Raw genomic sequence first — 113807 nt, 5'->3', positions numbered from 1 at the left:
GTGCCGGAGTTCGCGAAGAACACCTTGGAACCCGCGGGAGCGTTGGAGATCGCCAGGAGCTTCTCGGCGAGCGCGATCTGCGTTGGGCTTGTAAAGAAGTTGGACACATGGCCAAGAGTGGCGAGCTGGCTTGAAATGACCGACGTGACGAACGGGTGGGCGTGGCCCAGCGCGTTGACGGCGATGCCGCCGAGGAGGTCAAGGTATTCCTTGCCGTCGGCGTCCCACACCAGGCAGCCGGCGCCGCGCACCAGGACACGCTGCGGGGTGCCGAAGACGCCCATGAGCGAGGACGAGTAACGGGCAAGCCAGTCAGCTCCCGAGCTCTGGGTAACGAGGGTGGTTGCGGCAGCCTCCGCAGCGATGGGGGCCCCGCCCGCTTCGCGGTGCCCGACCACACCCGGCCCCCCATCGCTGCTGCGGCTTTCGGCGGAATGGCTCAGTTCGGTACTCATGCGTTCACTTCCTCGTCGGGGACAACCTGGGTGCCGATACCCGCGGTCGTAAAGGTTTCCAGCAGCATCGAGTGCGCGAGGCGCCCGTCCACGATGTGGGCGCGCTGCACGCCTTCGTCGATTGCTTTGAGGCAGGCGGCCATTTTAGGGATCATTCCGGACTCCAGGCGAGGCAGCATTTCACGGAGCTCGGTGGCCGTCAGCGAGGAGATCAGCGAGGACTTGTCCGGCCAGTTGGCGTAGAGGCCCTCGACGTCGGTCAGGATGACGAGCTTGGTGGCGCCCAGTGCGGAAGCAACGGCTGCGGCGGCGGTGTCCGCGTTGACGTTGAGCACCTGGCCGGTGGTGGAGCCGGTACCGTCTCCCGTGTCCAGGATTTCGGGAGCGACGGTCGAAATCACGGGGATGCGCCCGGCGTCGAGGATGTCCTTGATACCTGCGGGGTCAACCCCTACAACCTCTCCTACGAGGCCAAGGTCCACTTCCTCGCCATCAACAACGGTGCCGGTGCGTACGGCGCGCAACAAGCCGCCATCCTCGCCGGACATGCCGACGGCGTACGGTCCGTGGGAGTTGATGAGGCCGACGAGTTCGCGGCCTACCTGGCCGGTGAGGACCATGCGGACTACGTCCATGGCCTCGGGCGTGGTGACCCGGAGGCCGCCCTTGAACTCGGATTCAATGCCAAGCCGGCTGAGCATGGAGTTGATTTGGGGGCCGCCGCCGTGAACCACCACGGGGTGGATGCCCACGTGGTGGAGGAACACGATGTCCTCAGCGAAGGCACGGCGCAGCTCGTCATTGACCATGGCGTTTCCGCCATACTTGATCACCATGGTGGTGCCGGCAAAGCGCTGGATCCACGGCAACGCCTCGATCAGTGTCCCGGCCTTGTCCTGGGCGTCGCTCATTGACGTGGTCTCCCGAGTGTGCGCAGTCATCGTTTTCCGCTCAGCTTGAGTAGGCGCTGTTCTCATGCACGTAATCGTGCGTGAGGTCATTGGTCCAGATTGTCGCCTCGGCGTCGCCGGCCTGCAGGTCGATTTCGACCAGCACTTCGCGCGGCTCAAGGTCCACCAGATTTCGGTCCTCGCCGATGCTGCCGTTGCGGCAGATCTGGACGCCGTTCATGGCGACGTTGAGTTGATCGGCTTCGAACACGGCGTCCGTTGTTCCCACAGCGGAGAGGACACGGCCCCAATTGGGGTCCTTGCCGAAGATGGCTGCCTTGAACAGGTTGGACCGGGCGACGGACCGGCTGACGGTTTCGGCGTCCCGTTCGCTGGCAGCGTTGAAGGTGCGGATGGCGATGTCGTGGCTGGCGCCCTCGGCGTCGCCGATGAGCTTGCGGGCCAGTTCGGCGCAGACCCGAGTCACGGCTTCGCTCAACTGCTCGGTGGAAGGCAGGGCTTCGGAGGCCCCGGACGCCAGCAGCACCACGGTGTCGTTCGTGGACATGCAGCCATCGGAGTCCGTGCGATCAAAGGTGACGCGCGTTGCATCGCGGAGGACGACGTCGAGCTCGTCAGCAGGCACCTCGGCGTCCGTAGTCAGGACCACCAGCATGGTGGCCAAGCCTGGTGCCAACATGCCGGCACCCTTGGCAATGCCACCGACGGTGAACTGCTTGCCTTCAGCATCGGTTCCGGTGAAAACCGCTTCCTTGGAAACGCTGTCCGTGGTCATGATGGCCGTGGCCGCAGCGGGACCGCCGTCCTCGCTGAGCTCCTTGGCGGCCGCTTCGACGCCCGGGAGGATTTTGTCCATGGGCAGTTGCTCGCCGATCAGGCCAGTAGAGCAAACCACGACGTCGGAAGCTGAGACTCCCAGCACCTCTGCCACTTTCTCCGCGGTTGCGTGGGTGTTCTGGAAACCCTGCGGTCCGGTGCAGGCGTTGGCACCCCCGGAGTTCAGAACGACGGCGTCCACACGGCCGTCGCTGACCACCTGGCGGGACCAGTGCACGGGAGCGGCCGCTACGCGGTTGGAGGTGAACACAGCAGCGGCTGCCTTCGACGGTCCGTCGTTGACGACCAGGGCGAGGTCCGGGTTGCCTGATGCCTTGATGCCGGCTGTGACGCCAGCGGCGCGGAATCCCTTGGGGGCGGTAATGGTCACGGTGCTACTCCCTGCAGGTTCAGGCCGGCGGTTTCATCCAGGCCGAGGGCAATGTTCATGGACTGCACGGCGCCGCCGGCGGTCCCCTTGGTGAGGTTGTCGATAGCGCAGGTCACGATCACGCGGCCTGTGTGCTGGTCAAACGCCAGTTGCATGACGGCATGGTTGGAACCCTGCACCGATTTGGTGGTGGGCCACTGGCCCTCTGGCAGCAGGTGGACGAACGGCTCGTCGTCGTAGGCATCTGCCCAGGCCTGCCGGAGTTCGGCGTACGTCACACCGTGCCCGGCCTTTGCGGTCGCCGTCGTGAGGATGCCCCTGCTCATCGGGGCGAGGGTGGGCGTGAAGGACACCGTGACCGGCTCGCCCGCGGCATTGGACAGGCCCTGTTCGATTTCCGGCGTGTGGCGATGACCGCCACCCACGCCATACGGGCTCATGGAACCCATGACTTCACTGCCAATGAGGTTGACTTTGGCTGCCTTGCCGGCGCCCGAGGTGCCTGAGGCGGCGACAATGACGACGTCGTCCGTCAGGAGGAGATTTTTGGCAAACCCGGGCGTCAAGGCGAGCAGGGCCGACGTCGGGTAGCAGCCCGGGACTGCGATGCGGGTGGCGCCCTTGAGCGCCTCACGCTGCCCCGGCAGTTCCGGCAGGCCGTAAGGCCAGGTGCCCGCGTGGTCCGAGCCGTAGAACTTTTCCCACGCCGCGGCGTCCTGGAGGCGGTGGTCCGCGCCGGCGTCGATCACTACGGTGCCTTCAGGCAGCTGGGCGGCGATCTCTGCGGAAGCGCCATGGGGAAGGGCCAGGAACACCACATCGTGGCCGGACAGGTTTTCCACCGTGGTGTCTTCAAGGATCCGGCTGGCCAAACCATGGAGATGCGGCTGCAACTCCCCTAGTCTGGAACCGGCGTTGCTGTGCGCCGTGATCGCACCGATGGTGACGTTCGGATGGCCCGCGAGCAAGCGCAGCACTTCTCCCCCGGCGTAGCCGCTGGCACCGGAGACGGCAACAGAAATAGTCATGACTCCACTATACAGCAAGAATATTCATGCTGTCCGATATTTATGCATGCCTAATGTGAGCTGTCACATTTGTTAGGACATTGCGCGTATGCTTAGTGGAGGGTGATCCAGACCGTGCAGTCCGAACGTCGGCTGCAGCGTTGCCCGTTAGTGATACGGGGCATATAAATGGCACCCACGTCCACCGCTGAGCGCCCCAAAGCACGCGCAATTCAGCCAAATCCCGTCGTTCAGAGCTACTCAGAGCTCCTCAAGAGCGTCAAGTCCGCAGGACTCCTCGAGCGCCGCAGCGGCTTCTATATCTGGGTTTTCGTAGCCCTGATACTGCTCATGGCCGGCACCTGGCTCGGCTTCGCCCTCATTGGCGAATCCTGGTACCAGCTCCTCATTGCCGCGGCCGTCGGCATTCTCTGCACGCAGTTGAGCTTCCTGGCCCACGAAGCCGGACACAAGCAGATCTTTGCCTCCCGCCGCGCCAACGATTGGTCGGCGCGTCTCCTGGCCACAGGCGTTGCGGGCATCAGCTACTCATGGTGGGAACAGAAACACGGCGCCCACCACAATCACCCCAACGTCATTTCCAAGGACCCCGACATCCGGAACAACGCATTGGTGTTCTACGAGGACGCCGCGGCCGAGCGCAAGGGCCGCCTGGCATTCCTCACGCGCCGGCAGGGCTGGTTCTTCTTCCCGCTGTTGACCTTGCTTGGCCTGAGCCTGCAGTTCGATTCCATCCGCTTTGTCTTCGGCAAGCAGAAGGTCCGGCACCGCTGGGTGGAAACCCCCATCCTCGTGGCACGCCTGACGGCGTTGCCGGTGCTGGCTTTCACCTTCCTGCCCATCGGAATGGCGTTCGCTTTCCTCGGCGTCCAGATCATGGTTTACGGCTTCTACATGGGCGCATCCTTCGCCCCCAACCATAAGGGCATGCCCGTGCTTCCCAAGGACAGCCGCGTGGACTTCCTTAACCGCCAGATCCTGACCTCCCGCAACATCTCCGGCGGTCGCTTCATGGACTTCCTCTTGGGCGGACTCAACCGGCAGGTAGAGCACCACTTGTTCCCGGACATGGCACGTCCGCACCTTCACAAGGCCGCCGGCATCGTGAAGGAATTCTGCGCCAAGCACTCGATTCCCTACACCGAAACCACGCTCATGCAGTCGTACGGGATCGTGGTCAGCTACCTCAACGAGGTGGGCCTCGCAGCAGGCCGCGGCTTCGACTGTCCCGTGGCTTCGACGCACGGACGCCGCTAGCCGTTCGACATGGAAGGCCCCAACCTCCCTAGGATGGATTCTGAAACCGGGCACCGGAAGGACCGCCCCGGAGTGAGGAGCCACCATGACGCACGCCATTGTCGCAAAGCAGCCCGGAGGACCTGAAGTCCTCGAATACGCCTCTGTGGAAGCACCAGCCCCCGGTCCCGGCCAGTTGCTGATCAAGGTCGCAGCTGCCGGGGTGAACTTCATCGAAACCTACCAGCGCAACGGAACCTACAAGGTTGACTACCCCTTCACCCCCGGCGCAGAAGCCGCCGGCACGGTGGAGGCGGTGGGTGAGGGCGTGGAGGACATTGCCGTTGGCGACCGTATTGCCACGGCTGAAGGGTCCCGCACCTACGCCGACTACACTCTCGTGGATGCTGCGAAAGCGCTTCCGGTTCCGGACGGCGTCAACGACCACACTGCAGCTGCCCTTCCGCTGCAAGGGATCACAGCGCATTACCTGATGAACTCCTCCTTCCGGGTGGAGCCGGGACACACCGTCCTGCTGCACGCGGGGGCCGGAGGCGTTGGCCTCCTGCTGACCCAGCTGTTGAAGGCCCGCGGGGCACGCGTGCTTACCACCGTCTCCTCCGACGAAAAGGCCGAGCTGTCCAGGCTGGCCGGAGCTGACGAGGTCCTCCGCTACGACGGTTTCGCCCACAAGGTCCGTGAACTGACCGACGGCGAAGGCGTCAACGTGGTGTACGACGGCGTCGGTAAAGACACCTTTGACGAATCCCTCAAGAGCCTGCGCATCCGGGGAGCCATGGTGCTCTTTGGTGCCGCGTCCGGGCCGGTGCCGCCATTCGATCCCCAGCGCCTGAACGCCGGAGGCTCCTTGACCTTGACCAGGCCAACCATGGCCCACTTCGTGCAGAATACACACGAGCGCCGGTGGCGCTCGGCCGAGATTTTCGACGCCGCCGCCAGCGGAACGCTCTCGGTCAGGGTCGGCGCAACCTACCCCTTGGCCGAAGCTGCCCAGGCCCACCGTGACCTGGAAGGCCGCCGGACCACCGGCAAAGTCCTGCTTCTGCCGTAACTCCAAAGCCCGGCTCCCGAACAACTGGCGACCTACAGGCAAACAGTGGTGCAAGAAAATGTGACGAACAGGAAACGACAGACACCTTTTGTTCACCTTTCTGCGCAAAGCTAGGCCTGTGAGCACAGAACATCCCGTGGGGGCCGGGCCGGCACCCGCCCTGACCACCTACCGCCCCCAGTTGCCGGGCGGCACCGCTGCACCAGCCGAGCGCACGCTGGTGGACATTCTGGAAGAGACCGCAGCGTCCTTCCCCGAGGCTTCGGCTCTGGATGACGGGCAAAAATCACTCAGCTACACCGAACTCCTCAGGGCGGTCAGGGCCTTCGCCGCACGATTGAACGCTGCGGGCCTGGGTCGTGGTGACAAGCTCGGCATCCGCATCCCTTCCGGCACCAACGAGTTGTATATCGCCATCCTGGGAATCCTCATGGCCGGCGCCGCGTACGTTCCGGTTGATGCCGACGATCCCGAGGAACGGGCACGCCTCGTGTTCGGGGAAGCCAAGGTTGCCGCGGTGGTAGGGGCGGGACTTGATATCCGAGCCGCCGGTGCCGCACGCGAGCCTGTATCGGAACCTTCAAAACCGGGGCTGGATGACGACTCCTGGATCATCTTCACCTCGGGATCCACTGGTACGCCCAAGGGTGTTGCAGTTAAACACCGATCTTCCGCCGCCTTCGTTGACGCTGAAGCACGGATTTTCCTCCAAGCCGATCCCATCGGTCCCCAGGACAGAGTGCTGGCGGGCCTGTCGGTAGCCTTCGATGCTTCCTGCGAAGAGATGTGGCTCGCCTGGCGCCACGGTGCCTGCCTCGTCCCGGCTCCGCGGGCGTTGGTGCGGACCGGCATGGACCTGGGTCCCTGGCTGATCAACCACGGCATCACCGTGGTTTCCACGGTGCCCACCCTTGCTGCGTTGTGGCCGACAGAGTCCCTCGAAAACGTCCGCCTCCTCATCTTCGGCGGCGAGGCATGCCCGCCGGAGCTGGCCGAACGGCTCGCCGTCGATGGCCGCGAAGTCTGGAACACTTACGGACCCACCGAGGCCACCGTCGTCGCCTGCGCCGCACCGTTGGGCCGACCCGGCCCGGTTCGGATCGGGCTGCCGTTGGACGGCTGGGACCTCGCCGTCGTCGATTCTGATGGTGTCCCGGTCGCGGAAGGCGGGATCGGTGAACTGATCATCGGCGGCGTCGGGCTGGCCCGCTATCTCGATCCCGCCAAGGATGCCGAGAAGTATGCACCCATGGCCACGCTGGCTTGGGACCGTGCCTACCGTTCCGGGGACCTCGTCCGCTTCGAACCGGAGGGCCTGATTTTCATGGGTCGCGCGGACGAACAGGTCAAGCTGGGTGGACGGCGCATCGAACTGGGCGAGGTGGACGCGGCGCTGCAGGCACTCCCGGGAGTTGCCGGCGCTGCCGCCGCAGTTCAGACCACTGCTGCCGGCAACCAGATCCTGGTGGGCTATCTCGCCCCCGTTGACGGCCACGGGCTAAACCTGGAGCAGGCCCGCCGCCTGCTGGGCGAAAGCCTTCCGGCAGCATTGATCCCCCTGCTCACCGTGGTGGATTCGCTGCCCACCAAGACCAGCGGAAAGGTGGACCGGCATGCCCTCCCCTGGCCGCTGGCGGGAACCAGCGCTGCTGAGGCCAACAACGCGCCCCTGAACCTGCCCGACGACGCCCGTTGGGTGGTGGACCAGTGGGAGTCGGTGCTGGGCAGTCCCGTGAGCTCCCTCGACGCGGATTTCTTCGCCTACGGCGGCGGGTCCTTGGCCGCAGCCCAGCTCGTCTCTGCCCTCCGGGTCCGGTACCCCACCATCACTGTCGCTGACATCTACGCGACCCCGCGTGTCGGAGCCCTGATCGATGCCGCCCGGCAATCACTGCCCGACGGCGGTGCGGCAGGTCCGCCTGTCGAGCGCACCGTGCGTCCCACAGCCTTGAAGTCGCAGATCTTCCAGGTCCTCATGGGCGTGCCCCTTCACATCCTGGTGGGAATGCGTTGGCTCACCTACCTGATGGCCGCGAACAGGTTACTGGCAGACTTTGCCGGATTCGCCGCAGCTCCTGTGGTGTCCTGGTGGTGGATCGCGGCATCCTGGCTGGTCTTCGTCAGCCCGCTGGGCCGTATGACCATTTCGGTAATAGCGGCACGCGTGCTGCTCGGCAAGATCGAGCCTGGCACCTACCCCAGGTCCGGCAAAACCCACCTTCGCTTGTGGCTCGCCGAACAAATACAAGACCTCTCCGGGGCCATCGGCCTCGCCAGCGCCCCGTTCGTGCCCTACTACGCGCGCGCCCTCGGTGCCAGGATCGGCCGGGATGTGCACCTGCATTCCCTGCCGCCTGTCACCGGTCTGCTGTCATTGGGCAATGGTGCCAACATCGAGCCGGAAGTCGATCTCTCCGGCTGGTGGGTGGACGGCGACTCGGTCCATATCGGCCAGATACACGTGGGAGCCGGTGCCGTGGTCGGTGCGCGAAGCACCCTCATGCCCGGTGCCACCATTGGTGCAGGCGCACACGTAGACGCCGGATCCGCGGTCCTGGGCAAAGTGAAGGCCGGGCACTTCGTGGCTGGATCCCCAGCCGAACGACGCGGCAAGGCAAAACACGACTGGCCTGAGTATCCCGCCCGTCCTTCCGCTGTGGACCGGCTGTGGTTCACCGCTTTTGCCGGCGCTTCTGCGCTTCTGGCCCTGATACCGTACATCTCCGCTTTCGCTGCTGCGATGCTTTTTATGGCGTTCATCCAAGGACACGATTCATTGGAGAGCGCGTTCCCCCAGATAGCCATGGCCCTGCCCCTGGCGGCGTTGACGTGGTTCTTCGGAAACCTGGTGCTCATCCTCATTGTTGCCCGGCTCCTTGGCCTCGGTCTTAAGGAAGGGTATTTCCGTGTCCGTAGCCGGATTGGCTGGCAGGTGTGGGCCACGGAACGCCTGCTGGACATGGCCCGCGACCTGCTCTTCCCGGTCTATGCAAGCCTGTTCACGCCTGTTTGGCTGCGCTTGCTCGGAGCCAAGGTGGGCAAGAACGTGGAAGCCTCCACAGTGCTGCTGGTGCCCAGGATGACGACCATCGGCGACGGCGCGTTCCTGGCTGACGACACCATGGTGGCATCCTACGAACTCGGCGGTGGCTGGATGAAAATCGCCCCGGCCAAGATCGGAAAACGGTCATTCCTTGGTAACTCCGGGATGACGGCGGCCGGGCGCAATGTGCCCAAGAACTCCCTGGTAGCGGTCCTGTCGGCCACCCCGGCCAAGGCGAAGTCGGGCACGTCGTGGCTGGGCAGTCCCCCGGTCAGGTCGCGCCGCACAGCCGTCGACGCGGACCAGACACGGACATTCCAGCCGCCCCCCAAGCTCAAAATCGCCCGCGCACTGTGGGAATTGTGCCGTTTGGTTCCTGTCATCCTGACTGTTGCCATCGCCGTCGGGGTCATGCTGGTCCTCGATTGGCTGGCCCGGGGATGGGGCTACTGGATCGCGGCGATCCTCGGCGGCGTCGTGATGTTGGCAGCCGGAGGCGTGGCAGCACTCAGCGCCATCGTCGCCAAGTGGGTCCTCGTGGGCACTATCCGCGCTGGCGAACATCCGCTCTGGAGCTCGTTTATCTGGCGCAACGAGGTTGTGGATACGTTTATCGAAATGGTCAGTGCGCCGTGGTTCGCCAGGTCCGCTGCGGGCACGCCCGCCCTGGTGTGGTGGCTGCGCGGGCTCGGCGCCAGGATCGGCCGCGGTACCTGGTGTGAAAGCTACTGGCTCCCCGAAGCCGACCTCGTGACACTTGGCGAGAACTCCACCGTCAACCGCGGCTGCGTGGTCCAGACACACCTGTTCCACGACCGCGTCATGAGCCTGGATACCGTGACGCTGGGCAACGGGGCCACCATGGGTCCGCACGGCGTCATCCTCCCCGCGGCCAGCATCGGTGACGGCGGAACGGTGGGCCCGGCGTCGCTGGTCATGCGTGGCGAAACTGTCCCTGCAGGGACGTACTGGATGGGCAACCCGGTGAGCCCGTGGGTGGGTCCGTCTGCACAAGCGCCCCGTCTCAAGTAGATTGGGCAGATCATGACCGCACCCATCACCACCCCCATGCCCGAAGCCGACCCCTACACCCTGGACCACGGCAGCACCAGCTACCGTGTGGACCGGTATGAGTTGGACCTCGACGTCAGGCTGGGCAGCAACAAGCTGATCGGCAAGGCGGTCCTGCGGTGCACGGCGTTGGAACAGACAGCGCAGATAGTCCTGGACCTGGTGGGATTGCGGGCCACCAAGGTCCAGCTGGATGGCAAGAAGCTCCAGAAATTCAGCCACAGGGCCCAGCACCTGGTCCTGGCTCCCCCGTCCGCGCTCAAGCCCGGCCAACAGTTCTCACTGGAGATCCGCTACGACGGCAATCCGCAACCCCGCCGCGGATTGTGGGGAGATGTTGGCTGGGAGGAATTGAACGACGGCGTACTGGTGGCCGGCCAGCCGAACGGCGCAGCGTCCTGGTTCCCTTGCAATGACCACCCCCGCTACAAGTCGAGCTTCCTCATCTCGGTGACCACCGATGACAACTACCGTCCGGTATGCAATGGGCGGCTCGTATCACACTCCCGGAAGTCCAGCAGGGAAACCTGGGTCTACGAGCAGTCCGAGCCGATGGCGACGTACCTGGCCACCGTGCAGATCGGCCGCTACACCAAGGTGCCCTTGCAGGCCGACGATACCCACCACCGGGTGCCCCAGTTCGTTGCCGTTACCCCCGAAATGGCGACCGACGCCTTGCGGGGTCTGGAACGCCAGCCGGACATGATGCGGACTTTCGAGGATTGCTTCGGACCGTACCCGTTCAGCGATTACACGTCCGTGGTCACCGAAGACGAGCTGGAAATCCCCTTGGAGGCCCAAACGGTCTCCATTTTCGGTCGCAACCATATGCGCGACGCCTGGGAATCCCAGCGGCTGATCGCCCACGAACTTTCCCACCAGTGGTTCGGGAACTCCCTGACCGTCAACAGCTGGAAAGATATCTGGCTGCACGAAGGCTTCGCTTGTTACGCCGAGTGGTTGTGGTCCGAGGAATCCGGGACCATGACTGTCGCAGCGCGGGCTACGGCCGCGTGGAAGAGGCTCGACGCCGGGCCGCAGGACCTGCTGGTTGGCGACCCCGGCCCGGAGCTGATGTTCGATGACCGGGTCTACAAACGTGGGGCCTTGGCGGTTCACGCCATACGAATGGCGGCCGGCGACGAGGCGTTCTTCGGTTTCCTCCATCATTGGACAGCCAAGAACCGGCACGGGTCAGTGTCCACGGAAGCCTTCATCGTAGCCGCGAACGCATTCATTCCGGGATTGGATGCCGCTGCCGTTCTCCGTCCGTGGCTGTACGAGGCAGCACTTCCCGCGCTGCCGTCACCGCGTTAGCCGATCGCCAAGGCGGCCACCAGTCCGTCCGGCAGCGCCCGGCCGCCGACAATGTCCAGGTCCTGCACACCGCGGCGCTCCAGCACATCCAACTCTGCCGGGTTGTGCCGCAGGCCTTCCCCGGTCATCTTTAGCCAAGCCTCTTTGCGCGCCCACAGCCGCGCGCGCTGACTATCTCGCTCCTGATCCGGGATGGTGGACAGTAAGCGTTTCTCGGTTGCGGTCAGCGCGACGTCGTCGAAGCCTTCGAAGGTTGCTGTGCCAGTCGATTCAAGATCCACTCCCAACCGTAGTTCTTCGGGAGCATGGGCGACGCCGGCCAGTAGTAGCCAGCCCGACGCCCGGGACGCGCTGAGCGCGAGAGGTGCGGGGCCGCCGTCGAGCAGGAACCCGGGACGGCCGTGGTCCTGGCCTTGCCCGCACTGCGGGCAGTGATAGTTCGCCACGAGCTGCTGGGGTTCCACGTTGAGGAGCGTTGCAGCGAACAGCTGCAGCGAAATCCGGGCCGCAACGAATTCGTCCCGGTCCTTGGCGCTGGCAAACCTGGAGGCCCGACGCTTTGCCGGTTGTCCCAGGTCCGGTGGGTGCCCAGCAGAAGCCAGCATGTCATCGAGCCGGTGCACCTCAAGCAAAAGGTCGTCGATCATGCCTTTTCCACGACCTTGATTGATTCCACAAACAAGGGAAGCAACGGGTTGGTGCTCCCGCGAAGCCAGGCAATGCCAATGTCCCAGCTCGCGGACTCCAGATCGACCTTTACCAACTGCACGCCGGCGGGGATGATGGCCGAGGCGCTGGCGGGGACCACAGCAGGGCCCGCTCCGGCGGCTACGAGGGCCACGACCGTGAGCAGGTCGGACGTTTCGTACACCGTGGTGGGACTGCACCCCAAATCCATAAACAACTCGCTTGTTTGAGCGGCCAATCCCGGCCCGCGGGCGGGGACGAGGCGTACCAAGGCCTGGTCCTGGAGCCAAGCCCGCAGACCCTTTCGACCGGTCCCGGGAACAGGCTCACCGGCAGGGATGGCGAGTGCCAGATGGTCCCGCCGAATCACCCGGGCGGCAATGTCCTGCGGAGCAGGCATGCGAACAAACCCCACGCTGAGCGTGCCGTCACGGAGTGCGTCGAACTGCCGGGAGGAGGACATGTCTTCGAGCTTGATGTCGATTCCGGGGTGCCGCGCACGGAAAGCCGCGACAGACTGGGGCGCTACATCGATCGTCGACATCCCGAATCCCACGTTGAGAATACCCTCAGCCCCCGCTGCTACCCGCTCCATGCGCCGGGCCAAGGCATCCGCCCTGCGCACCAGGTCGACCGCGTCGACCAGCAACGCCTCGCCGGCAGACGTCAGCGCTGCACCGTGGCGCCCCCGGGTGAACAGCGTGGTTCCCGCCTGCCGTTCCAGGACCTGGATCTGCTTGGTCAGGGCGGGTTGGGTTGTGGACAGCGCCTTGGCAGCAGCCCCGAAGTTCTGGTTCACGGCAACCGCGATAAACGACCGCAAAAGGCGTAGTTCCATCTCATAACACTATCGACAGGACAAGTTCCGTTCACATACTGCGGTGCGGCACGCAGACACCCAACAATTCCATTCCAAAACAGAATGGATTAGGCCAAAACTTTCATTAGACAGAATGTGTCATCGCAAGAAGCATGGGAGAGACAAACCCAAGGAGAACCCATGCCCGATAATCCACAGACCATACTTCGCGCCTCGGCAGTCCAGTTCGAAGCAATCCAGGACCGTCCGGACCTCAACCTCGAGACCATTCACCGGCTCGCCACCGCTGCAGCCATGGATGGTTCGCAACTGGTCGTGTTCCCGGAAATGTGCTTGCTCGGCTACTGGCACCTCCGGCGACACACGCCCCAACGCTTGCATCAACTAGCCGAGACGGAGGGCGGCCCCAGCATCCTCGCCGTCCAGAAACTCGCCCGGGATCTGGGCGTAGGCATCGGCGTCGGATACCTCGAGGCAGACAGCGACGGAAGACTCTACAACTCCTACACGGTATGCCTCCCCGACGGAGCACGGCACACCCACCGGAAGATCCACGCCTTTGAACACGAGGCGATCGACAGCGGATCCCGGTTCACGGTCTTTGACACCCCTTGGGGCGTCAAAGCCGGAATCCTGATCTGCTGGGACAACAACCTGGTCGAAAACGTCCGGGCGACAGCACTCCTGGGCGCGACAGTGCTGCTGGCCCCTCATCAAACCGGTGGCACCAACTCCCGGAGTCCCCGGGGAATGAAGCCCATCCCCAGCACCTTGTGGGAAAACCGTGCAGCAGATCCTGCCGCCATTGAAGCGGCCTTCCGTGGACCCCACGGGCGCGGGTGGCTCATGCGCTGGTTGCCTTCCCGCGCCCACGACAACGGCCTTTTCATCATCTTCAGCAACGGCGTCGGCCCTGACTACGACGAGATCCGCACGGGTAACGCCATGATCATCGACCCCTATGGGGCGATCATCGCAGAAACCTGGAGTGCAGGCGAAGCAATCGTTACGGCCGAGCTGGACCTCGGCCTGGTGCCTCTCTCAACCGGCCGGCGGTGGATACGGGGCCGCCGGCCGGAACTCTACGCCTCCCTCAGCCAACCACAGGGCAATGAGCTCGACGCCCGAGCCGCGCGCTTCTCAGACCGGCCAGTCGAGATCCTGTAGCGCCTACTTCACCGAGGTCAGATAGTTAGCCAGGGTGGGCGTGATTCGGGTACCGGAGTTGGTGCTGCCACCGTTGGTGTGGATGGCAACGATGGTGTTGGAGCTGTTGTATACAGGTGCTCCACTCTGGCCGCCGTAGGTGTCCATCTTGTAGTAGACCTTTTCGGTTGCGGAGCTGTCGATGGTGCCCGTCATGGACCACATGGTTCCAAATGCCTTGTCGCCCGGGTAGCCGCGCACTGTTGCGGTGGTTCCGTTCAGGCTGGCCGTCGTACCGGTGTAATTGAGCCACCCGGTGGTGTTGCCAATGGTGCAGTCGAGTTTAATGACGCCCCAGTCGGCGTTGGTGTTGGCCGAGTCGATCCAGCGCTGGTCCGTGAGGAGTTGGGTAGCACCGCAGGTACCGTAAGGGTTGCTCGACCCATTCCGACCCGGCGCTACTTTGACCCCCCAGGAGTAATCAGCTGTGGAACCCGTGCCGCCCGTGTGGACACAGTGCCCGGCGGTCAGCACGGTGTCGTCGGAGATGAGCGAACCGGAACAGATGTAACCGCCGTTGAATTCAATCTGCACGATGGAGCGGTTGGGTGCTGCCGTGGTGTTGGTGATCTGGACCCGGCCGTCAGCGCCGATGACTGAATCCGTAGAGGCACCCCCATTCTTGGTGGGCGCGGCGATGGAATAACGGTCGGCCAACGGGGACGCGGCGGAGCCGGACGTCTGGGACTTATCCACGGTGTGGGACACGGGCTGGACCTCGGCGGACGCTGGTTGCGGCGTCGGCTCTGACGCCATGGCAGCTCCTCCAAGCGAGGACGTCAAAGCCATTACCGCAGCCCCGACAAGCACAGCAACATTCTGCTTTTTCATGGGTACCTTTCAAGGGACGGCCCTTGGAGAGCCGTGCGAGGGATGTGATACACATGTTTCACATGTGCATGACAAAACTGTCATACATGTGTGAATAGTCTGTCAATATGCTGGGAGTGGAATCTCGATAAAACGAAAATCCCCGGAACCGAGGAGGTTCCGGGGATTTAGCGTGCAACTGCGGGATCAGCGCTGGACAGCACCGAAGCGTTCAGCGGCGACTGCGACAGCCGAGGCCCGAGCTTCTGACGCTTCGTCGGCAGTCAGTGTGCGGTCGTTGGCACGGAAACGCAGTCCGAAGGCCAGCGACTTCTTCCCCTCTTCGATGCCCGGACCCACGTAAACGTCGAACAAGGCGACATCCTCAAGGAGTTCACCTGCACCTTCGCGCAGGGCAGCCAAAACCTGGTCTGCTGGTACATCCTGCGGAACCACCAGCGCAACGTCCTGCGTCGCAACAGGGAACCCGGAGATGTGCTTGGCAACAATCACGTCCGCAGCGGCTTCAAACAATGCCTCGACGTTGACTTCGATAGCCACAGATCGCGCAGGCATGTCGTGTGCTGCCAGGAGCTTCGGGTGGAGCTCTCCCGCGTAACCGACAACATCGCCGTTCCGCAGGGAAAGCTCAGCGGCACGCCCCGGGTGGAACGCCTGGTGGCTACCCTGGCTGACAACCAGTTCAACCCCAAGAACGTCGGAAATGAGGCGGGCAACGTCCAGGGCGTCTGCCCAATCCCAGGCGCGGGGCTGGTGCGTCGCGGCAGCCGGCGAGTCGTGGCCGGTCAGGACAGCGCCGACGTGCAGCGGCTGGTGCGGGACGCCGTCGTACAACGCATCAAGCACCTCATCTGAAGGCCTGACGCCCAACGGCGGGATGGACTCCGTACCAAGCTTGTCGCCCGGAAGGAAGACCGAACCCACTTCGTACAGTGCCAGGTCGCGGAAACCGCGTGAGTGGTTGCGGCGTGCTACCTCAATGAGGCCAGGGAGGATGGACGTACGGAGGTAGCCGTTCTCCTCGCTGATCGGGTTAGCCAGCTTCAATGCCGGACGTTCCGCGCCTTCCTCCGCAACACCGAAGGTGTCGTTGGCGGCTTTGGAAACGAACGGGTATGACAGCACCTCGGTGAGCCCTGCATCAGCCAAGGCCTGGACAACACGACGCTTCTGCTGCTGGCTGCGGGTCAAGCCACGGCCCGGAGGCGCTACCGGGAGGGTTGACGGGATGTTGTCGTAGCCAACCAGCCGTGCGATTTCCTCAGAGAGGTCCTCCTTGGTTTCGAGGTCATTACGCCAACTCGGAGCAGTCACCCGGTAGCCGGCGGCAGTCTTCTCCACCACGGCCCCCAGATCCTCAAGTGAGGTTGTGATCTGCTCGTCGGTGAACTCGATACCGATCCGGGCAGCAGCGAACTCAGCGGGCAGCTCGATGGTGACGGGGTCAGGGGCGGTTCCGACGTCGGTCCCCGCCTCGTCTGCCGTACCGCCGGCCAGCTCTACCAAGAGGTCCACGACGCGCTGGGCGGCAATGTTGGCCACGTGCCAGTCGACGCCGCGCTCGAAGCGCTTGGACGCTTCGGACGGCAGCTTGTGGCGGCGACGCGACCGGGCAATGGATACTTCGTCGAAGTGCGCGGCTTCAACCAGGATGTTGGTCGTGGAATCCGACACCTCAGTGTGGGCGCCACCCATGACACCGGCGATGCCAATGGCGCCGGAGCCATCAGTGATCAGCAGGTCCTCGACGTCGAGCGTACGCTCCTTGCCATCGAGGGTGGTGATCTTCTCCCCCGTGACGGCACGCCGGACCACGATGTCGCCCGAGAGCTTATCGAGGTCGTAGCAGTGGTTCGGCTGGCCGAGCTCCAGCATCACGTAGTTGGAGATATCCACGGGCAAGGAGATGGAGCGTACTCCGGCCAGGCGAAGGCGCGAGGACATCCACGGCGGGGTGGGACGCGAAGCATCCACGCCGCGGACGGTGCGCGCAACGAAGCGGTCACAGCCGGGCTTTCCGTAGATGGGTGCGTCGTCGTTGAGCTTGACTCCGTAGCCGCCCTGGAGGGAGGCCGGCGCGTTGACCTTCGACGCCGGATCTACGAACGATGTTCCCGTTGCATGGGCATACTCCCGCGCAACACCGCGGATGGAGAACGCATATCCGCGGTCCGGGGTGACGTTGATTTCCGCTGCCTGGTCATAAAGGCCCAGGAGTTCCATCGCGTCGGTGCCGATTTCGGGATCCAAGCCAATGCTGGACAGCACCAGGATGCCATCGTGGTCATCGCCAATGCCCAGTTCACGGACGGAAGCGATCATGCCTGCGGACAAGTGGCCGTAGGTCTTGCGCGCGGAAATCTGGAAGTTTCCCGGCAGCACAGCACCGGGCAGGGTGACAACTACTTTGTCGCCCTCAACAAAGTTGTGCGCACCGCAGATGATGCCCTGCACGCCGGAAGGATCAATCCCCTTGCCGGTGAGGGTCTGCTCCTGTCCTTCGGGAACGACGCGGACCTGGCACCAGTTGATGGTCTTGCCGTTGGATTGCGGCTCCTTGACCAGGCTCAGGACCTGGCCTACGACGATCGGGCCACTGAGTTCATCCGTGGGACGGTGGACTGCTTCTTCTTCAAAGCCGACCTTGACCAGGTCAGCCATGACGTCTTCGGCCGTTGCATCGGCCGGGACCTGCGCGAATTCACGCAGCCAGGAAAGTGGGATACGCACTGTTAGATCTCCATCCCGAAGTGCTCGCTGAAACGTACGTCGCCTTCGATCATGTCGCGCATATCGCCGACTTCGTTGCGGAACATGAGCGTGCGCTCAATGCCCATACCGAAGGCAAAACCTGAATAGATGTCCGGATCGATGCCGGCTGCCCGGAGGACGTTGGGATTGACCATGCCGCAGCCACCCCATTCGATCCAACGTGGGCCGCCCTTTGCTCCGGGGTGCCAGATGTCCAACTCCGCGGACGGTTCCGTGAACGGGAAGTAGTTGGGGCGCAGGCGGATGGAGGCTTCGTCGCCGAACATCTGCCGGGCGAAGTGCTCCAACGTTCCGCGAAGGTCTGCCATGCTGAGGTCCTTGTCGATCGCAAGGCCCTCGAACTGGTGGAAGACAGGGGTGTGGGTGGCATCGAGTTCATCGGTGCGGAACACCTTGCCGGGGCACAGGACATAGATGGGCACTTCACGTTCCAGCATGGAACGTACCTGTACCGGCGAGGTGTGGGTACGCATCAGCAGGTGCGCTTCGGGGGGCTCCACGAAGAACGTGTCCTGCATTTCGCGGGCCGGGTGGTCCGGCTTGAAGTTCAGGGCATCGAAGTTGAACCATTCCGACTCGACCTCGGGGCCTTCGGCGATTTCCCAACCCATGCCCACGAAGATGTCCGACACGCGATCCTGAAGCGTGGACAACGGGTGGCGTGCACCGGCACGGCGACGTCGCGGAGCGGCGGTGACATCCACAGTTTCCTCGACGAGGATCCGGGCATCGTTCTCTGCCTCCAACACCTCGGTCCGGGCTGCGAGCGCCTGGTTGACCCGGCCGCGGGAGGACCCCATGAGCTTGCCTGCAGCAGCTTTGTGCTCCTTGGCCAAGCCGCCAATTTCACGGTTGGCTAGGCTCAGGGGCGACTTCTCGCCGGTGTGGGCGAGGCGGACAGCCTTGAGTTCTTCGAGGGAGGAAGCTGCCGCGATGGCTGCGAGCGCGTCCTCGACGGCGGCGGTGATGGCGGCTTCATCCAGCGGATTCGGGCTGGCAGCGCCTGGCAAAGTGTCAGTCATCTACTGTTCTTAGCTACGAGTAGGGAGCGGCCGGCAATGCTGGCCTGGAAAACGAAAAAGGGCAGTGCTCGCCGCGGACGGCTGGCACTAACGTCCAGTCTAGTTGAACGTCATGGACCTGATTTAACGCCTGTCTCCCGTCCGGCCTCCGCAGGACCCACGGGTCTAGCATGGCTTCATGACTCCCGCGCAGCGCCTGAGGCAGATCGCAAATGTCATCAACCTGTCCACGCCGTTGGGACTTGGGGTGGCGGTGGCGTCGCGCTCCCGCCTGTCGCACGGTCCCCGCGGCCTGGTGATCGCTGCCGGGTACCGCTGGAAATTGCCCCATGCGGGAGCGTTCACCGTGGGGAATGTAATTCTTTACCGGGCACCCCATGGCCTGGCAGGCAGCAACGCCACCCTCCTGGGACACGAGGAGCGGCACAGCACCCAGTATGCGTATTGCCTTGGGCTGCCCTTCCTGGCGTTATACGGGATCGCTGCCGGGTGGTCACTGCTGCGCAGCGGAGACCCGGCGTCGATGAACTTCTTTGAGCGCCAGGCCGGCCTCGCCGCCGGCGGCTACATTGACAACCACAAGCGTCGGCAGGGCGGACCAGCCGACCAACGAATCGAGGCTTAAGAATGAAGCGAACCATCACCGTCACCGGCACCGGCAGCGCCAAGGCCGCCCCCGACCTGGTCACGCTGACTCTCGGCGTGGAAACCCGCCGCGAGACTGCGGGAAAGGCATATGACGACGCCGGAAAGGCGGCTTCCGCTGTCGCTACGGCTTTGCATGAAGCCGGCGTGGCCGGCGTTGACATGCGAACGAGTGGCTTGAACCTCCGTGCCGACGTCGCATGGGTGGAAGGGCAGGGCCAAAAGGTGACCGCCTACGTCGCATCCACCACATTGCAGGTGGGCATCCGCACCCAGGCAGATGCTCCGGCTGCCATCGCTGCCGCGATTGCCGCCGGTGGGGACGACATCAGAATCAACGGTATCGAGCAAGGCTTCGCGGATACGGCTCCCATCAATGCACAGGCACAGGAGGCGGCGTGGCAGGACGCCTTGGCCAGGGCGGAGCAGTACGCCGGTCTGGCAGGCGCGCGGCTTGGAGCCGTTCGATCCATTTCCCAACAACCAGTTCCAGGCTCCCCCATTCCCATGGGCGGGCTGGTCAGGGCCTCCTTTTCCGCGGAAGCGCTCCCGGTGGAGGCCGGCGAATCGTCAGTCTCCGCTTCTGTCACGGTGGAGTGGGAACTCCTTTAGTGGACTGCTCCTGTTTAGTGGATTGCTCCTGCGGGCAGCTGTATGTCCGTTGTGGTTCCAAGCGCCGTGCGGACAACCGAGGCAACGCCTTCGGCCATCACTTCAAGGGGCATGGACGGAGTGGCAGCGGCCGGTGGCAATTGCTCCGGAAGGTAGGGGACGTGGATGAAGCCCCCGCGGACCCCGGGCCTGGACGCCAGCGCGTGCATGAGCGCATAGAAGACGTGGTTGCAGACGTACGTGCCGGCTGATTGTGAGACTTCGCCCTTGATGCCGGCGATCTGGAGGTTCCGGAGTGCTGCTTTGATCGGCAGGCTGGAGAAGTAGGCAGCTGGTCCGCCCCTGATAACTTCCTGGTCGATGGGCCGTTGGCCGGCGTTGTCCGGAATCCTGGCGTCATCGCAATTGATGGCGACACGTTCCAGCGATACGCGCTCACGCCCGCCTGCCAGGCCCACGCAAACCACCACGTCAGGAACCAGCCGATCCATGGCCGCGTTCAGGGCGGCAGCCGACCTGCCAAAAACGCACGGCAGTTCGAGTGCTTCCACCGCGTGGCCCTCGTTCCGGAGGATGTCCCTGGCACGTTGCACGGCTACCCACGACGGATTGACCGCATCCTCGCCAAAGGGTTCGAAGCCAGTCAGGAGAATCATGGGCCAACCCTAGCAACACCGCCATCCGCGTGTACGGACTGCCCGCCGAAGCCTTGACATTTATTCGAACATACCTTCGAATAGAGACCATGAGATGGGACGCACAAGCACTTTCACCGGCACGTGGGTTGGCGTCCGATAACAGTGGCAACACGCCTTCCGGCCCTGCCCCGGCCATGGAGGCCCTGCTGCCGCTTGCCGGGCTTGTGCGTTCCGTCTCGACACCCGAATTCTCCGGAGTCACCTTCCATGAGGTCACCGCAAAGTCAGTGCTCAACAAGGTGCCTTCCGGTTCGGCCATGCCCTTTGAATGGACGGTGAATCCTTATCGGGGCTGCAGCCACGCCTGCGTCTACTGCTTTGCCCGCAAGAGCCACACCTACCTGGAATTCGACGCCGGCCGGGACTTCGATTCGCAGGTGGTGGTCAAGATCAACGCTGCGGAGGTCCTGCGCAAGGAGTTGGCCAAGCCCTCCTGGCAGCGACACCAGGTTGCCCTCGGCACCAACACGGACCCCTACCAGAGGGCCGAAGGCCGGTATGCGCTCATGCCGGGAATCATCCGGGCACTGGCGGACTCAGGAACACCCTTCTCCATCCTGACCAAAGGCACATTGCTGGCCCGGGACATCCCCCTGCTCAAGCATGCGGCAACCCAGGTTCCCGTGGACCTCGGCATCTCGCTTGCCATGACCAACGAAGACCTCGCAGAGCTCATTGAGCCCGGGACCCCCTCCCCCCGTGCGAGGTTGAAGCTCATAGCCCGACTCCGTGACGCCGGCCTGGGATGCGGGGTCATGGCAATGCCCATCCTGCCGTGGCTCACGGATTCCGATGAAGCCCTCGACGCCTTGTTCACCGAACTGGCCAAGGCGGGTGCCACGGGAGTCACCGCCGGGGCCCTGTACCTCAAGCCCGGGACCAGGGAATGGTATATGAGTTGGCTCGCCGCCCAGCATCCGGAATTGGTGGGCAGATACCGCCGACTGTACGGCCAGGGTTCCTATGCCTCCAAGGATTACCGGAGCTGGTTGGCAGGCAGGATCAGTTTCTTCAAGGCCAAGCACGGCTTCACTGGAAGCTCCGGTTTCAGCCACCGCAATGCCCGCCCCACCGACGGTTCAGGAGCGCCTTCGGAGGCCAAAGCTGCCTCACCCTTGCCGGGACAAGAGCCGCTGTTCTGAGGCGCCCTGCGGGGCTGTGCACAAGTCGCTGGGGAGCTTACTCGCCGGCAGCCACCCGATCAAGCAGGGCCTGGACAATCGGCAGGTCTGCCGGAATCCATGCAAGTCCGAGAACGTCGTCAAGGCCGTCCAACGACATCCAGCGCAGTTCGTCGTGATCTTCCAGTGGGCGGGGCTCCCCTGCGGTCAGCTCCGCGAACCATACCCGCATGGATGCACGCTCGTTGAGGGTCCACCCGGCGCTCTTTCCGGATTCAAGCTCCTGGCCCAAACGGACCTCAACCCCCAGCTCTTCGGCGAGTTCCCGGTGCAGTGCGGCCTCTGCCGTTTCGCCCGTTTCCACCTTGCCACCGGGGAACTCCCACATCCCTGCGAACTGGGGAGGGGCTGTGCGGCGTGCAGCGAGAAGACGGGTGGGTGCTTCCAGGGAGTCCACGACGGCGGCGCCAACAACGTTAATGAGTCCAGTCACCCGAACAGTCTATGGCCGGCTCGTCCATGGGCATCGTCACATGCTGACGTCACCTCGCCTGAGCGCGACTAAACTTGTTATCGGATTTTCTCCGCGTTTCCCGGCCGATCAGGCACCCCTCAAGAAGCAGGCTTATGACTACCACCGTGTCCCCGTCCGCCACAGCGAAAGCTACCAAGCGCCACCTTGGCATGGCCATCCTGGCCCTGGCAATGGGCGGGTTTGCCATCGGTACCACCGAGTTCGCCATGATGGGCCTCCTGAAGGAAATCGAGGAAGGGCTGCATATCAGCACCCCTGAGGCAGGCAGCCTCATCTCCGCCTACGCTCTGGGCGTCGTCATCGGCGCGCCGATCTTTGCAGCCTTCGGCGCAAAACTTCCCAAGAAGCACCTTGCCTTGGGTCTCATGCTTTTCCTGTCCGTGGCAAACCTGACGTCCTTCATCGCCCCGGACTACGGTTCCATGCTGCTCTCCCGCTTCGCCTCCGGGCTCCCCCACGGCGCCTTCTTCGGAGTGGCAGCTGTTATCGCGGCGGGCCTGGTGGCTCCCACAAAGCGCGGCTGGGCGATTTCCATGGTGATGGCCGGCCTGACGGTGTCCAATGTCATCGGCGTGCCTTTAGCCACCTGGGTGGGACAAACTTTCGGTTGGCGGCTGCTGTTCATCATTGTCGGCGCCATCGGACTTCTCACCGTTGTCATGGTGTGGAAGTTCGTCCCGTTCGAAGCCGCCCACCCGGACGCCAGCATCCGGCGTGAGCTGGGAGCCCTCAAACGCCTCCAGGTGTGGCTGGCGCTGTTGATCGGCATCATCGGCTTCGGCGGCTTCTTTGCCGTCTACACCTACATCGCCCACACGATGACGTCCGTGGCCGGTATACCCGAGAGCCTTATCCCCGCCGTTGTGGCCCTTTATGGGCTTGGCATGGTGGCCGGCAACATCATTGGCGGAAGAATCGCGGACAAGTCCGTCATGGGGACCATTTACTGGGTCATGCCCGGGATCGCCGTGGCCTTGGTGGTTTACGCTATCGCGGCGCACTGGGCATGGGCAGCCTTCATCATGGCCTTCGTCGTTGGCGGCGTGGGATCCATGCTGACCCCCGCCCTGCAGACACGCCTGCTGGATGCCGCTCCGGGCGCAGCTTCCCTTGCCTCCTCCTTGAACCACTCGGCCCTGAACATTGCCAACGCACTGGGCGCTTTCCTCGGGGGCACAGTCATCGCGTGGGGTTGGGGTTATGTCGCTCCGGCACTCGTGGGTGCGGTCCTGGCCGTTCTGGGCCTCGGCGTTGCCGTTGTGAGCGGCCTGCTGGAACGCAGGAAGCCGCTGGCAAGCTGATGGCCTGGCTGGCTGGTACATCGCCTCATCAGCCTGGGCAAGGCCCTTAAACGAAGAATGGCTCCGCCGGTGCGGAGCCATTCTTCGTTTAAGTCCTAGGCCTGCTGCGCCTGGACCCGCTCAATGTCCGGTTCAAGGTAGATGACCCGCGCAATCGGAACAGCGGCCCGGATCCGCTGCTCGGCGTCGTCGATGCCCTTGGCGATCTCCTGGCCAGTCTCGGAGGCACCCATGGAAATCTTGGCGGCCACCAGCAACTCCTCCGGTCCCAGGTGCATGGTCTTAAGGTGGATGATGTGGGTTCCGCCCGCCTCCAGGGCTTCGGTGATCCGCTGCACGTCCTCCTTGGTTGCAGACTCGCCCAGAAGAAGAGACTTGGTCTCCATGGCCAGCACGATGGCGATGGCTACCAGCAGCAAACCAATCATGGCCGTGCCGAAGGCGTCCCAGATACCGTCACCGGTAACCAGGGTCATGCTCACGCCAAAGAGGGCGAACACCAAGCCGAGCAGGGCGCCGAAGTCCTCCAGGAGGATCACAGGCAATTCAGGCTGTTTGGCGTTTCGGACGAACTTTACCCAGGTCTGCTTGCCGCGGATGTGGTTCGACTCGATGATGGCGGTCCGGAAGGAGAACCCCTCGGCGATGATGGCACCTACGAGGACGGCCAGCGGAACCCACCAGAAGTCGCCTTCGATGCCGTGCGGGTGCTGGAACTTCTCAAAGGCCTCGTAGAGGGCAAACAGGCCACCGACACTGAAGAGAACGATCGAGACGATGAAGGCGTAGATGTACCGCTCACGTCCGTAGCCGAACGGGTGTTCCGGGCTCGCAGCACGTTTGGCACGCTTGCCGCCCACCAGGAGCAGGAGCTGGTTGCCGGAGTCGGCAACGGAGTGTATTGCCTCCGCGAGCATTGACGATGACGCCGTCAGGAAGAACGCAATGAACTTCAATACAGCGATAGTCAGATTGGCGGCGAGAGCCGCCACGATCGCTTTGGTACCGCCACCTGCAGCCACGAAAGCTTCACCTCTTCGGGTTCGGGAAATGGTTGGAAAGGGTCAAGAAGAATCGTCATTGCCTGCCCCTGCAAGCATTACCGTACCCGGCGACGGGCTAATTATGCATTCCCCACCCTGACGCCCTGCTGGGAGCGTGCGCTGGCGTAAAGGCAGACGGTGGCCGCCGTACCAAGATTGAGGCTCTCCGCGGCCCCATAGACGGGCACAGCGACGCGATGATCGGCAAGGGCCAGTTCTGCGTCGGACAAGCCCTGGGCTTCGTTCCCGAATAACCAGGCCGTCGGCCCCTCAAGGGCGTACTCGGACGCCACTGTATCGTTACCGAGCCTCCGCGCCGCGTTTTCGTCCTGGAGTTTATCCAGATTGACCGTCCCATAGCCGTCTGCGGCCAGGACACCGATGCCCAACTCGCGGCACCGTGCAACCAGCTCCTCAACCTCCACCCCCAGGACCACGGGCAGATGGAACAAGGAACCTGCGGTTGAACGGACTGCTTTGGGATTGTAGATGTCCACGCTGGATTCGGTCAGGACCACGGCGTCCGCGCCGGCAGCATCAGCGGCACGCAGGACCGTGCCGGCATTTCCGGGGTCACGTACCTGGCACATCACGGCAATGAGGCGGGGACTGGCGTCGAGAACTGACTCCAGGCTGACGTCGAGAAAACTGCAGACGGCCACAATCCCCTGCGGGTTGACGGTGTCCGCCATCGCTGCCAGGACTTCATCACTGGCGAGCCGGAGCTGGGTGCCCTGTGCGAGGTCGGCAAGTTCGGGAAGCCGCTCCAGGCACGCTTCACTGGCGAAAACTTCATGCACGACGGCGGCGCCACCTGCCGCTGTCCGGTCACGGTGCAGGCTTAGCGCCTCCCGTACGGCCTGCGGCCCCTCAGCCAGGAAGCGCCCGCGCTTTAAACGCGCCGGGCGCCCGGCAAGCTTGGCGACATCCCTCACCCGATCAGCTCGGGGGTTGGTCATCGAAAAGTCTTGCGGGCGCCCGGTTTCGTTCATATAAGAACTTTAGTGGCTGTTGCGACTAGTTCTTGATCTGCTGGCGGGCTTCGCCGCCGGCCGGCTCAAAGCCAGCAGCCTTTGCAGCCTCAACCGTGGAGAACCAGTATTCGGCAGCAGTGGTGTTGTACCAGGTGGAACCCGGCACGTGGTACTTCTTGGACTCGGCGTTGCCCTTGATGGCGTAGCCTTCCGGAGCTTCGTCGCCATCAGCAGCAACTGCGCCGTCGATGGCCGGCTTCTCGGAGACAACAGCCTTGACAGCCGTAGCCGTAGCGGCAGCCGGAGCAACCTTTGCAGCCTTGGGGGCAGCTTCAGCCTTTGCAGCCGGAGCAGACGTGTCAGCCGGCAGGGCAGCCTTGGCAACGTTCACCAGTGCAGCGAAAGCGTTGGCGTCGGAAACGGCCAGTTCGGCCAGCATGCGGCGGTCAACCTCAACCTCAGCGGCCTTCAGGCCCTGGATCAGACGGTTGTAGGTGAGGCCGTTGGCGCGGGATGCAGCGTTGATGCGCTGGATCCAGAGGCGACGGAAGTCGCCCTTCTTCTTGCGGCGGTCACCGTAGCTGTACACAAACGAGTGCAGCAGCTGCTCTTTTGCCTTACGGTACAAGCGCGAACGCTGACCGCGGTAACCCTTGGCGCGTTCGAGGACAACCCGGCGCTTCTTGTGGGCGTTTACCGCCCGCTTCACACGTGCCACGTGCGTACTCCTTCAGAAATCTTTATCCCAAGCTGCTACTGCCGGAAATCCGGCGGGCCTGAGAAGGCTTTTGGTGTAGTCGGTTCCTGCCGGTTGGCGGGACCCAGAGAACTTGGAACTTAGACGCCGAGCATCTTCTTGATGACCTTGGCATCGCCCTTGAAGACGATCTTGTCGCCGGCAAGGCGACGGGTCAACGTGGAGGACTTGTGCTCCAGGTAGTGGCGGCGGTTGGCCTGCTGACGCTTCAGCTTGCCGGTACCGGTCAGCTTGAAGCGCTTCTTAGCACCGCTGTGGGTCTTCATCTTCGGCATGGGAACCGATCTCCTTACGTATCCACGGACGAGTCCGCGATTCTTTCGCGCAGCCGGCCTACAGGGGCCAGCGTGCTGGTTGCTTGCCGATGGAGGACAGGCCTCCGCGGCGTTGAACTAGTTGGTCTTGCGTGCAGCAGGCTTCGGCGTGGCCTTGGGGGCCGCGGGCCGAGCTGCCGGCTTGGGAGCTGCCGGCTTGGCGACAGGCTTCGGAGCCGCAGGAACTGCCGGCTTCGGAGCTGCTGCGGGTACAGCCGGCTTCGGAGCTGCCGGAGCAGGTGCCGATTCTGTCTTGGCCGGTGCGGCCTTGGCTGCCGGAGCCTTTTCGGCCACAGCTTCCTTGGCTGCCGGCGCGGGAGCTTCCTGGGCTACAGGAGCTTCCTCAACAACGGGAGCTTCTTCAACAACCGCGGGCTCGCTGGCTGCCAGGGCTTCTTCAGCTGCGGGAGCCTCGACCTCGGGAGCTTCAACAGTTTCCTGCGTGGGCTCTGCTTCGCTTACCTGGAAGCCCTCGGGAAGAAGGTCAGCCAGGCTCTGCGTGAGCGTCGCCTGCTCCCCCGTGGTGTCCACACGGCCTGCAGCCTTGGCCTCGTTCTGGGCCTTGGCTTCTGCACGCTGCGAAGCACGGCGGGCTTCAGCCTTGGCTTCTGCCTTGTTCTTCAGCGGTCCGATCACCATAACCATGTTGCGGCCATCGATGCGCGGGCTGGACTCAATGATGCCAACCTCAGCAACATCTTCTGCGAAGCGCTGCAGCAGGCGGATGCCCATTTCGGGACGCTGCTGCTCACGGCCACGGAACTGGATCATGGCCTTGACCTTGTCGCCAGCGCCGAGGAAGCGAAGTGCGTGTCCGCGCTTGGTCTCGTAGTCGTGCTTGTCGATCTTGAGTCGGAAGCGGATTTCCTTCAGAACCGTGTTGGTCTGGTTCTTGCGCGCTTCACGTGCCTTGACGGCGGCCTCGTACTTGTACTTGCCGAAGTCCATCAGCTTGCAAACAGGGGGCTTGGCCTGCGGCGCAACTTCAACGAGATCGAGATCGGATTCGGCAGCAAGACGCAGGGCGTCCTCAATGCGGACAATTCCTACCTGTTCGCCGGCAGGGCCGACCAACCGCACCTCGGGGACGCGGATACGCTCATTGATTCTTGGCTCGCTAATGTTAAAGCTCCTGTGGTTGTGGTGATGTCACCGGCAAATAGAGAAGGCCCCCAATTGCTGGCGCAATCGAAGGCCTCGAAGATCGGGGGCACTCCCCTAGGGGAAGTACGCACTTCAGGGTTCACACCCTCAAAGTGTCCGACCAGGTACCCGGCAACCTCTTGTCCTTTTACGGAATCCTGTCCCCTGGGGGAAACGGCTGACGCGGGTGGGAGAGAACTCCGCTTGCTAACTGAAAGACAATTCTACAGAAACAACCCGCCAAGCGCACATTGCGGGCGGCGGGATCGTTTGACTGCAAATAACGACTTCCAGTCGGTCTGTGACAAGCTTACCAGTATGAGCACTGAAGACAGCAATTCCCGCAACTCCTTTGGCGGAGACGCCGCCCCGGCCGCTGACGCCGGCGTCTCCCAGCAGATCCGCGACATCGCGGAAGTACCTGCCGTGGAGGTCATCACCACCGGCGCCGTCCACCTGATGAGTGCGGCGGCCGTAAAAGTCGGCCTGGCCGACGACCCCAACGCCGAGGACCTCAAGGACCTGGATGAGGCCCGCAAGCTGATCACGGCCCTCGCCGGACTGGTATCGGCCGCCGCCCCGGAAATCGGCTCCCAGCACGCAGGACCTTTGCGCGACGGCCTTCGCTCGCTGCAACTGGCCTTCCGCGAGGCTTCACTTATCCCCGACGCCCCTGGCAAGGGCCCGGGCGAGAAGTTCACCGGACCAGTGAACTAGCCCCAACAGCCTCAAGAACCGACGACGGCGACCCCACCACATCCGGTGGGGTCGCCGTCGTCGTTTGAAATCCTTACACGCGGGCGGATCTCCGACGCATCGACATCAGGGCCAGGCCGGCAAGGCACAGGACGACTCCCGCAGCACCGATGGCCGCGAAACCGGCCGACGGGCCGACGTTATCGATGAAGATGCCTGCCAGCGGCGCGCCGAGGGCAACACCGGCAGTGAGCGCAGAACCGTACCAGCCCATGGCCTCGCCACGGCGTTCCTCATCCACGAGGTCGGCCACCTTCTCCGACGATGCCGACAACACAGGAGCGCAGAGCAGTCCCGGAAGAATCGACAGGAAGGCGAGGGTCCACGTGTCGTGGGCGAAACCCATCGGAATGGTCAACGCGGCCATGCCCAGCAGCAAAAGCATCGGCGAAATCTGCCGCTTCATGGAACCGTAGATGAGCCCGCCAATAACGGACGCTGCGCACCAGAAGAAGAACACGATGCCGATCTGGTTCTGGTGGCCACCCCTTTCGAGCAGGCCCACGATGCTCACATCTGAACCGCTAAGGACCATGCCCGATCCGGCCGCCACCGCAAAGAGCGCTGCAACCGAAACGGTAAACCAGCTGAAGTTCCGCGCCACCTTGCTGCGGATCGCCGCCGTACGGGACGTGGCGGGCGCCATCTCCGAGGCAGCCTCCTGGACGTGGGCCGGAGCCGACGCCACCATGGCAGCCTCGGCGGCTGCCAGGTCTGCTGCAGCCCGGTCGGCGGACTCTTTCGGCGTACAGGCGACATCGCTGCGTGTTGGCGGGTTGAACCACATGAGGAAAAGCCCCGCGACCGAAACCGAGATCCCCACCGCGGTCAGGCCCACCGCCGAGAATCCGGCAGTGGCCACGACGGCGCCGACAGCCGGGCCGATCATGAAGACCAGTTCCGTCGCGATGGAATCGAGGGCGAAGGCCGAACGGCGCTGCTCACCGTCCACCATGACACCCAACGACTGTCGGACCACGCTGAAGATGGGCAGCGTGAAGAGGCCACCAACAAAAACCAAGGGCAGCAGCCATTCATAGGACACGTGGGGAACGATCGTCCAGATGACCGTTTCGGAAACAACGGAAGGGATCAAAGCCCGCCGCAGGCCCACGGTATCCACTCGACGGCCACGCCATGGAGCGCCAACGGCAATGCCGATCGTCATGACAGCGGCAGCAGCACCCGCCGCGGCATATCCCTGCCCCAGAGTCAGGACAATATGCAACGTCAGGAGCACGCCGGCCGCCGAATGCGGGATACGGGCAATCATGCCCACCACCAACAGACGCCGGACAGGACGGATGGACAGCATCTCTTTGTAGAGAGCGAAATTCACTGGCAAATCCTCTTGTTCCCCCCGGGGCAGCCCGGAGGGACCGGTACTGCCGTTAGTGCCGCCCAGGCTCCTGTGCTGCACGCTGCAATTTCACTTCAATGGAGTCAACACTTTCGGCAAAGGTTTCCATCCGCGCCCACGCTTCATGCAGGCCACCAACAAGCGCCTGGACATCCGCGGCACCGAGTCCGTCCTCAAGGTAGAGCACCACCTGGAGTTCCGGGCCAGGACCTCCGCCGGCAACCGTGCTGCCATCCGCCGTCAGCGTGGACACACCGCCGCCGGGCCGTGTTTCAAGTCGGCGCACGGCCGGAAATTCCAGGGCCGCTGAAGCGAGAGCAGACTCCAGTTGATCATCAAGGTATGACGGCGTCCAGTCCCGCTGCTGGGCCAAAGCCCACATAGCCGGCCGCCGCACAACGAACGTGTACTGGGAACCGGGGTCCAGCACCAACAGTTGGGCATCTTCCGAAACTGCGGACAGGGCCGCCCGCGCGGCATAGACAGCCACCGGACGGGCTTCAGAATGCCACGCCTCCAAAGCCGCCGCGGACGTGAAGACGGGCATCGCCGTGCGGCCATCGGGGGCCTTGAGTGTGATCAACGCCATATCGGCCTGCTTGTCCGCATGCAGGCCGTCGACGCCGTCGGCTTCTTCAGCGAGTTGCGCGACAACCGGAACGAAAACCCTCGCGGTGGCAAGAGCTTCCACCACGCCGGCCTCAGTCGCGGTGCCAGCGATGAGTGCAGCGATGGCCGCGGTGTAGCCGGGATCAGCCGTACCGTCGTCGTCCTCGAAGTTGTGGATCTTGGCGTCGTCCCCGCTGAGGCTCCGACCTGCCCAAGGGCGTCCCGCCGAATCAGTTGCTCCCCCGGCACCCTTCAAAGCAGCGGCGATGTGTCCTGGGAGCTGACGCCCTCCGTGGCCTTGTTCTTCGTGCTGGTGTCCAGCCTCGTGCGGCATCAGCGTCGACCGGCGACGTCCAGGGCCTCAGGCAACGTAAAGGCACCGGCATACAGGGCTTTGCCCACGATTGCCCCTTCGACGCCCAACGGCACGAGTTCGCGCAGGACGCGGAGATCTTCGAGGCTTGAGATGCCGCCCGAGGCCACCACGGGCTTGCCCGTCTTCTCAACCATCTGGCGCAGCAACTCCACATTGGGACCCTGCAGCGTTCCGTCCTTGGTGACATCCGTGACCACGTAACGGGCGCACCCGGCGTCCTCGAGGCGTGCAAGTACCTCCCAAAGGTCGCCGCCTTCCTTGGTCCAGCCACGACCAGCCAGGGTGGTGCCCCGGACATCAAGTCCGACGGCGATTTGGTCGCCGAAGCGCTCAATGGCCCGGCGGGTCCAGTCCGGGTTCTCCAGCGCGGCGGTGCCAAGGTTTACCCGTGCCACGCCCAGTTCCAGCGCCCGCTCCAACGACTCGTCGTCCCGCAGGCCGCCGGACAACTCCACTTTGACGTTGAGCTGCGAGACGACCTCACTGATGAGCGCGGCGTTGTTCCCCCGGCCGAAGGCCGCGTCCAGGTCCACCATGTGCACCCACTCGGCACCTGCGTCCTGCCAGTTCAAGGCAGCTTCGAGCGGCGTTCCATAGCTGGTTTCCGAACCCGCTTCACCCTGCAGGAGGCGAACCGCCTGGCCATCGACAATATCGACGGCGGGAAGGAGTTCCAGAACGGACTGGGTGGAGGTGGTCATGAGTGTCCTTGAAATCGTGGGGGCGCGGATTAGTTACCGGGCAGCGTCAGGAGGTATGCGGCCAGCAGGGACATCCCTGCCAGCACGTAGAAAGAAACTGAAACCCAAGTGGGCTTCTTTTGCTGATGGAAGGAAATTCCGCCTCCCACCAGCACGCCGGCGAGGCCCATGAGGACAACCGACCACATCTAGGCGGCACCGCTTTCAGGGGTTTCCGCTGTTGACGCAGGCTTGCGCAGGCCGTCCACCCAGTTGCGGAGGAGCCGGGCTCCGGCATCACCGGACTTTTCGGGGTGGAATTGGGTAGCGCAGAGGGGCCCGTTCTCAACGGCGGCGATGAAGCGCGCGCCGTGCTCGGACCACGTCACCATGGGAGGCGCCATGCGAGGCTGGACGACGTCAAAGTTCCATTCCTGGACGCCGTAGGAGTGCACGAAGTAGAAGCGCTCCTGCTCGACTCCGGCGAAGAGCTTGGAGCCCTCCGGGACGTCCACGGTGTTCCACCCCATGTGCGGCACAACGGCTGCGGGGAGCAACTCCACCTTGCCGGGCCATTCGGCCATGCCTTCGGACTCCGTACCGTGTTCGACACCTGCCTCGAAGAGGACCTGCAGTCCAACGCAGATAGCGAGCACGGGCCGGCCACCGGCCACCCGGCGGCCGATCATGCGGATGGCGTCGACGGCCTTAAGTTCCTTCATGACAGTCTCGTAAGCACCGACGCCGGGAACGACCAGGCCGTCGGCGTTGAGAACGTCCTCGGGCTTGGCGCTCAACAACACGTGGGCACCGGCACGTTCCAGTGCGCGGACCGCCGAACGGACGTTGCCCGAGCCGTAGTCCAGCACCGTCACGGTGGGCTTACCTTCAGGTGAGGACGGCTTGATGGCGGCCACGGTATCGGTAACCGCGCCGTCCTTGAGGACCTGACTGCTCATAGCGCTCCCTTCGTTGAGGGGATTCCCTCGACCCTCGGGTCTGATTCAACTGCAGCGCGAAGTGCCCGTGCGAACGCCTTGAACTGGGCTTCCACGATGTGGTGCGGGTCTCGCCCCGCGAGCACCCGCATGTGCAGGCAGATACCCGCGTGCAGGGTAATGGCTTCAAAAACGTGACGGGTCAGCGAGCCCGTGAAGTGTCCGCCAATGAGGTGGTATTCCTGGCCCGCAGGCTCACCGCCATGCACCAGGTAGGGGCGTCCCGAAACATCAACCACCGCGTGGGCGAGGGCTTCGTCCAACGGAACGGTTGCCTCACCGAAGCGACGGATCCCGGCCTTGTTTCCCAGCGCAGTCCGCAGGACCTCGCCGAAGGTAATGGCTACGTCCTCCACGGTGTGGTGGGCGTCGATGTGGGTATCGCCCGTGGCCTTGACAGTCATATCAATCAGGGAGTGCTTGCACAGCGCCGTCAACATGTGGTCATAGAAGGGAACCGAGGTGCTGATGTCCGAGACACCGGAGCCGTCCAGGTTGATCTCCACCAGGACGGAGGATTCGCTGGTGGTGCGCTCCATGCGCGCGGTGCGGGCAGCGGACGGCGTGGCGCCGGTTTCGCTCATTGGGACGTCCTTCTACACGGAAGTTGGATGGGGTCTATTGACAAGTTTAGGCGGGCCGTGATGCTTGGCTGTCCAAAAGGCCTTCCAAGGCGACAAGGAAGGCCGTGGTTTCCGGCTCAGTCCCGGCAGTCACCCGCAAGTGGCCCGGAATTCCTACGTCACGGATCAGCACTCCGGCATCGAGCAAGCCCTGCCAAATGGTCTGCGGATCCTCCAGCCCGCCAAAAAAGACGTAATTGGAGTCCGATGCAGCAGGCTTGAGGCCCATCCGCAGCAACTCGGTGACGATGCGGTCGCGTTGCACTTTGATGTCCTCAACATCGGCCATCAGCGCTTCCCTGTGGCTCAGCGCCGCGAGTGCGGTTGCCTGCGTAATGGCCGAGAGGTGGTACGGAAGCCGGACCAGCCTGATCGCATCCGTAACCTCCGGCGCAGCGGCCATGTAACCCAGGCGCGCGCCGGCCAAGGCAAAGGCTTTGCTCATGGTCCGCGAGACGATCAGCCGTTCCCTGCCGGGCAGCAAGGTCAGCGCGCTGGGCGTGTTGTCGTGGGCAAACTCGTGGTACGCCTCGTCGACGATCACGATCGCCCGGCTCGCTTCCCCGGCTTCATAGACAGCCTCGACAACATCCAGCCCGAGCCCTGTCCCGGTGGGGTTGTTCGGTGAGCACAGGAAAACAATGTTGGCCCCGGTCTCCCGAACCTGGGCGGCAGCCGACTGGGCATCCAATCCGTAGTCGTCAGCCCGGACTCCCCGGACATATTCCGTGTCCGTGCCGCTGGCGAGCAGCGGGTACATGGAATACGTGGGAGGAAAACCCAACGCCTTGCGACCAGGCCCACCAAATGCCTGGAGTATCTGCTGGAGGACTTCGTTCGATCCATTGGCAGCCCAGATGTTGTCACGGGAGAGACCGTGACCCAAGTACTCGGCCAGGGATTCGCGAAGCTCGGTGAACTCGCGGTCGGGATAGCGGTTCAGACCGGTGGCAGCAGCGGCGACGGCCTTCGTAATGGCGGCCTGCACATCCGCCGGGACCCCATGGGTGTTCTCGTTGACGTTCAGCAAAATGGGGACATCAAGCTGCGGTGCGCCGTAGGGGCTCAGTCCACGCAGGTTGGTCCGGAGGGGAAGTCGGTCAAGTCGCTCAAGCTGCTCACTCACCCAGTCAGTTTAAGGGGCCGCTGCGACTGCCAACTAACTGTGACGCCGGGCCACCCCTGTTTCGCGCAGGGTCCGACACTTAGTTGGCGGGTACGAAGAGCTGCTGACCGGGCTGGATGCGGCCGCCACGAAGGTCATTGAGCTGGATGATTTGCGAGATGACATCGCGGGGGTCCCGCTCAGGGGCTGCCGCTCCTGCAATACCCCACAGGGACTGGCCGGGCTGGACAGTGACTGTAACGGCGACTGGGGGTCGAAGCTGTGACTGCGAGTCGGAGGCCTTTGCGGGCGCGGTGATGAAACCGGCAAGGCTCAGCAGCGCAGCCACCAGCAACATGGCGGGGATGCCGAAGAACACAATCCGCCCCCGCCGGGTCAGGCGCAGGCGAGCGGGAACCTGGGTGGTGCGGAAATCAGCGAACGTAGTGATTGCGGACATGAGCTGAGCCCTTCTGAGCTATTGCCAATGTGCCGGATGCCCGGCGCCTGGCTGCCAATTCTTGGTGTTCTCCTGTGCCGGCCCTTGGATGTTCGAACACTTTCTTCGAACATCGGGACTCAGCATCAGGTTTATAGAACACATATTCGAACCTTGCTATGACATTTTTAGCACTTATCAACGAACGGTGTCGAGACTCGCTAGAACAAATGTTTGATAAACGCCTGTGGCTGCCCTACGTTTGAGTGAAGAAACAGCACTGTTTCAGTGGAACAGGAGGGTCTGACATTTTTGCGGGCCCCACTTCCCCGGACGCACTCCGGGGACGGAATGGAAAGGCATTGGCGAACATGGCAGCGAAAGCCACGGGCGGCGCAGTACCCCTGCGGAGCCAACAGCCTCAAAAGAGCCCCAAGAGCCTGACCGTCCGTCAGAAGAAGATCCTGGAGACCATCCAGAGGTCCGTGAATGACAACGGATACCCGCCCAGCATGCGTGAGATCGGCGACACCGTCGGCCTTGCCAGCCTCTCGAGCGTCACCCACCAGCTGTCCCAATTGGAAAAGCTCGGGTACCTCCGCCGCGATCCGAAGCGGCCCCGGGCCATGGAAGTCCTGATGCCCTTGACCCTGGACAGCGGTCCTATCCCCGGCGTCGAAGCACCCACGGCGCTTCGCAGCACGGGCGGACTCGCTGTGACGGAACTGGCCAGCGCCAGCGATACAGCGATGGTTCCGCTGGTGGGCCGCATCGCCGCCGGTGGTCCCATCCTGGCCGACCAGACCGTGGAGGACGTTCTCCCCCTCCCGCGGCAACTCGTGGGGCATGGCGAACTGTTCATGCTCAAGGTCGCCGGAGATTCCATGATTGACGCGGCCATCTGCGACGGAGACTGGGTCGTGGTGCGGCGCCAGAACGACGCCATCAACGGAGACATCGTCGCCGCACTCCTGGACGACGAAGCAACCGTGAAAACCTTCCGGCAGCGCGACGGACATACGTGGCTGCTCCCCCAGAACACCCAGTACGAGCCCATCCTTGGCGACCAGGCCACCATCATGGGCAAGGTCGTCTCGGTGCTGCGCTCCCTCTAGCCCTCACGCGGGTCCTGAGGACCCCCCTGGGAGGCTAGGAGCCCTTTGCCGACCCCAGCCGCTCCAGGACACCTCGGACTACTTTGCGGTCGGTTGTGGCCCAAAATGGCGGCAGGGCAGCCCGAAGAAACCCGCCGTAGCGTTCTGTGGAGAGCCTGGAATCAAGTACGGCCACCACACCCTTGTCACCGGTTGATCGGATCAGGCGTCCAGCTCCCTGGGCCAACCGAATGGCCGCGTGGGTGGCCGACACGGCCATGAAGCCGTTTCCGCCGGACTGCGCGACCGCCCGTGAACGGGCGGTCATCAGGGGGTCGTCCGGACGTGGGAAGGGAATGCGGTCTATGACCACCAGTCGGCAGGAGCCGCCCGGAACGTCCACCCCCTGCCACAGGGACATGGTGCCGAACAGGCAAGTGTCCGGCTCATCAGCGAACTGCTTGACCAGCGCAGCCATGGTGGACTCACCCTGGCAAAGGATGTCGACGTCAAGGCGGAGCCGCATGGCATCGGCCGCTTCCTCGGCTGCCCTCCGTGAGGAGAACAGGCAGAGCGCTCCCCCACCCGAGGCCCTGATGAGGTCTTCCAACTCGTCAAGGGCTTCCGGCGATGTACCCCGACCAGGCTTGGGCAGGTGCTTGGCCACATAGAGCACACCCTGCTTGGGGTAGTCGAATGGCGACCCCACATCGATGCCCGTCCAGCTCGGGGCGCCGTCACCGATAAGGCCCAAGCCACCGGCGGCCGGTTCAAAAGCCGCGCCTATGGCCAGCGTGGCGGAGGTGAGGACCACCGTGTGGCCGGCAAAAAGCCCTTCACGCAAACGGCCTGCGACGCTTAACGGCGCAATGTTAATGAGGGCGGGTGCTGTTTCATCAGGCTGGGAGTAGCCCTGCTGGGGGTCGAAGTTGCTGTTTCGCGAGAACCACACCACTTCCCTGTTCTCCTTGGCGGCGAGCAAACGTTCGCACAATTCCAGGATGAGCATGAGCCGTGATCGCGCCAGTTGCCGACCGCCGTCGACCGCGTTTGAAGAGTCCGTCTTCGAATCCGAGAGTGCCGCGCGTGTGGCGTCGCGCAACTGGTCAAGGCAGTCGAGCTGTTCATCGTTGAGTCCGTTGGGCAACAAGCCATTGGGCACGCCTGCGATGGCCATATCCAGCCGGTCGGCCGCAGCGTTGAGGGCATCCACAGTAATGGCCGTGTGCTTGCGCGCACTGGACGCTGCAGCATGGACCATGGCCACGGACAACTGACCGGACACGGCTCCGGTCACGCGATCCTGAAGTTCGTGGGCCTCATCGACCACCACGACGTCGTACTCGGGGAGCACGGCCAGGCCCTCAAACGCACTCACGGCCAACATCGCGTGATTCGTGACGACGACATCCGCTTCCGCTGCGCGGGACCTTGCGAGTTCACTGAAGCATTCCTCGGCCATGGGGCATTTTTGCGCCCCGAGGCACTCCATGGATGTGACCGAAACCTGCCGCCATGCACGGTCGGTGACCCCCGGCATGAGTTCGTCGCGATCGCCGGTGGACGTCTTCCCGGCCCACTCACGAAGCCGGACCACTTCCTTGCCGAGCTGCGATTGCGGCCCGCCCATGGACGCAGCAAAGTGCGGAACGCTGGTGTCCTCGCCCAGTGAGAACAGTTGTCCCTCGGAGGGCTCCTCGCTGGGGAAACCCCCCTCAAGTTTCTGCAGGCAGACGTAGTTTGCCCGCCCCTTCACCAACGCCACATTGACGGGGCGCTTAAGAGCGGGGTTGATGCTTTCCAGCAGCCGGGGTAGGTCCCGGCCTACGATCTGGGTCTGCAGTGCCAAGGTGGCGGTGGACACGAGAGTTGGTTTATTGCTGTCCATCGAATGCGCGATCAACGGAATCAGGTACGCCAACGACTTACCTGTTCCGGTCCCCGCCTGGACCAGCAGATGCTCCCCGGTCTCGATTGCCCGGGCAACGTGTTTGGCCATCTCGTGCTGGCCGGCACGGCTTTGTCCGCCCATGCCGGCAACAGCCCGGTCCAACAATTCGAGGGTGGCCTGTTCGCCCACCGACTCGACGGCGTCCGCCGCCAACTTCTCAACCATTGCTGACGAATGACTCCAGCTCGGCTGCCAGTCCTTCGCGGACCATGACAACCACGCGCGTCCCGGATTCCTCGTGGTCAAGGCTCAGGATTTCCGAGTCGGAGCTGTGCAGCTTGCTGATCATGTCTCCGCGGTCGTAGGGAATCAGCAGCTCAAGGCGTACACCCGGCCGTGGAATGGACCGGCTGATATCCTCCAGCAGTTCCGCGATGCCCTGGCCCGTGCGGGTTGAAACCACCGCATGGCGGGGCTCCTTTTGCTTCAGTCGCTCAACGACGAAGGGATCGGCGACATCGACCTTGTTCAGGACAATGATTTCCGGGACCTTCCGGGCATCGACTTCCGTGAACACGGACCGCACTGCGGCGATCTGTCCCTCGGGATCCGGGTGCGAAGCGTCGACGACATGCAGGATCAAGTCCGCATCCGCCACTTCCTCCAGCGTGGACCTGAAGGCTTCGATCAGCTGGGTAGGCAGCGAACGGACAAACCCCACGGTATCGGCAAGCGTGTACCCGATGCCGTCCGGGGTCTGGGCCTTGCGGACTGTGGGATCCAAGGTGGCGAACAAAGCGTTCTCCACCAGGACACCCGCGTCCGTCAGGCGGTTGAGCAGCGAGGACTTGCCTGCGTTGGTGTACCCGGCAATAGCGACGGACGGAACGGCATTGCGACGGCGGTTGGCACGTTTGGTCTCGCGCGCCGGCTTCATCGCGGCGATTTCACGCCGAAGCTTGGCCATGCGCGTGCGGATTCGACGGCGGTCCAGTTCGATCTTGGTCTCACCAGGACCACGCGAACCCATACCGGCTCCGGCTCCACCCACCTGGCCACCTGCCTGGCGGGACATGGAGTCGCCCCAACCACGAAGACGCGGCAGGAGGTATTCAAGCTGGGCCAGTTCAACCTGGGCCTTGCCCTCGCGGCTCTTGGCGTGCTGGGCGAAGATGTCGAGGATCAGTGTGGTGCGGTCCACCACCTTGACCTTGACGATGTCTTCGAGTCCACGTCGCTGCGAAGGTGCCAGTTCGGTGTCGACCACCACGGTGTCGGCGCCCGTGGCTGCCACGATGTCCTTCAGCTCCTGGGCCTTACCTGATCCCAGGAAAGTCCCGGGGTCCGGCTTGGTACGGCGCTGGACCAAACCATCCAGAACCTCCGAGCCGGCGGTCTCGGCCAAAGCAGCCAGCTCGCGCAGCGAATTCTCTGCGTCTGCGAGCGTTCCCTCAGTCCACAGGCCGGCAAGGACGACGCGCTCAAGGCGCAACTGCCGGTATTCGACCTCGGTGACGTCTTCGAGTTCCGTGGAAAGCCCGGCCGTACGACGCAGGGCCCGGCGTTCAGCCAGATCTTCCTGGTCGCCATCGTAAATGCTGTGTTCCTGGTCCAGCGTCGAGATCGCCTGCGCCTTGCCGAACACACTGCCGGCATCGTTGTCATTGGATGCCTGCGCAGGTACATCCTTGGAAAGAATCCGGTCGATGACGGCCTGGATTTGTTCAGGACTCATGTCCTGGGCGTCGGAATCGGATCCGGAGTGCTTCTGGGTGGTCATGGTCTCCTTAGACTGTTCGGCTATTCCAGAATAGTGCTGTTTGCTTGCTGATGGGGCGCTATTCGCGCTGGGCTGACGGGCTTGGGCCAAAGGGGCCTCCTGTGTGCTGCGCGGCCGTGCCTCCACGGCAGGGAAGGCCGCTGCGATTCAAACGAAATAGGGTCCGCGCGGAGGTCCGGGGCAACCAAGGAATTTGACATCCGTTCTTCCTGGCAGCCGTCGTCAACGGTTACGCCAAGGCACTGGATGGTGTGATCTTCTTCAGTGTCAGTCAGCTGCGCCGTGCATTGGCTGACTTTGCCAGGTGGGACCTGCCGGGCGGAAAGGCCGTGCGCTTGGCTCGGGGCCAAGCGGACCTGCATCGCGGGCGGTGCCGTGTTTCGGCAGACTACTCAAAGATCAAGAACATGACTTCCACTTTAGCAGCCGCTGTCAACCCATCAGCGGGATGCGGCAGTTTCCCATGTCGCCGTCGGCCCACTAATCTGGCAAATTATGGAGTCTGCACACTATTTCACTGCCCAGCCAGCTGGACCCTTCATCCGCAAACCACTCACGGTGGAGCTAGCTGGCGCTACCCGCCACCTGCAGACCTCCTCGGGTATCTTCAGCCCCGACGGTGTGGACAAGGGCACGGCGATCCTCTTCTCGGAAGTTCCGCCCCCAGCACCGCAGGGCAACCTGCTGGACGTCGGTTGCGGATGGGGTCCCATAGCCCTGACCCTCGGATTGAAGGCTCCCCATGCACGGGTTTACGCCGTGGACGTGAATGAGCGATGCGTGACGCTGACCAACGAGAATGCTGAGGCGCTTGGCCTGGACAACGTAACGGCCAGTCTTCCCGACCAAGTGGATCCCGACCTGGAGTTCGACACCATTTGGTCGAACCCGCCCATCCGGATCGGCAAGGCGGAACTTCACACGCTGCTCTTGACGTGGCTCCCGCGCCTGGCACCGGGGGGCAACGCCTGGTTGGTGGTCCAGAAAAACCTGGGGTCGGACTCGCTCCAACGCTGGCTAGCCGAAGAACTGGACAGCACCTTCACGGTGTCCCGTGAAAGCACGTCCAAGTCCTTCAGGATCATCAGGGTCAGGAAAGCGTCCCAGTAGCTACGATCACGGCGGGACCGCTGAGCTCAACGTGCTCACGGCCGCCGGCACCCGGGAAGAACTTCACACCCACGACGCCGCCCGGTACCTTGACGTGCCAGTCGTTCGGGGCCGTACTGCCGGCCCAGTGGCGGATCGCCACCGCTGCGGCGCAGGCTCCCGTGCCGCACGACTGCGTCTCCCCCACGCCACGTTCGTGGACACGCATGGTGATGGTTCCCACACCGTCTTCAACCAGCGGTTCGGCGGGAACGACGAATTCGACATTGGTGCCATTGGCAGGCTTGGGATCCACGACAGGAGGCTTGAACAGCTGCGTGGCCGTCAGCTCGCTGAGCTCCGCCAGTGCGACCACTGTGTGGGGGTTTCCCATACTGACTGAGAGGCCCGGCCGGGCGACTTCGAGGCCGTCCGCGCTGACCAGGGCATCCATGGCCTTGCTGGTGGCTTCCTTGGGGAAAATGAACTCCCAAGGCCCCATGTCCACGGCATAACCCGTGGCGGTGCGCACGATCTTCTTGACGCCGCCACGGGTGCCAATGGTCAAAGTCTCGCCTGGGCCCAGTTCCACCAGCTTTTCGGCGATGAGGAAATGGACGAAGACCCGAACTCCGTTGCCGCACATCTCCGACAGGGAACCGTCACCGTTGCGGTAGTCCATGAACCACTCGGCGGCAGGGTCCTGTTCAAGCAGGGCGCGGCCTTCGGGAAGGAACCTCGAGGGCACCGCACGGATCAGGCCATCTCCCCCAACGCCGAGGTGCCGGTCGCATAGCTGGGCGACCTGCTCCGGGGTGATCTCGTGGGCGTCGCCTGGGTCCGCAATGAGGACGAAGTCATTACCCGTTCCGTGGCCCTTGGAAAACGCCAGCCCGGACAGATTGGCAGCGGTTACGGAAGCGCCGGCAGCAGCGGGCTGCTCGGCGGAAAGGGAAGCGGTTTCGTCCATGGCACTAGGCTACCTGCCACGGCTCGCCGGTCCGAAATTCGTCAGGCCGCAGCTGCTGCCTTGGCCACGAGCCCGGGGTCTTGCCAGTCCAACCACGTGATCCGCGGATCCGCCCGGAACCACGTCAACTGACGCCGGGCGAACTGCCGCGTAGCAACGATGGTCTCTTCAGCGGCAGCGGGGACGTCAGCCTCGCCGTCGAGCACTTTGAGGAATTGGGCGTATCCCAAGGCCCGGGAAGCTGTCTTGCCGTTCCTCAAACCGGCGGCATCGAGGCGCTCCACTTCATCCTGAAGCCCGGCTGCAACCATCCGATGCACCCTTTGGGCGAGTCTTTCCCGGAGGACCTCACGGTCCACCGACAGGCCAATTTGTACAGCGGGCTGGAAATACTCACGCTGAGGCATGAAGGAGCTGAACGGACGGCCCGTTATCCGGTGGACCTCAAGTGCCCGGATCACGCGGCGGGCATCCCCCAACCGCGCTGCAGACACGGGATCGACAGCTTCCAGCCTGGTCCTCAGCGGCGCCAACCCATGTGCTTCGCATTCCTGCTCGAGTTCCTTCCGAACCGATGGATCGGTCCCCGGGAATTCCAATACGTCCAGCGCCGCCCGGACGTAGAGTCCTGAACCGCCCACGATGATGGCGCGCTTGCCCCGTGAATGGATCTCCTGGATGGCGGCGCGGCACTCGGCCTGGAAGTCCGCGACACTGGCCTCTTCAGTGACATCCATGGTGTCAAGAAGGTGATGGGGAACGCCTTTGCGTTCTTCCACGGTGATCTTTGCTGTTCCGATGTCCATACCGCGGTAGAACTGCAGGGCATCCGCGTTGATCACTTCACCGTCCAAAGCCAGGGCAAGATCGACCCCGAGATCCGATTTGCCGGATCCGGTCGGTCCAACCACGGCAATGACGGGAGGCTGAGGTTCAGGGTGGGAGAACGACACGTCGCGCTGCCCGCCCTAGGAGCGGCGTACGGGCAGCGATGGCATGCCCAGGGACACGCCACCCTTTGCGGAGAGTGAGCCGGGTGCAGGAACACCGCAGGAATCTGCCTGTGCCCGGTCCCATGCGTCGCCCGCACGGGACCTGCGCAGCACGTAGTCCTCCGCGGTGGCAGGATCCGCCACAAGGTGGAATGCCGCGGCTTCGGTGATGGTCACCGTGACAAAATCACCCGGACGAGGCGTTTCAGCCCCCGCTGGGACGGAGAAGTGAACCAACCGCTGGTCCTTGGATCGGCCAGACAGCCGATGCGTTTCCTCGGCCTTGCGACCGGACTGGGCGGTCACCAGAACTTCCACCTGCCGGCCACGTTGGTTTGCATTCTCCTCGGCGGCGATGCGGTCCTGCAGGGCGGTGAGGCGCTCGAACCGTTCCTGGACAACGGCCTTGGGGAGCTGGTCCGGCAAATCGGCAGCAGGTGTGCCGGGACGCTTGGAGTATTGGAAGGTGAAGGCCGAGGAAAAGCGTGACTTTTCCACGACATCAAGCGTTGCCTGGAAGTCTTCTTCAGTCTCACCGGGGAAGCCAACAATAATGTCGGTGGTGATCGCGGCGTTGGGGATGCGCTCCCGGACCTTGTCCAGGATTCCCAGGAACTTGCTGGACCGGTAGGAACGGCGCATGTCCTTAAGGACCTTGTCCGAGCCCGACTGCAGCGGCATGTGCAGCTGGGGCATGACATTGTGCGTCTCGGCCATGGCGTCAATGACGTCGTCGGTGAACGCAGCCGGATGTGGGCTGGTGAAACGGACGCGCTCCAGTCCTTCGATATCCCCGCAGGCCCTGAGCAGTTTGGAGAACGCCTGCCGGTCCCCGAACTCAACCCCGTATGAGTTCACGTTCTGCCCAAGCAACGTCACCTCGACTGCGCCATCATCCACCAGGGCCTGGATCTCTGCCAGGATCTCCCCGGGACGGCGGTCCCTTTCCTTGCCCCTCAGCGAGGGAACGATGCAGAACGTACAGGTGTTGTTGCAGCCGACAGAAATGGACACCCAGCCGGAGTACACCGAGTCCCTCTTGGTGGGAAGCGTTGACGGGAACACATCCAGCGATTCGAGGATCTCAAGCTGTGCCTCGTTGTTGTGACGAGCACGGTTCAGGAGGGCCGGAAGGGCACCAACGTTGTGGGTGCCGAAAACGGCGTCCACCCATGGCGCCTTCTTCACGATGGTCTCGCGGTCTTTCTGGGCCAGGCAGCCACCAACGGCAATCTGCATTCCGGGGTGCGCTTCCTTGACCTGCCGCAGCTGGCCAAGGTTGCCGTAGAGCTTGTTATCCGCATTTTCCCGAACAGCGCAGGTGTTGAAAACCACGACGTCGGCGATGTCACCGTCAGCCGGTACGTAGCCCGCGTCCTCGAGGAGTCCGGCCATCCGCTCGGAATCGTGGACATTCATCTGGCAGCCAAAGGTCCGGACCTGGTAAGTCCGGGGCGCGGCCGAAGGATTGGCGGAAGCTGCTGGGGAAGGAATGGTCAAACTCACTACTCAAGGGTACCGGCTTCTGCCAGCACCTCACCGACGATCCTGAAGGCCAAGGAGGGCGCGTAGCCCTTGCGTGCGAGCATCGAGGCAAGACGACGTGTGTACTTGTCCCGCTCCGCGCGATCGGTCAAGTCAATGCCAGGCCGCAGCTTGCGTTGAACGAGCTCACGCGCTGCCAGTTCCTCGTCCTGATCGCTGAGCTGGGAGAGCGCCTCTTCTGCGTCTTCCAGCTCAATGCCTTTGTCTGAAAGTTCGCGGCGAAGTGCGCCCTTGGCGAGCTTCTTGCTTTGCGACCGGCTACGGACCCACATCCTGGCGAACTCGGCGTCGTCGATCAGCTGAACCTCTTCGAACCGGTCCAGGACAGCCTCGGCCACGTCTTCAGGGACATTCCGCTCGGCCAGTTTCCGGGACAGCTGCAACCGGCTCCGCGGCGCCATCGTCAATTGCCTCAGGACGATGGCACGCGCCACGGACTCGGGATCTGGTTCAGGATCAGCCGCAACTGAAGAGTCCGGGTCCGGACCTTTCCTAGCCGTCAACGGCCTTCAGCTTCGGCGAGTCTTCCTCAGGCTTGACACCTACGCCGAGCTTTTCCTTGATCAGACGCTCCAGCTCCTGAGCCAGTTCAGGGTTATCGCGCAGGAATCGACGCGAGTTCTCCATGCCCTGGCCAAGCTGGTCACCGTCATAGGTGAACCATGAGCCGGACTTCTTGATGATGCCGTGCTCGACACCCATGTCGATGATCCCGCCCTCGCGGGAAATGCCCTGCCCGTAGATGATGTCGAACTCGGCGATCTTGAACGGCGGAGCCATCTTGTTCTTGACGATCTTTGCCTTGGTGCGGTTACCCACGGAATCCGCACCTTCCTTCAGGGTTTGGATGCGCCGGACATCGATGCGCACGGAAGCGTAGAACTTCAGCGCCTTACCACCGGTGGTGGTTTCCGGGGAGCCGAAGAAGACACCGATCTTTTCACGCAACTGGTTGATGAAAATGGCGGTGGTCTTGGTCTGGCTCAAGCGGCCGGTGATCTTACGCAGGGCCTGGCTCATGAGGCGAGCCTGGAGGCCAACGTGGGAGTCACCCATTTCGCCTTCAATTTCGGCGCGCGGAACCAAAGCTGCAACGGAGTCGATGACGATGATGTCCAGCGAGCCGGAGCCCACCAGCATGTCCATGATTTCCAGGGCCTGCTCGCCGGTGTCCGGCTGCGAGACCAGGAGCGCGTCGGTGTCCACGCCCAGCTTTGCTGCGTAGTCTGGGTCGAGCGCGTGCTCGGCATCGATGAAGGCCGCAATACCGCCGGCGCGCTGCGCGTTGGCTACCGCGTGGAGGGCAACGGTGGTCTTACCCGAGGATTCCGGGCCATAGATCTCCACGACACGCCCGCGCGGCAGTCCGCCAATGCCCAGGGCTACGTCCAAGGCAATAGACCCGGTAGGAATGACCTCGATGGGCGCACGGGTGTCGTCACCCAGGCGCATGATAGAGCCTTTGCCGAACTGCTTGTCGATCTGGGCAAGCGCTGCTTCGAGCGCCTTCTCACGATCCGGGGCTGCCGCCATGGTTCACACCTCTGATGCTTTCTCGCTGTGGAGTGGCCCGAAGGGCCGCTTTCCTGTCATGACCGACGCTATTACGGTGCCCGGACATTTTTACAAGCCGACCCCCGCTATGTGGATAAACGGGACCGCTGGATGCCGTGGAATGCGTCTTTCAGGATCAATTTTCCTCTTCCGTGAGCATATCCCCATCCGAACAGATATTCGAACAATGGGTCGGCGTGTCACGCCGCGGAGACCTCAACGTACTTAGCTGGAGGCCGGCTTGATGTCCTTGCCCAACCTGCGTTCGAGGGGGACATCCTGGACGTCGCACAGGGCCAACCACACTTCGCGGGGCTGGTACCCGGCCGCCAGGGCCTCCACCGCAGTGCGTCCACCGACGCCGGCAAGCACCAGGGAGCTGGCCAGAACCCGGGAGTAGCCGGCCCCGAATTCGTCGTCCATCAATCGCCAAAAGTCACTTGCCCTCACGGATAGAGTCTCTCATGCCGCCGGACTCTAGAATGGTTGCCATGAGCAATCCTCTCCAGAGCGCGCCCGACACGGTCCCTGCAGGCGACGCCGTGGACGACGCCCTCCAGCAGGTGGAACACCAGCTGAGCCTGCTCTGGCGCCGCGCCCGTTCAATCTCCCACCAATTGTCCCGACAGGTCCATCCGGACATGGAGCCGGCTGCCTACGGACTCCTTACCGTCATACGGAGGGAAGGTCCCATCCGGCTCACCGAGCTCGCTACGTGCATCGGGGTGGGCAAGCCCTCTGTCAGCCGCCAAATCGCCTTCCTGGAAAGCATTGGCCTCGTGTACAAGGAAGCCGATCCGCAGGACGGCCGCGCCCAGTCCATCCGACTGACGGAGAAGGGCGAAGAGAAGATGCACCAGGTCCAGGACGCCCGCCGGCAGGTGTTCCGGGAACGGCTCGGTGAGTGGCCGCTGGAGGACGTCCAGACGCTGGCGGACTACATGGGCCGACTCAACGCCATCTACGGCGATGGCGTATTGAGGGATGTCACTCTTAAGGAAAACACTCCGGCCGACCCAGCCTAGGTTGCGCACAGGCCGGCGCCCCCCATCAAGGAACAAAGTGCCCACAATCACCGAATACAGCAAGGAAGGACCCCAGCCGACGGCTGGGGCCCTTCCTTCATTCCTGTGTAACGGTTACCGGGCTCCGGAGAGCATTCCCTGCGGGAAGTCGTCCGTGAGGTCCAGGTCGCGACCGTAACGCTGTGAAAATTCCTGCGGAACGGTGTCCGGCACGGACACGCCTTCAGCAACGGCTACGCGGTCGCTGACTTCGCGGAGCATGTGGGACAACGGAACATCCAGGGCTGTGCAGATTGAGGACAGGAGCTCGGAGGAAGCCTCCTTTTGGCCGCGTTCAACTTCACTCAAGTAACCGAGTGAGACACGGGCGCTGTGCGAAACCTCGCGGAGGGTACGGCCCTGACGCTGGCGGACATCGCGCAGTACATCACCGATCTCGTGGCGTAGTACAACCATTTTGCGCTCCTTCTGTTCGCTCTGTGTCTGATCAGCCAAGCCCACATCCTTCCAGCGGACAACGCCGTTCACGGATACGGGCTGCTTTACCATCTGTATCGCCTTGCTCCCTCGTTCATCCGGTTCGCTGGCTGGCGGACCGGGTTGGTTTCTACATCCTAGGCGCCCCGGCTCTTCCGAAGCGACACAATGACACAACTATTGGCAATCTGTTTTTGTTCCCGGCTACTTTACGAACGGTAACCAACGTCACTTAGCGCGGCAAGGAGACGCACCATTGCGGCCTCGCGGGCCTGCTCCCGGATGGCCTGCCGATCCCCCGAAAACCGGTACTCGAACGCGGAAACCGACGTTGGCGTTGCCACACCGATAAAGACTGTTCCCACTGCTTTGCCGTCATGGGGCTCCGGTCCGGCTACTCCGGTGGTGGAAATCCCGACGTCCGACCCGCAGGCGCGCCGCGCGCCGTCGGCCATTGCCTCGGCGACACCGCCGTCGACGGACCCAACGGCAGCAAGCAGGTCGGCCGGTACCCCCAGGACATCTGCTTTGACTGAATTCTGGTAGGCCACCACGCCGCCCTGGAGCATCCCGGATGCTCCGGGTGTGTTGGCGAGGGTGGCAGCTACCAAACCGGCCGTAAGCGACTCGGCCGTGGCCACCGTCAGGTGCCGTTCGATTGCCGCCGCAACTGCCGCCGTCGCGGTTTGGGCGCCGCCGGACCCTGAGGCGTGAGTACTCACGCGCGGCGTCCGGCTGCCCGAAGCCGCATGGCCTGGACAACGTATTCGACGCCGGTCCACAGCGTGATGGCCAGGGCCACCATCATGACCCAGAAAGCAACGTCTCCCAGCCACGGCGCGATCGCCTTCAGCGGCAGGACGTACAGGAAGATGGCCACCGTCTGGATGACCGTCTTGAGTTTGCCACCCCGGGAAGCCGGCATCACTCCGTAGCGGATCACAACGAATCGCAGGGCGGTGATGCCCCATTCCCTGACAAGGATCAGGATGGTGACCCACCAGGGCAGCTCCCCCAGTATGGACAGCAGCACCAGCGCGGAACCGATGAGGAGCTTGTCGGCTATGGGGTCGGCAATCTTGCCGAAGTTGGTAATGAGGCCCCGCGCCCTGGCGATGTCGCCGTCGAGCTTGTCCGTGTAGATGGCGACTGCGAAAGCAACCACCGCGGCCCAGCGCCAAATCCCGTTGTTGCCGTTGTCGGCCACAAGGAACCAGACGAAGAACGGCACCAGGACAATGCGGAGCATCGTGAGGATGTTGGGCAGGTTCCAGATGTCGGAGCTGCTGGACGTTGCATTATCACCCTCGGCTGTAGTCACCCCTCTAGGCTACCGTCTCAGGCACCGTCGTCCGGAGCGTTACCGTCCCGTGAGGGACCAGGCGTCTTCGCCGCCTTCTTCGTCATCGGGACCGTCAGCCCCGTCGTAGTACTCAATGGCCTGCGTCCGGTTGTCCAGGTCCGCCTGGACCAGGTCTTCCGCATAACCGCCGACGGCGATATTCGAGTTCGCGTTGTCGCTCAGGGCCGCAGTGTGGGCATCGGGCGCAGCCGGTGACTCCTGACCCTTCATCGCCGCGAGGACGGCGGCGAGGTCGTCGGGCTTGACCAGGACATCGCGGGCCTTCGAACCCTCGGAAGGGCCTACGACGCCACGGGACTCCAAAAGGTCCATCAGGCGACCGGCCTTGGCGAAGCCCACACGAAGCTTGCGCTGCAGCATGGAGGTTGAACCGAACTGCGTAGTGACCACGAGCTCTGTCGCCTGCAGCAGCACGTCGAGGTCGTCTCCGATGTCGTCGTCAATCTGCTTCTTCGGAGCCTCGGCGGCAACGTCGTCACGGTAGACGGCCTGCAACTGGCCCTTGACGTGCTCCACTACCTTGTGGATCTCGGATTCGGTCACCCAAGCACCCTGGACGCGCATCGCCTTGGAGGCACCCATCGGCAGGAACAGCGCATCACCTTGGCCAATGAGCTTCTCTGCACCCGGCTGGTCCAGGACCACGCGGGAGTCCGTCACGGAGGACGTTGCGAACGCCATTCGGGATGGGACGTTTGCCTTGATCAGGCCGGTGACGACGTCCACTGACGGGCGCTGGGTAGCCAGGACCAGGTGGATACCGGCGGCACGGGCCAGCTGGGTGATCCTGACGATCGAGTCTTCAACATCACGTGGGGCCACCATCATGAGGTCGGCAAGCTCATCGACGATCACCAACAGGTACGGGTACGGCTTGATGACCCGCTTGGAGTCGACCGGGGGCACTACTTTGCCGGCCCGCACAGCCTTGTTGAAATCGTCAATGTGCTTGTAGCCGTAGTTGGCGAGGTCGTCGTAGCGTGCGTCCATCTCCCGGACCACCCACTGCAACGCTTCCGCAGCCTTCTTGGGATTGGTGATGATGGGCGTGATCAGGTGCGGGACGCCCTCATAGGCCGTGAGTTCCACGCGCTTGGGGTCAACCATGACCATGCGCACTTCATCCGGTGTGGCCCGCATGAGGATGGAAGTGATCATCGAGTTCACGAAGCTGGACTTACCGGCACCGGTGGCACCGGCAACGAGCAAGTGCGGCATCTTTGCCAGGTTGGCCACCACGTAGCCGCCTTCGACGTCCTTGCCGACGCCCATGACCATGGGGTGGTCCGTGCGCCGCGCGTTCTGGCTCCGCAGCACATCACCCAGGGAGACGGTTTCGCGGTCCGTGTTGGGAATTTCGATGCCGATGGCCGACTTGCCGGGAATCGGGCTCAGGATCCGCACGTCGCTGGACGCCACGGCATAGGAAATGTTCTTCGACAGGGCGGTGACCCGCTCCACCTTGGTTCCCGGAGACAGCTCGATTTCATAGCGCGTCACGGTCGGACCGCGGCTGAAGCCTGTCACCGACGCATCGACGTTGAACTGAGTGAGGGTGTCAGTCAGGGCAGCGACGACGGCGTCGTTGGCTTCCGTGCGCTCCTTCGGGATGGAACCCGGCGTCAAGTAGTCCGAAGCCGGAAGCGTGTAGGTGACGTCACCAGCCAAGGACAACTGCTCCGTGCGCTGGGGAATGGGTGTTTGCGGAAGCGGCGCCCCTGCCGGTTTCGCAGGCACCTGGGCGATTGCAGGTGCAGGCGCCGTCATCTCCGGGGTCAGGACGGGAATGGCTTCGGTGGGGTTATCGATACCCGGCGTTGCGCCCGCGAGTCCCTGGGCGGCCTTGATTTTCCCGACAGCGATCTCGGCCTGGGTCGGACGCCGCACGCCCGGCGGTACGCGAGGTTCGGACGGACCCGGAGTTTCGTCGTCGTCCACTATGGCGTGCTCAAAGGCCTCGTCCCCGACGTAACCTTCCAGGCCGGCGTCGGTTTCCTCGTCCTTGCCGAAGAGACGCACCCGCTTCTTCTTCCGCGGCTTGGGTGCTTCATTCTCGTACAGATAGCTGCGGTCGTGGTCGTCCTTGCCGGAACCGTCCATCAGGTCGACGCCCATGAGGTGGTTGTAGGCCCCTCGGATCCGGGACGGGATGGCACCGAACGGCGTCGCCGTCACGATCAGCACCGAGACGAAAGCCAGCAGGCTGTAAAGGAGCACAGGGATAGCTGGATGGATGGCGGCGAAGGGAGCGGCGGCCAGGAAGCCGAGCATGCCGCCCGCCCTGCGCAGGCCGTCGAAGCCGTCCGCCACGGAGGGCAAGCCACCAATGACGTGGGCCAGCGCCGATCCGGCGACGGTCATGATCATGAAGCCGATACCTACACGGTTGTTGCCGCGGCCATCCTGCGGCTTCCGGAACAGCCGGAAGGCGCAGATGAACAGCATAAACGGCAGGACCAGGGACATCCAGCCGAACGTTCCGTTCACAACGCTGTAGACGATGTCAGGCAGCCAGCCTGTGAGGCCCCACCAGGCGAAGGTGGCAATCGCTACGCCCAACACCAGATTGAACAATGCGGCACCGTCGCGACGGTCCTCGGGATCGAGGTCGCTGACGTCGTGGCCGATACGCCGGACACCGGCACCCACCACGTGCCCAATGCCCTGCCACGCGCCTGCCAGCAGGCGCAGCGGGAGCGGAGCCTGGGGCTCGACGGCGGCAGCTTGCTTGGTGCGCGCAGTGCTGCCCCGGCCGCTTTTGGCCGCCGTTGCACCGCTTTTGGGGGCAGCCGCGCCTCGGCCTGTGCCGCCGGATTTACTGCTGGAGCTGCCTCGTGGCGTGGAGGTAGTACGGGTCGCCATAAGTGCCACGCTACCCCAAGGGGGCCTGAAATCCGCGGATTTCAGGCCCCCTTGGGCATGCATGTTGCTGGCTGTCGCAGCTTAGGCTTCCAGGACCACCGGGATGATCATGGGCCGGCGGCGAAGCTTGCGGTTGACCCAGGTCCCGATAATCCTCCGCACCACTTGCTGCAACTGGTGGTTGGTGTGATCGGCGTTATTCAGCACGGCGTCTTCCAGCGCGGCATTGATCTTGGGAATGATCTCGTCGAAGACGGAATCATCCTCTGCCACGCCGCGGGCATGGATCTCCGGACCCGAAACAATCTTGCCCGTGGTGCGGTTGATCACCGTGATGATGGAAATGAATCCCTCATCGCCCAGGATGCGTCGGTCCTTCAAATCGGCATCGGTAATTTCGCCGACGCTGGAGCCGTCAACGTAGACGAACCCGACCTCCACCTGGCCAACAACGTCCGCCTTGTGGTCCTTGAGGTCGATGACGGTGCCGTTATCGCTCAGGATGATGCCTTCTGAGGGCACCCCCGACTCCAGGGCAATGTTGCCGTTGGCGATCAAGTGGCGGGTCTCGCCGTGCACCGGCATGGCATTGAGCGGCTCGAGGATGTTGTAGCAGTACAGCAGTTCGCCGGCGGCGGCGTGCCCCGAGACATGGACCTTTGCCGTGCCCTTATGGATGACGTCGGCCCCGAGCTTGAGGAGACCGTTGATGATGCGGAAGACGGCATTCTCGTTGCCCGGGATGAGGCTGGACGCGAGAATGACAGTGTCACCCTTGCCGACGACCACCCGGTGGTCGCCGTTGGCCATGCGGGAAAGGGCTGCCATGGGCTCGCCCTGCGAACCTGTGGACATCAGGACCACGCGGTCATCGGGCATGTTATCGATGTTCTTGATGTCCACCAGGATGTCGTTCGGGACATCGAGGTACCCAAGCTTGGCGGCAATCGCCATGTTCCGGACCATGGACCGGCCCACGAAAGCCACCTTGCGGCCGTGTTTGGCCGCAGCGTCGAGAACCTGCTGGACGCGGTGGACATGCGAAGAGAAAGAAGCCACGATGATGCGCTTCTTGGCCTGACCGAACAGACGGTCAAGGGTGGGGCCGATTTCCTTCTCGGCCGTCGTGAACCCAGGAACGTCCGCGTTGGTGGAATCGGCCATGAACAGGTCCACGCCTTCTTCGCCCAGGCGCGCGAAGTGCCTGAGGTCCGTGATTCGGCCGTCCAGCGGCAACTGGTCCATCTTGAAGTCACCCGTGTGGAGGACGGTGCCGCCCTCGGTGCGGATGAAGACTGCAAGGGCATCCGGGATGGAGTGGTTGACGGCTACGAATTCACACTCGAAGGGACCGAACTGCTCCACCTGGCCCTCGGTGACGGTGAGGGTGTACGGCTTGATCCGGTGTTCCTGGAGCTTCGCTTCCACCAGGGCAAGCGTCAGCTGGGAACCGATCAGCGGGATGTCTGCTTTGAGGCGCAGCAGATAGGGAACGGCACCAATGTGGTCCTCGTGTCCGTGGGTCAGCACGACACCCACGACGTCCTGGAGCCGGTCCTCAATGTAGGAGAAATCGGGCAGGATCAAATCGACGCCGGGCTGGGTCTCCTCGGGGAAGAGCACGCCGCAGTCAACGACCAGCAGCTTGCCGTCGATTTCGAAGACGGCCATGTTGCGGCCGATCTCTCCCAGTCCACCGAGCGGAACAATCCGCAGCGTGCCCTTGGGCAATTTCGGCGGAGTAACCAGTCCGGGAAGGGCGGTTTGGGTCATATTTTGCTACTTTCCGGCGGAACCGTCCTGGACGTCGAAGTCCATTCCGGCTTCCGCCAAATCCCCGCGGATGATGTCGATCTCGGCCGCGTCCGGCTCCACGAGGGGCAAACGGACAACCGAGTTGGGCAGGACTCCCTGCCACTTGAGAATCTGCTTGGCGGCTACTGCGCCTTGGACCCGCGTCATGGTTCCACGAACCACGGGTTCCAGTTCAAAGTTGATGGCCCTTGCCGTGGCAAGGTCGTTGGCGTTGACGGCGTCAATCAATTCGCGGAAGCGGCGCGTGGCCACATGCGTGGTGACACCCACCAGCCCGACGGCGCCGAGCGCCATCCACTGAAGGGTCAGTCCGTCGTCGCCGGAGTAGAAGACGAGGTCGGTTTCAGCCATGACGCGTGTCGCGGCAGCAAAATCGGCCTTTGCGTCCTTCACGGCCACGATGTTCTGGTGCTTCGCCAGGCCGATCATGGTCTCCGGGGCGATCGCGATGGAGGAGCGGCCCGGGATGTCATAGAGCATGACGGGCAGGTCCGTGGAGGAGGCAATCGTCTCGAAGTGGGCGCGGACGCCAGCCTGGCTGGGCTTGTTGTAGTAGGGGGTGACGATCAGCAGGCCGTCAACGCCTACCTCTGCTGCACGCTGTGAAAGGTGCACGGAGTGGGCGGTGTCGTTGGTGCCGGTCCCGGCAATAATGGCTGCCTTGCCACCGACGGCTTCTTTGACGGCACGGAACATGCCAAGGTTTTCATCGTCGGTGAGGGTGGAGGTCTCGCCAGTGGTGCCGGTGACGACGAGGCCGTCGCAACCATCCTGGACAAGCTTCTCTGCCAATGCTGCGGCTTGGTCGTAGTCAACCTTGCCGTCCTCGGTGAACGGGGTGACCATGGCGGTCAGCAGGGTACCAAGGGCGGGATTGTGGGCGCGCAAGTCAGACATAAGAAAAACGTTACCCTGTCAGCGGCTTGTTACAAGAATGGGTTCCGCGTGATGGTCCTCATGCACCAGGGCCGGACCTGTAGCCATCCAAGCTGGAGCGGACCGGGAGCCCAGGTGCAGTCCCAGGCGCAATTCCTCGCCGGATACGTACAGGGCTGACACTGCGTAGACGTCGGCCCCTGACTCTGCGGCAACCGCGGCGTGGGACGGTTGGGCGGCGTCGGCGCATACGGCAAGAGCCACCCGCCACCCGTCTACTTCCAGGATTTCGGGGCCGTTCCCGGCGACGAACAGCTCATGCTCCGCGCCATGCAGATGGGTCTTGAAGGCCGGTCGCAGGGAGTCATCCGGCCCGATGATGAGTGATGCCTACCGTGGAGTGCCGTCAGCTTCCCGCCAGCCTGCACCGATCACTGCCGTGGTCCCGGTATCGGCACAGGCGTCCCGAAGCGGCTGGAGCCTTGTATCGCCGTCAGTCAGCCAGGCCGAAGGCTCACCCGCATGCTCCGGGGCATCGAATGAGTCCAACTCATAGCCCGTCAAGGAGAGCTCTGGAAACAGCACCAGCCGTGCGCCGTCAGCATGGGCCTTTTCGATAAGCTCCACGTGGGCGGCGACTTTCCGGGCGACAGCCGCTCCCCCACTGCCCGTTCCCAGCGCTTCGTACTGAACGACGGCGGCCAGCAGCGTTGCTGACGCTGGCGCAGGCCCGGCGGGTCGCGGCATGGTCGATGGGGACGGTGATTGGGGGTGCGCTTGGGTCACCGGGCCATCCTATTCCGGCGAACAGCCGCACCGGCAGCCTAGGCGGACCGGCAACGTCAGGCGGATCCGGGCGTCCGGGCCGGCTGCTCCGAACAATACTGCGCCACAGCCCGCTCCTTGAGTTGCTCCGCCCAGGCCACCAGCCTCTGGGAGGCCCGCACGTACTCGAAGAGTTCAATGGGCGTGAGCGAATCAAGATCCGTATCCGCCAGCCGGCGGGCGAGCTCAGCTCCCGGCATCTGCTCGGCCAGGACCGTCCCTTCGCTCCGCCACTGGGTGTCCTCCGGTGGTTCGCCGGTGACAAGCTGCCTGAACAGGAAGTCGACCACACCGGGGCTCATTGCCTTCATGGGTCCACACAGGCGGTCCTGCGGCTTTGGAACATCGTTCATGCCGTAATGCTATTCGAACATATATTCGAAGACAAGGGCCGCTCTTCGCCAGCTGCTCCGTGCCGGGTTGCCGCCCAGCAGCCTATGAGACGATCGCTGCATGACTTCGCACGGGACGGCGCCACGACAGGAGGCCCACGGGGCCAGCCCGGCGTCCGCCCGGCTCCAGGGGATCGATGCCGCCCGGTGTACGGCATTGCTGGGGATGATGTCCACCCATCTGATCCCGACGTACGGTCCTTCTCCCCAGTGGGACCCGACTTTCGTGGGATTGGTCTTTTCAGGTCGGTCCTCGGCCCTTTTCGCTGTGCTGGCCGGCGTCGGATTGGCCCTCAGCACGGGCAAGCAGCAGCCGCCCAGCGGCGCTGGGCTGTGGTCGGCGAGAGGCGGAGTGGCCATGCGCGCCTTGGTGATTGCCGTCGTCGGATTCGTCCTGGGTGGGCTTGATGTCAACATCGCGGTGATCCTGGTCCACTACGCTGTCTTGTTCCTCTGCGTCCTGCCGTTCCTGGGCCTGCGCCTGAAAGCCCTCTGCTTCCTGGCGTTGGGCTGGATCCTGGCCTCGCCGGTCCTGGCGTACCTGGTCCGCCCCCTGCTGCTGGACACGACCCCTCCCCTCCAGTTGGGCCACAACCCAAAGGTTGAGGACCTGGAGACACCGGGACGGCTTCTGGCCGATCTCTTCTTTACCGGCTACTACCCCGTTTTCCAGTGGATGTCGTACCTGCTGCTGGGGCTTGCCATAGGCCGCATGGCGCTCACGACGGCGAAGGTACAGGTCCTGCTGTTGGCCGGCGGAAGCGCTGTAGCCGTCCTTGCGAAAGCGGTGGGCTTCCTGGCCATGGAATCGTGGGGTGGAAGGTCCGCCTTGGAGGCGCTCCCCGGTACCCGCGGGTACCCCTTGGAGAGCATGCTGCAGGTCAACCTGACAGGCCTTCAGCAAGTGGATTCGTGGTGGTGGCTGGCCACCGCCTCCCCGCACGCGGGCACAACCTTGGACCTGCTGCACACCGGGGGCACGGCTGCCGCCGTCGCGGGCTTGTTCCTGCTGCTGGGCACAGTGGCTGAGCGGGCAAAGGTCAACGTCCTGGTCCTGCTCAGCGGTCCGGGAGCCATGACGTTGAGCCTCTACTCAGCGCATGTTTGGGTGGTCTCCGGATTCACCGACAGGCCACTGCCGGCCGGCTGGACCCCTGAAGGGATGTACTGGACCCAGGCGATCACCGCGATCATCATCGGCAGCTGCTTCGCCCTGCTCCGACGGCGGGGGCCACTTGAGTGGGTGGCCCACCAAGCGTCCAGGCTGGGCAGCTACCGTCCGGCGGCAGTCGGCTGAGAACGGAAGAGCTTCACCGCGTCCCGCATGGACGCGCGGGCCCGCTTGCGGTCACCGGAGGCGTCGTAGGCGCAGCTCAACCGGAACCAGGAGCGCCAATCTTCCGGGGCGGCCTCGGCTTCCGCCCGGTACTTTTCGAACTCTGCGTCCGCTGCCGACCGGACAATCCTGCCGCCGGGCGTTCGGGGAAGCGTGTCCTCCGGCAACCCGCCTTCGGCTTCCAGGACCTTGGCCATCTGCTCAGTGCGGGCACCAAAAAGCAGTTCCCGGATGAGCGCCCACGCACCCACCACGGGCAGGACCAGATAGGCGGCTCCTATGCCCTTGGCCACCAGGTTGGGATCGCCAAGCAGGAGGAAGGAGCGTTGGACGGACACCACCAGGTACAGCACCAGCAACAAGGTGATGGCACCTACCCAGATCTTGGTGCGGTTCTTCTTCAGTGCTGTCCAGAAATTTCCCATGTCCTAGAGCCCCAGATCCAGGTAGCCGTCCAAGCCGACCGTGAGGCCGGGGTTGGCTGCCACCTTCCGCAGTCCAAGAAGGACGCCGGGCATGAAAGAGGCCCGGTCGAAGGAATCGTGGCGCAACGTTAGCTGTTCGCCGGGACCGCCAAAGAGGACCTCCTGGTGGGCAACAAGGCCGCGAAGGCGGACACTGTGCACCCGTACCCCGTCCACGTCGCAGCCACGCGCACCGTCCAATGCCGTCTCGGTGGCGTCCGGGCTGGCCGGCACGTCTGCTTCCTGGCGGGCTTCGGCGATCAGCTGGGCCGTGCGCACAGCCGTGCCGGAAGGAGCATCCACCTTGTTGGGGTGGTGCAGCTCAATGATTTCAACAGACTCGAAGTACTGCGAGGCCTTGGCAGCAAAGGCGGATGCCAGCACCGAGCCCAAGGCAAAATTCGGGGCAATCAGCACGCCTGTTTCCGGTTTGGACTCCAGCAGTCCGCGGAGGGATTCCAGCCTGTCGGCGTTCCAGCCTGTGGTGCCCACAACGGCGTGGATGCCGTGCTCGACGGCGAACCGGACGTTGGTCTCAGTGATGTCCGGGACGGTGAGATCAACAACATACTGCGCACCGGCGTCGAGCAGCTTGTCCAGGGAATCGCCGCGGCCCAAAGCGGCCACCAGCTTCATGTCTTCGGCTGCTTCAACAGCCTTAACGGCTTCAATTCCCATACGCCCGTTGGCGCCCAGCACTGCAACAGCAAGTTGTTCGGTCATGCGTTTAACCCTACCGCCGGGCCGGGCACGGGCGGGAACCGTTACCTTGCGCCTACTCCCCTGCGCCGACCCATTCCACAGTGCCGTCACTGAAGAACTGCTCTTTCCAAATGGGAACCTGCTCCTTGACCCGGTCCACCAGTTCCGAGCAGACGGCGAACGCCTGGCCCCGGTGGGCAGCCGCAACTGCACACACCAACGCGGGATCACCGATCTCCAGCATGCCGATCCGGTGCGCGGCCCAGATGCGCACGGGTTGATTGGCTTCGCCGGAGTGCTCCGCGACCAACTGAGCCACCACGTCCGACATCACCTGGTGGGCCGTGGGGTGCGCGCTGTAGCTCAACCGATCAACAGCTTTGCCGCCGTCGTGGTTACGCACGACGCCGCTGAAACTGACCACCGCACCCGCAGTGTCCGATTCCACTGCCCTGATGGCTTGGTCCACGGAAATCGGCTCGGCGCTGAGGACAGCGCTGACAACCTCGAAGTCTGTTTCAGTGCCCATGGTTTCCTTCCAACTGCTCACAGAGATGCCCGATCACGGGGTCCAGGACCGCCAGCCCATCCATGACCCCTTTGGGGGAACCGGGAAGATTGATGACGAACGATTTTCCCGCCGCTCCTGCATGGCCGCGGCTCAGCATGGCCATGGGCGTCTTCGCAGCACCTGCGCGCCGGATGCCTTCCATGATGCCCGGTATTTCGCGGTCAAGGAGTGGCAGCGTCATCTCCGGCGTGCGGTCGTCCGGGCTGAGGCCCGTGCCGCCGCTGGTGATGACAACTGCGGGTTCCTGCGTCAGGAGGGCACGCAGGGCAGCACCTACAGGTTCACCGTCCGGCACCACCATGGTGGGAAAAGTGTCGAATCCGTGCTCGTTCAGCCAGTCCAGGATGATCGGCCCGGTCTCGTCCGTGTAGATTCCTGCGGCGGCACGGGTGGACGCGATCACGACGCCGGCCTTCCGCGGTCCGTGCGCGTTGGGCTCGCAGGCACTCATGCTCCGGCCTCCCCGTGCCGTGGTTCGGAGGAAACGTCCCAGTCGCCGCTTTTTCCGCCGCTCTTGGCGAGGACCCGGATATCGTCCAGGACGGCATGCTTGTCGACGGCCTTGATCATGTCGTAGACGCTGAGCGCCGCAACCGACGCGGCGGTCAGGGCTTCCATTTCGACCCCGGTGACGCCCCTTGTCTTGACCGTTGCCAGGACTTCCACCGATTCCGCGCCCAGCTCAAAGTCCACGGTGACCTTGGAGATCGGCAAGGGATGGCACAGCGGAATCAGTTCGGGGGTCTTCTTTGCCGCCATGATGCCCGCTACCCTCGCCACGGCGAGCGCGTCGCCCTTGGGAAGTTCGCCGGCGCCCAACAAGGCGAGGACTTCGGCGGTGCTGCGGACAGTGGCCGTGGCGGTGGCCTCACGCGTGGTGACGGCTTTCCCGGAGACGTCCACCATCTGCGCGGTGCCGTCCTGCCTGAGATGCGTCAGGCCCGCGGGGCCGTCTGGGTTATCGGGAGTGTGGTTCACAGCATCCATACTTCCACTTCGTCACCCTTGGCGAGTTCCGTGACGTGGGCGGGGATCTGGACCAGGGCATTGGCACGGGCCAGTGCGTGGACAAGGTGGGAGCCTGCCCCGCCTTCCATGCGCACTGTGCCATCGGGGTCCACGCTTCCGCGCCGGACCTGGTGTTTGCCGTCGGGCGAGGTCAGTGGTTCGGCGAGGCGGGCCGTCTGCACGGGCCGGGGCGCAGGTGTTCCCTGGACCTGGGAAAGTGCGGGCCTGAGGAACATCTCGAAGGACACGAGGCAGCTGACGGGGTTTCCGGGGAAGCCCAGGAAGGGTGTCCCCTCGAAGGTTCCCAGGCCTTGTGGACCGCCCGGCTGCATGGCGACCGGCAGGAAATCCACTGGCTGGCCGGACATCGCTTGGCGGACTACCTCGTAGGCGCCTTTGCTCACGCCACCGGTGGTGACGATGATGTCCACCGGGTTCCGGGGATCCTGGGTGTAGCGGTGGAGGACTGACAGGAGGGTTTCGGGGTTGTCGTCGGAGATGCCCGTCCGCGTCACGTCCATGCCGGCTTGGCGCATGGAGGCTTCAAGCAGCGTGCCGTTGGAATCGTAGATCTTGCCGGGCGCCAGTTCCTGCCCGGGCTCCACCACTTCGTCGCCAGTGGTGACCAGCAGCGCGCGGAATGGTTCACGGACCTCCACGGTGTCCAGGCCCAGGGCGGCAAGCAAGCCAAGTTGGGCGGGGCCCAGGAGCGTCCCGGCGGCCAGTGCCAAGTCGCCTGCGTCGATGTCGCTGCCACTGTTACGCACATAGGTTCCGGGTGCCACCGATGGGAGCCGCACGGTAGCGTCTTCGGTGGCAGGCTCGGGAAAGACGTTCGGCGTTGCCTTTTCAATGGGCACGACGGCGTCGGCCCCCTCCGGGATCATGGCGCCGGTCATGATGGGGGCGGCGAAGCCGGCCTTCAGTGGCGCTGGCGCGGCACCTGCCGGGACGGGCGCCGCGACCCTGAGCTCCGCACCGCCGTCGGGAATCCCTGCGGAATGAACGGCGAATCCGTCCATTTGGGAGTTGGGGAACGGCGGCAGTGAGAGGGGTGCGTAGACGTCACCGGCGAGCGCTTGTCCCAGTGCTTCGAGCAAGGGCAGGCGGAGGTTGCCCTTGGCAGCCCTCGCAGTGGTCAGCAGTTCCACCACGGCCTGCCGATGGGAAGCAACAGATCGGGGCACGGACATCCTCCTGTGTGGATACTTTGGCGTGCGGGAATTACCCGGACGTACCCAGACTAGGTCCTCAGGCCACCTTGACGCTGATTGTGTGGTAGCCGGTGGCACCATCCGGAGCTACGGGAGCCTTGTCTTCTGTCTGGGGTTCACCGGTGGAATCCGTGGCCCGCACCTGGACTTCGTAGTCGCCGGCTGTGAGGTCGATGCCGAGCTGCCACTGGTACCAGGTGTCGGTGGAGATACCGTTTCCCAGGGTGGCTTGTTGCCACGGACCCCGGTTAACGCGCAGCTCCACCCGTTTGATGCCGCGGTGCTGGGCCCAGGCCACGCCGCCGAACTGCACCTTGCCTGCCTTAACTGTCCGGCCGTTGCGGGGTACGTCGATTCGCGATTGGGTTTTGATGGGTCCGTGGTCGCTCCAGCCGCGGGGGGTCCAATACCCGATGTCGTCGGCGAACCGGGTGACTTTCAGTTCGGTCAGCCATTTGGTGGCGGACACATATCCGTAGAGTCCGGGCACGATCATGCGTACGGGGAAGCCGTGCTCCAGCGGCAACGGTTCACCGTTCATGCCAATGGCCAGCAGTGCATCCCTGCCGTCCGTGAGTGCCTCCAGGGGCGTACCGGCAGTCCAGCCGTCGTTGCTGGTGGACAGCACCATGTCCGCGCCGGCTTTGGGACCCGCCATGGCGAGGAGTTCGCGGACCGGCCAGCCCAGCCAGAGTGCGTTGCCGATGAGGTCTCCGCCGACGTTGTTGGACACGCAGGCGATGGTGATGTGCCGCTCCGTCATGGGCTTGGTGAGGAGGGCCGCGAAATCCAGTTCGATTTCCCGGTCCACCATTCCAGTGACCTTCAACTTCCACGAGGGTGGGTCGATGGCAGGAACCGTCAGGGCGGTGTCAATCCTGTAGAAGTCGGCATTGGGCGTCACCAGGGGGCTGATCCCGTCCACGGCCAGTGCCGCGCCGTTGGGGATGGCTTGGCGGGGTGTCGTGGGCTGTGGGAGCTTCAAAGTACTGCGGAAACCAGATGCGGCCGCTGTGGCACGCGTCAGGACAGCGGTCACCGTTCCGGCCACGACGGCGGCGATGGACGTCCCGGCGAGCGCGTTGAGGAAGCTGCGCCGGGCCAGGGGCGCGGGATCCGCCTCGTCCTGCCCGGGTGTCCCCCGGGAGGGGGCCCAGGTGGTCAATCTACGGATCAGGGTGCGCAACAGCAGCATGGTGACCACGGCCGCAACGATGGGCGCGAGGGCAGCCTGCGGTCCTGCTTGCGCGCGGGTAACGACGGCGGTCAGCCCCGCCGCACCTGCCAGCCCTGCCAGTGCCAGGCCCCATCCGGTCCTGCGGTGCTCCAGGACTCCGGCCAGAGCGGCAAGGATCCCGGCGACCAGTCCGATGGAAGCGATGAGCACGATCTTGTCGGCCGTTCCGAACCATTCGACGGCCAGGTCTTTGACGCCGGGCGGCACAGCATCGATGACAGCGCCACCCAGGGCGGTCACTGGAGAGACCAGGGGGCTTGCCAGGCCCGCGGTGAGTTCCCCCGCTGCTATCCCGGCTGCCCCTGCGGCCACACCGGCCGCCGCAGCCCACAGGCGGGGGTGCACACGGCCTCGTCGCGGCAGGGACGTTACGGGATCCGGTGGGTCCACGTGCGGGCTGGGTTTGTTCATGCTGCCGGGCATGCTCATGATGCGCCTCCTGGGCGATATTCAGCTGAAGTCCGGGTGGTGGCCGACGGGCTACCATCGCGGGTGGATCCGGCGGGGAGTGACAGCGCAAAGCGGCAACCGCCGTCGAGGTTGGTGACGCCCACCGTTCCTCCGTGGGCCTTGACGATTCCGGCCACCATGCTCAGGCCAATGCCGGCACCGCTGTAGCTACCCTGCAACTCCGCGGTGGTTCCGCGCGCCGGGTTCTTCTGCCAGCCGGTTTCAAACAGGTGGGGAAGGTCGGCATCGGGGATACCGCCGCACTGGTCCTGTACTGCGACCACGGCATTCCCGTTGTCCCGCCCGACGCTCACATGCACGTCGCTGTCCGGACGGCTGTAGATGATGGCGTTCAACAGGATGTTCCGTATGGCCCGCGCCAGGCTTGGCCCGTCGGCGACGGCCATGCACTCACGGTCCCCACCGCCGTCGAGCTTTATGCCCCGCTTCGCCGCCAACGGGGCCAGGTCCGAGAGGGCGTCGCTGACGAGGTCGTAGAGGTCCAGTGGTTCGGCGCGAAGCTGCAGGCTGCCCGCCTGGATCTTGGACAATTCCAGGAGGTCATTGACCATGGCCGTCATTTGTTCGGTTTGCCCGATGATCTTCCGGTAGTAGCCGGGGACATCGGCCGCCATGCTGTCCTCCAAGGCTTCGGTCATTGCGCGCATGCTGGCCAGCGGTGTGCGGAGGTCGTGCGAAATCCAGGACACGAGTTCGCGCCTGGCCGTTTCGATGGCGGTCTCGCGTTCCCTGGACTCGGCAAGGCTACGGCTGCTTGCTTCCAGTTCCTGGGCAAGTTCGGCGAGCTCGGAGCTCACGGCGGGAGCCCTCCCCCGGCGGGCGTCCATGGTGTTGTCCAGGGTTTCGCCCCGCCCCAGCCTGCGGGCCGCATCCACCAACCGTGCCGCGTTGCGGGACACCCCCGCGCCGAGCATCAGGGAGAGTGCAACGGCAACAGCCGAGGCGGTGGCGAGGATGTACCACATCACCTCAAGGTCCCTGGCGGAAATGAACATGGCGTTGAAGGCGCTGACCATCCCGGCCACCAGGACAGCTACGGTTGCCACCACCACCAGGCAGATCTGAGTGAGCACCGAGGCGCGGCGGAGCAAGCGGAGGAGCACCAATGTGGTGGCACCGATGAGGACGGCCCACAACAGGACCCAGGCGAGGATGGTCCACAGTTCACTGCCTCCCATGCCCACCTCCTGTGTCATCGAAACGGTAGCCAACGCCCCAGACCGTCTTGATCAGTTCGGGCGTGGTGGGATTGGCTTCGATCTTCTCCCGCAAGCGCCGGACATGCACGGTGACGGTGGAGAGGTCTCCGAAGTCCCAACCCCAGACGGCTTTGATCAGTTCCTCGCGGCTGAACACCTGGTTTGGCCTGCGCATCAGGAACGCCAGGAGGTCGAATTCCCGGACCGTCAGCGCCAACGGGTTGCCGTTGTGGGTGACCGTCCTGGACGCCGGATCGAGTTCGAGTCCCGCGGCCTCCACCGATGGTTCCGGGGCAAACTCCTTGACGCTGCGGCGGAGGACCGACTTGACCCGAAGAACCAGTTCCCTGGGCGAAAAGGGCTTGGTGACGTAGTCGTCCGCGCCCATCTCCAGGCCGAGGATCCGGTCATCTTCGGTTCCCAGGGCCGTGACCATGATGACAGGCACACTCATGGTTTGGCGCAGCCTCCGGCAGACCTCAACACCGTCCAGTCCGGGCAGCATGCGGTCCAGGATCACCAGGTCCGGCTGCCGGGACGCTGCAACCTTGAGCGCGGTGAAGCCATCCGCAGCCATGTCCACCTGGAAGCCTGCCTTCAGCAGGTAGTCGCGGACGACATCGGCGATGGTCTGTTCGTCCTCTACCAGGAGCACCCGGCGGTTTCCCGGGTCCATTGCTGATGCCGTATTTGTGGTCACGCTTTCAGCATAGGTTTGCCGGCGGCACCCGGCACCCGATCGTGGCGTCGGCGGGGGAAGCGTATTGAATCCGTAAGAACTCTGTGACTGTAACTGGTGTCACTGATCCGGCCGGGGTGGCGTAGCCTGAATTTATGACTGTTCAGTTGGGCATGCCGGTGCCCCCGTCGGGTGCCGCCATAGGCAGCACGGAAAGTGGCGTGGGGGTTCCGCCGCCACGTCCCGCAGGCACGCCCGCAGGGTTGTGGGACCGTTACGGGCGGCGCGCCACGGACATGCGCCTGTCACTGACGGACAAGTGCAACCTGCGCTGCACCTACTGCATGCCCGCCGAGGGCCTGGAGTGGTTGTCCAAGCAGGCCGTAATGACCAAGGATGAAATCATCCGCATTGTGCGCGTCGGGGTCACGGCCCTGGGCGTGCGGGAACTCCGCCTTACCGGCGGTGAGCCCTTGGTGCGCGCCGACCTGGTGGACATTATCTCCGGCATTCGAAGCAATCATCCCGACCTCCCCATCTCCATGACCACCAACGGCGTCGGGCTGGACAAGAAAGCCGCAGCGTTGAAGGCCGCAGGGCTCACCCGGATCAACGTCTCGCTGGATTCCCTTCACGAAGAAACGTTCACCAAGCTCACCCGCCGTCCATTCCTGGATCGCGTCCTGGCCGGCGTCGATGCTGCCTGGGCGGCCGGCCTGGGCCCAGTGAAACTGAACGCCGTGCTGATGCGCGGCATCAACGACGCCGAATCGCCGGACCTCCTGGCCTGGGCGTTGGGTCGCGGTTACGAACTTCGCTTCATCGAGCAGATGCCCTTGGATGCCGATCACGGCTGGACCCGGCGGAACATGATCACGGCCGCGGAGATCCGGACGCTGTTGTCTCGCGATTACGTCCTGGACCACGACCCCCGCGAACGGGACGGCGCCCCCGCGGAACGCTTTGAAGTACGACGCCGGGATACGGCTTCCGGTCTTGCCACCGGTCCGGTCCTCGGTACCGTAGGCATCATCGCCTCGGTCACGGAGCCGTTCTGCTCCGACTGCCGGCGGACGCGCATCACCGCCGAAGGCAAGATCATGAGCTGTCTCTTCTCCCGCGAGGAGTTCGACCTCCTGGGCCTCCTTCGTGGAGGAGCCACCGACGAGGAACTTGCGCAGCGATGGCAGGACGCCATGTGGGTCAAGCCCAAGGCCCACGGAATGGACCACACCGGTCTCGGCGCAGCGGACTTCGTCCAGCCGGACCGCAGCATGAGTGCAATCGGAGGCTGAAACCTTGCTTGTCCGCTACTTCGCTGCCGCACGCTCGGCCGCAGGAGTCGAAGAAGAAGTCCACCACCTGCCGGAAGGCACCAGCCTGGAGGCGCTGCTGGAAGCCGCCCTCGCCGTCGAACGTCCCGTGCCCCCGGACGGCACACCGCCCCTCGCACGCATCGTTGCACGCAGCAGCTTCCTCCGCAACGAAGTGGCTGTGCGCGACCGTTCGGCCCCGCTGAGCCCGCACGACGTCATCGACGTCCTGCCACCTTTCGCCGGGGGCTAGGCGTCAGGCGTTGATTCCCTCCGGAAGACGCTTTTCAGCAAGGGACTGAAGCTCGAGGTACCTTCGAGCCGCAGATCGGCTGTGTGCACCAGTACCCCGTCCTCGACGCGGAACGTGTGCCTGGCCACGCCGTCGGCAGTGCGCCGGTCCAGCGTCAGAGTCCCCGCGTTCCACGAACCCCTGACGGGACTGGCCGGCGGCCGGCCCATGCTGTCCACGTAGTACCAAAGCGTTTCACCGTGTTCGCGGTCCACAGTGAACATGCCATGCCCTTCGAAGTGTGTCCCATCCGCTTCACGGTGCCGGTAACTCTGCACGACGGCGTAGCCGCTGGCAGCCCTGCTGAACACCACCTCGGCCTCGGCAGTCCGCGCACTCCCCCACGGTGATGGGGCGATCTCCGTGACTCCACGCCAATGGCCAAGGAAATCCTGCAGCATCTCCGCGGCGTGGCCGCGTGGGGGCAGTTCCATCACATCTCCAACGTCAACAGGGCAGCATCATCACTGTGTGATCATGCTGCCCTGCCGGGAGTGTGCGAGTCCAGAGTCGGAATCTGTCTTGAGTCAGAGGCCGAACGTCTCGGTTTCCTCAAAGGGGCCTACCACCGTGATGGTGCGCGGAGCGGCCGCGAGTTCGCGGGCGAGCTCCTGGACGTCGCCCACAGTGACGGCCTGGATCCGGGCCAAGGTCTCATCTATGTCCTGGAACTCTCCGGACACCAGTTCCGCCCGGCCCAACCTGGACATCCGTGAGCCCGTGTCCTCAAGGGCCAACACGATGCCACCGCTGAGCTGGCCCACGGCCTTCCTGAGCTCTTCTTCGGTAATGCCGTCCTTGGCGAGCTTATCCAGCTCCACGCCCAGCAGTTCCAGCACCTGGCGGACCTTGGACGGGGTACAGCCGGCGTACATGCCGAAGTACCCGGCGTCGGCGTAAGCGGCGGTGAAGGAGTACGTGGAGTAGACCAGGCCCCGCTTCTCGCGGATCTCCTGGAAGAGCCTGGAGGACATGCCACCGCCCAGGACTGCGTTGAGCACGCTCATGACGAAGCGGCGGTCATCCGTGGCGACGATCGTCGGGCAACCCATGATGATGTTTGCCTGCTCCACAGGACGCTTCACGACGTGGAGGCCGGCGGTGCCAGTGATGACGGCACGCTCCGTCCCACGGCGTTCCACGGGCGCTGCACCGGAATCCAGCTGCCAACCGGCCGCTTTCAAGGCATCAAGGACAAGTTCACAGACGACGTCGTGGTCCAGGCCGCCCGCTGCGGTGATGACCAGTTCCTCGGGGCGGTAGTAGCGCTGGTAGTGCTCCCACACCGAGTCCCTTGCCACAGCCTTGATCGCATCCGGTGTTCCGCCGATCGGCCGGGCCAGCGGGTGGTTGCCGAGCACTGCTGCCACGAATTTCTCGTGCGCCACATCGGTGGGGTCGTCGCTGTCCATGGCGATTTCCTCGAGGATGACGTCGCGTTCCTGCTCCAGTTCGGCAGGGTCAAGGACAGCGCCGGTGATCATATCGGCAATGACATCAATGGCCATGGGAAGATCCGTATCGAGGACCCGTGCGAAGTAGCAGGTGCTTTCCTTGGCGGTGGCTGCGTTGGATTCGCCGCCTACCTCGTCGAACGCAGACGCTATCTCCAGCGCTGTGCGCCTCTTGGTGCCCTTGAACAGCAGGTGTTCAAGGAAGTGTGTGGAACCATGCTGGCCGTCCGCTTCGTCGCGCGAACCCACTGCCACCCAGAAACCTATGGTGGCCGAACGCTGCCCGGGCATCGCCTCGGTCAGGACGCGCACGCCGCCGGGAAGCACGGAGCGCCGCACGACGGAACCGCCCTCGGCACCATGGATCAGTTCGCCGCCGGGAAGGGTTTGCTCCAGCGGCAAGGGTACGACAGTCATTAAGGCCTTTCAGGGTTAAGGCCGGAAGGGCCGGTGGAGCTTTTTCAAGCCCACCGGCCCCGCCGGGTGTACTGCTTACAGACTACTCTGCAGACTCTTCAACGACCTCGGCCGGAGCGTCCTCGGAAGCTGCGCCTTCTTCGTCGGCAACAACCGGCGAGAGGGAGAGCTTTCCACGGTCGTCGATCTTGGTGATCTCGACCTGGACCTTCTGGCCCACGGAGACGACGTCATCAACGTTGTCCACGCGCTTGCCATTGGCCAGCTTGCGGAGCTCGGAGATGTGCAGCAGGCCGTCCTTGCCCGGCGTCAGGGAAACGAAGGCGCCAAAGGTGGTGGTCTTGACGACCGTACCCAGGTAGCGCTCACCGATTTCCGGAACCTGCGGGTTGGCGATGGCGTTGATGGCGGAACGTGCTGCGTCGGCAGACGGGCCGTTGGTGGCGCCAATGTAGACCGTGCCGTCATCTTCGATCGAGATGTCCGCGCCCGTGTCTTCCTGGATCTGGTTGATCATCTTGCCCTTGGGGCCGATGACCTCGCCGATCTTGTCCACGGGGATCTTGACGGCGATGACGCGCGGAGCGAACTCGGACAGCTCATCCGGGGTGTCGATCGCTGCGTTGATGACCTCGAGGATGTGGAGGCGGGCTTCGCGGGCCTGCTTCAGGGCTGCTGCCAGCACTGAGGCGGGGATACCGTCGAGCTTGGTGTCCAGCTGGATGGCCGTGACGAACTCGGACGTACCGGCAACCTTGAAGTCCATGTCGCCGAAAGCGTCTTCGGCGCCGAGGATGTCAGTCAATGCTGCGTAACGGGTCTGGCCGTCAACCTGGTCGGAAACCAGGCCCATGGCGATACCGGCAACAGCTGCCTTCAGCGGCACACCGGCGTTGAGCAAGGAGAGCGTCGAGGCACACACCGAACCCATGGACGTCGAACCGTTGGAACCGAGGGCCTCGGATACCTGGCGGATGGCGTACGGGAACTCTTCACGGGTCGGCAGAACCGGAACCAGGGCGCGCTCTGCGAGGGCACCGTGGCCGATTTCGCGGCGCTTCGGGGAACCGACGCGGCCGGTCTCACCGGTGGAGTACGGCGGGAAGTTGTAGTTGTGCATGTAGCGCTTGCGCGTTACCGGCGACAACGAGTCGATCTGCTGCTCCATCTTGAGCATGTTCAGCGTGGTGACACCCATGATCTGGGTCTCGCCGCGCTCGAAGATGGCCGAACCGTGAACACGGGGCAGAACCTCTACCTCTGCGGTCAGCTGGCGGATGTCCGTCAGGCCACGGCCGTCGATGCGGACCTGGTCCTTGAGGATGCGCTGGCGCACGACGTGCTTGGTGACCGAGCGGAACGCTGCTGAGAGTTCCTTCTCGCGGCCCTCGAACTCGCCCGCAAGTGAGCCCAGGACTTCGTCCTTGAGTTCGTCGGAAGCGGCGTCGCGCTCCTGCTTGTCAGCGATCTGGAAGACCTTGGCCAGCTTGTCGGCGGCAGCAGCCTCGACGGCGGCGTAAACGTCGTCCTGGTAGTCCAGGAAGACAGGGAATTCAACGGTCGGCTTCGCAGCGCGGGCCGCGAGGTCTGCCTGTGCGTCGCAGAGAGCCTTGATGAACGGCTTTGCCGCTTCGAGGCCCTCGGAAACTACCTCTTCGGTGGGAGCGGTTGCGCCCTGTTCCTTGATGAGGTTCCAGGAGTTGTCGGTCGCTTCGGCTTCAACCATCATGATGGCGACGTCGTCACCGGCGACACGGCCGGCAACAACCATGTTGAACACGGCGTTCTCCAGCTGCGAGTGCTTGGGGAATGCAACCCACTGGGAACCCTGCTCATCGGCGATCAGTGCAACGCGAACGCCACCGATCGGACCCGAGAACGGCAGACCCGAAAGCTGCGTGGACATCGAGGACGCGTTGATGGCGACGACGTCGTAGAGCTCGTCCGGGTTGATCGCCAGGACAGTGACGACGATCTGGACTTCGTTGCGCAGGCCCTTGACGAACGCGGGGCGCAGCGGACGGTCCATGAGGCGGCAGGCCAGGATGGCTTCCGTGGACGGGCGGCCTTCGCGGCGGAAGAACGAGCCCGGGATACGGCCGGCGGCGTACATGCGCTCTTCGACGTCCACCGTCAGCGGGAAGAAGTCGAAACCTTCGCGCGGCTGCTTGCCGGCGGTGGTTGCGGAGAGCAGTGCGGTGTCGTCGTCGATGTAGACCATCGAGGCGCCGGCGGCCTGCTTGGCAAGGCGGCCGGTTTCGAAGCGAATGACGCGCTTGCCAAAACGGCCGTTGTCGATGATGGCTTCGGAGAACTGGATTTCGGGACCCTCCATAGAGAGTCACCTCCGTTTCTGTTAGCGGAAATCCGCCGCATCAACCCAGGCCTCTTCTTTATTTCTGGCCTGTACTACACCCGGTCATCGATCGAGATCCACGGGCGTCATCACCACTGGTGAACTTCCCGGGAATCACTACCGAGGACCGCGAATGCGCGATGCGGTTGATTCCTGTTTTTAGTTGTTGGTAAAGAAGGCGGCCCGTTCCGAAAGGAGCGGGCCGCCCCTAAAGACAGACTAGCGGCGCAGGCCGAGGCGCTCGATGAGCGAACGGTAGCGGGCGATGTCGGTGTTCTTCAGGTAGGAAAGCATGCGCTTGCGACGACCAACCATGGCCAGCAGACCGCGCTGGGTGTGGAAGTCGTGCTTGTGCTCCTTCATGTGCTCAGTCAGATCCTTGATCCGCTGGGTCAGGACAGCAACCTGAACCTCCGGCGAACCGGTGTCGCCTTCAGAGGTTGCGTATTCCTTGATGATGGACTGCTTTACAGCGGCGTCAAGTGCCACGTGAACTCCTAGAGTTGTGCCGTGCGTCCCGGTGCAGCGCTGCGCTGACGGGTTGCCCTTGGTGCGTTGCCGCACACAAAAACAGGTCCAGCTGCCACGGACTGCGGCCGGATCCTTCATCAGTTTACCGGCAGGTCAGCGGTGTTGTCGAAATCCGCCTAGCGCCGGGTCAGCAGTTCGTGCGCCTGGGCTACGTCCAGGCACATTTGCTCCACCAGGGCCTCAGGTCCACGGTAGGCAACCATGCCGCGCAAGCGCTGCGTGAATTCGACAGCAACGGTCTGCCCGTAGAGGTCGAAGTCCTCCACTTTTTCCTCGGGACGATCGATCACGTGGGCCTCCACCTGGCGGCTCACGCCGTCGAAGGTGGGGTTGGAACCAACGGAAATAGCGGCGGGCCACCGTGTGCCGGACTGGTCGATCAACCACCCTGCATAAATGCCGTCCGCGGGAACGTACCCCGTGGAGTCGTGGGCGAGGTTCGCTGTGGGAAAACCGAGATCGCGTCCGCGGGCTGCGCCGTGCACCACTTCGCCACGCATGCGGTGCGGGCGGCCAAGCACCGCGGCAGCCGTCACGACGTCGCCCTCGGACAGGGCTTCCCGCACCCAGGTGGAAGAGCAGCGGCGGTCGGCATCGCCGTCGTCGTGTACCGGAGAGCCTCCGGCGCCGTACTCGTTGACCACCTGCACGCCGAACCCAAGCTCCTCGCCCAGTTGCTGCATGGTGACCACGTCCCCCACGTTCCCGGCACCAAAGCGGAGGTCGTGGCCTACGACGACGTGCGCGGCGTGAAGTCCGTCAAGGATGACATCGCGGACGAACTCGACCGGAGTCATCGCCGCCAGGTCCAAGGTGTACTTCATGACCAGCACGGCATCGACGCCGGTGTCCCCGAGGGCATCGAGCTTGTCCTGGAGGCCCATGATCAGCTCGGGAGCGGAATCGGGCCTGTGGACCTGGGCAGGATGGGGATCAAAAGTCACTGCAACCGAGGGAATGTTGTGCCGCTTGGCGGTGCCCGTCAGCTGCGACAGGACATGCTGGTGCCCGCGATGGACGCCGTCAAAGTTCCCAATGGTAACGACAGTAGGTCCGAAGTCCTTGGGGACTTCAGTGGGATCGTTCCAGATGTGGACCATCAACCTCGCCTTTTACTGCAGATGTTCGGTGCGCCCGGCAACCTTCCGGCGCCGGAACATTCTAAGGTTACCCGCCAGGGCGGTTGAGTCAGGACGGGCGGCGCTTGTTCAGCCAGAGGAGCCCAAGGATGGGCAGGATAAGGGGGACGAAACCGTAGCCACGGCCGAACAGCGACCACACGGTATCGTGCGGGAACGCCACGGGGTCGAAGAGGCTGATGGCACCCACCACCAGCACGCCAATGAGCTCCGTCAGCACGGCGGCCACGGAAACCTTGAACCAGGTGCGTCCCGGCTTGGCCAGCGAGATGGTCGCCACGATATAGACGACGGCGGCAAGGGCCGAGAGGATATGCGCCAGCGGTGCTTCGGCGAACTTCGTAGCGATCTGATATCCGGCACGCGCGGTCGCGGAGAGGGCGAAAACGGCGTACACCGCGATCAGGAGGCGGCCAGGCCCGGTGTTCCTGGTATCTTTCTTCGGCTGCGGGGTTGCCGGATTGGTCTCAGTTCCAGTCACGATGGGTTCTTCTTTCAAGGTCAGTACCAAATCTGGTTCATGCGTGCGCCCATGACGAGGACCGTGACGCCTACCGCAGCGAGGACGAAGTTGCTCCAGCGGGTGCGTTCGAGGATGGCCCAGTACACCGCCCCCAGCGGGATCATGAGCGCCGTGATCAGGTAGCCCCAGAATTCCCAGGCTTCCCCGGCAATCTGCTCGCCCATGGCAACCCGGATGATTGAACCCACCAGGTAGACCACCAGGACCAGTTCAACGGCGAGTACCGAGTAGATGGTGGGATCATTCGGGGCCTTTTTCATCAGCCCGGCCACCACGCACATGATGGTCGAAACCAGTCCGACAATCAGGAGGGCATAGAAATATCCGTCCATGGCTACTTCGCCTCCCCCGAACCGGTTCCCGGAGCGAACACCAACACGGGCTTGGCAAAGCTCCCCGTGTCAGCCAGCAACGCCACCAATTCGCCCGATGGTGCGAAGGCAGCTGCGGGATTTTCTGCCGTGGCAGCCTCGTCGGTGCCTGCTCCCGGCCCCGCGGCGATGCGGCGGCCGAACGAGATCTCCGTTGTTTCGTCCTCGCTGAGCTCGCGGTTTGGCATCAAGGAGCGGGCAGCGAGGGACATGTCCAGCACGTTGAGCTCTTCGGCCAGTTCCTCCAGCGTCCTTGCCTGCTCGAGCGTATACGGCCCCACCTGCGTCCGGCGCAGGGCCGTGAGGTGCCCGCCGACGCCCAAGCCGTTTCCAAGGTCGCGGGCCAAGGCCCGGATGTATGTCCCGGAAGAGCACTCCACGGTGACGTCCACGTCAACTACCCTGCCGCCGTCGAGCCTGTTGATCGCATGCACCTCGAAGCGGTGGATCGTCACGGGGCGCGCTGCGAGCTTCACTTCCTCCCCGGAGCGGACCCGGGCGTAAGAGCGTTCGCCGTTGACCTTGATGGCGCTCACGCTGCTGGGCACCTGCTGGATAGGGCCAGTGAGCGCGGCAACCCCGGCCGCGATGGCGTCATCGGTGACGTCCGCGGCGCTCCGGGCCTCCGTGACGTCGCCCTCGGCGTCGTCCGTGATGGTGGTCTCGCCGAGCCTGATGGTGGCGGTGTAAGTCTTGGACGTACCCACGATGTACGTCAGAAGGCGCGTCGCCTTATTGATGCCCAGCACCAGGACACCGGTAGCCATGGGATCCAGCGTCCCCGCATGCCCCACTTTCCGGGTACCAGCCAGCCGCCGCATCCGGCCAACCACATCGTGGCTGGTCCATCCCTGCGGTTTGTCAACGATTACCAGTCCAGAAAGCACGCTTACCAGTATATGGGTGGCTAGGATGGCTCCCATGCCTGAGCTTGCCTTGCACGTCCGCGACGTCCCCGTGAACCAGATCCGCGAAATCACCGAGGCCGCGTGGGCCACCCCCGGCGCGATCGTCCTGAGCATCGGCGAGCCCGGGTTTGCGCTGCCACGGCACGTCCTCGACGCCGGCATTGCCTGCCTGGACCGGGATGAGACCAACTACACACCCAACGCCGGGATACCCGCGCTCCGTGAAGCGTTCGCCGCCCGCTTCCGCGAACAACAGGGCGTCGACATCGGCGCTGAACGCGTCTATGTGGTGGACGGCGCCCAACAGGGCCTGCATTTCGCCATGAGCCTTCTCCTCTCCCCCGGCGACGAGATCCTGATCCCGAACCCCGGCTACCCCACGTTCGCCATGACCAGCCGCCTGCTTCACGCCGTGCCAGTGCAGTATCCGTTGTATCCGGAGAACGACTTCCAGCCGCACATCGAGGACATCGAAGCCCTCATCACGCCTCGGACCCGTGTCCTGGTACTGAATTCGCCATCCAACCCGCTTGGGGCGGTCATCAGTGAAGAAGCCACCCGGGAACTGGTGGAACTCGCCGTACGGCACGACCTCTGGATCATCGCGGACGAATGCTACGAAGCGTTCACCTTTGACGTCCCACACGTCAGTCCGGCGCGCTTCGACAGCGACGTCCCTGGGGAAGCCCGCGTGTTCACGTCCCTGACCCTGTCCAAGACGTACGGGCTGACAGGCCTGCGCATCGGGGCGTTGATCTGCCCTCCGGGGATTGAGCAGAAGATGAACAACGTCATGGAATCAATCGTGTCCTGCGTCGCGTCCCCCTCGCAGTACGCTGCCCTTGCGGCCTTGACCGGGCCACAGGACTACGTTTCCCAGGCGCGCGACCACTACCGGAACAACCGGGACGCGGCCTCGGCCGTGCTGGAAGCCAAGGGGATTCCGTTCCTCGGGGCGCAGGGCGCGTTCTACCTCTGGGCTGACGTTTCGCACGTCAGCGAAGGCGACGTCCGCACATGGGTACGCAAATTCCTGGCGGAGTCCGGCGTCTCCTTCGCACCGGGCACGGCGTTCGGGTCGATTGGCGAAGGCTGGATCAGGATCGCCCTCTGTGGCGGCCACCAGGACCTGCTCGACGGCGTCAATCGCCTTCCAACGAGGGCCTAGCTGCCGCGGGGACTAGTACGCCGTACGGCGCACATGGTGCTTCCACGCCTCGAAGGGGTCTTCCGATGCCGCCAGCTCCGTGTGCTCCACGGGGAGCAGCTCGGGCCTGCTGCCGGCAAAGTACTCGTAGAACACGGCGTCGTCGAAGCCGGCCCGTGCTGCACCGTGCCGGTCTGCGGCATAGTAGACGGCACCGATCCTGGCCCAAAGCGTCGCCGAGAGGCACAACGGGCAAGGCTCACAGCTTGCGTAGAGAACGGAGCCGCTGAGGTCGAACTTCCTCAGCTCGGCAGCCGCACGACGAATGGCCACCACTTCCGCATGCGCCGTGGGGTCGTGGTCGCGCGTGACCCGGTTGACCCCCTCATGGACGGTTCCGTCCGCGGTGACCACGACGGCGCCGAAAGGGCCGCCGCCGTCGGAAACGTTTTGTACCGCCAAGCGAATGGCCCGGTTCAAATATTCATCCCGCTGCTGAGCATCGTGCGCCGACATGCTCCGATCCTAACCAGTTTGTAAACAGATAATGCCCCTAAGAGCGTCTCTTAGGGGCATTATCTGAACAAAAACTTTGAGGTCTTAGCGGTTGGCGTCTTCGTCGAGTTCGTCGTCGCCGGAGAGGTCGATGTCCTCTTCGTCGAAGTCGTCTTCGTCGATGTCAGCCAGAGTGTCGCTCTTGTACGGATCGGCCTCGCCTGCCGGCTTGGCGCCGGCCGCCAAGGCAGCAACCTCGGCGTCGCGGCGCTTGGCCTCGCGCAACAGTTCCTCAAGGTTCGAGGCGTTGACCGGAATCTGGTCGGCGACGAACTCAAGAGTCGGGGTCAGCCGGACGGTGATGTTGCGGCCAACTTCCTGGCGCAGCACACCCTTGGCCTTTTCCAGCGCCTTGGCAGCGTCGGTGTGGGCCACTTCATCGCCAAAGACGGTGTAGTAGATGGTTGCGTGCTGAAGGTCGTTGGTGACGCGGGCGTCGGTGACCGTAATGGACTCGACGCGCGGATCCTTGACCCGACGACCGAGGGCCTCAGCGACGACGACCTTTATCCGCTGTGCCAATTTGGCGGCGCGTGCGGGATCAGCCATGACTTCCTCCTGGAAAGTAGAAACGGGTACGGAACGGGTCCGCCGGGGCTACCCGACGGACCCGCTCCACATGGAACCTAGACGCGCGGCTTTTCGCGCATCTCGAAGGTCTCGATGATGTCGCCTTCGCTGATGTCGTTGAAGGAACCAAGACCGATACCACACTCGAAGTCGGTGCGGACTTCGGTGGCGTCATCCTTGAAGCGCTTGAGCGTCTCAACGGTGAGGTTGTCACCGATGACCTTGCCGTCGCGGCTGACGCGTGCCTTGGAGTTACGGCGGATGATGCCCGTGCGGACGATCGAACCTGCGATGTTGCCAAACTTGGAGGAACGGAAGACTTCGCGGACCTCGGCGGTACCGAGCTGGACTTCCTCGTACTCCGGCTTGAGCATGCCCTTAAGAGCCATCTCAATGTCATCGATTGCTGCGTAGATGACCGAGTAGAAGCGCATGTCCACGCCTTCACGGTCAGCAAGTTCAGCAACGCGCTCGGCCGGCTTGACGTTGAAGCCGATGATGATGGCGTTGTCCACCGTGGCCAGGTTGACGTCGTTCTGCGTGATGGCACCCACACCGCGGTGGATGACACGGAGCTGAACGTCGTCGTCTCCGACGTCGATCTTGAGCAGGGCGTCTTCGAGGGCTTCCACGGCACCGGACACGTCACCCTTGAGGATGAGGTTGAGGGTGTCGATCTTGCCTTCGGCAACGGCCTGGTCGAAGTCTTCCAGGCTGATGCGCTTGCGACGCTTGGCCAGTGCAGCGTTGCGGTCGGCAGCTTCACGCTTCTCAGCGATCTGGCGGGCCGTACGCTCGTCAGGGGTCACCAGGAAGGTGTCACCTGCACGCGGCACGTTGGACAGACCAAGGACCTGGACCGGACGGGACGGGAGTGCGACATCGAGTGCCTCGCCGTTCTCGTCGAACATGGCACGGACGCGGCCATGAGCCGTACCGGCCACGATCGTGTCACCAACGGCCAAGGTACCGGACTGCACGAGGACGGTAGCAACAGCACCGCGGCCCTTGTCCAGGTTCGCTTCGATGGCAATGCCTCGAGCGTCCTTGTCCGGGTTGGCGCGCAGGTCCAGGGCAGCGTCGGCCGTCAGCAGGACAGCGTCGATCAGTTCGTCGATGTTGAGGTTCTGGCGTGCAGAAACCTCAACGAACATGGTGTCGCCACCGTATTCTTCGGGAACCAGGCCGTACTCGGTCAGCTGGCCCTTGACCTTGTCAGGGTTGGCGCCTTCCTTGTCGATCTTGTTCACTGCGACGACGATCGGCACGTTGGCTGCCTGTGCGTGGTTGAGTGCTTCCACCGTCTGCGGCATAACACCGTCGTCGGCTGCGACAACCAGGATCGCGATGTCAGTGACCTTGGCACCACGGGCACGCATGGCCGTGAAGGCCTCGTGACCGGGGGTGTCAATGAAGGTGATGTCGCGGGGCTTGCCCTCGTGGACGTGGCTGATCTGGTAAGCACCGATGTGCTGGGTGATTCCACCGTGCTCGCCGGCCACAACGTTGGAGTTGCGGATGGCGTCAAGCAGGCGGGTCTTACCGTGGTCAACGTGACCCATGACGGTGACAACCGGTGCACGGGGCTCAAGGACGTCGTCGCCCTCGGCGTCGAGTTCGTCCTGGATGTTGATGTCGAACTGGTCGAGGAGCTCGCGCTCTTCGTCTTCCGGCGAAACAACCTGGAGCTTGTAGCCCAGTTCAGCACCGAGCAGGCCAAAGGTGTCTTCGTCCAGGGACTGCGTAGCCGTGGCCATTTCACCGAGGTGGAACAGAACGGTTACCAGCGACGCGGGGTTCGCATCGATCTTCTCGGCAAAGTCCGTGATGGACGAGCCACGACGCAGGCGGATGATGGTCTCGCCATCGCCGCGGGGTACCGATACGCCACCCAGCGACGGAGCGCTCATCTGCTCAAGTTCCTGGCGCTTTGCACGCTTCGACTTGCGCTGCTTGCCACGACCGGCGCCGCCCTTGCCGAAGGCACCCTGGGTACCGCCGCGACCGCGACCACCCTTGCCGAAGCCACCGCCGGCGGGAGCTCCGCCACCGGTACCTGTACCAGGTGCGCCACCGGGACGACCGGGTCCGCCACCGGGACGGCCTGCGCCACCGGGACGGCCAGCGCCACCCGGAGCCGGACGCTCAGTGCGGTTGGGCATCATGCCCGGAGTAGGACGGTTTCCCCCACCGGGACCACCGGCGGGACGCGGAGCGCCCGGACGGGGTGCACCCGGACGCGGAGCCCCCGGACGGGGACCACCGGTACCTGCTGCGGGACGGGGTCCACCGGCACCAGCTGCCGGACGGGGACCACCGGGGCGCTCGCCATCGTTGCGACGCTCGCCACGGGGCATGCCCTGCGACGGAGCGAACGGGTTGTTGCCCGGACGCGGCGGACGGTCACCATCGCCACCACGGCCGCGGGGCATGCCCTGGGACGTAGCAAACGGGTTGTTGCCCGGACGGGGACCGCCGGGACGCGGAGCCTGGCCACCTTGGCGTGCCGGAGCCGGGGTCTCTGCCTTGGGGGCAGGACGGGCACCGGGCTTGGCCGAAACCGGGGTGGATGCAGCAGGCGCGGCAGGGGCTGCCGGGGCAGGTGCCGCGGGAGCCGGAGCTGCCGGTGCAGGCGCTGCCGATGACGGAGCTGAAGGCGCCGGGGCCGGAGCCTTCGGTGCTGCCGGGCCCGGTGCCGGAGCAGCCGGGCGGGATGCTGCCGGACGGGTTGCCGCGGGAGCGGCGGACTTTGCAGCGCCGGCACCCGGGTAGGCGTCGCGAAGCTTCTTCACGACGGGGGCCTCAATGGTGGAAGAGGCGGAGCGAACGAATTCGCCCAATTCCTGCAGTTTTGTCACTGCATCTTTGGAAGTAATACCGAGCTCTTTGGCGAGCTCATGTACGCGGACCTTGGCCACATTTCTCCTGTCTCGGTCCGCACCGAGCCAGGCACGAACCGTCTACTTCTTTATGCGGGCCTCAGCCGTTTGCACGGCGGAAAGGCCCATTGCAGAGCGCAACAAAGTTGTCATCGTTACGCACTCATCGCTGGGAACTCATCGGGTTTCCATCAGTTTTCTGACCCGCTTTCAGGTTTGGACGGTTTGCCAGTGGAAGCGTGGGCCTCCACGAGTGGCGCGCCCGGCATCAGGTAGCGTTCGACGGCGGTTGTCTCGGAAGCGCCCGCGAGGGCCCTGCCGAAAGCGCGCCGTTTGATCGCCAATGCCAAGCACTTTTCGCTGGGGTGCAGCCACGCACCCCTGCCGGCCATCCGGCGTCGTTCATCCACCACGACGGTGGAAGAACTGCCGCCTTGGGCGACCAGCCGGACAAGCTCGGACCGGGAGCCTTGCTTCCGGCATCCGATACACGTGCGAACAGGCCCGTGGCCGTGCTCAAGCAGTTCAGCCACGATGTGTCCAACCTGCCTTACGCTTCTGGCACCCGACGGGCCCCGGTCCTGCGAATGCAGCTGAGGCACGCCAAGGCGCACGGATACCGGACGTAAGCCCGGTTCCTTCTAGTCTAGCCCCCGGCTACGGACTCCCGAAACCGGGCACACCGCAGGTGCGGCATTGAACCGACCCCGGCGGCGGCGCTATTCGGACTTGGCCGGTGCTGCGTCGGAGACGATGTCGATCCGCCAACCGGTCAGCTTGGCCGCAAGGCGTGCGTTCTGGCCTTCCTTGCCGATCGCCAGCGAAAGCTGGTAATCCGGTACCACTACGCGGGCCGAGCGGGTCGACTCGTCGGTGATAGTGACCGAATTCACGCGCGACGGCGACAACGAGTTGGCAATGAACGTCGCGGGGTCGTCGCTGAAGTCGACGATGTCGATCTTTTCGTCATTCAGTTCCGTCATGACTGCGCGGACACGCGAGCCCATCTCACCGATGCAGGCACCCTTGGCATTGACGCCGGGGATGTTTGCCTTAACGGCGATCTTGGTACGGTGGCCGGCTTCGCGGGCAAGCGCGACGATCTCCACGGAGTGGTCCGCGATCTCCGGAACTTCCATTTCGAAAAGTTTGCGGACCAGGCCCGGGTGCGAACGGGACAGCGTAATGGACGGGCCTTTGGCGCCACGGTGGACGTCCACCACGAAGGCGCGCAGGCGGCTGCCGTGGAGGTACTTCTCACCGGGAACCTGCTCGGGCGGCGGCAGCAGGGCCTCGACAGCTCCAAGGTTGACCTGGATCATGTGCGGGTTGTTTCCCTGCTGGATCATGCCGGCAACGAGTTCGCCTTCACGGCCTTTGAACTCGCCCAGCACGTTGTCGTCCTCGACGTCGCGAAGACGCTGGAGGATGATCTGCCGTGCGGTGCTCGCGGCGATACGGCCGAAACCGGCAGGAGTGTCCTCGAATTCGCCGATCGGTTCGCCGTCGTCGTCGATTTCCGTGGCCCAGATGGTCACGTGGCCGCTCTTGCGATCCAGCTCAGCGCGGGCCTTTTCAAAGGCGCCGGGCGTCTTGTGGTACGCCACCAGCAGTGCCTGCTCGATGGTGGGAATCAGGAGATCCAGCGGGATTTCACGCTCACGCTCCAGGAGTCTCAGTGCGCTCATGTCAATATCCATTAGGCCTCCTCGGAAGGTCCATTGTGTTCGTCTTCCAGCGCAGCCTCGTGGAGGTGGCTGAATTCAATCTCGACTTTTCCTTGGCGGATCCTGTCGAAAGGAATAGTGATGGGGTCACCCTGCTTGGGCTTCATGCCCTTCTTGACCTCGTGCTCCGGGATCAGCGTCACGGCGTCATCGCCCACTGAGGCGATCCGGCCCAGGAGGTTGTCGCCCTGGATGACGTTGACCCTGACCATGCGTCCGCGGGCACGGTGCCAATGGCGCGGTTCCGTCAGTGGACGCCCGACTCCGGGCGAGGAGACCTCAAGGTCGTACGGGCGGCCGTCGTCCTGGGGATCGTTGTCCAGAATATCGGACAGTCCGCGCGAGACATCGGCTATGGCGTCCAGGCTGACGCCTCCGGTCTCTTCCTGCGGCAGGTCCACTACGACGTGGACCGTCCGGTGTGAGCCGGCCACGTGGATGGAAACATCCTCGAGGTAGAGCCTGCTGGCAAGGACGGCCGGTTCGAGCAGCGCTTTGAGCCTGCTCTCTTCCGGGTTGTGGATGGTGGCCGTTGAGTTCGATTCAGAACGGTCCGGTGAAGTCGTGGCTTCCGAGTCACTCACGTTGCCCGCCGCCTCCCGATAGATGTTGTTGTGACTACTAGCCTAACGATTTTCGCGGGAACTTGCGTGCACGGACTTCGCCGCCCACATGACACCATGGTCTGTTGTGGACGAGCAGAGAACCAAAAAGCGACGAGTACCAGCGTGGGGCCGGCTCGTGCTCATTTCTGTGGTGGCCCTGCTGGTTGTTGGCACCGGCATGGTGCTTATTCCGCGTGATTCCGGGACTCCCCCACCACGTTCCTTCTCCGAAAATGCCCGCCTTGCGGCGTTGGAAGACACCCTGCTGCTCCGTGATTCGGCCGTTGCGCTGGCTGACGCCCCTGGACCGGATGCCGGAAAACCTGGCGCCGACGACGCTGTGACTTTGCTGACAACCCATGCCCGCGCCCTGCTGGACCCCGACGGTCAGCTCCCCACGTCCCCGGCCGCTGCGTCACCAACCGCCACTGCTTCGTCCCCGAAAGCGACGCCGTCCGCATTCGTCACGGAGCTGTCCCGGAGCGGACAGCAGCGCCTCACCGACGCCCACGAGTCCGACGGCGGCATGGCACGCCTGCTCGCCGCCGTCGGATCCGCCCAGCTGCTGTCCGCCGAGAAGCTGGCCGCCGCGTGGAAACTGCCTGCCCCCACACTGCCCACCACCAGCAGGGTTCCCGCCACTGCGCCTGCCGCCGGATCCTGCCCTTCGGCCAGCCCGAGCCCGGACGCGGATGCCGCAACCACCGACACTGCATTGGCGTCGTTGGTCCGCGCCCAGCACGAGGCGGTCTATGTCTACCAGGTAGCGGTCAAAAAGCTCGGCGCTTCCAGCGTCCCTGCAGCTGCCCGTGACCTCGAAGTGCACGAGGTGCTGCTCCGTCAGGCCGAGGACCTGACCGGCGTGAACTGCGGGGACGTCCCGACAGGCGAGGCGGGGTACAGGCTCCCGGCGAAGTTCGCCAAAGACCCTGCCGCCGCATTGGCGGACCTCGAAGCGTCATCCTTGCCGCGGTTCGGCGACCTCGTGGCGTTGTCCACCGGTGGGACCCGTGATTGGGCCATCGATGGCCTGCTTGCCGCTGGCCGGCGCAGTTCCGCCTGGGGCGCCGCTTTGCCGGCACTCCCGGGCTTGCCGCTCGACGCCGGTGACTTGCCTGCCCTTCCGACGCCCGGTGACACCGCCTCCCCCACCGCCAGCATCAGATAGGGCAGCCTAGCCATGCTGGCCAAGCCCGCGCTGCGGTGCTTGGCTTAAACCATGGCTTCCACAGAAACTGCGACCATGCATGAAAACGAACCCCACCGGGACGATCTGGCGCACCGCCTGAACTGGCTTCGGGCCGGGGTCCTGGGCGCCAACGACGGCATCGTCTCCGTCGCGGCCATCGTGGTGGGCGTGGCGGGAGCCACCACCAACTCAGGGAGCATCCTCGCCGCGGGCACGGCCGGCCTGGTGGGCGGTGCCATCTCCATGGCGTTGGGCGAGTACGTCTCCGTGAGCAGCCAGAGCGACACCCAGCGGGCCTTGATCGAAAAGGAACGCCGCGAGCTTGCCGAGGAACCCGAGGAAGAGCTCAACGAGCTGACGGCTATCTATGAGTCAAAAGGCCTCAGCCCCAAGACTGCCCGGATAGTGGCCGAAGAACTGACGGAGCACGACGCACTGGCCGCGCACCTTTCTGCCGAGCTGAACATCCACGAGGACGACATCGTCAGCCCGTGGAATGCAGCACTGGCCTCGGCGGTTGCCTTCACGCTGGGCGCGGTGCTGCCCATGCTGGCCATCCTGCTTCCACCACCCGAGATGCGGGTGCCGCTCACCTTCGCGGCGGTCTTGCTGGCCCTGGCGATCACCGGCGCAGTGGGGGCCTGGATCGGCGGCGCTCCCCGGTTCCGCGCCGCAGCACGGGTTGTTGTTGGCGGCGCGCTTGCCTTGGCGGCGACGTTCTCCATCGGAACGCTCTTGGGTGCCAGCGGCGTTTTCTAGATAGCTGGCGCGGCAGCGGCGTTAGGCTGATCGCGTGACCCTTCACGCGATGATTCCGATGCCAGGCGACCTCCACGCCCGGTATAACCGTGACACTGCGGGCCGGGACTGGTTGGCCAGCCTCCCCGGCCTTATTTCCGACGCCCTGGACCGTTGGGAGCTCGCAGTAGACCTCGCTCCTGGCGCCGAGCCTTGGAACGGCCACGGAGCCTTGGTGGTGCCCGTGGTGCGGCACGGTCAGCCCGCAGCATTGAAGATCGCGTTTCCCCATGACGAAGCCCGGGTGGAGCGCCACGCACTCACTCTGTGGGGAGGCCGCGGCGCGGTCCGGCTCCTTGCCGCAGATGCGCCGAGTTGCTCCATGCTGCTGGAACGGCTGGACGCTGCCCGCTGGCTCCAGGACGCACCGCTGGCGGAAGCACGGGATGTATGGGGAACCATCATGCGTGAACTGTCCATCGCGCCGGACGACAGGCCTGAATGGCGGGACCTGGACCATATTGCCGCCACAGCTGAACGGTGGAGCGACGAACTGCCAGCTGAATGGGAACGGCTGGACCGCCCGTTCCCCAGGTGGCTGCTGGAGGCTGCACTGGAGGTGTGCCAAACACGGGGTGCCGTGGGGCGTCGCGCCGGAAAAGACGTCCTGGTCCACACAGACCTGCATTTCATGAACATCCTGGCCACCCTGGATGCAAACGAGGCCGGACGCGACGCCTACCTGGCCATCGATCCGCAGCCCCAGATCGGTGAGGCCGAATTCGCCGTCGCACCCATCCTGTGGAACCGCATTGGCGACCTTTCACGGACTGACCCGGAGGCTGCGTTGCGCGACCGCTGCCACGAATTCAGCCTCGCCGCCGGGCTCGATCCCGAGGCCGCCCGGCAATGGAGTATCGCCCGTGAGGTGGAGAATGCTTTGTGGTACGCCGGAAAACCCGCGCACGGCGGGGACCTGGCCCGTTCCCTCTGGGTTGCCAGCACCTTGGCCGGCCGGACATTGGATGGCCTTCCGGCCGCGCACGACCTTCCCGGTCCAGGGGAATCGGCTTAGGCAGAAGCTAGCCCGCGAAGTTGTCGTTCCAGACGTCCATACCAAGCTTGATGATGAGGGCGGCCACAACAACCAGGAAGACCACGCGTACAAAGCCGCTCCCCTTGGCTACTGCCGTACGGGCGCCCAAGTAGCCGCCGGCCATATTCGCAAGGCCGAGGACAAGCCCTACGCCCCAGAGCAGGGATCCATGCGGTAGGAAGAAGATCAAGGCTCCGGCATTGGTGGCCATGTTGACGATCTTTGCCTTGGCACTGGCTTCGAGGAAGGCATAGCCCATGGCCGAGACCAGGGCGATGATCAGGAACGACCCCGTGCCAGGGCCGATCAAACCATCGTAGAAGCCGATCACCCCGCCGATCAGGCAGGCCACGACGTAGTGCTTGTGGCCATCGTGGCGGAGCGCTGTCAGCTCCCCTGCACTGGGACGCAGGGCGGTGAAAATTGCGACGGCGATCAGGGCAGCCACGATGATGGGCTTGAAAACACTGGCTGGAAGCGACGCCGCCAGGATCGCCCCGCCAAAACTCCCGGCCAAGGCGATGACGGCCATGGGGACCGCCGTTTTCAGGTCAGGACGGACCCGCCGGTAGTACGTGACCGCACTGGTGGTGGTCCCGAAGATGGAACCCATTTTGTTGGTCGCCAAGGCCTGGACAGGCGTGATGCCGGGCACCAGCAGCAGGGCGGGGAGCTGGATCAGTCCCCCGCCACCAACCACTGCGTCCACCCAGCCGGCCGCGAAACCAGCCACCACAATCAGGATGAGGGTGGTGAGCTGGATCGATTCGAAGCCGGAGATCACCGGTTTCGTACGGCGTTGACCACGTAATCCACGGCTTTGTCCACCGGGACGTTCTCGGCATCGCCGCTGCGGCGGTCCTTGACTTCCACGACACCGTCCACGAGTCCGCGGCCAACGGCCAGGATGGTGGGTACGCCTACGAGTTCGGCGTCGCCGAACTTAACGCCGGGAGAGACCTTTGGGCGGTCATCGAGGATGACGTCCAGGCCGGCGGCCTCCAGCTCAGCGGAAAGCTTCTCGGCGGCCTCGAAAATCTCGTCACCACGGCCAACAGCCACCACGTGGACGTCGGCGGGAGCAACGGAACGTGGCCAGACAAGGCCGCGGTCGTCATGGTTCGCTTCGGCCAGGGCTGCCACGGCGCGTGTAACACCGACACCGTAGGAGCCCATGGTGACTACTACCTGCTTGCCGTTCTGGTCCAGCACCTTAAGGTCCAAGGCAGCGGCGTACTTGCGGCCGAGCTGGAAGATGTGTCCCATCTCGATGCCGCGCGCCGTTTCCAGCGGGCCGGATCCGTCAGGAGCGGGATCGCCGGCACGCACTTCGGTGCTTTCGATGACGCCGTCCCAGGTGAAGTCGCGTCCGGCGACCAGCCCAAAGACGTGCTTGCCCTCCGCGTTGGCACCGGTGACCCAGCTCGTACCCGAAACAACGCGGGGGTCCACCAGGAAGAGGACCTTGGACGATCCCTCAAGCCCCAGGACGGGCTCATCAAGTGACAGGCCGGGGCCAATGTAACCCTTGACCAGCCACGGCAGCTTCTTGAGGTCGTCCTCGTTGGCGGCCTCGAGCCCGATTTCACCGGCGATCGGCAGGAACGCGCCGATGTTCGCTTCAACGCGCTTGAGGTCAACTGCGCGGTCGCCGGGTACGCCGATCACCACGATCTGGCGTTCACCGGTGGGCAGCGTCACGGCGAGGACCACGTTCTTGAGCGTGTCAGCGGCAGCCCATGCGCCGCCGTCGGACTCGCTGCGGGGTGCCAGCTGGTTGGCTGCGTCCACCAAAGTATCGATAGTGGGAGTGTTGGGCGTGTCCAGGACCCGGGCAGCGGGCGCGTTGGTGAAGTCGATGTCGTCCGGAACTACGGTGGTGACAGCTTCGACGTTGGCGTAGTACCCACCTGCCGAGCGCACGAAGGTGTCCTCGCCGATTTCAGTGGGGAAGAGGAACTCTTCACTCTTCGAGCCGCCCATGGCACCGGCGGTCGCGGCAACGGGAATGACTTCCAGGCCGAGACGGGCAAAGATCTTCAGGTACGCGGCGCGGTGGGCAGCGTAGCTGGCATCCAAGCCGGCGTCGTCGACGTCGAAGGAGTAGGAATCCTTCATGATGAACTCGCGGCCGCGGAGGAGGCCTGCCCGGGGACGGGCTTCGTCGCGGTACTTGTTCTGGATCTGGTAGAGGCTCAACGGCAGGTCTTTGTACGAGGAGTACAGGTCCTTGACCAGAAGGGTGAACATTTCCTCATGCGTCGGCGCAAGGAGGTAGTCCGCACCCTTGCGGTCCTGGAGCCGGAACAGGCCCTCGCCGTACTCGGTCCAGCGGTTCGTGGCCTCGTAGGGTTCACGCGGCAGCAGCGCCGGGAAATGGACTTCCTGGGCTCCGATCGCGGACATTTCCTGGCGGATGATCTCCTCGACCTTGCGCAGGACGCTCAGGCCAAGCGGAAGCCACGTGTAGATACCGGGTGCCGCGCGGCGAATGTAGCCGGCACGTACCAACAGCTTGTGGCTGGCGACCTCGGCGTCGACGGGATCTTCACGCAGGGTGCGCAGGAACAACTGGGAAAGGCGAAGGACCACGGGTACGTATCCGTTTCTATGGCAGATGTGGCAAAAACAACTGCCTACTAATCTACCGGCTCAGCGGGCCGCGCCCGGAACAAGCGGGGCTGTCACCCCGGCGGACACAGAAGAGCCACGCCGTCGCGTGGTGGAAGCCCCTGGCCGCGGTGGGCTGGTCATCCTGCGATGGCGTGGCTCAGCGGCCGGTGGCCGCAGACTCTGTCCTGGGACTAGTTCCCCGTTCCCTCCAGCGGAGCGGGACTGCCTGCGGCTGGGACGTATTGGTCATTGCCGAACACACGGATGATGCGGGCGCACAGGGCACCCTTCAAGGTCATTGTCACGATTCCCCCTCAATCACCCGTACCCCAACGACACGGCTTGGGAAGAACCTATGTGATAGCCGACACATTTTCAAGGACTTGAGTCCCTTGACCTTTCGTTTCACCCCTTGACCCAGCGAGCGGACAGTTCTAATTTAATTTCATCAACTGATGAATTATTAGCATTGCCGGAGGCCACCATGTCCCCTGCTCCAGCGGCCATCGAGGCCACGGAACTGCACGTCTCCAGAGGGCGGACACACATTCTCCGCGGCCTGGACTTCACGGTCGGGCCCGGCCGGATTACCGGACTCCTGGGTCCCTCCGGCAGCGGCAAGACGACACTCATGCGTGCCATCATGGGCGTCCAGCGGGTTACCCGCGGAACCGTCACCGTCATGGGCATCCCTGCGGGCAGCGCCTCGCTAAGGCACGACGTCGGATATGTCACCCAGGGCGCCAGCGTGTACGGGGACCTCAGCGTCGAAGCGAACGTCAGGTACTTCGGAGCCATGCACGGCGCGACGGCGGCTGACGTCACCGAGGCGATTGACGCCGTCGGACTCGCCCCGCTGGCACGGCAGAAAGCCGCCGACCTTTCCGGCGGACAATTCAGCAGGGTTTCGCTGGCCTGCGCGCTGGTGGCCCACCCTAAACTGCTCATCCTGGACGAACCCACCGTTGGCTTGGACCCGGTACTCCGCGCCGAACTGTGGGAGCGCTTCGCGGCGATGGCCGCGTCGGGCACGACGCTGCTGGTGTCCAGCCACGTCATGGAAGAAGCCTCCCACTGCTCCTCGCTCCTGCTGCTGCGTGAAGGGCTCCTGCTGGCACAACTCACTCCGGCCGAGCTGGCGCTCCGGGGAGGCAGCGATGACCTGGAGCGGGCGTTCCTGACCATCATCAAGGCCGCCGACCGCGGCCAGGCAGAAAGCGAGGTGGCATCATGAACCTCCGGATGACCATCGCCACAACCCGGCGTGTCCTTGAGCAACTGCGACACGACCACCGCAGCGTTGCACTGATCCTGGTGGTCCCCGCCCTGTTGCTGGCAGCGGTCTACTTCCTGTACGAAAACGAGACGCTTCCACCCCGATTCCCGCGGACCTTCGACCGTGTTGGCCTCATGATGCTGGCCATCTTTCCCTTCGTGGTGATGTTCCTGGTCACCTCCATCACCATGCTGCGCGAACGGACGTCAGGGACCCTGGAGCGGCTCCTGACGACACCCATCCACAAAGCCGACCTGCTGTTCGGATATGCACTGGCCTTCTCCATCATGGCCTCCCTGCAATCCCTGGTGGCCACGGCCGTTGCGTACTGGGTCTTTGGCCTCGACATCAAGGGAAGCCCCGGATTCGTAGTGATGATCGCCGTCATCAACGCCGTCCTGGGTGTCGCTTTGGGGCTGCTGTGTTCCGCGTTTGCCCGCACCGAGTTCCAGGCCGTGCAGTTCATGCCCGTCGTGGTGGTGCCGCAGATCCTGCTGTGCGGCCTCTTCGTGGCCCGGGACGACATGAACCAGGTCCTCGAGGCCATCTCGGGCGTCCTGCCACTGACGTTCTCCGTGGATGCACTCAAGGAAATCGCGGGAAACGCCGACGCCACAGCGGCACTGTGGCAGGACACCTTGATCATGGGCGGAATCGTGGTGGGCGTCCTTGTCCTGGCATCGCTGACCCTGCGGAGGCAGAGCCGGTGAGCCTCCCCCAAGTGCGGCGGGGCCGACGCAACGCCAGCGACCATTCACGCGAAGCCATCCTCGCAGCAGCCCGCCACCTTTTTGCTGAGCGTGGCTTCGAGGGGACAAGCCTCCGCCAAGTCGCCAGGGATGCGGGCGTGGATCCGGCCATGGTCCACCACTTCTTCCGCGGCAAGGACGAGCTCTTTGCTGCGAGCGTTGAGTTACCCGCAGATCCTGCCGAGGTGTTGGCCGGCGTCGAAGACCTGGACCCGGCGGCGCGGGCGGAGGCGATCGTCCGTGCTGTACTTCGGCTGTGGGAAGGTCCGGCGCAGCACGGCCTGGTGGCTTTTGTCCGGGGAACCATCGGGTCCAAAGCCAAGACGGCGCTGATGCGGGAAATGGTGAACCGCACCATCCTCTCCAGGATCATGGCCGGCGTTCCCGGAACAGCCGAGGAGGTCCGGATGCGGGGCAACCTGGTGGCGACCCAAGTGGTGGGATTGATGCTGGTCCGTTACGTGATCCGGCTTGAACCCCTGGCTTCCGCCGGCCGGGACGAAGTTGTCCGGCTGACTGCGCCGAACATCCAGCGCTACCTCACTGGGGACCTTGACGCCTCCGGCTGAGCAGCGGATTGGCCTAGAAAAGAACAGTCGCGAACGTGCCCACTTGTTCGAAGCCCACCCGCTCGTAGGTGGCGCGGGCTTTGGCGTTGTAGTCGTTCACGTACAGGCTGGTCACCGGAGCGAAGGTGCGGGAAAGATTAACGACGGCGGCCATGTACCCGGCGCTCTGGCCGCGCCCACGCAGTTCCGGATTCATCCACACACCCTGGACCTGGGTAACGTCCGGGGTCACGGCACCCAGCTCGGCCTTGAAGACCACCGTGCCCGTGGCATCAATGTGCACCAGCGAATGGCCCTGTCGGATGAGCCCCGCAACCCGCCTGCTGTAGAACTCCTGGCCGCCCAGGAAGGGCGAATAGCCAACTTCTTCCTCGAACATCGCCGCGCAGGCAGGCAGGATGCGATCGAAGTCTTCCATCCTGCCGAAAGTCAGCGAAGGATTGGGGCTTGTGGTCGGTTTGCCGGAAATCGTCAGGAGCGGCTGCTGGGAGCGGACTTCATGGGCGGAGTGCCCCAACTGCTCGAAACGGGAGTACAGCGCGAGCACTGTGACGGCCGGCCCAAAGATGGACGCGTAACGTCGACCCGTCTGGTGGGCAGCGTTGGCTACGTACCCAGCCAGTCCCGGATCGAGTTGCACGGGGACCAGGTTTGCTCCCGCCCAACAGGCCCCCAGGAGGGTCGTATCGTCGAACACTCCGAAGATACTGGCACCGCCGCTGGTGGGCGCCGCCGTACCCGTACTGTCCAAGTGCGAGAGTATGAAGACGTTGGCTACAACGTCTTCGCTTGCAAGCTCGCGAAGGGCCAGAGTGTCGGCACTGCCGAGCACCCTGACTCCCAAGCCGGTCCCGTTACGAGACGCTAACCACGGGGCTACCCTTGACAGCATCTTCGCCATCGGCCTCCCCCATCTCTTCGGCGATGCGCATGGCCTCTTCGATCAGTGTCTCAACAATTTGGCTCTCAGGCACAGTCTTGATGACCTCGCCCTTCACGAAAATCTGGCCCTTGCCGTTACCGGAAGCCACGCCAAGGTCCGCTTCGCGTGCCTCGCCGGGGCCGTTGACAACGCAGCCCATGACCGCGACACGCAGCGGGATCTCCATGCCCTCAAGGCCTGCGGTGACCTGCTCGGCCAGCGTGTAGACGTCAACCTGGGCACGGCCGCAGGATGGGCAGGACACGATCTCGAGCTTGCGGGGGCGCAGGTTCAAGGACTGCAGGATCTGGTTTCCAACCTTGATCTCTTCCACCGGCGGGGCAGACAGGGAGACCCGGATGGTGTCGCCGATACCGCGCGACAGGAGCGCACCGAAGGCCGTGGCCGACTTGATGGTGCCTTGGAAGGCAGGTCCGGCCTCGGTCACACCGAGGTGCAGGGGCCAGTCGCCCTTCTCGGCGAGCATCTCGTAGGCGGCCACCATGATGACGGGGTCGTTGTGCTTGACCGAGATCTTGAAGTCGTGGAATCCGTGCTCTTCGAAGAGGGAGGCTTCCCAGACAGCGGACTCAACAAGGGCTTCCGGGGTGGCCTTGCCGTACTTCTTCAGGATGCCGGGCTCGAGGGAGCCTGCGTTGACGCCGATCCGGATGGACGTGCCGTGATCGCGGGCCGCCGCAGCGATTTCCTTGACCTGGTCATCGAACTTACGGATATTTCCGGGGTTGACACGGACCGCTGCGCAGCCGGCCTCAATGGCCGCAAAGACGTACTTCGGCTGGAAGTGGATGTCGGCGATCACCGGGATCTGCGACTTGCGGGCAATGATGGGCAACGCTTCGGCATCATCGGCGGACGGGCAGGCGACGCGGACAATGTCACAGCCTGATGCTGTGAGCTCCGCGATTTGCTGCAGCGTGGCGTTGATGTCCGTGGTGGGCGTGGTGGTCATCGACTGAACGCTGATGGGCGAATCAGAACCAACGCCCACTGAACCGACTTTGATCTGCCGCGTCTTACGTCGCGGGGCAAGAACGGGTGGTGGGGCTGCTGGCATTCCCAGGCTGACCGAGGTCACGTGGACTCCTTGGGTTGAGGTGGGGCGGTGTAGTGGAGGACGGCCGTGTCAGGACGTGTGGGCGGCAAGGACACCGATGACCGGGGACCATTCCGTGGTTCGGATTCCGGCGATAACGCCGGCTGCAGCGAACGGATCCTCCTTGAGGAGGTCGTTGAGCTGGGTTTCATCCGCAGACTTGAAGATCAACAGGGCGCCAGCTCCGTCACCGTACGGGCCGCTGGCAAGCAACGTGCTTTCCTCGGCCAGTCCGCCGAGCCAGGCACGGTGCGCCGGCCGGGTTTCATCGCGAAGGGCTTCGGAATCGGCGGCGTATACGTACTCAACAGCGAAAACAGTCATGGAGCTAGCCTATCCCGCCCGCTTAGCCAAAGATGTTCACGGGCTTGACGATGTCTGCGTAGATCAATAGCGCACCCATGGCCATGAGCAACGCGGCCACAACGTAGGTAGCAGGCAGCAGTTTGGCGATGTCGAAGGCCCCGGGGTCCGGTTTTCCTCTCAACCTGGCCACTTGGCGGCGTGCGCCCTCGTACAGGGCGCCAGCAACGTGGCCGCCGTCCAAGGGCAGGAGCGGTATCAGGTTGAAGATCGCCAGCGCAAAGTTGAGCCCGGCCAACAAGCCCACCAAGGTTCCAATACGCGCCTGCATGGGCACCTGTTCCATGGCGGCGACTTCGCCGGCCACCCGGCCGACGCCCACTACGCTGATGGGACCGTTGGGGTCCCGGGGTTCCTCACTGAAGGCCGCTTTCGCGACGCCCACCACCCTGGCGGGCAGGTTGAAGATCACACCGGCGATCTGCTTGATGTTCTCCCCTGCCATGGGAAGGACAGCCGACGCCGGTTGGGGTACCAGTGCGCTCTGGGCGCCGATTCCCAGGAATCCGACTTCCTGGTATTTCAGGACACCGTTGGCGTCCTGCTCCGCGCGTCCGTCAGGTCCGACCACTGGCCGGGAGGAGAGTACCGGCGTCACAGTGGTCTCCACTGACGTGCCGTTGCGCTGCACGGTTATGGGGACATCCTTGCCCGCAGATGCTCGGATCCAGCTGGTCAGCTCGTCCCAGTTGGTCACTTCCTTGCCGTCGAAGGAGGTGATGGTGTCATTCGGCTGGAGCCCGGCAGCTGCGGCAGGGGTGAGCTTGCAGTCCGCGGAATCAGGGTCCACAGTCTGGCCCGCAGCGACTTGGCACTTGGAAACGTCGGCGATTGTGGTGGTTGATTGGGCCACGCCGAATCCCATCAGCAGCACCGCCAGCAGGATCAGGCCGATGATCATGTTCATGGCGGGACCGCCGAGCATGATGATGATCTTCTTCCAGACCGGCAACTTGTAGAACACGCGCTTCTCGTCGCCCGGACCCACTTCCTCATGCGCCATCGAACGCGCTTCGGTGGCCAGTGTCTGGAACATTCCTGTACTGGAAGGGCGGACGGCGCCGCCGTCCTTGTTGGGCGGGTACATGCCGATCATGGCCACATAACCACCCAGCGGAAGGGCCTTGAAGCCGTACTCCGTTTCGCCCTTTTTCCGGGACCACAATGTGGGCCCGAAGCCGATCATGTACTTGGTGACTCGGACCTTGAAGAGCTTCGCGGGCACCAGGTGGCCTACCTCGTGCAACGCGATGGAGACCGCTACGCCAATGGCGACGAAGACGACTCCGAGAATGAAGAGAAGGACGGGACTCATACCGGTGGGACTGCTTCCATAAGGGTTTGTAGGCTACAGGGCGCTGCTGCTGGCTAAACGATCGTGGGTTCGGGCGCGTGCCCACTTCTCAGCATCCAGCACGGACTCCACCGTAAGCTCCGAGGAGCCTGAATGTTCGCTGAGGACGGACTCCACCGTGTCCACGATGTCGGTGAACCTGATGCGCCCGGCATGGAAAGCTTCGACCGCTTCTTCATTGGCAGCGTTGAACACGGCCGGGAACGTACTGCCTTGCTTCGCGGCGTCCTTGGCGAGATCCACGGCTGGGAAAGCCACGGTATCAAGTGGCTCGAACGTCCAACTGGTGGCTTGGCTCCAATCGCAGGCCTGAGCGGCGCGCGGAACACGGTCAGGCCACCCCAACCCCAGGGCAATGGGCAACCTCATATCCGGCGGCGACGCCTGGGCGATGATGGAGCCGTCCACGAACTGGACCATCGAGTGAACCACCGATTGGGGGTGGACCACCACGTCAATCCTGTCCAGCGGAACATCGAAGAGCAGGTGGGCCTCGATCACTTCCAAACCCTTGTTGACCAGGCTGGCCGAATTGGTGGTGACCATCAGGCCCATGTCCCAGGTGGGGTGGGCAAGGGCCTCCTGCGGTGTGACGTCATGAAGCTGTTCACGCGTGCGGCCACGGAAGGGGCCACCCGAAGCGGTGAGGATCAGCTTTTCGACTTCCTGCTCAGTGCCTGAGCGCAAGCACTGCGCTATGGCCGAATGCTCGGAGTCCACGGGGACGATCTGGCCAGGGCGGGCTGCAGCCTTGACCAGCGCGCCGCCGACGATCAGTGATTCCTTGTTGGCCAGGGCCAGTGTTGCTCCCGCGCCGAGCGCGGCCAACGTCGGGGCCAACCCTATGGAGCCTGTGATGCCGTTCAGGACAACGTCGCACGCAATGGCTGCGATCCGGGTGGAGGCATCCGGGCCGACGAAGATTTCCGGAGTGAATCCTCCGATGCCCTCGGAGGCGGCAGCGGCATCGATCATCTGCCGGAGCGCCGCAGGGTCGCCGTGGGCGATCCCCACCGCTTGGGCGCGGGTATGGACGGCCTGCTGGGCGATGAGTCCAAGGTTTCCGCCGCCCGCACTGAGCGCCACCACCTCGAAGCGGTGAGGCGCGGCATCGACGACGTCAAGCGCCTGTGTGCCGATGGAACCGGTGGACCCGAGGATGACGATCTTGCGCGGCTGCATTCCTTAAGTATCCCAGCCACCGAGGAGGGCAGCGACCGGACCCAAACGTATGTGGAGAACCTCAGGCCGGGCGTACCGTGGAACCGTGGAGTGGCTGTCCTGGTTTGATGCTCGGGACTACGAGTTCGCGCGGCAGGTCCTGCAGCGCGGCACGGCCGCGCTGTACCTGGTTGCTTTCCTGTCCACGCTGAACCAATTTCCCGCGCTTCTCGGCGAGCGCGGGTTGCTTCCCGTGCCGGCGTTTCTGGACATGGCGCGCCGGCTGGCCCGGCCCACCCTTTTTCGCTGGCGCTACTCGGACAGGCTGCTCAAAACCGTGTGCTGGACGGGTATCAGCGTGGCCGCCGTGCTGGTGGTCGGGCTCCCCCAAACGGGCCCTCCCTGGCTGCCGATGCTGGCGTTTCTGGCCCTGTGGTTCCTATACATGTCGATCGTCAACGTCGGCCAGACGTTCTACGGTTTCGGCTGGGAGATCCTGCTCCTTGAAGCTGGGTTTACCGTGGCTTTCCTGGGGTCGGACCAGACTCCCCCGCCCACCACCATCCTGATCATGATCATCTGGCTGGTCTTCCGGCTTGAGTTCGGCGCCGGGATGATCAAGATCCGCGGGGGTCGTGAATGGCGGGACATGACCGCGATGTTCTACCACCACGAAACCCAACCGATGCCTGGCCCACTCAGCAGGCAGGCACACCTGATGCCGCGTCCCCTGCATAAAGTTGAGGTGCTGGGCAACCACTTTGCGCAGCTCGTGGTCCCCTTCTTCCTGTTCGCTCCACAGCCAGCTGCCAGTGCGGCGGCGGGCATCATCATCGTGACCCAGCTCTGGCTGGTGGCAAGCGGGAACTTTGCGTGGCTGAACTGGATTGCGATCGTTCTGGCCTTCGCCGCCGTGAGCGATCCCGTCGCACACGCGGTCGTTCCGTCCATCCCGCTGGAGTGGCACGCAGGTGCCGAAGCCCCGGCGTGGTGGCTCGCCGTCGTCGTGCTTGTTACGGCGCTGCTGCTGGTGCTCAGCTACCGTCCACTGCTCAACTTGTTCTCCCGCCGCCAACTGATGAATGCCAGTTTCAACCGTTGGCGGCTGGTCAACGCCTACGGCGCGTTCGGGACGGTGACGAAGCAGCGGGTCGAGATTGTGGTGGAGGGCACCATGGCTGAGGAGCCGGACGCACCTGATGAAAACTGGCTGGAGTACGGTTTCAAGGGCAAGCCCGGGGAGGTCCGGCGGCTCCCGCGGCAGTGGGCCCCGTACCACCTTCGCTTGGACTGGCTCATGTGGTTCCTGCCGCTGCGGACCGTCCATGAGGACTGGTTCTACGCTTTCCTGGACAGGCTGCTGGAGGCCGATAAGCCCACCCTTGGCCTGCTTCGACGGGATCCGTTCGACGGCGGCCGCCCGCGGTGGGTCCGGGCGCGAAGCTACCTTTACCGCTTCGCCAGTCGCGCGGAGTTCCGCGAAACCGGGGACCGGTGGGTGCGGGTGCTGCTGTATGAGGCCATCCCGCCACTGCAGCTGAACCCACGACGGCGGGACCTAGCGTAGCGCTGTTGCGCGCGGCGGCGCAGTGGACTCGCGGACAACGAGGTGGGTTGCCAGTTCCACCCTTCTGGAGTCGATTTCTTCCCCCTGCATTTGGCGGAGAATGAAGTTCAAGGCTGATCGGCCTATTTCCTGCAGCGGCTGGCTCACCGACGTCAAGGGTGGGATGGACTCCTCCGCCTGGTAGGTCCCATCGAAGCCCACCAGGCTCATCTCCTCCGGAATCCGCACGTCCTGACGCCGCGCCTCAGCCAAGACGCCCAAAGCGATACTGTCGCTGCCGGCGAAGATCGCGGTGGGCGGATCCTCCAGGGCCAACAGCGCCTTGAAGGCGGCGGCACCGTTCTCCGGCCGGAACTTCCCGGCCGAGACATACTCGTGTTCCACAGTGATGCCTTCGGCCATGAGGGCAGCCATGTAGCCATGGAGGCGGGCCTGGCTGCACTCGGCGGTGTCGGGACCGCCGATGAACGCGATCCGGCGGTGCCCGAGTTCGAGGAGGTGCATGGCAGCTGCTTTGCCGCCGGCCCAGTTGCTCGCGCCCACGCTGAACAGGTTCGACGGTGGCGGGTTGAGAGGGTCGATCACCACGATCGGGATCTGGCGGCGTTGGAATGCTTCGAGCTGCGTTGCCCCGAAGGCCGAGGTGACCACGATCATTCCGCTGCGTCCTTCATCAATCATGCGCTGCGCCCGCTCCTCGGGCCCCAGGGACGGCGGAGCCTGCAGGCCCGTCACCGAGAGCACCACTTCCATGCCGGAAACGTTGGCCTGCTCCATGACGCCGTTGAGGATCTCCATGTTGTAGGCGGAATTCAACGAGTCGAAGACGGCTTCCACCGTTCGCTGCACGGGTTTGCCCTTGCGTTGGAGGGGCGTCTTATAGCCAGTCCGCTGGAGCGCTTCGAGGACCCGCATGCGGGTTCCCTGGGCCACGTCGGCCCTCCCGTTAACCACTTTGGAGACCGTGGGGACCGACACTCCAACCTCTTGGGCCACAGCGGAAAGCGTCATTTTTGACGGTTGGTCTTCGGGGGCCATAACAGTCTGCTTTCGAAAAGTTTCGGTGTTGCTTTAGTGTGCAGCAGTGTTGGCCTCGGCGTCAATCGTGAAGCTACGGCAACAAAAATTCTGAACGGACACCCTTGACGGTGACGTAGCTCACGGCTAAATTTGGTGGGCACTTTCGAAAGAACTTCCGAAACATTTCGAAAAAGCTTTCAGGGTAACTGGCGATCGAAGTAGATCCCTCCCCCGCAAAGTGCGGCTTTTTATACGAGCAGCCGGGCCATCAGCGTCGAGCCCGTAGGACGAATGGAAACAGCACATGAATAATCTGAAGTTGCGCACCGCCGGAATGGCGGTCTCGGCAGCCGTCTTGTCGATCTCGCTCGCAGCCTGCGGCTCCTCAGGCCCCGCCGGAACGGGAGCTTCCGCGGGTTCTGCCACCATGTGGGGCCTGACGGGCGGTGACCAACCGGTCTTCCAGGCCTCCGTGGACTCCTGGAACAAGTCACACCCCGATTCCTCCATCAAGCTCGACTTCTTCGCAAACGATGCCTACAAGACCAAGGTCCGCACGGCCGTCGGCGCCGGACAAGGTCCCACACTGGTCTACGGCTGGGGAGGCGGTGTCCTGAAGTCCTACGTCGACGCCGGCCAGGTGGACGACCTGACAGGATTCCTCAAGGAGAACCCCGACGTACAGAGCCGCTATCTCCCGTCGATCCTGGAAAGTGGCGTCATCGATGGCAAGACCTACGCGCTGCCGAACAACAAAGTGCAGCCGGTGGTCCTCTACTACAACAAGGAAGTCTTCGACAAGATCGGCGCCGAAGCACCCAAGACCTGGGATGATCTCATGGCCCTGGTGCCCAAGTTCAAAGCCGCGGGCGTAGCTCCGTTTTCGCTGGGCGGGCAGTCCAAATGGCCGGACCTCATGTGGCTCGAATACCTCGTGGACCGTATCGGTGGACCCGAAGTCTTCGCCAAGATCGCAGCCAACAAGCCTGATGCCTGGTCCGACCCCGCCGTCATTGAAGCGCTGACCAAGATCCAGGAACTGGTGGATGCCGGTGGCTTCATCAACGGCTTCTCCTCCATTGCAGCTGACAGCAACGCCGACCAGGCCCTTCTTTACACCGGCAAGGCGGCCATGATCCTGCAGGGCAGCTGGATCTACCAGGGCATGAAGAAGGACGCCGCCGATTTCGTCAAGAGCGGCAAGCTCGGTTACACCCCCTTCCCCACCATCGACGGCGGTAAGGGAAACCCGGCAAACGTCGTGGGAAACCCCTCCAACTTCTGGTCGGTTTCCTCCAAGGCAACCGAGGAACAAAAGAAGACAGCGCTGAGCTACGTCAAAGACGGAATGTTCAATGACGACAACGTCAAGGCCCTGATCGACTCCGGCGCCGTTCCTGTGGTCACGGGCATCGAAGACAAGCTTGCTGCATCGCCGGACAAGGACTTCCTGACGTACGTCTACGGCATGGCCAAGGACGCCCCTGATTTCACGCTGTCCTGGGACCAGGCACTCAGCCCGGCGCAGGGCGATGCGATGCTGGCGAACCTTGACCAGATTTTCCTGAAGAAGATCACGCCCGAGCAGTTCGCCTCAGCCATGAACGCGACGATCGGGAAGTAATCCGGTGTCAACCACTACTGCTGCTACCCGGGAGCAGACCTCCCGGCGGGAGCAGCCGTCCCGACGGACCCTCGAAAAGGGTCCGTCGGGGTGGCTGGCAGTCCCGGCCCTCGCTTTCTTCACGCTGTTCGCGATTCTTCCCCTCCTGGGCGTCCTTTTCCTGAGCTTCACCCGCTGGGACGGGCTAGGCGAAATCAAGCTCGACGGACTCTCGAGCTGGCAAACAGTCCTGACCGACCCCGTTACAGGAAATGCCCTGCTGGTGACGGCCAAGATCATGTTCTTCTCGTTCGTCGTCCAGGCCCCCATCAGCCTCCTGCTCGGCGTCTTCACCGCTGCCAGCCAGAAGTACCGCGCCGCGTTGGCAGTGCTCTACTTTGTGCCGCTCCTCCTTTCCTCCGCGGCTGTCGCCATTGCCTTCAAAGCGCTCCTGGATCCGAACTTCGGCCTGGGCCCTGGCTTGGGCCTGCCGTTTCTGGCCCAGGACTGGCTGGGCAACTCGGACCTGGTGCTGTTCGTGGTGGTCTTTGTGATCGCCTGGCAATTCGTGCCGTTCCACACCCTGATCTACCAAGGCGGCGTCAGGCAGATACCCACGTCGCTGTACGAAGCGGCGCAGATCGATGGTGCCGGGAGGGTCCAGCAGTTCTTCAACATCACCCTCCCCCAGTTGAAGTACACGATCATCACCTCGTCCACCCTGATGGTGGTTGGTTCCCTGGCTTACTTCGACCTGGTCTTCGTCCTCACTGCCGGCGGGCCGGGCTATTCCACCCGGTTGCTTCCGCTGCACATGTACCTCACCGGCTTCAAAGCCAACGACATGGGAGCGGCGAGCGCCCTGGGAGTGATCCTCGTGGTCATCGGCCTGGCGTTGGCGCTGTTCCTCCAACGACTCGGCGGCAAGAACCGCAATGCCAGCCAATTGGAAGGTGCGTAATGGCTTCCACCACACAGCTCCCCACGTCACCGGCAGCACCGCCGAAGCCGGCCGCTACCCGCCGTCGGACTCCACAGACCGGCAGGTCGCGGCCCAACATCCTGGGCGGACTGGGCGGCTGGGCCTGGCTGGCCGTGATCATTGTGCCGGTCTACTACGTGGTCATCACCAGCTTGAAGAACCAGGCAGGCTTCTTTACGTCCAACCCCATGCTGCCGCCCTCCGAGCCGACACTGGACAATTACAAACTGGTACTGGAAAACGACTTCGCCAAGTACTTCGCCAACAGCCTGATCGTCACGCTGGGCAGTGTTATTCCGGCTCTGTTGGTTTCCTTCATGGCGGCGTATGCAATTGTCCGGGGCAGGGGCAAATTCCTCGGCTTGACCAACAACATCTTCCTGCTGGGGCTGGCCATCCCGCTTCACGCCACGATCATCCCCATCTACTGGATGATCACCAAAGCCCACATGTACGACACTTTGTTGGCCTTGATCCTGCCGTCCATTGCCTTCGCGATTCCGATCTCCGTGCTGATCCTTTCCAACTTCCTGCGGGACGTACCCAACGAGTTGTTCGAGTCGATGCGCCTGGATGGCTGCTCTGACTGGGCCATGCTGTGGCGGCTCGCTTTGCCAATGACCAAGCCGGCCGTCATCACCGTCGGGATTTACAACGCGCTCAACGTATGGAATGGATTCCTGTTTCCGCTGATCCTCACGCAGAGCCCTGATACCCGGGTCCTGCCCCTGTCCCTGTGGACGTTCCAGGGCGAGTTCAGCGTCAACATTCCTGCGGTACTCGCATCCGTCGTCCTCGCTACCCTGCCGTTGCTTGTGGTCTATGTGGTGGCACGCCGCCAGCTGCTCAGCGGCCTGACCGCGGGCTTCAGCAAGTGACTGGCGTCTGCCAGCAGAAAGGATCCCGTCATGACTGAAACGAAACCCCTGCGGGTGGGCATGGTCGGCTACGCGTTCATGGGTGCAGCGCACTCCCACGCCTGGCGGACTGCGCCGCGGTTCTTCGACTTGCCGCTCGCCCCTGAACTCACGGCAGTGGCAGGCAGGAATGCCGACGGCGTCCGCGCAGCCGCCCACAAATACGGTTGGAACAGCGTGGAGACCGATTGGCGCCGGCTGATCGAACGGGACGACATCGACCTCATCGACATCTGCACCCCGGGAAACACCCACGCCGAGATCGCCATCGCCGCCCTTGAGGCCGGCAAGCACGTCCTCTGCGAAAAGCCCCTTGCCAACACCGTGGAAGAGGCCGAGAAGATGACGGCGGTGGCCCAGGCCGCAGCCGAGCGGGGCGTGCTGTCCATGTGCGGCTTCAGCTACCGCCGGACTCCAGCACTGGCCCTGGCAAAGCGGATGGTGGATGACGGCCGCCTGGGCGACATCCGGCATGTGCGGGCGCAGTATCTGCAGGATTGGCTCAGCGACGCGGACGCGCCGTTGACCTGGCGGCTGGACAAGTCAAAGTCGGGGTCCGGTTCGCTGGGGGACATCGGTGCGCACAGCATCGACGCCGCCCAGTGGATCACCGGCCTGAATGTCACCGGCGTCTCTGCGCTCCTGGAAACGTTCGTGAAGGAACGGCCCGTGGGCGGAGACTTTGTGGGTCTTGGCGGCCGTGGGGGTTCCGACGGCCCACGTGGTCCGGTCACGGTGGACGACGCAGCGCTGTTCACCGCCCGTTTCGAATCAAAGCACGACGGCGGTGCTGCCGCCGGCCCTATCGGCATCTTCGAGGCCACCCGGTTCGCTTTGGGACGCAAGAACGCCATGCGCCTGGAGCTCAACGGCACCAAGGGTTCCGTGGCCTTCGATTTCGAGGACATGAACTCCCTGCAGTTCTACGATGCTGCCCTGGAACCCGATGCGGGTTTCCGGAAGATTATGGTCACCGAACCCTCCCATCCTTACACCGCCAACTGGTGGCCAACCGGCCACGGTCTGGGTTACGAGCACGGGTTTACACACCAGGTAGTGGACCTGGTGACGGCCATCGGCGCGGGCGAGCAGCCGTCGCCGTCGTTCGCTGATGCTTTGCAGGTACAAAAGGTGCTTGCCGCAGTCGAGGCGAGCGCGGACAACTCAAGCCGCTGGCAGAACGTCTGAAAGGAACATGATGAACCGACCCATCACCCTCTTCACCGGACAGTGGGCCGACCTGCCTTTCGAGGAAGTGGCGAGGCTGGCTGGAGAGTGGGGCTTTGACGGTCTGGAGATCGCCTGTTGGGGCGACCATCTGGATCCACAGCGCGTTGTCGAGGACGATGCCTACCTGCAGGCAAAACTGGACATCCTGGATAAGCACCACCTCACCGTCCACGCCATCGCCAACCACCTGGCCGGACAAGCAGTATGCGACGATCCCATCGATGAGCGGCACAGGGACATCCTTGCGCCGGCGGTGTGGGGCGACGGCGAGGCGGAAGGCGTGCGGCAACGTGCGGCCGAAACCATGAAGACCACAGCACGCGCCGCGGCAAGGCTGGGGGTCACAACGGTCACGGGGTTCACGGGCTCGTCCATCTGGAAATGCGTGGCGATGTTTCCCCCGGCCTCTGAGGCCATGATTGAACGCGGCTACCAGGACTTCGCCGACCGCTGGAATCCCATCATGGATGTGTTCGATGAGGTTGGCGTCCGGTTCGCGTTGGAAGTCCACCCTTCCGAGATTGCCTATGACTACTGGACTGCGAAGCGCGCACTCGACGCGATCGGACACCGGGAAGGATTTGGACTGAACTTCGATCCCTCCCACTTCCTGTGGCAGGACCTGGACCCCGTGATGTTCCTCCAGGACTTTGCGGACAAGATCTTCCATGTCCATGTCAAGGAATCCGTCCGGCAACTCAACGGGCGCAACGGGCGCCTTGGATCCCACCTGCCGTGGGCTGATCCACGGCGCGGATGGGACTTCGTCACTGCCGGGCACGGGGACGTGAACTGGGAGCCGATCTTCCGGGCGCTCAATGCCATTGGCTACGAAGGACCCACCAGCATCGAATGGGAGGACGCCGGAATGGACCGGCTGATCGGCGCTCCCCAGGCGCTGGACATGGTTCGCCGGCTGGCCGCCATACGGCCCCCGACGGCAGCTTTCGATGCTGCGTTTGCTACGCGCTGACAGCACCACACCCGACTCAACGACACAACGCCCCGAAATCGAAGGAAACCATGACAAGCAACAACAAGACAGCGCTGGTGGTTCGCGGCGGCTGGGACGGACACCAGCCGGTGGAAGCCACCGAGCTGTTCATCCCCTACCTGCGGGAGAACGGCTACGACGTCCGGGTGGAGGAATCCCCCAAGATCTACGCCGATCCGGACTACATGGCGGGCGTCGACCTGATCGTCCAGTGCATGACCATGACCACCATTGAGAAGGACGAGTTCGAGGGGCTCCGCACCGCCGTCGAGAACGGCACGGGACTCGCGGGCTGGCACGGAGGCATCGCCGATTCCTACCGCAACAACTCGGATTACCTGCACCTGATCGGCGGCCAGTTTGCCTGCCACCCGGGCAAGCATCCTGACGAGCTGTCGGGCGAACAGTCCGATAACTATGTCCCGTACACGGTGAACATGCTTCCAGCGGCCGCCGAACACCCCATCACCCAGGGCATCGGGGACTTCGATCTCGTCACGGAGCAGTACTGGGTCCTGTCCGACGACTACATCGACGTCCTGGCGACCACCACCCAGAAAGTGCGGGAGTGGGATCCGTGGAACCGTGAAGTAACTTCGCCGGCAATCTGGACCCGTCAATGGGGCAAGGGCAGGATCTTTGTCTGCACCCCCGGCCACCGCGTGGAAATCCTCCAGGACAGCAACGTCCGCACCATTATCGAAAGGGGCATGCTGTGGGCAAGCCGCTAAACGTCGGAATCATTGGCTGCGGCGCCATCATCGCGCAGTACCTGAGCAACTTCCGCCGGCTCGACACCATCAATCTGGTAGCCGTTGCCGACCTCGATCCCGCCCGGGCGCAGGCTGTGGCAGACTCCTACGACGGCGTCAGGGCCCTCACCGTGGACGAGCTCCTGGCCGCCAATGACGTTGAGCTCGTCCTCAACCTGACCATTCCCGCTGCACACGCCGACATTGCGTTGAAGGCCATCGCCGCCGGCAAGTCCGTCTATGGCGAAAAGCCGTTGGCAGCCACCACCACGGAGGCCCGGGAAGTACTCGACGCGGCCGCCGCTGCCGGGGTGGTGGTTGGTTGCGCACCGGACACCGTGTTGGGCACTGGCATCCAGACTGCCCGCAAGGCGATCGACGACGGCCTGATCGGCGCGCCCATCTCCGCCACGGCCACCATGGCCACTCCGGGGCACGAGCGGTGGCATCCGAACCCCGACTTCTACTACCAGCCCGGTGGTGGGCCCCTCCTGGACATGGGCCCGTACTACGTCTCTGCACTGGTCACCCTGCTCGGACCTGTGGTTTCGGTGGTAGGCGCAGCCAGTCATACGCGTGACGAACGGACCATCGGATCGGGTCCGCGCGAAGGCCAAAAAGTGCCGGTTGCCATTGACTCGCACGTCACGGGTGTCCTGGTCCACGCCTCCGGGGCCTTGTCGACGCTCTTCATGAGCTTCGACGCAGTCAAAACCAAGAGCCCCAACATCGAAATCCACGGCGAAAAAGGTTCCTTGGTGGTGCCCGACCCCAACTACTTCGACGGCGACGTGGAGCTTTTCGCACTCGGCGCCGAGGCTTGGGAGACGCTCCCGGTCTCTGCGGGCTATGTGGACTCGGGACGCGGCTTTGGCATCGCCGACCTCGCGGCCACGCCGGCGGGACAGGAACCGCGTGCCGGTGGACAGTTGGCCTTCCACGCCCTGGAGGTCATGGAATCGGTGCTGGAATCTGCCCGCAGCGGGCAAGCCGTAGCCATCACCAGCACGGCTGCACGGCCTGCCACGGTGGAGCTGACGGAACTCTCGACGGCGGTCCGCGCCTAGCGCGCTGCGGCGCCCACGATTCCGGCCCTTGTTTGCTGTCCCCGCCGTCTAACGGTGAGTGCAGCGAACAAGGGCCGGACCCGTCGCTAGCGACCGGCCCTGCGCAGCGTCGCTTCGGCGTGCTTGAGGATGGGGCCGTCAATCATCTTCCCTTTGAACTGGAACACGCCCGTACCGGCTGCTGCGGCGGCGTCGAGCAACTCAGTGGCCGCCTCCACTGCTTCGGGTGCGGGGGCATACGCTTCCCGGACCACGGCAACCTGGTTCGGGTGGATGCAGGCCTTCGCACCGAACCCGCTGGCCACCGCATCCCGGGACTCCACGCCCAGGCCATCAAGGTCCGGGATGTTCACATAGACGGAGTCGATGGCTTCCTTGCCCGCAGCCTTGGCGGCAAGCAGCACAGCGGAACGTGAGTGCAGCGCGACAGCCCGGTACCCGCCGTCGACGTTCCTGCTGGACAGGCCGCCGAGGGAGGCGAGCAGGTCCTCGGCGCCCCACATCAAGCCGACAACGTTCGGTTGCGCCGCGATCGCGGCAGCGTTGACGATTCCGGTGGGCGTTTCACACAGCGCTATGACCTGGTAACCCGCCAACGCCGCGAGCTGCCCGGCGCTTTCCGCCTTGGCCAGCATCACAGTGCGGTAAGGCGTTGCGGCCAAGGCTTCCAGGTCTGCCTCGAACTCAGGCGAGCCCACAGGGTTGACGCGGACGATGGTTCTGGCCGGATCCAGGCGCTCCCCCTCCGGCTGCTCGATGATCGCGTTGCGGGCGCCGGGCTTGTCGGCCGGAGCTACCGCGTCCTCCAGGTCCAGGATCACGGCATCGGACCTGTCGGCGGCCTTCCCGAAACGCTCGGGCCGGTCAGCCGGGCAGAACAAAAGGGCCGGGCCCATGGTGAAGGGAGAAGACATGCATTACCTCGCTGCTGGGGTGTGGGGGCGGTGGCGTCAAGCGGAGGTCAGGACTGCGCGGCGTGCGCTTCCTTGGTCCACATGAGGCAGGTACGGGTGGCCGATGCCACCACGGTCCCGTCCTGGTTGCGGCCGGTGTGCTGCATGGTCACCACGCCCTGTCCGGGGCGGGAGGACGACAACCTTTTTCCGAGGATCACCGTCTCCGTGTACAGCGTATCCCCGTGGTACAGCGGGTGCGGAAAGGTGACGTCGGTCAACCCCAACTGCGCAATGATGGTGCCCTGCGTCAGCTGCGTGACGGACTGCCCCACCATGGTGGACAGCGTGAACATGGAATTCATGAGCCGCTGCCCGAAGGGCTGCCCTGCGCTCCACGCGGCATCCAAATGCAGTGCTTGCGTGTTCATGGTCATGGTGGTGAAGAGGACATTGTCCGTTTCGGTGACCGTACGCCCGGGCTTATGCGCGTAGACCACATCCTCTTCAAGCTCATCGAAATAGAGCCCACGCTGCTCGACGATCCGCGTCATACGGTCAGCTCCTGGTCTTCCTCGAACAGCTCGGCCCCCGTAGCGGCAACGACGTCGTCGAGACTGACGTTCGGGGCCAGCTCGCGCAGCACCAAACGCGGATCGCCTTCGTCCTTGACAACGTCGATCACCGCGAGGTCCGTAATGATGCGGTCCACGCAGCCTTTGCCCGTCAGCGGAAGGGTGCAGCTTTGGACGATCTTCGGCCTGCCGCTCCGGTCCACGTGCTCCATCATCACGATGACCTTCTTGGCGCCGAACACCAGGTCCATGGCGCCGCCCATCCCCTTCACCATCTTGCCCGGAATCATCCAGTTGGCGAGGTCGCCGTTGGCAGCCACCTCCATGGCGCCCAGGACAGCAACGTCCACATGCCCGCCGCGGATCATGCCGAAGGACGACGCCGAATCGAAAAACGCCGCGCCCGCGTTGGTGGTGACGGTCTCCTTGCCGGCGTTGATGAGGTCGGGGTCCACCCTGTCCTCTGCCGGGTAGGGACCGACACCGAGGATGCCGTTCTCGGAATGGAGAATGACTTCCACACCGTCCGGAATGTAGTTGGGGATCAGGGTTGGCATCCCGATTCCCAGGTTCACATACTGGCCGTTGGCCAGCTCCTGGGCGACCCGCGCCGCCAGTTCGTTGCGGGTCCAGCCTTTGGCTTCGTGATGTTCGACGTCGGCGCGCCGGTACTCGTGACGCACGGCTTCGGGACGGGGCGGGATGTCCTGGAGACTGTTCGATTCCATGGCTAGGCTCCTGCCTGTTCGCTCGTACCGTCGGACGCCGGTGCCCCCAAGGCGACAGTCCGCTTCTCGATCCGCTTTTCGGTAGACGGCGCCACCACCACGCGCTGCACGAAGATACCCGGCGTGTGGATGTGTTCCGGGTCCAGTTCACCGGGTTCGACGAGTTCTTCGACCTCGGCAATGGTGGTCCTGGCCGCCATCGCGCACAGGGGATTGAAGTTCATGGCCGTCGCATGGAACACAAGGTTGCCGTGCCGGTCGCCCTTCCACGCATGGACAAGCCCGAAGTCCGGGGTCAGCGATTCCTCCAGGACGTAGTCGGCGCCGTTGAAGGTGCGGACTTCCTTGGGCGAGGAGGCGATCGCAACGTTCCCGTCGGCGTCGTACTTTTGCGGAAGTCCGCCTTCGGACACCTGGGTTCCCACACCGGCCTTGGTGAAGAACGCCGGGATACCGGCACCGCCGGCGCGAAGCTTCTCAGCCAGCGTGCCCTGCGGGGTGAGGACCACCTCCAACTCCCCTGCCAGGTATTGCCGGGCGAACTCTTTGTTTTCGCCAACATATGAGCTGATGGTGCGTCGGATGCGGCCGTCCTTGAGGAGGATGCCCAAACCCCAGTCATCCACCCCGCAGTTGTTGCTCACGGTCTCCAGGTCCGTAGTGCCTTGGCTGTGGAGCGCATCGATCAATGCCACGGGAATACCGCACAGGCCAAAACCTCCGACGGCGAGCGAGGCGCCGTCGGGGATGTCCCGCACCGCTTCCGCGGCGCTGGCAACAACCTTGTCAATCATCCTTGATCCTTCCCGTACGGTTACAGACCCAGCTCACGGGCGATCAGCATCAACTGGACCTCGGTGGTGCCCTCACCGACTTCAAGGATCTTGGAGTCGCGGTAATGGCGTGCCACCGTGAATTCGTTGATGAAGCCATAGCCGCCGAACACCTGGGTGGCGTCCCGCGCGTTGTCCATGGCTGCCTCGCCTGCGACCATCTTAGCTATGGCCGCTTCGGTCTTGAACGGCTTCCCTGCCAGCATCCTGGAGGCCGCGTCGTAGTACGCCAGGCGTGCTGTGTGGGCCCTGGCCTGCATCCGGGCAATCTTGAACTGGATGGCCTGGTACTTGCCGATGTTCTGCCCAAAAGCACTGCGTTCCTTGGCATACCTCACGGAAAGGTCCACGCAACCCTGGGCTGCGCCGGTGGCGAGGGCGGCAATGGCGATGCGTCCCTCGTCCAGGATGGACAGGAAGTTTGCGTACCCGCGGCCGCGCTCGCCCAGGAGGTTCGCTTCCGGGACGCGGACATTGTCCAGGGTGAGCGGGTGGGTGTCGGATGCGTTCCAACCCACCTTGTTGTACGGCTTTTCGGCGGTAAAACCGGGCGTGTCGGTGGGCACAAGGATGGTGGAGATCTCCTTCTTGGTGCCGCCGTCCGCCTTCTCCTGGGTGCCGGTGACGGCGGTGACCGTGACCAGGGTGGTGATGTCCGTACCGGAGTTGGTGATGAACTCCTTGCTGCCGTTGATGACCCACTCGCCGTTTTCCGTGTGCGCGTGGGTCTTGGTGCCTCCGGCATCGGAACCAGCCTCGCGCTCCGTCAAGCCAAAACCGGCCAGGGAACGCCCGGATGCCAGCTCCGGGAGCCACCTCTCCTTTTGCTCATCAGTGCCGAAGCGGTAGACAGGCATGGCACCCAAGGAAACACCCGCTTCCAAAGTGATGGCGACTGACTGGTCCACCCGGCCCAGCTGTTCCAACGCCAACGCGAGAGCAAAGTAGTCTCCGCCCATGCCGCCGAACTCTTCCGGGAACGGCAACCCGAAGAGCCCCATCTCCCCCATCTGCTTGACGACCTCGTAGGGAAAGCTGTGCTCCTCGTCGTGCTTTGCCGAGACAGGGGCTACCACCTCGTCGGCGAACTCCCGGACGGAGTCGCTCAGGTCCTGGTATTCCTCGTTGAGTTCAAAGGTGCTCATGGCTGGACTTCCTTGTCTGTGCTGGTCTGTGCCGTGCTGCTCTTGTCTGTGCCGGCCTTGTCTGTGCCGGCTTTGTCTGTGCCGGCTTTGTCTGTGCCGGCCTTGTCTGTGCCGGCGGCTACGTGAATGGTGGCGAGAACTTGGTCTGCTTTGACCAAGTCCCCGGGTTTGCTGCCCAGATGCACCGTCCCAGCGACCGACGCCACCAGTTGGTGCTCCATCTTCATGGCTTCGACGGCCAGGAGCACCTGGCCCTCTTCCACCAGGTCGCCATCAGCGACAGACAGGGACACCACCGTTCCGGGCATCGGTGAGCGCACCTCCGGATCAGCGGCACCCTCTTCGCGCTGGATGCCGGCGAGTATCCGACGCAGCCGTTCGGCACGGTTCAGGACCTCAAAGCGGCAAGCCCAGCCGTCGTTGCCTACGAACAGCTCCGGGACGGCGCCCGGCGCCACGCCCACCGCGTAGGTGAGGAGACCGCCGTCGAGCTCCAGGACGATGCAGTCGCCGCTGCGTTCCACCACAGTGGCACTGTAGGGGTCGCCGCCGTCGATCCTTGCCGTGAGGGCACCGTTGTGTTCGGTGACGGACACCGTAGCCATGGCACCTTCCCGAACACCCAACGTCGCCGTCCAGGCGGCAGGGGCGCCCACCCGCCAAGCGTCAGGAACCTTCCAGGCGTTGCCGGCCAGCGTCGCACCAGTGCGATCCATCCACAGCGTGAGGGCGGCCGCGATCAGCTCGTTCGGCCCCGCGTGCCGGAACGCCATGGACGGGAGTTTCCGTTCGATCAGCCCCGTATCCAAATGCCCGGCGCGGACCGCGGAATCATTGATGAGCAGCCGCAGGTACTCGACGTTCGTATTGACACCAAGCAACGTGTAACGCTCCAGGGCCGCATCGAGGGTATCCAGCGCCGCCGCGCGGTCCTCGCCCCACGCAATGACTTTGGCAAGCATGGGGTCGTAGTCGCCGGTGATCTCCAAACCCTCACGCATGGCAGAGTCGATCCGGACGCTGGCATGCCCGTACTGCACTCCTGACACTGATGAATCGACAGCACCCTGCTCGGCCAGCGCCACGACACGCCCCATCGACGGCATGAAATTCCGCTCGGGCACCTCGGCGTAGACACGCGCCTCAACGGCGTGGCCGTTAAGCACGACGTCGGACTGCGCGACGGTGAGCACCTCACCGGCGGCGATCCGCACCTGCCATTCAACGAGGTCGACGCCCGTGACCATCTCCGTGACGGGGTGCTCCACCTGCAGCCGGGTATTCATTTCCATGAAAAAGAACTCGTCCGGGTGCTCGTCCGAGACCAGGAACTCCACTGTGCCGGCGCCGCTGTAATTGACGCTCCGCGCCGCCTGGCATGCAGCCTCACCGATCCGCTCCCGCTGCGCCTGGCCGTCAGGCAGTGCTTCGAAAAGCGCCGACGGGGCTTCCTCGATGACCTTTTGATGCCGGCGTTGCAGCGAGCATTCGCGCTCGCCGAGGTGAATGACGTTGCCATGGTTGTCCGCCAGGACCTGCACTTCAATGTGCCTGGGAGCCCGGATGAGGCGTTCCAGGAAGAGTGTGTCGTCCCCGAAGGCAGATGCAGCAACGCGCCTGGCCGTGAGGAGTGTGGCGGGCATGTCTTCCAGCCGTTCCACCACGTGCATGCCCTTGCCGCCGCCGCCCGCTGAAGGCTTGATGAGCAGGGGAAAGCCCACTCCCGGAGCAGCATCAATCAGTTCCTGGTCCGTGAGCCCGGGCTTGGCGATGCCGGGTACGCATGGGACGTCGTAGGCCATGACGTGGTTTTTCGACCGGATCTTGTCGCCCATCACCTCGATGGCACCGATCCCAGGGCCGATGAACGTAATGCCCGCGGCGTCCAAAGCTTTAGCGAATTCAACGTTCTCTGACAGGAAGCCGTAACCAGGGTGGACGGCATCGGCCCCACTGCGACGGCACGCCTCGATGATGGTGTCGATCCGAAGGTAGCTCTCTGCGGGTGCTGTACCTCCAATAGCTACCGCGGTATCGGCAAGCGTTACATGCTTTGCGTGCTTATCGACGTCCGAATACACGGCGACGGAGCGGATGCCCATCTTCTTTAGCGTCCGGATGACCCGGCAGGCGATCTCGCCCCTGTTGGCCACCAAGACGGCGTTGAAGGTCCGGGGTGCCGTTGCTTTCGCGGTTGGGTTTGCCTGCGGGGTTGGGCTTGCGTGCTGGGTCTTGGTTGATGTCGGGAGGGTCATGGTCACATCCTGAAGAGGCCGAAGGAGGTCTCGGGCAGTTGTTGGCGGGAGACGACGTCAAGTGCCAGGCCCAGGACACGGCGGGTATCGGCGGGATCGATAATGCCGTCATCCCACAGCCGGGCGGTGGAATAGTACGGACTCCCCTGGTCTTCGTACTGTTGCTTGATGGGCGCCTTGAACGCCTCTTCGTCTTCCGCGGACCATTCCTGGCCGGCAGCCTCATACTGGTCCCTTTTGACCGTCGCCAGGACGCTGGATGCCTGGTTGCCGCCCATGACGGAAATACGGGCGGCGGGCCACATCCAGAGGAACCGCGGCGAGTACGCCCGGCCGCACATCGAGTAGTTGCCGGCACCAAAGGAACCGCCAATAACCACGGTCAGTTTTGGTACGCGGGCCGTTGCCACCGCGGTGACCATCTTGGCACCGTTCTTGGCGATGCCACCTTGCTCATAGTCCTTGCCCACCATGAAACCGGAGAGGTTCTGCAGGAAGATCAGTGGGATTCCCCGCTGGTCGCAGAGCTCAATGAAGTGGGCGCCCTTGAGTGAGGACTCGCTGAACAGGACACCGTTGTTGGCGACGATGCCCACGGGATGCCCATGCAAATGCGCAAACCCGGTGACCAGAGTGGTGCCGTAGTTTTTCTTGAATTCATGGAACTCGGAGCCATCCACCAGCCGGGCAATGACTTCGCGGACGTCGTACTGGGCGTTGACGTCTGTGGGAACCACACCGTAAAGCTCCGCCTGTTCGGCCAAAGGCGGCAGGACGACGTCGAGCACGTCCCACGCAGGCTGTGCCGGCTTCGGCAACGTCGCCACGATGTCCCGGACGATTTCCAGTGCGTGCTGGTCGTTTTCCGCCAGGTGGTCCGTCACCCCGGAAATCCGGGAATGTACCTCACCGCCGCCGAGTTCTTCCGCAGTGACAATTTCGCCGATGGCGGCCTTAACCAGGGGCGGGCCGCCCAGGAAGATGGTCCCCTGGTTGCGGACGATCACCGTCTCGTCGCTCATCGCGGGGACGTAGGCCCCACCCGCGGTGCACGAACCCATCACGGAGGCGATCTGTGGGATCTTCGCCGCGGACATCCGGGCCTGGTTGTAGAAGATCCGGCCGAAATGCTCCTTGTCGGGGAAGACCTCATCCTGCTTGGGCAGGAACGCCCCGCCTGAATCCACCAGGTAGATACACGGGAGCTTGTTCTCCAACGCGATCTCCTGGGCCCGGAGATGCTTTTTCACAGTCATCGGGTAGTAGGTCCCGCCCTTGACCGTCGCGTCGTTGGAAATGACCAGGACGTGGCGGCCATGAACGAGTCCAATGCCTGCGATGACACCGGCACCGGGCGAATCGTCATTGTACATTCCATTTGCGGCCAAGGGTGCGATCTCCAGGAATGGGCTTCCCTCGTCCAACAAGTAATCGATACGTTCCCTGGGGAGAAGCTTGCCCCTCTTGATGTGGCGTTCGCGGGAGGCTGCGGGCCCGCCCAATGCCGCTGTTGCCAAGCGGTTCTTTAACTCCTCGACCAGGGCCCGCTGCGCTTCCTCGTTGGCCTCAAACGTGCCGCTGGCGGTTCCCGTCAAGCTGGCGATTGTCTCCATCGACCCCTGTTCCATTCCCGGCCACAGGCCATTTCGGTTAGTGCCACGTAACTGAAATTTAGGTTAGTCTTTATTAACTGTGATGTCCAGCACAGCAACGCCCGCTCTGCCGGCGTGGGCGCCAAGGAGGAGAACGTGACCGTAGGCCCGGAAACAAGCACCGACGGTAGCCGCACTGCCATGACGCAACGCAGCCACGCAAAGGAGCTACGCAGGTTGGCTTTGCTGTCCGCCGCCGCAGGGCTGTTCGCGGAAAACGGCTTCAGCCGGGTGTCCCTTGAGGACCTCGGCGCAGCAGCAGGCGTCAGTGGACCCGCTGTGTACCGCCATTTTCCCGGCAAACAAGCCGTGCTTGGCGAACTGCTCCTCAGCGTTAGCCGGGACCTCCTGGACGGCGGACTGCGAGTGGTCTCGGACGCTGGAACTCCCACGGAAGCCCTGCGGGGTTTGATCCGGTTCCAAGTGGACTTTGCCCTGAGCAACCCCGACGTCATCCGTGTGCAGGACCGGGATTTCAGCAGCCTCGGCGATGCCGACCAGGCCGAAGTACGGCAGTTGCAGCGCTCCTACGTTGAGACCTGGGTGGGAGTCCTCGGGAAAATCCACACAGGCACCGACACCGCCGAGCTCCGGGTACGCGCCCATGCCGCCTTTGGCTTGATCAACTCCACCCCACACTCAGTGCGCCACCACGGGAGGAAGATCGCCACGAAATCAGCCCGACCCATCCTCGAACAGATGGCATTTGCGGCGCTGACCGCGTAGGTAGGTGCCCGCACGCGAGCCGCTGGGCACGGCGTTGGTTACGCCGGCACGTGGTTTTCCACATAGGCCGGTTGGGGGCTGATCTGTAGGGGGTTCGGGGTGACAGGGTTTTCCTATGGACAGCGACGGGCAGGTGATGGAGCGGCGGACGGATTCGTCGGGCGCCGGCACTCTGCTTGCTGCCTCCGGTCAGGGTCCTGCAACGAGTCAGGGTCCCGCAACAACGAGTTTCGACGGTCCGGCCTCACCAGCGACGACCTCCCCAGCGACCGCCTCCCCTATCCCATGGACCCCTGATGGACCAGACACCACCGCCCGGCCGGGCGACCTTTCACATTGGTTGGAGGAAAGTGCCTCGGCGGTGGAAGAACTGCGCACCACAGCCACGACCGAGGCCGGGCTGCTGGGTTTCCAGGCGGCTGCGGATTTTGCTGGTCGGGTGGAGGAGCTGTCGCGGTCGTTGGAGTATTTGCAGGTCGTAGCGGCCCATGCGGTGGAACGGACCCGGAATGAAGCTCGAGGCGCCCAGTCCTCAGCCGAACCCGGCTGGCGCACGGGATGGACTGACGCCCCGGGCATTCAGGAGCACGCTGTCACCAGTAAGGCCGGTCAGGCCGCTCAGGCCGCTCAGGCCGCTCAGGCCGCTCAGGGCAGCGACGCTCCTGCGGTCGCCCGGACCGGGGACGCGGCCCTGCTCGATGACGGGTACCCGAACACGGCACAGTTCCTCCGCGCC

At 63.9% G+C, this 113807-nt stretch carries 111 protein-coding genes and 1 pseudogene (1 of these 112 running past the window's edge); 34 read left to right on the top strand and 78 right to left on the bottom strand.

The window, feature by feature from the left end:
* The 4 genes in view from LRQ04_RS19040 to argC are tightly spaced (at most 10 nt apart) and all read right to left on the bottom strand, a layout consistent with a single transcriptional unit that may run on beyond the window.
* Nucleotides 1-455: the 5' end (the start) of an acetylornithine transaminase gene (locus LRQ04_RS19040; RefSeq protein WP_235521871.1), read on the bottom strand. The gene continues 886 nt to the left of window position 1, outside the view; the window shows 455 of its 1341 coding nt (coding positions 1-455); it begins with the start codon at nt 453-455; the stop codon falls past the left edge of the window.
* Nucleotides 452-1396, bottom strand: coding sequence for an acetylglutamate kinase (argB, locus tag LRQ04_RS19035; protein ID WP_235521870.1), 945 nt, complete (start codon nt 1394-1396; stop codon nt 452-454). The genes LRQ04_RS19040 and argB overlap by 4 nt, the downstream gene beginning before the upstream one ends.
* Before the next feature lie 10 nt (nt 1397-1406).
* Entirely contained in the window at nt 1407-2573 is a 1167-nt protein-coding gene (gene argJ, locus LRQ04_RS19030; RefSeq protein WP_235521869.1) for a bifunctional glutamate N-acetyltransferase/amino-acid acetyltransferase ArgJ, read from the bottom strand.
* On the bottom strand, nt 2570-3601 hold the full coding sequence (argC, locus tag LRQ04_RS19025; protein WP_235521868.1) for an N-acetyl-gamma-glutamyl-phosphate reductase: 1032 nt from the start codon (nt 3599-3601) through the stop codon (nt 2570-2572). Before argC ends, argJ begins: the two co-directional genes overlap by 4 nt.
* A 168-nt stretch (nt 3602-3769) precedes the next feature.
* On the opposite strand from argC, the gene LRQ04_RS19020 reads away from it, so the two are divergent.
* The 4 genes from LRQ04_RS19020 to LRQ04_RS19005 all read left to right on the top strand — a co-directional run bounded on the left by LRQ04_RS19020 (nt 3770) and on the right by LRQ04_RS19005 (nt 11340).
* Nucleotides 3770-4858, top strand: coding sequence for an acyl-CoA desaturase (locus LRQ04_RS19020; protein ID WP_235521867.1), 1089 nt, complete (start codon nt 3770-3772; stop codon nt 4856-4858).
* 85 nt (nt 4859-4943) lie between these two features.
* A complete protein-coding gene (locus LRQ04_RS19015; protein WP_235521866.1) occupies nt 4944-5909 on the top strand; it encodes a quinone oxidoreductase in 966 nt (321 codons plus the stop codon).
* A gap of 118 nt (nt 5910-6027) precedes the next feature.
* Nucleotides 6028-9984 carry a Pls/PosA family non-ribosomal peptide synthetase gene (locus LRQ04_RS19010; RefSeq protein WP_235521865.1) on the top strand — a complete coding sequence of 1319 codons (3957 nt, stop codon included), beginning with the start codon at nt 6028-6030 and terminating at the stop codon, nt 9982-9984.
* Between the two features lie 12 nt (nt 9985-9996).
* On the top strand, nt 9997-11340 hold the full coding sequence (locus tag LRQ04_RS19005) for a M1 family metallopeptidase (protein ID WP_235521864.1): 1344 nt from the start codon (nt 9997-9999) through the stop codon (nt 11338-11340).
* Here the strand turns inward: LRQ04_RS19005 and LRQ04_RS19000 are convergent.
* Both LRQ04_RS19000 and LRQ04_RS18995 read right to left on the bottom strand, forming a co-directional pair.
* Nucleotides 11337-11987: a 4'-phosphopantetheinyl transferase superfamily protein gene (locus LRQ04_RS19000; protein ID WP_235521863.1), complete on the bottom strand. Its 651-nt coding sequence runs from the start codon at nt 11985-11987 to the stop codon at nt 11337-11339. The genes LRQ04_RS19005 and LRQ04_RS19000 overlap by 4 nt on opposite strands.
* Entirely contained in the window at nt 11984-12865 is an 882-nt protein-coding gene (locus LRQ04_RS18995) for a LysR family transcriptional regulator (RefSeq protein ID WP_235521862.1), read from the bottom strand. The genes LRQ04_RS19000 and LRQ04_RS18995 overlap by 4 nt, the downstream gene beginning before the upstream one ends.
* A gap of 162 nt (nt 12866-13027) precedes the next feature.
* Between LRQ04_RS18995 and LRQ04_RS18990 the strand changes: the two genes are divergently transcribed.
* Nucleotides 13028-14014: a nitrilase family protein gene (locus LRQ04_RS18990; RefSeq protein ID WP_235521861.1), complete on the top strand. Its 987-nt coding sequence runs from the start codon at nt 13028-13030 to the stop codon at nt 14012-14014.
* Nucleotides 14015-14017: 3 nt separating this feature from the next.
* On the opposite strand, the gene LRQ04_RS18985 is transcribed toward LRQ04_RS18990, so the two are convergent.
* The 3 genes from LRQ04_RS18985 to pheS form a co-directional block, all read right to left on the bottom strand.
* Nucleotides 14018-14884 carry a serine protease gene (locus LRQ04_RS18985; protein WP_235521860.1) on the bottom strand — a complete coding sequence of 289 codons (867 nt, stop codon included), beginning with the start codon at nt 14882-14884 and terminating at the stop codon, nt 14018-14020.
* Between the two features lie 186 nt (nt 14885-15070).
* Nucleotides 15071-17614: a phenylalanine--tRNA ligase subunit beta gene (pheT, locus tag LRQ04_RS18980; RefSeq protein ID WP_235521859.1), complete on the bottom strand. Its 2544-nt coding sequence runs from the start codon at nt 17612-17614 to the stop codon at nt 15071-15073.
* 2 nt (nt 17615-17616) lie between these two features.
* On the bottom strand, nt 17617-18678 hold the full coding sequence (gene pheS / locus LRQ04_RS18975) for a phenylalanine--tRNA ligase subunit alpha (RefSeq protein WP_235521858.1): 1062 nt from the start codon (nt 18676-18678) through the stop codon (nt 17617-17619).
* A 178-nt stretch (nt 18679-18856) separates the two neighbouring features.
* On the opposite strand from pheS, the gene LRQ04_RS18970 reads away from it, so the two are divergent.
* Together LRQ04_RS18970 and LRQ04_RS18965 are read left to right on the top strand one after the other, a co-directional pair.
* Nucleotides 18857-19303, top strand: a complete 447-nt coding sequence (locus LRQ04_RS18970; protein ID WP_235521857.1) for a hypothetical protein — start codon at nt 18857-18859, stop codon at nt 19301-19303.
* A gap of 2 nt (nt 19304-19305) precedes the next feature.
* Nucleotides 19306-19935 carry an SIMPL domain-containing protein gene (locus tag LRQ04_RS18965; protein ID WP_235521856.1) on the top strand — a complete coding sequence of 210 codons (630 nt, stop codon included), beginning with the start codon at nt 19306-19308 and terminating at the stop codon, nt 19933-19935.
* A gap of 14 nt (nt 19936-19949) precedes the next feature.
* Here the strand turns inward: LRQ04_RS18965 and pcp are convergent, their stop codons facing one another.
* The gene (gene pcp, locus LRQ04_RS18960) at nt 19950-20591 is read right to left on the bottom strand and encodes a pyroglutamyl-peptidase I (protein ID WP_235521855.1); all 642 of its coding nucleotides are present in this window, start codon (nt 20589-20591) and stop codon (nt 19950-19952) included.
* Between the two features lie 89 nt (nt 20592-20680).
* On the opposite strand from pcp, the gene LRQ04_RS18955 reads away from it, so the two are divergent.
* On the top strand, nt 20681-21775 hold the full coding sequence (locus LRQ04_RS18955) for an Rv2578c family radical SAM protein (RefSeq protein ID WP_235521854.1): 1095 nt from the start codon (nt 20681-20683) through the stop codon (nt 21773-21775).
* Between the two features lie 37 nt (nt 21776-21812).
* Here the strand turns inward: LRQ04_RS18955 and LRQ04_RS18950 are convergent, their stop codons facing one another.
* Nucleotides 21813-22247 carry a (deoxy)nucleoside triphosphate pyrophosphohydrolase gene (locus LRQ04_RS18950; RefSeq protein WP_235521853.1) on the bottom strand — a complete coding sequence of 145 codons (435 nt, stop codon included), beginning with the start codon at nt 22245-22247 and terminating at the stop codon, nt 21813-21815.
* 134 nt (nt 22248-22381) lie between these two features.
* Here LRQ04_RS18950 and LRQ04_RS18945 point away from each other — a divergent pair, with 134 nt between their 5' ends.
* A complete protein-coding gene (locus LRQ04_RS18945) occupies nt 22382-23590 on the top strand; it encodes an MFS transporter (protein WP_235521852.1) in 1209 nt (402 codons plus the stop codon).
* A gap of 95 nt (nt 23591-23685) precedes the next feature.
* Here the strand turns inward: LRQ04_RS18945 and LRQ04_RS18940 are convergent, their stop codons facing one another.
* The 5 genes from LRQ04_RS18940 to infC form a co-directional block, all read right to left on the bottom strand.
* The gene (locus LRQ04_RS18940) at nt 23686-24612 is read right to left on the bottom strand and encodes a cation diffusion facilitator family transporter (RefSeq protein WP_235521851.1); all 927 of its coding nucleotides are present in this window, start codon (nt 24610-24612) and stop codon (nt 23686-23688) included.
* Nucleotides 24613-24713: 101 nt separating this feature from the next.
* Entirely contained in the window at nt 24714-25625 is a 912-nt protein-coding gene (locus LRQ04_RS18935; RefSeq protein WP_235521850.1) for an RNA methyltransferase, read from the bottom strand.
* A gap of 25 nt (nt 25626-25650) precedes the next feature.
* Nucleotides 25651-26325: a 50S ribosomal protein L20 gene (gene rplT, locus LRQ04_RS18930; RefSeq protein ID WP_026547339.1), complete on the bottom strand. Its 675-nt coding sequence runs from the start codon at nt 26323-26325 to the stop codon at nt 25651-25653.
* Between the two features lie 119 nt (nt 26326-26444).
* Complete coding sequence (rpmI, locus tag LRQ04_RS18925; RefSeq protein ID WP_059387794.1) at nt 26445-26639, bottom strand: 50S ribosomal protein L35; 195 nt, start codon at nt 26637-26639, stop codon at nt 26445-26447.
* Nucleotides 26640-26756: 117 nt separating this feature from the next.
* A complete protein-coding gene (gene infC / locus LRQ04_RS18920; protein WP_235521849.1) occupies nt 26757-27758 on the bottom strand; it encodes a translation initiation factor IF-3 in 1002 nt (333 codons plus the stop codon).
* A 381-nt stretch (nt 27759-28139) separates the two neighbouring features.
* Here infC and LRQ04_RS18915 point away from each other — a divergent pair, with 381 nt between their 5' ends.
* Nucleotides 28140-28538 carry a DUF1844 domain-containing protein gene (locus LRQ04_RS18915; RefSeq protein ID WP_235521848.1) on the top strand — a complete coding sequence of 133 codons (399 nt, stop codon included), beginning with the start codon at nt 28140-28142 and terminating at the stop codon, nt 28536-28538.
* 73 nt (nt 28539-28611) lie between these two features.
* On the opposite strand, the gene LRQ04_RS18910 is transcribed toward LRQ04_RS18915, so the two are convergent.
* The 8 genes from LRQ04_RS18910 to LRQ04_RS18875 form a co-directional block, all read right to left on the bottom strand.
* Nucleotides 28612-29916, bottom strand: coding sequence for an MFS transporter (locus LRQ04_RS18910; RefSeq protein WP_235521847.1), 1305 nt, complete (start codon nt 29914-29916; stop codon nt 28612-28614).
* A 52-nt stretch (nt 29917-29968) separates the two neighbouring features.
* The gene (locus tag LRQ04_RS18905; RefSeq protein ID WP_235521846.1) at nt 29969-30880 is read right to left on the bottom strand and encodes an SseB family protein; all 912 of its coding nucleotides are present in this window, start codon (nt 30878-30880) and stop codon (nt 29969-29971) included.
* The gene (gene priA / locus LRQ04_RS18900) at nt 30880-31623 is read right to left on the bottom strand and encodes a bifunctional 1-(5-phosphoribosyl)-5-((5-phosphoribosylamino)methylideneamino)imidazole-4-carboxamide isomerase/phosphoribosylanthranilate isomerase PriA (protein ID WP_235521845.1); all 744 of its coding nucleotides are present in this window, start codon (nt 31621-31623) and stop codon (nt 30880-30882) included. The genes LRQ04_RS18905 and priA overlap by 1 nt, the downstream gene beginning before the upstream one ends.
* A gap of 29 nt (nt 31624-31652) precedes the next feature.
* A complete protein-coding gene (locus LRQ04_RS18895) occupies nt 31653-31811 on the bottom strand; it encodes a hypothetical protein (RefSeq protein ID WP_235521844.1) in 159 nt (52 codons plus the stop codon).
* The gene (hisH, locus tag LRQ04_RS18890) at nt 31812-32561 is read right to left on the bottom strand and encodes an imidazole glycerol phosphate synthase subunit HisH (protein ID WP_235521843.1); all 750 of its coding nucleotides are present in this window, start codon (nt 32559-32561) and stop codon (nt 31812-31814) included.
* Complete coding sequence (gene hisB, locus LRQ04_RS18885) at nt 32558-33184, bottom strand: imidazoleglycerol-phosphate dehydratase HisB (protein WP_235521842.1); 627 nt, start codon at nt 33182-33184, stop codon at nt 32558-32560. The genes hisH and hisB overlap by 4 nt, the downstream gene beginning before the upstream one ends.
* 46 nt (nt 33185-33230) lie before the next feature.
* Nucleotides 33231-34349 carry a histidinol-phosphate transaminase gene (locus LRQ04_RS18880; RefSeq protein WP_235521841.1) on the bottom strand — a complete coding sequence of 373 codons (1119 nt, stop codon included), beginning with the start codon at nt 34347-34349 and terminating at the stop codon, nt 33231-33233.
* A 79-nt stretch (nt 34350-34428) separates the two neighbouring features.
* On the bottom strand, nt 34429-34788 hold the full coding sequence (locus LRQ04_RS18875) for a LysM peptidoglycan-binding domain-containing protein (RefSeq protein ID WP_235521840.1): 360 nt from the start codon (nt 34786-34788) through the stop codon (nt 34429-34431).
* A 350-nt stretch (nt 34789-35138) separates the two neighbouring features.
* Between LRQ04_RS18875 and lexA the strand changes: the two genes are divergently transcribed.
* On the top strand, nt 35139-35882 hold the full coding sequence (gene lexA / locus LRQ04_RS18870; RefSeq protein WP_235521839.1) for a transcriptional repressor LexA: 744 nt from the start codon (nt 35139-35141) through the stop codon (nt 35880-35882).
* Nucleotides 35883-35916: 34 nt separating this feature from the next.
* Here lexA and LRQ04_RS18865 read toward each other — a convergent pair whose 3' ends face one another.
* Both LRQ04_RS18865 and hflX read right to left on the bottom strand, forming a co-directional pair.
* Nucleotides 35917-37977 (bottom strand): ATP-dependent DNA helicase, encoded by a 2061-nt coding sequence (locus LRQ04_RS18865; protein WP_235521838.1) that lies wholly within the window; start codon nt 37975-37977, stop codon nt 35917-35919.
* Nucleotides 37970-39532, bottom strand: coding sequence for a GTPase HflX (hflX, locus tag LRQ04_RS18860; RefSeq protein WP_235521837.1), 1563 nt, complete (start codon nt 39530-39532; stop codon nt 37970-37972). Before hflX ends, LRQ04_RS18865 begins: the two co-directional genes overlap by 8 nt.
* A gap of 495 nt (nt 39533-40027) precedes the next feature.
* Here hflX and LRQ04_RS18855 point away from each other — a divergent pair, with 495 nt between their 5' ends.
* Complete coding sequence (locus LRQ04_RS18855; RefSeq protein ID WP_235521836.1) at nt 40028-40642, top strand: class I SAM-dependent methyltransferase; 615 nt, start codon at nt 40028-40030, stop codon at nt 40640-40642.
* Here the strand turns inward: LRQ04_RS18855 and dapF are convergent.
* The 6 genes from dapF to LRQ04_RS18825 form a co-directional block, all read right to left on the bottom strand.
* A complete protein-coding gene (gene dapF, locus LRQ04_RS18850; protein WP_235521835.1) occupies nt 40623-41591 on the bottom strand; it encodes a diaminopimelate epimerase in 969 nt (322 codons plus the stop codon). The genes LRQ04_RS18855 and dapF overlap by 20 nt on opposite strands.
* A gap of 41 nt (nt 41592-41632) precedes the next feature.
* Nucleotides 41633-42544, bottom strand: a complete 912-nt coding sequence (miaA, locus tag LRQ04_RS18845; RefSeq protein ID WP_235521834.1) for a tRNA (adenosine(37)-N6)-dimethylallyltransferase MiaA — start codon at nt 42542-42544, stop codon at nt 41633-41635.
* Between the two features lie 15 nt (nt 42545-42559).
* A complete protein-coding gene (miaB, locus tag LRQ04_RS18840) occupies nt 42560-44089 on the bottom strand; it encodes a tRNA (N6-isopentenyl adenosine(37)-C2)-methylthiotransferase MiaB (RefSeq protein ID WP_235521833.1) in 1530 nt (509 codons plus the stop codon).
* Nucleotides 44089-44562: a regulatory protein RecX gene (locus tag LRQ04_RS18835; RefSeq protein WP_374198981.1), complete on the bottom strand. Its 474-nt coding sequence runs from the start codon at nt 44560-44562 to the stop codon at nt 44089-44091. The genes miaB and LRQ04_RS18835 overlap by 1 nt, the downstream gene beginning before the upstream one ends.
* Before the next feature lie 58 nt (nt 44563-44620).
* Nucleotides 44621-45661 (bottom strand): recombinase RecA, encoded by a 1041-nt coding sequence (gene recA / locus LRQ04_RS18830; protein ID WP_235521831.1) that lies wholly within the window; start codon nt 45659-45661, stop codon nt 44621-44623.
* A gap of 246 nt (nt 45662-45907) precedes the next feature.
* Nucleotides 45908-46105, bottom strand: coding sequence for a DUF3046 domain-containing protein (locus tag LRQ04_RS18825; protein ID WP_235521885.1), 198 nt, complete (start codon nt 46103-46105; stop codon nt 45908-45910).
* Between the two features lie 68 nt (nt 46106-46173).
* Between LRQ04_RS18825 and LRQ04_RS18820 the strand changes: the two genes are divergently transcribed.
* On the top strand, nt 46174-46707 hold the full coding sequence (locus LRQ04_RS18820) for a MarR family winged helix-turn-helix transcriptional regulator (RefSeq protein ID WP_235521830.1): 534 nt from the start codon (nt 46174-46176) through the stop codon (nt 46705-46707).
* A 114-nt stretch (nt 46708-46821) separates the two neighbouring features.
* Here the strand turns inward: LRQ04_RS18820 and LRQ04_RS18815 are convergent, their stop codons facing one another.
* The 6 genes from LRQ04_RS18815 to dapA all read right to left on the bottom strand — a co-directional run bounded on the left by LRQ04_RS18815 (nt 46822) and on the right by dapA (nt 54121).
* The gene (locus tag LRQ04_RS18815; protein ID WP_211711854.1) at nt 46822-47256 is read right to left on the bottom strand and encodes a helix-turn-helix domain-containing protein; all 435 of its coding nucleotides are present in this window, start codon (nt 47254-47256) and stop codon (nt 46822-46824) included.
* Between the two features lie 137 nt (nt 47257-47393).
* Nucleotides 47394-47906 (bottom strand): CinA family protein, encoded by a 513-nt coding sequence (locus LRQ04_RS18810; RefSeq protein WP_235521829.1) that lies wholly within the window; start codon nt 47904-47906, stop codon nt 47394-47396.
* Nucleotides 47903-48505, bottom strand: a complete 603-nt coding sequence (pgsA, locus tag LRQ04_RS18805) for a CDP-diacylglycerol--glycerol-3-phosphate 3-phosphatidyltransferase (RefSeq protein WP_235521828.1) — start codon at nt 48503-48505, stop codon at nt 47903-47905. Before pgsA ends, LRQ04_RS18810 begins: the two co-directional genes overlap by 4 nt.
* A 39-nt stretch (nt 48506-48544) precedes the next feature.
* Complete coding sequence (locus tag LRQ04_RS18800) at nt 48545-51409, bottom strand: DNA translocase FtsK (RefSeq protein WP_235521827.1); 2865 nt, start codon at nt 51407-51409, stop codon at nt 48545-48547.
* A gap of 81 nt (nt 51410-51490) precedes the next feature.
* Entirely contained in the window at nt 51491-53182 is a 1692-nt protein-coding gene (locus LRQ04_RS18795) for a ribonuclease J (protein ID WP_235521826.1), read from the bottom strand.
* 6 nt (nt 53183-53188) lie between these two features.
* Nucleotides 53189-54121, bottom strand: coding sequence for a 4-hydroxy-tetrahydrodipicolinate synthase (gene dapA, locus LRQ04_RS18790; protein ID WP_235521825.1), 933 nt, complete (start codon nt 54119-54121; stop codon nt 53189-53191).
* A 201-nt stretch (nt 54122-54322) separates the two neighbouring features.
* On the opposite strand from dapA, the gene LRQ04_RS18785 reads away from it, so the two are divergent.
* Nucleotides 54323-54487 carry a hypothetical protein gene (locus LRQ04_RS18785; protein ID WP_235521824.1) on the top strand — a complete coding sequence of 55 codons (165 nt, stop codon included), beginning with the start codon at nt 54323-54325 and terminating at the stop codon, nt 54485-54487.
* A gap of 3 nt (nt 54488-54490) precedes the next feature.
* On the opposite strand, the gene LRQ04_RS18780 is transcribed toward LRQ04_RS18785, so the two are convergent.
* Nucleotides 54491-54886, bottom strand: a complete 396-nt coding sequence (locus LRQ04_RS18780) for a nitrilase-related carbon-nitrogen hydrolase (RefSeq protein WP_235521823.1) — start codon at nt 54884-54886, stop codon at nt 54491-54493.
* A 56-nt stretch (nt 54887-54942) separates the two neighbouring features.
* Nucleotides 54943-55278 (bottom strand): hypothetical protein, encoded by a 336-nt coding sequence (locus LRQ04_RS18775; protein ID WP_235521822.1) that lies wholly within the window; start codon nt 55276-55278, stop codon nt 54943-54945.
* Nucleotides 55279-55378: 100 nt separating this feature from the next.
* On the opposite strand from LRQ04_RS18775, the gene LRQ04_RS18770 reads away from it, so the two are divergent.
* Nucleotides 55379-56614, top strand: coding sequence for a heparan-alpha-glucosaminide N-acetyltransferase domain-containing protein (locus LRQ04_RS18770; protein WP_235521821.1), 1236 nt, complete (start codon nt 55379-55381; stop codon nt 56612-56614).
* On the opposite strand, the gene LRQ04_RS18765 is transcribed toward LRQ04_RS18770, so the two are convergent.
* The 9 genes from LRQ04_RS18765 to LRQ04_RS18725 are packed head-to-tail and all read right to left on the bottom strand — an operon-like array spanning nt 56590 to nt 64219.
* On the bottom strand, nt 56590-57078 hold the full coding sequence (locus LRQ04_RS18765; RefSeq protein ID WP_235521820.1) for a hypothetical protein: 489 nt from the start codon (nt 57076-57078) through the stop codon (nt 56590-56592). The genes LRQ04_RS18770 and LRQ04_RS18765 overlap by 25 nt on opposite strands.
* A gap of 3 nt (nt 57079-57081) precedes the next feature.
* Nucleotides 57082-57840, bottom strand: coding sequence for a 4-hydroxy-tetrahydrodipicolinate reductase (gene dapB / locus LRQ04_RS18760; RefSeq protein ID WP_235521819.1), 759 nt, complete (start codon nt 57838-57840; stop codon nt 57082-57084).
* A gap of 52 nt (nt 57841-57892) precedes the next feature.
* On the bottom strand, nt 57893-58348 hold the full coding sequence (locus tag LRQ04_RS18755; protein ID WP_235521818.1) for a molybdenum cofactor biosynthesis protein MoaE: 456 nt from the start codon (nt 58346-58348) through the stop codon (nt 57893-57895).
* Nucleotides 58338-58841, bottom strand: a complete 504-nt coding sequence (locus LRQ04_RS18750; RefSeq protein WP_235521817.1) for a MogA/MoaB family molybdenum cofactor biosynthesis protein — start codon at nt 58839-58841, stop codon at nt 58338-58340. Before LRQ04_RS18750 ends, LRQ04_RS18755 begins: the two co-directional genes overlap by 11 nt.
* Nucleotides 58838-59377, bottom strand: coding sequence for a cyclic pyranopterin monophosphate synthase MoaC (moaC, locus tag LRQ04_RS18745; RefSeq protein ID WP_235521816.1), 540 nt, complete (start codon nt 59375-59377; stop codon nt 58838-58840). Before moaC ends, LRQ04_RS18750 begins: the two co-directional genes overlap by 4 nt.
* On the bottom strand, nt 59365-60591 hold the full coding sequence (glp, locus tag LRQ04_RS18740; RefSeq protein WP_235521815.1) for a gephyrin-like molybdotransferase Glp: 1227 nt from the start codon (nt 60589-60591) through the stop codon (nt 59365-59367). Before glp ends, moaC begins: the two co-directional genes overlap by 13 nt.
* Before the next feature lie 58 nt (nt 60592-60649).
* Complete coding sequence (locus tag LRQ04_RS18735) at nt 60650-62278, bottom strand: molybdopterin-dependent oxidoreductase (RefSeq protein WP_235521814.1); 1629 nt, start codon at nt 62276-62278, stop codon at nt 60650-60652.
* Nucleotides 62275-63498, bottom strand: coding sequence for a sensor histidine kinase KdpD (locus LRQ04_RS18730; protein WP_235521813.1), 1224 nt, complete (start codon nt 63496-63498; stop codon nt 62275-62277). Before LRQ04_RS18730 ends, LRQ04_RS18735 begins: the two co-directional genes overlap by 4 nt.
* The gene (locus LRQ04_RS18725; RefSeq protein WP_284987777.1) at nt 63485-64219 is read right to left on the bottom strand and encodes a response regulator transcription factor; all 735 of its coding nucleotides are present in this window, start codon (nt 64217-64219) and stop codon (nt 63485-63487) included. Before LRQ04_RS18725 ends, LRQ04_RS18730 begins: the two co-directional genes overlap by 14 nt.
* A gap of 134 nt (nt 64220-64353) precedes the next feature.
* Between LRQ04_RS18725 and moaA the strand changes: the two genes are divergently transcribed.
* Both moaA and LRQ04_RS18715 read left to right on the top strand, forming a co-directional pair.
* Complete coding sequence (moaA, locus tag LRQ04_RS18720) at nt 64354-65493, top strand: GTP 3',8-cyclase MoaA (protein WP_235521812.1); 1140 nt, start codon at nt 64354-64356, stop codon at nt 65491-65493.
* Nucleotides 65494-65497: 4 nt separating this feature from the next.
* Entirely contained in the window at nt 65498-65764 is a 267-nt protein-coding gene (locus LRQ04_RS18715; protein ID WP_235521811.1) for a MoaD/ThiS family protein, read from the top strand.
* Here LRQ04_RS18715 and LRQ04_RS18710 read toward each other — a convergent pair.
* The 8 genes from LRQ04_RS18710 to truB all read right to left on the bottom strand — a co-directional run bounded on the left by LRQ04_RS18710 (nt 65761) and on the right by truB (nt 73481).
* Nucleotides 65761-66237 (bottom strand): DUF1579 family protein, encoded by a 477-nt coding sequence (locus tag LRQ04_RS18710; protein ID WP_235521810.1) that lies wholly within the window; start codon nt 66235-66237, stop codon nt 65761-65763. The two genes, LRQ04_RS18715 and LRQ04_RS18710, sit on opposite strands and share 4 nt — an antisense overlap.
* Before the next feature lie 93 nt (nt 66238-66330).
* Nucleotides 66331-67674, bottom strand: a complete 1344-nt coding sequence (locus LRQ04_RS18705; RefSeq protein ID WP_235521809.1) for a pitrilysin family protein — start codon at nt 67672-67674, stop codon at nt 66331-66333.
* Nucleotides 67675-67756: 82 nt separating this feature from the next.
* Nucleotides 67757-70009, bottom strand: coding sequence for a polyribonucleotide nucleotidyltransferase (locus LRQ04_RS18700; protein WP_235521808.1), 2253 nt, complete (start codon nt 70007-70009; stop codon nt 67757-67759).
* Between the two features lie 240 nt (nt 70010-70249).
* On the bottom strand, nt 70250-70519 hold the full coding sequence (rpsO, locus tag LRQ04_RS18695; RefSeq protein WP_144652206.1) for a 30S ribosomal protein S15: 270 nt from the start codon (nt 70517-70519) through the stop codon (nt 70250-70252).
* 158 nt (nt 70520-70677) lie between these two features.
* Nucleotides 70678-71661 (bottom strand): bifunctional riboflavin kinase/FAD synthetase, encoded by a 984-nt coding sequence (locus LRQ04_RS18690; RefSeq protein ID WP_235521807.1) that lies wholly within the window; start codon nt 71659-71661, stop codon nt 70678-70680.
* A gap of 88 nt (nt 71662-71749) precedes the next feature.
* Nucleotides 71750-72199 carry a hypothetical protein gene (locus LRQ04_RS18685; protein ID WP_255774391.1) on the bottom strand — a complete coding sequence of 150 codons (450 nt, stop codon included), beginning with the start codon at nt 72197-72199 and terminating at the stop codon, nt 71750-71752.
* A gap of 2 nt (nt 72200-72201) precedes the next feature.
* Entirely contained in the window at nt 72202-72555 is a 354-nt protein-coding gene (locus LRQ04_RS18680) for a hypothetical protein (RefSeq protein ID WP_235521805.1), read from the bottom strand.
* A gap of 2 nt (nt 72556-72557) precedes the next feature.
* The gene (truB, locus tag LRQ04_RS18675) at nt 72558-73481 is read right to left on the bottom strand and encodes a tRNA pseudouridine(55) synthase TruB (protein ID WP_235521804.1); all 924 of its coding nucleotides are present in this window, start codon (nt 73479-73481) and stop codon (nt 72558-72560) included.
* 34 nt (nt 73482-73515) lie between these two features.
* On the opposite strand from truB, the gene LRQ04_RS18670 reads away from it, so the two are divergent.
* Entirely contained in the window at nt 73516-74670 is a 1155-nt protein-coding gene (locus tag LRQ04_RS18670) for a pyridoxal phosphate-dependent aminotransferase (protein ID WP_235521803.1), read from the top strand.
* A 12-nt stretch (nt 74671-74682) separates the two neighbouring features.
* Here the strand turns inward: LRQ04_RS18670 and LRQ04_RS18665 are convergent, their stop codons facing one another.
* The 6 genes from LRQ04_RS18665 to rimP form a co-directional block, all read right to left on the bottom strand.
* On the bottom strand, nt 74683-75165 hold the full coding sequence (locus LRQ04_RS18665) for a nucleoside deaminase (protein ID WP_235521802.1): 483 nt from the start codon (nt 75163-75165) through the stop codon (nt 74683-74685).
* An 84-nt stretch (nt 75166-75249) separates the two neighbouring features.
* Nucleotides 75250-75753, bottom strand: a complete 504-nt coding sequence (gene rbfA / locus LRQ04_RS18660; protein ID WP_235521801.1) for a 30S ribosome-binding factor RbfA — start codon at nt 75751-75753, stop codon at nt 75250-75252.
* Between the two features lie 77 nt (nt 75754-75830).
* On the bottom strand, nt 75831-78692 hold the full coding sequence (infB, locus tag LRQ04_RS18655) for a translation initiation factor IF-2 (RefSeq protein ID WP_235521800.1): 2862 nt from the start codon (nt 78690-78692) through the stop codon (nt 75831-75833).
* A 152-nt stretch (nt 78693-78844) separates the two neighbouring features.
* Nucleotides 78845-79186: a YlxR family protein gene (locus LRQ04_RS18650; RefSeq protein ID WP_235521799.1), complete on the bottom strand. Its 342-nt coding sequence runs from the start codon at nt 79184-79186 to the stop codon at nt 78845-78847.
* A gap of 186 nt (nt 79187-79372) precedes the next feature.
* Nucleotides 79373-80353: a transcription termination factor NusA gene (nusA, locus tag LRQ04_RS18645; RefSeq protein WP_235521798.1), complete on the bottom strand. Its 981-nt coding sequence runs from the start codon at nt 80351-80353 to the stop codon at nt 79373-79375.
* Nucleotides 80353-80964: a ribosome maturation factor RimP gene (gene rimP, locus LRQ04_RS18640; RefSeq protein ID WP_235521797.1), complete on the bottom strand. Its 612-nt coding sequence runs from the start codon at nt 80962-80964 to the stop codon at nt 80353-80355. The genes nusA and rimP overlap by 1 nt, the downstream gene beginning before the upstream one ends.
* 157 nt (nt 80965-81121) lie before the next feature.
* Here rimP and LRQ04_RS18635 point away from each other — a divergent pair, with 157 nt between their 5' ends.
* The 3 genes from LRQ04_RS18635 to LRQ04_RS18625 are packed head-to-tail and all read left to right on the top strand — an operon-like array spanning nt 81122 to nt 83987.
* Nucleotides 81122-82153 (top strand): DUF4439 domain-containing protein, encoded by a 1032-nt coding sequence (locus LRQ04_RS18635; protein WP_235521796.1) that lies wholly within the window; start codon nt 81122-81124, stop codon nt 82151-82153.
* 51 nt (nt 82154-82204) lie between these two features.
* Nucleotides 82205-82933 carry a VIT family protein gene (locus tag LRQ04_RS18630; RefSeq protein WP_235521795.1) on the top strand — a complete coding sequence of 243 codons (729 nt, stop codon included), beginning with the start codon at nt 82205-82207 and terminating at the stop codon, nt 82931-82933.
* Between the two features lie 34 nt (nt 82934-82967).
* Nucleotides 82968-83987: an aminoglycoside phosphotransferase family protein gene (locus LRQ04_RS18625; protein ID WP_235521794.1), complete on the top strand. Its 1020-nt coding sequence runs from the start codon at nt 82968-82970 to the stop codon at nt 83985-83987.
* A 7-nt stretch (nt 83988-83994) separates the two neighbouring features.
* Here the strand turns inward: LRQ04_RS18625 and LRQ04_RS18620 are convergent, their stop codons facing one another.
* Both LRQ04_RS18620 and LRQ04_RS18615 read right to left on the bottom strand, forming a co-directional pair.
* Nucleotides 83995-84792: a TSUP family transporter gene (locus LRQ04_RS18620; RefSeq protein ID WP_235521793.1), complete on the bottom strand. Its 798-nt coding sequence runs from the start codon at nt 84790-84792 to the stop codon at nt 83995-83997.
* Nucleotides 84789-86600, bottom strand: a complete 1812-nt coding sequence (locus LRQ04_RS18615; RefSeq protein WP_235521792.1) for a proline--tRNA ligase — start codon at nt 86598-86600, stop codon at nt 84789-84791. The genes LRQ04_RS18620 and LRQ04_RS18615 overlap by 4 nt, the downstream gene beginning before the upstream one ends.
* Before the next feature lie 505 nt (nt 86601-87105).
* On the opposite strand from LRQ04_RS18615, the gene LRQ04_RS18610 reads away from it, so the two are divergent.
* Genes LRQ04_RS18610 through LRQ04_RS18600 form a run of 3 tightly spaced genes read left to right on the top strand, consistent with a single transcriptional unit; the run spans nt 87106 to nt 89215 of the window.
* A complete protein-coding gene (locus tag LRQ04_RS18610; RefSeq protein WP_235521791.1) occupies nt 87106-87855 on the top strand; it encodes an ABC transporter ATP-binding protein in 750 nt (249 codons plus the stop codon).
* An 8-nt stretch (nt 87856-87863) separates the two neighbouring features.
* Nucleotides 87864-88607, top strand: a complete 744-nt coding sequence (locus LRQ04_RS18605; RefSeq protein WP_235521883.1) for an ABC transporter permease — start codon at nt 87864-87866, stop codon at nt 88605-88607.
* Entirely contained in the window at nt 88604-89215 is a 612-nt protein-coding gene (locus LRQ04_RS18600; protein WP_235521790.1) for a TetR family transcriptional regulator, read from the top strand. The genes LRQ04_RS18605 and LRQ04_RS18600 overlap by 4 nt, the downstream gene beginning before the upstream one ends.
* A gap of 13 nt (nt 89216-89228) precedes the next feature.
* On the opposite strand, the gene LRQ04_RS18595 is transcribed toward LRQ04_RS18600, so the two are convergent.
* Genes LRQ04_RS18595 through dxr form a run of 5 tightly spaced genes read right to left on the bottom strand, consistent with a single transcriptional unit; the run spans nt 89229 to nt 94153 of the window.
* The gene (locus LRQ04_RS18595; protein WP_235521882.1) at nt 89229-90107 is read right to left on the bottom strand and encodes a GNAT family N-acetyltransferase; all 879 of its coding nucleotides are present in this window, start codon (nt 90105-90107) and stop codon (nt 89229-89231) included.
* On the bottom strand, nt 90070-91236 hold the full coding sequence (gene ispG / locus LRQ04_RS18590) for a flavodoxin-dependent (E)-4-hydroxy-3-methylbut-2-enyl-diphosphate synthase (protein WP_235521789.1): 1167 nt from the start codon (nt 91234-91236) through the stop codon (nt 90070-90072). Before ispG ends, LRQ04_RS18595 begins: the two co-directional genes overlap by 38 nt.
* Nucleotides 91237-91284: 48 nt before the next feature.
* Nucleotides 91285-91578 carry a YciI family protein gene (locus tag LRQ04_RS18585; protein WP_235521788.1) on the bottom strand — a complete coding sequence of 98 codons (294 nt, stop codon included), beginning with the start codon at nt 91576-91578 and terminating at the stop codon, nt 91285-91287.
* 22 nt (nt 91579-91600) lie between these two features.
* Nucleotides 91601-92932 (bottom strand): RIP metalloprotease, encoded by a 1332-nt coding sequence (locus tag LRQ04_RS18580; protein ID WP_235521787.1) that lies wholly within the window; start codon nt 92930-92932, stop codon nt 91601-91603.
* Nucleotides 92933-92965: 33 nt separating this feature from the next.
* Nucleotides 92966-94153 (bottom strand): 1-deoxy-D-xylulose-5-phosphate reductoisomerase, encoded by a 1188-nt coding sequence (gene dxr, locus LRQ04_RS18575; RefSeq protein WP_235521786.1) that lies wholly within the window; start codon nt 94151-94153, stop codon nt 92966-92968.
* Between the two features lie 85 nt (nt 94154-94238).
* On the opposite strand from dxr, the gene LRQ04_RS18570 reads away from it, so the two are divergent.
* On the top strand, nt 94239-95699 hold the full coding sequence (locus LRQ04_RS18570) for a lipase maturation factor family protein (protein ID WP_235521785.1): 1461 nt from the start codon (nt 94239-94241) through the stop codon (nt 95697-95699).
* Here LRQ04_RS18570 and LRQ04_RS18565 read toward each other — a convergent pair.
* Nucleotides 95691-96737 (bottom strand): LacI family DNA-binding transcriptional regulator, encoded by a 1047-nt coding sequence (locus LRQ04_RS18565; protein ID WP_235521784.1) that lies wholly within the window; start codon nt 96735-96737, stop codon nt 95691-95693. The genes LRQ04_RS18570 and LRQ04_RS18565 overlap by 9 nt on opposite strands.
* 286 nt (nt 96738-97023) lie before the next feature.
* Between LRQ04_RS18565 and LRQ04_RS18560 the strand changes: the two genes are divergently transcribed.
* Genes LRQ04_RS18560 through LRQ04_RS18530 form a run of 7 tightly spaced genes read left to right on the top strand, consistent with a single transcriptional unit; the run spans nt 97024 to nt 104264 of the window.
* Nucleotides 97024-98343 carry an ABC transporter substrate-binding protein gene (locus LRQ04_RS18560; protein WP_235521783.1) on the top strand — a complete coding sequence of 440 codons (1320 nt, stop codon included), beginning with the start codon at nt 97024-97026 and terminating at the stop codon, nt 98341-98343.
* Between the two features lie 4 nt (nt 98344-98347).
* Nucleotides 98348-99283: a carbohydrate ABC transporter permease gene (locus LRQ04_RS18555; protein WP_235521782.1), complete on the top strand. Its 936-nt coding sequence runs from the start codon at nt 98348-98350 to the stop codon at nt 99281-99283.
* Complete coding sequence (locus LRQ04_RS18550; RefSeq protein WP_235521781.1) at nt 99283-100182, top strand: carbohydrate ABC transporter permease; 900 nt, start codon at nt 99283-99285, stop codon at nt 100180-100182. The genes LRQ04_RS18555 and LRQ04_RS18550 overlap by 1 nt, the downstream gene beginning before the upstream one ends.
* A 30-nt stretch (nt 100183-100212) precedes the next feature.
* A complete protein-coding gene (locus LRQ04_RS18545; RefSeq protein ID WP_235521780.1) occupies nt 100213-101409 on the top strand; it encodes a Gfo/Idh/MocA family protein in 1197 nt (398 codons plus the stop codon).
* Between the two features lie 10 nt (nt 101410-101419).
* Entirely contained in the window at nt 101420-102424 is a 1005-nt protein-coding gene (locus LRQ04_RS18540; RefSeq protein WP_235521779.1) for a sugar phosphate isomerase/epimerase, read from the top strand.
* A 50-nt stretch (nt 102425-102474) separates the two neighbouring features.
* Nucleotides 102475-103176 (top strand): ThuA domain-containing protein, encoded by a 702-nt coding sequence (locus LRQ04_RS18535; protein WP_235521778.1) that lies wholly within the window; start codon nt 102475-102477, stop codon nt 103174-103176.
* Nucleotides 103161-104264, top strand: a complete 1104-nt coding sequence (locus LRQ04_RS18530) for a Gfo/Idh/MocA family protein (protein WP_235521777.1) — start codon at nt 103161-103163, stop codon at nt 104262-104264. Before LRQ04_RS18535 ends, LRQ04_RS18530 begins: the two co-directional genes overlap by 16 nt.
* Nucleotides 104265-104350: 86 nt before the next feature.
* Here the strand turns inward: LRQ04_RS18530 and LRQ04_RS18525 are convergent, their stop codons facing one another.
* Genes LRQ04_RS18525 through LRQ04_RS18495 form a run of 7 tightly spaced genes read right to left on the bottom strand, consistent with a single transcriptional unit; the run spans nt 104351 to nt 112306 of the window.
* Entirely contained in the window at nt 104351-105178 is an 828-nt protein-coding gene (locus LRQ04_RS18525; protein ID WP_235521776.1) for a CoA ester lyase, read from the bottom strand.
* A gap of 47 nt (nt 105179-105225) precedes the next feature.
* On the bottom strand, nt 105226-105711 hold the full coding sequence (locus LRQ04_RS18520) for a MaoC family dehydratase (RefSeq protein ID WP_235521775.1): 486 nt from the start codon (nt 105709-105711) through the stop codon (nt 105226-105228).
* The gene (locus LRQ04_RS18515) at nt 105708-106460 is read right to left on the bottom strand and encodes a CoA transferase subunit B (protein ID WP_235521774.1); all 753 of its coding nucleotides are present in this window, start codon (nt 106458-106460) and stop codon (nt 105708-105710) included. The genes LRQ04_RS18520 and LRQ04_RS18515 overlap by 4 nt, the downstream gene beginning before the upstream one ends.
* Before the next feature lie 2 nt (nt 106461-106462).
* A complete protein-coding gene (locus tag LRQ04_RS18510; protein WP_235521773.1) occupies nt 106463-107254 on the bottom strand; it encodes a CoA transferase subunit A in 792 nt (263 codons plus the stop codon).
* A 20-nt stretch (nt 107255-107274) separates the two neighbouring features.
* Nucleotides 107275-108438, bottom strand: coding sequence for an acyl-CoA dehydrogenase family protein (locus LRQ04_RS18505; RefSeq protein WP_235521772.1), 1164 nt, complete (start codon nt 108436-108438; stop codon nt 107275-107277).
* On the bottom strand, nt 108435-110693 hold the full coding sequence (locus LRQ04_RS18500; protein ID WP_235521771.1) for a biotin carboxylase N-terminal domain-containing protein: 2259 nt from the start codon (nt 110691-110693) through the stop codon (nt 108435-108437). Before LRQ04_RS18500 ends, LRQ04_RS18505 begins: the two co-directional genes overlap by 4 nt.
* Nucleotides 110694-110695: 2 nt before the next feature.
* Nucleotides 110696-112306 carry a carboxyl transferase domain-containing protein gene (locus LRQ04_RS18495; protein ID WP_235521770.1) on the bottom strand — a complete coding sequence of 537 codons (1611 nt, stop codon included), beginning with the start codon at nt 112304-112306 and terminating at the stop codon, nt 110696-110698.
* Nucleotides 112307-112486: 180 nt separating this feature from the next.
* On the opposite strand from LRQ04_RS18495, the gene LRQ04_RS18490 reads away from it, so the two are divergent.
* Nucleotides 112487-113071: a TetR/AcrR family transcriptional regulator gene (locus LRQ04_RS18490; RefSeq protein ID WP_235521881.1), complete on the top strand. Its 585-nt coding sequence runs from the start codon at nt 112487-112489 to the stop codon at nt 113069-113071.
* Nucleotides 113072-113186: 115 nt separating this feature from the next.
* Nucleotides 113187-113807, top strand: a pseudogene (locus tag LRQ04_RS18485) (HNH endonuclease); the annotation flags it as partial.

Source organism: Paenarthrobacter sp. AR 02, from assembly GCF_021538675.1.
Lineage (GTDB): Bacteria > Actinomycetota > Actinomycetes > Actinomycetales > Micrococcaceae > Arthrobacter.
Note: the sequence above shows the minus strand (reverse complement) of the source record. Positions and strands in the feature narration are given on the sequence as shown.

Coding starts and splice junctions, on each gene's coding strand:
- argB (WP_235521870.1), bottom strand. CDS start 1,396: ATGACTGCGCACACTCGGGAGACCACGTCAATGAGCGACGCCCAGGAC.
- argC (WP_235521868.1), bottom strand. CDS start 3,601: ATGACTATTTCTGTTGCCGTCTCCGGTGCCAGCGGCTACGCCGGGGGA.
- LRQ04_RS19020 (WP_235521867.1), top strand. CDS start 3,770: ATGGCACCCACGTCCACCGCTGAGCGCCCCAAAGCACGCGCAATTCAG.
- LRQ04_RS19015 (WP_235521866.1), top strand. CDS start 4,944: ATGACGCACGCCATTGTCGCAAAGCAGCCCGGAGGACCTGAAGTCCTC.
- LRQ04_RS19005 (WP_235521864.1), top strand. CDS start 9,997: ATGACCGCACCCATCACCACCCCCATGCCCGAAGCCGACCCCTACACC.
- LRQ04_RS19000 (WP_235521863.1), bottom strand. CDS start 11,987: ATGATCGACGACCTTTTGCTTGAGGTGCACCGGCTCGATGACATGCTG.
- LRQ04_RS18995 (WP_235521862.1), bottom strand. CDS start 12,865: ATGGAACTACGCCTTTTGCGGTCGTTTATCGCGGTTGCCGTGAACCAG.
- LRQ04_RS18990 (WP_235521861.1), top strand. CDS start 13,028: ATGCCCGATAATCCACAGACCATACTTCGCGCCTCGGCAGTCCAGTTC.
- LRQ04_RS18985 (WP_235521860.1), bottom strand. CDS start 14,884: ATGAAAAAGCAGAATGTTGCTGTGCTTGTCGGGGCTGCGGTAATGGCT.
- pheS (WP_235521858.1), bottom strand. CDS start 18,678: ATGACTGACACTTTGCCAGGCGCTGCCAGCCCGAATCCGCTGGATGAA.
- LRQ04_RS18970 (WP_235521857.1), top strand. CDS start 18,857: ATGACTCCCGCGCAGCGCCTGAGGCAGATCGCAAATGTCATCAACCTG.
- LRQ04_RS18965 (WP_235521856.1), top strand. CDS start 19,306: ATGAAGCGAACCATCACCGTCACCGGCACCGGCAGCGCCAAGGCCGCC.
- pcp (WP_235521855.1), bottom strand. CDS start 20,591: ATGATTCTCCTGACTGGCTTCGAACCCTTTGGCGAGGATGCGGTCAAT.
- LRQ04_RS18955 (WP_235521854.1), top strand. CDS start 20,681: ATGAGATGGGACGCACAAGCACTTTCACCGGCACGTGGGTTGGCGTCC.
- LRQ04_RS18945 (WP_235521852.1), top strand. CDS start 22,382: ATGACTACCACCGTGTCCCCGTCCGCCACAGCGAAAGCTACCAAGCGC.
- LRQ04_RS18935 (WP_235521850.1), bottom strand. CDS start 25,625: ATGAACGAAACCGGGCGCCCGCAAGACTTTTCGATGACCAACCCCCGA.
- rpmI (WP_059387794.1), bottom strand. CDS start 26,639: ATGCCGAAGATGAAGACCCACAGCGGTGCTAAGAAGCGCTTCAAGCTG.
- LRQ04_RS18915 (WP_235521848.1), top strand. CDS start 28,140: ATGAGCACTGAAGACAGCAATTCCCGCAACTCCTTTGGCGGAGACGCC.
- LRQ04_RS18905 (WP_235521846.1), bottom strand. CDS start 30,880: ATGCCGCACGAGGCTGGACACCAGCACGAAGAACAAGGCCACGGAGGG.
- priA (WP_235521845.1), bottom strand. CDS start 31,623: ATGACCACCTCCACCCAGTCCGTTCTGGAACTCCTTCCCGCCGTCGAT.
- LRQ04_RS18895 (WP_235521844.1), bottom strand. CDS start 31,811: ATGTGGTCGGTTGTCCTCATGGGCCTCGCCGGCGTGCTGGTGGGAGGC.
- hisH (WP_235521843.1), bottom strand. CDS start 32,561: ATGAGCAGTCAGGTCCTCAAGGACGGCGCGGTTACCGATACCGTGGCC.
- hisB (WP_235521842.1), bottom strand. CDS start 33,184: ATGAGCGAAACCGGCGCCACGCCGTCCGCTGCCCGCACCGCGCGCATG.
- LRQ04_RS18875 (WP_235521840.1), bottom strand. CDS start 34,788: ATGTCCGCAATCACTACGTTCGCTGATTTCCGCACCACCCAGGTTCCC.
- lexA (WP_235521839.1), top strand. CDS start 35,139: ATGGCAGCGAAAGCCACGGGCGGCGCAGTACCCCTGCGGAGCCAACAG.
- LRQ04_RS18865 (WP_235521838.1), bottom strand. CDS start 37,977: ATGGTTGAGAAGTTGGCGGCGGACGCCGTCGAGTCGGTGGGCGAACAG.
- hflX (WP_235521837.1), bottom strand. CDS start 39,532: ATGACCACCCAGAAGCACTCCGGATCCGATTCCGACGCCCAGGACATG.
- LRQ04_RS18855 (WP_235521836.1), top strand. CDS start 40,028: ATGGAGTCTGCACACTATTTCACTGCCCAGCCAGCTGGACCCTTCATC.
- dapF (WP_235521835.1), bottom strand. CDS start 41,591: ATGGACGAAACCGCTTCCCTTTCCGCCGAGCAGCCCGCTGCTGCCGGC.
- recA (WP_235521831.1), bottom strand. CDS start 45,661: ATGGCGGCAGCCCCGGATCGTGAGAAGGCGCTCGAAGCAGCGCTTGCC.
- LRQ04_RS18825 (WP_235521885.1), bottom strand. CDS start 46,105: ATGGACGACGAATTCGGGGCCGGCTACTCCCGGGTTCTGGCCAGCTCC.
- LRQ04_RS18820 (WP_235521830.1), top strand. CDS start 46,174: ATGAGCAATCCTCTCCAGAGCGCGCCCGACACGGTCCCTGCAGGCGAC.
- LRQ04_RS18815 (WP_211711854.1), bottom strand. CDS start 47,256: ATGGTAAAGCAGCCCGTATCCGTGAACGGCGTTGTCCGCTGGAAGGAT.
- LRQ04_RS18800 (WP_235521827.1), bottom strand. CDS start 51,409: ATGGCGACCCGTACTACCTCCACGCCACGAGGCAGCTCCAGCAGTAAA.
- LRQ04_RS18795 (WP_235521826.1), bottom strand. CDS start 53,182: ATGACCCAAACCGCCCTTCCCGGACTGGTTACTCCGCCGAAATTGCCC.
- dapA (WP_235521825.1), bottom strand. CDS start 54,121: ATGTCTGACTTGCGCGCCCACAATCCCGCCCTTGGTACCCTGCTGACC.
- LRQ04_RS18775 (WP_235521822.1), bottom strand. CDS start 55,278: ATGAACGATGTTCCAAAGCCGCAGGACCGCCTGTGTGGACCCATGAAG.
- LRQ04_RS18770 (WP_235521821.1), top strand. CDS start 55,379: ATGACTTCGCACGGGACGGCGCCACGACAGGAGGCCCACGGGGCCAGC.
- LRQ04_RS18765 (WP_235521820.1), bottom strand. CDS start 57,078: ATGGGAAATTTCTGGACAGCACTGAAGAAGAACCGCACCAAGATCTGG.
- dapB (WP_235521819.1), bottom strand. CDS start 57,840: ATGACCGAACAACTTGCTGTTGCAGTGCTGGGCGCCAACGGGCGTATG.
- LRQ04_RS18755 (WP_235521818.1), bottom strand. CDS start 58,348: ATGGGCACTGAAACAGACTTCGAGGTTGTCAGCGCTGTCCTCAGCGCC.
- LRQ04_RS18750 (WP_235521817.1), bottom strand. CDS start 58,841: ATGAGTGCCTGCGAGCCCAACGCGCACGGACCGCGGAAGGCCGGCGTC.
- moaC (WP_235521816.1), bottom strand. CDS start 59,377: ATGGATGCTGTGAACCACACTCCCGATAACCCAGACGGCCCCGCGGGC.
- glp (WP_235521815.1), bottom strand. CDS start 60,591: ATGTCCGTGCCCCGATCTGTTGCTTCCCATCGGCAGGCCGTGGTGGAA.
- LRQ04_RS18735 (WP_235521814.1), bottom strand. CDS start 62,278: ATGAGCATGCCCGGCAGCATGAACAAACCCAGCCCGCACGTGGACCCA.
- LRQ04_RS18730 (WP_235521813.1), bottom strand. CDS start 63,498: ATGGGAGGCAGTGAACTGTGGACCATCCTCGCCTGGGTCCTGTTGTGG.
- moaA (WP_235521812.1), top strand. CDS start 64,354: ATGACTGTTCAGTTGGGCATGCCGGTGCCCCCGTCGGGTGCCGCCATA.
- LRQ04_RS18710 (WP_235521810.1), bottom strand. CDS start 66,237: ATGGAACTGCCCCCACGCGGCCACGCCGCGGAGATGCTGCAGGATTTC.
- LRQ04_RS18705 (WP_235521809.1), bottom strand. CDS start 67,674: ATGACTGTCGTACCCTTGCCGCTGGAGCAAACCCTTCCCGGCGGCGAA.
- LRQ04_RS18700 (WP_235521808.1), bottom strand. CDS start 70,009: ATGGAGGGTCCCGAAATCCAGTTCTCCGAAGCCATCATCGACAACGGC.
- LRQ04_RS18690 (WP_235521807.1), bottom strand. CDS start 71,661: ATGGTCCACATCTGGAACGATCCCACTGAAGTCCCCAAGGACTTCGGA.
- LRQ04_RS18680 (WP_235521805.1), bottom strand. CDS start 72,555: ATGGACGGATATTTCTATGCCCTCCTGATTGTCGGACTGGTTTCGACC.
- LRQ04_RS18670 (WP_235521803.1), top strand. CDS start 73,516: ATGCCTGAGCTTGCCTTGCACGTCCGCGACGTCCCCGTGAACCAGATC.
- LRQ04_RS18665 (WP_235521802.1), bottom strand. CDS start 75,165: ATGTCGGCGCACGATGCTCAGCAGCGGGATGAATATTTGAACCGGGCC.
- rbfA (WP_235521801.1), bottom strand. CDS start 75,753: ATGGCTGATCCCGCACGCGCCGCCAAATTGGCACAGCGGATAAAGGTC.
- nusA (WP_235521798.1), bottom strand. CDS start 80,353: ATGGATATTGACATGAGCGCACTGAGACTCCTGGAGCGTGAGCGTGAA.
- LRQ04_RS18630 (WP_235521795.1), top strand. CDS start 82,205: ATGGCTTCCACAGAAACTGCGACCATGCATGAAAACGAACCCCACCGG.
- LRQ04_RS18610 (WP_235521791.1), top strand. CDS start 87,106: ATGTCCCCTGCTCCAGCGGCCATCGAGGCCACGGAACTGCACGTCTCC.
- LRQ04_RS18605 (WP_235521883.1), top strand. CDS start 87,864: ATGACCATCGCCACAACCCGGCGTGTCCTTGAGCAACTGCGACACGAC.
- LRQ04_RS18595 (WP_235521882.1), bottom strand. CDS start 90,107: ATGCTGTCAAGGGTAGCCCCGTGGTTAGCGTCTCGTAACGGGACCGGC.
- LRQ04_RS18585 (WP_235521788.1), bottom strand. CDS start 91,578: ATGACTGTTTTCGCTGTTGAGTACGTATACGCCGCCGATTCCGAAGCC.
- LRQ04_RS18580 (WP_235521787.1), bottom strand. CDS start 92,932: ATGAGTCCCGTCCTTCTCTTCATTCTCGGAGTCGTCTTCGTCGCCATT.
- dxr (WP_235521786.1), bottom strand. CDS start 94,153: ATGCAGCCGCGCAAGATCGTCATCCTCGGGTCCACCGGTTCCATCGGC.
- LRQ04_RS18565 (WP_235521784.1), bottom strand. CDS start 96,737: ATGGCCCCCGAAGACCAACCGTCAAAAATGACGCTTTCCGCTGTGGCC.
- LRQ04_RS18560 (WP_235521783.1), top strand. CDS start 97,024: ATGAATAATCTGAAGTTGCGCACCGCCGGAATGGCGGTCTCGGCAGCC.
- LRQ04_RS18550 (WP_235521781.1), top strand. CDS start 99,283: ATGGCTTCCACCACACAGCTCCCCACGTCACCGGCAGCACCGCCGAAG.
- LRQ04_RS18545 (WP_235521780.1), top strand. CDS start 100,213: ATGACTGAAACGAAACCCCTGCGGGTGGGCATGGTCGGCTACGCGTTC.
- LRQ04_RS18540 (WP_235521779.1), top strand. CDS start 101,420: ATGAACCGACCCATCACCCTCTTCACCGGACAGTGGGCCGACCTGCCT.
- LRQ04_RS18535 (WP_235521778.1), top strand. CDS start 102,475: ATGACAAGCAACAACAAGACAGCGCTGGTGGTTCGCGGCGGCTGGGAC.
- LRQ04_RS18525 (WP_235521776.1), bottom strand. CDS start 105,178: ATGTCTTCTCCCTTCACCATGGGCCCGGCCCTTTTGTTCTGCCCGGCT.
- LRQ04_RS18520 (WP_235521775.1), bottom strand. CDS start 105,711: ATGACGCGGATCGTCGAGCAGCGTGGGCTCTATTTCGATGAGCTTGAA.
- LRQ04_RS18515 (WP_235521774.1), bottom strand. CDS start 106,460: ATGGAATCGAACAGTCTCCAGGACATCCCGCCCCGTCCCGAAGCCGTG.
- LRQ04_RS18510 (WP_235521773.1), bottom strand. CDS start 107,254: ATGATTGACAAGGTTGTTGCCAGCGCCGCGGAAGCGGTGCGGGACATC.
- LRQ04_RS18505 (WP_235521772.1), bottom strand. CDS start 108,438: ATGAGCACCTTTGAACTCAACGAGGAATACCAGGACCTGAGCGACTCC.
- LRQ04_RS18500 (WP_235521771.1), bottom strand. CDS start 110,693: ATGACCCTCCCGACATCAACCAAGACCCAGCACGCAAGCCCAACCCCG.
- LRQ04_RS18495 (WP_235521770.1), bottom strand. CDS start 112,306: ATGGAGACAATCGCCAGCTTGACGGGAACCGCCAGCGGCACGTTTGAG.
- LRQ04_RS18490 (WP_235521881.1), top strand. CDS start 112,487: ATGACGCAACGCAGCCACGCAAAGGAGCTACGCAGGTTGGCTTTGCTG.